Below are 115343 nucleotides of genomic sequence, written 5' to 3' on the forward strand. Positions count from 1 at the left end.
GTACGTTCATTTAAGTGTGGTTAGAGGCTACTTTTGCATTTCTTACTTTAGCCTGTCCTTGTTCAAAAGCAATACCCGATTTTTGTAGCCTTGTCATTCATTTTAACATATTTATATGACACTTTTTAGCCAGAAAATTGTTCAATTTATATCACCACATAGCAATAGAAATTTTATCGTAAACATTATTTAAAAATCAAAGAATGGATTTACAGTTAAAGCATAAAACAGCTTTTATAAGTGGCTCTACCGCTGGTATCGGATTCGCCATTGCTGAAAGTTTATTAAAAGAAGGTGTAAAAGTGATTATCAATGGCCGGTCGCAAAGCAGTGTGGATGATGCCGTGAAGTCGTTGCAAGGTATTGCCGGGAAAGATTTTATTTCAGGCATAGCTGCTGACTTTTCGAAAGCTGATGAAGTAAATAACCTGATTGATAAACTTCCAGAGATCGATATACTGATCAATAATGCGGGGATTTTTGAACCTAAAGCCTTTGAAGATATCAGTGATGATGATTGGTTTAGGTTTTTCGAAGTCAATGTAATGAGCGGAATCAGGTTATCTCGGCAGCTATTCCCTAAAATGTTAAAGAAAAATTGGGGCAGGATTATTTTTATCTCCAGTGAATCGGCAGTGTTTATTCCGGATGAAATGATCCACTATGGTATGACTAAAACTGCACAGCTGGCGGTTAGCCGTGGTTTGGCTGAACTAACCAAAGGTACTGAAGTAACCGTCAATTCAATTTTGCCTGGTCCTACCAAATCAAAAGGAGTTGGTGGTTTTATTGAAGATTTGGCTAAAACTGGAAACATTACCGTTGCTGAGGTAGAAGCCGATTTCTTTAAGAACATGAGGCCTACTTCATTACTGCAACGCTTTCTTGATGTAAGTGAAATCGCAAACGCAGTTACTTTTTATGTAAGTCCATTAGCCTCGGGAACCAATGGGGCAGCCATTAGGGTAGAGGGCGGTTTGGTGAGATCGATATTGTAGTTGGTTACTTTCAGGCTATGCTTACAGATAAGAATGGCTTCAGTTAATTAAATGGCTGCATTTGATAACTAATTTAGAGCCTGTTTAAATTTTTATGACAAAAATAAATGGCCTTTTGCTGTCACAAGAGCTTAGTCGATTGTTTTATTAATGCGTTGAAATGGTCTTGACTACGTTCAGACTGACATATGAAATAAATTTTATTTAATTTTAAACAGGCTTTTATATTACCTTATTATTTACCCAGTAATATACAAGAAGCTTTATCAAACTGAATAAAGAATAGCTTCACTAAAGGCTATGGTTTCTTAAATCGGATTTAAAGTTTAAAAAAAATATTAATGTCGCAGAAATTAGAAGTTTGGCAACGAGGGCCGCTGCCCGAAATTATTCCGATGTTACAGCCTGTAGCACATGCCTTATTGCAGGCAAGAGAAGGGATTAATGATTATATGCTCGATTTCCCAGTCGAACTGCTTTGGCAACGCCCCGCAGGAATGGCATCTACGGGTTTTCATCTTCAACATTTAAGTGGGGTGCTTGATCGGGTATTTACTTATACCAGGGCCGAGGGCCTTTCTGAATTTCAATTTGCCCAGTTGGCCGAAGAGGGTAAAGATTCAGCAAAGGGATATACCGTAGAAGATCTTGTTAACCGTTTCAATAAGCAGGTAGATCAGGCCTTAGTGCAAATCAAGAGTACAAACGAATCAACATTGTCTGATTATAGGGGTGTAGGGCGCGCAGGACTCCCTTCAACGGTTATTGGCCTGTTGTTCCATGCAGCAGAGCATACCATGCGCCATGTAGGGCAATTGATGGTTACCGTAGCCGTAGTTAAGAATAATAAATAAATTTAATTATTTGATAACCAGTTGTATAGATTCTAATTTCATAAAAGATAATTCACTACTGCCATAAGGTTGTCACCAGGCTTGTTAAATTTGCTGAATGATTAAAATAATTTATTGATCACCTTAAATTAGCTACTACAATCAATCCCCCACATTTTTAAAGATGGATATTACCAAAAGATTTGACCGGATACTACAGATATTTTTTTTATTGCAGTCTAAATCGATAGTCACTACTGAAGAATTACAAAAGCGTTTCGAAATCAGTTTAAGAACAATCTACAGGGATTTGAAAGCTCTGGAGATGGCAGGTATTCCAATTGTAAATGAATCAGGATCTGGTTATTCGATTATGGAAGGTTTTAGGCTGCAGCCATCCAGGTTTAGTCAGGAAGAAATTCTTAGTTTAATGGTTGCCGAAAAAGTGATGCAGAAACATGAAACTGAATTTATTAAGAAACACTTTGAGGCGGCACTTATCAAAATAAAAAGTTCTTTTCAGGTGCATCAAAAAAGAGATTTCCTGCATTTAGAAGATACGATACATCTTAAAAACAACTTTACATCCAATGATTACCTGCCCAACATTATCGATGTTTTACTCAATAGCACTATAAAGAAGAAAATAACCCATATCGATTACCTTAAAAGTGGCGATATTCATACGGTTGGCAGATCAGTAGAACCCATAGGCGTATTCTACGAACACAGTCTTTGGTATCTTTTAGCTTATTGCCATCTAAGAAAAGATTACCGCAATTTTAGATTGGACAGAATTAAAAAAGTGCTGGTGCTTGACGAAAAGTTTACTATTGCACACCCACCTATTAACGAATTCAGGAATAAAAGTTTAGCTGAAAATGTGTTTAAAGTCGAAATTAAGGTAGACAGGAAGTATGCCCATTTTCTATATTGGGAGCGGCAGATTTTCGGATTTACAGGCGAAGAAATTTCAGATGATTTTGTGGTGATGTATTTCGACTGTTCCCTTGCTGTGGTTTCTTTTGTCCGCTGGTTTGTTAAATTTGTTGATGTGGCCGAAATTATAGAACCAGCCCATTTAAATAATGAACTGGTTGAAATAATGGAATCTGGTTTAAAGAGGATAAAAAGTAAGGATGTTATATCGTAATTCTACAATTATGATGCTAAGGGGTAGTTTATTTTATAAAAATTCCCTCAGATTATCGTCATTGCGAGAAGGCTTTTTCAGCCGGCGAAGCAATCTTTATGGCAAGGTTCACTATCATGAAAGATTGCTTCGTCGTTCCTCCTCGCAATGACGATTTTTCTATTGGAGTCCATCAATAGCGGCAGCTGAAGTAACCGTTTAAATTTCTCGCAATACGTTTCGACAAGCTCAACGTGACAAGTATCAAAGTAAATTACAATTTATCTTACCGCTTGTTATTAGTTAATATCGATCCCAGAAAAACGGAGGCTCAATACCTAAGGCCCTTAAATATACAAAGCCCTGGCCGCGGTGGTGTATTTCGTTATCAATGAAATACAAGAGGTGGCTCATAATCGTAAACTCGTACTGCCCAAACAATTTAATTGTTTCGTGAAGCTGATTTTCAGAGATTTGGTTAAAGTAATCTACAATCTTTGGGGTATCCTCGTCCCATTTATTCAGGATCTCTTCCTTGGTATTGAGTGGGAGATCATGACTAAAAGGCGCTGTTTCTCTGGTCACCATTTCTTTTAAACCAGGAACATCAATCGATAATAACTCTTTAATTAATGCTGAAAACGGTCTCATTCCACCGATCGAAAATTCGAATAATTCCTTTTCAGGAAATTTTTCGATGGTTTTTCGGGTTAGTTTTCTATGGCCTAACCAATGTTGTAGTAATTCGCTTTTAGTAATCATAGTTGCTGACATTTTGTTCTATTATTTAATAGAACAAAGCTAAAACTGGCCTATGACAACTGTTTGTCAGTCGAAAAATGATATGTTACATTTTTTAAAAATTTCTATTCAGCGGGTTACCGATAGTTGTGGTTACTCAATGCTGTCCTTTATTTCAAACCTCTTTCTTTTAAAAGATTTTCTACCTCCTGACTGTTATATTTAGAGTTATTGGCAAGCTTATAGATGAAAAATAAAGGGATAAGCGTCAAAAATCCTAAACTATTTTTCATCACGCTGTAAAATATAACGCCAGCCAGAAAGCCTATTAATATTGCGTTGGTTATAACTGCTAATTTCCTTTTTTTTGCTTCTAGCAAGAGTTCTCGATCGGTTAATTCAGATAGTGTTTTTTGCTCCATTTTTGGTTTATTTAGATCATTTTTTAAAGGGTATTCATTCCCTTAGCGAATACTCAAATATAATTAATACCTGCTATTGGTAAAACAGAGATTGCGTTTAAAATCCTGCGTTATCAATTTGGTTAGCAAAATGCCTAAGCTATTATTAAAAAAGGCCACACAGCAGGCCATTGGATTGCGGGATGTACACAGATATAAAATCCGTGTTTATCTGTGTGCATCTGTGGTTAAAATGCTAACAAATGATATTCTGCTATGCAAACTTTTTCCGCAACCATTTGCGCACCGGTTCATCATACCATTTTAATGCAGCATAGGCTAGAACAATGCTGCCAGCTAAAATAAGTAAGGCATACGGCCAGGCCTGCACAATTGTTGTGCCTTTATGGTTACTGATCCAGGCCACGTAAAAATAAACCAATGGGTAATGTACCAGGTAAAGCGGGTAGGATATATCGCCTAAAAATTTGCATATCCTCTGCTCTCTTTGTGTATGCAGCACGCCACTGGCACCAATGTACACGATAAGTGGGAACACAATGATAATGCATACAGATTCATAAATGCCATTCATCCAAAGATGTTCAGCACCACCAATGCGCGGCATGTAAAGTACCAGGGCCACTAAAAGAGTACACCATAAAAAGGCATTTCTAATTCGGGTGGGTCTTGCGATACGTGAAAGTAATAAACCTGCAAAGAAAGGGTATAGGGTACGGGTAAAGCCGATACGTACCTGCTCAACGTTCAGCGTCCAGCCACCACTTACATCGCCGTTTGTAATGGCCAGCTGTGCCAATGCAATAGCGGCGATAACCACTAAAATACCTAATGCCATTTTAGAAAATTTCCTGATCCATACTGCATATAAAATGTTGGCAATGTATTCAAAAAACAGCGACCAGCCCACACTATTCATGGGGTGCATTTCCTGCCAGCCACGTATATCAAGCGATAATGGTATCGGCAGAATGGTGTAGCTAATAAGCAGTACCAGCAGCATTTTCCAGAGCGGAATGGTGTGAATGAGCGGCCATATGGTAGAATCTGTAAAATAGAACCCCACAGCGCCAAGGGTCATCCCCAAAATTACCATCGGTTGCAGACGTAAGATGCGGCGTTTGAAAAAACTGCCCACACTCATTTTATTCCACCGGTCGTCATAAGCGTAGCCCATTACAAAACCCGATAGTAAAAAGAAAAAATCTACAGCCAGATAACCATGGTTAACCAGAATATCGAGGTGCCCGGTGCCTAAAGGCTCGGTTAAGTGAAAGGTGACAACGATTACAGCTGCAACACCGCGAAGGCCATCTAATATAGGGTAATGTGGCTTGGTGGCCAATTCATTATTTAGGTTAGTACTCATGTAAGGGCTTATAAAAAATAGCAAGCCGTAAAAATAACTAACATTCTTTACCCCGTAACTTTGCATCTACAATGATACGTAAGGTATTAAGCCTCGTAGAGCTAGCCGTTTTTTTAACCATCAAAACAGAGCAGGAATTTAATAAAAACGGGCTTTATGAATTAAAAACATTAATCATTACATTTGCCTGTGGTGAAAAACTTTGTATTCCTTTTTTCTCTTTATCTGATCCTTCTGGGCCTAATGCCCTGCCAGGACAAGGAAGATATGGTTTCCAAGTCTCACACCGAAAGCATTGTGCACAGCGATCAATCAAAAGCTGGGCATATGCATGGTGAATCCTGTCCTCCATTCTGTAGCTGTGCCTGCTGCTCGGTCGGTCAGCACTTCCCATCCGAAAAGTTAACAAATCTTATTGTTCCGATATTACGGAAACCATACCCGGTTTTCCAGTGTTCGGCATTGAAAAAACAACCACTCGATATTTGGCAACCGCCTAAACTCGTTTAATCAATCTTTCGTCTCATGGCGATGTTCATGAAAAAGCATGCTTTTTACATGCACAATTTTGCACCATGATTGCAATGATGCCTGCTATTTATTGATTTTTGATTTAAACGACAATGCTGAACAGAATAATACAGTTCTCCATCAGGCAGAAACTGCTGGTGGGAATTATGATGCTGGCGCTGATTGCCTGGGGTATATACTCCCTTAGGCAGCTGCCCATAGATGCCCTTCCAGATATTACCAATAACCAGGTCCAGATTATTACTTCCTCGCCAAGCAACGGTGCAGAAGATATTGAGCGCTTTGTAACCTACCCGGTAGAGCAGACCATGGCCACTATTCCCGGAATAGAAGAAATCCGTTCTTTTAGCAGGTTCGGCCTTTCAGTTGTGACAGTGGTTTTTAAGGAAAATGTAGAGATTTACTGGGCCCGCCAACAGGTAAGTGAAAGGCTTGCCGAGGTAGAAAGGGCCATTCCGAAGGGGATCGGCACACCTGAGATTGCGCCATTAACTACCGGACTGGGAGAAATTTACCAATATGTAATCCACCCTAAAAAAGGATATGAAAAAAAATATGATGCCACCGAGCTCCGCACCATTCAAGACTGGATTGTTCGCCGCCAGCTCCTGGGCGTAGAGGGCATAGCAGATGTGAGCAGCTTTGGAGGGTACCTTAAACAGTATGAGATTGCCCTTAATCCCGACAAGCTCAGAAGCATGGATATATCCATAAGCGATATTTTTAAGGCACTAGAAAAAAACAATCAGAACACTGGCGGATCTTACATCGATAAGAAGCCAAATGCTTATTTTATCAGGAGCGAGGGATTGATTAACAGTATTGAGGACATTGAGAACATCGTTGTACGGACCAACGAGAATAGCATTCCCGTGCTGATCCGAAATGTAGCTGAAGTAAGGATCGGTGCGGCTACCAGGTATGGTGCCATGACCAGAAACGATGAGGGCGAGGTAGTGGGGGCGGTAGTGATGATGCTAAAGGGTGCCAACTCTTCGAAGGTTATCGCAAATGTAAAAACCCGGATGGATCAAATCGCAAAGAATCTTCCGGAGGGCGTGGTTATCGAGCCATTCCTCGACCGCACAAAACTGGTAGACAGTGCCATTGGCACGGTGACCAAAAACCTGGCAGAAGGTGCATTGATTGTAATTTTTGTATTGGTACTGCTTTTGGGAAATTTCCGTGCCGGATTAATTGTGGCTTCTGTTATTCCACTTGCCATGCTTTTCGCCATATGCCTGATGAATCTTTTTGGCGTCAGCGGAAACCTGATGAGCCTTGGCGCTATAGATTTTGGACTAATTGTAGATGGAGCGGTAATCATCGTGGAGGCATCTCTCCACCATCTGGGTATCCGAAAAAACAAAAACAGGTTAAGCCAGCAGGAGATGGATGCAGAGATTTTTGAATCTGCTTCCAAAATCCGTAACAGCGCAGCTTTCGGCGAGATCATTATCCTCATCGTTTACCTGCCAATTCTGGCACTGGTTGGTATAGAAGGCAAGATGTTCAGGCCAATGGCCCAAACGGTGGCTTTTGCTATCCTTGGCGCTTTTATCTTATCATTAACTTATGTGCCGATGATGAGTGCGCTGTTTCTAAATAAAACCATCAGCACCAAAAGAAATATCTCAGACAGGATCATGTCCTTTTTTCAAAGGGTATATACACCAATGCTCAATTTTGCACTTCGGGCAAGGTTGGCCGTTGTGGGCATTGCAATAGGGTTATTTGCCATTTGCCTTATTATTTTCAATTACCTGGGCGCCGAATTTATTCCCACGCTGGAAGAGGGCGACTTTGCCGTAGAAACCCGGGTGCTTACCGGGAGCAGTCTTTCACAAACCATTGAGGCGGCTACACGGGCTGCAAAGGTATTAAAAGCAAATTTTCCTGAAGTAAAAGAGGTCATTGGGAAGATTGGCTCTAGTGAAATTCCTACCGACCCCATGCCGGTTGAAGCCTGTGACCTGATCATTATCTTAAAAGATAAAAGCGACTGGACAAATGCTTCGACGAGGGATGAGCTTGCGGGAAAGATGCAGGCCAAATTGGAACAGTATATTCCTGGGGTTACTTTCGGGTTCCAGCAGCCCATTCAGATGCGCTTTAATGAACTCATGACCGGTGCCAGGCAGGATGTTGTCATCAAGGTTTACGGAGAGGATTTTTCAAAACTAAGTGCCTATGCAGCAAAGATCGGTGCTATAGCCAGAAAAATCGAAGGTGCCCAGGATGTTTACGTGGAACAGGCTTCAGGACTTCCACAGGTTATCATCAAATTTCATAGAGAAAAGATTGCGCAGTTCGGACTGAACATCGAAGATGTGAATACGGCTATCCGCTCAGGTTTTGCCGGGGAGGTGGCTGGCCTTGTATTCGAAGGGGAAAAACGGTTCGATATGGTTGTCCGCCTGGAAAAAGAAAACAGGCAGTCTCTTGAAGATGTAAAGAACCTGTTTGTAACTGCACCCAATGGCAACCAGATTCCGCTGGAACAACTGGCCGATATCCAGTACAGGGAAGGGCCAAACCAGATCCAGCGCGATGATGCAAAGCGGCGGATCACTGTTGGCTTTAATGTGAGGGGAAGGGATGTGGAAAGTATTGTAAAAGAAATCCAGCAGAAGATCGATACTGAGGTTAAGTTTTCACCAGGATATTATCCAACTTTTGGCGGCACTTTTGAGAACCTGCAGGCTGCCACTAAAAGATTGGGTATTGCGGTACCACTGGCTTTATTGCTCATTTTACTGTTGCTTTATCTTACTTTTTCATCAATTAAACATGCGCTTTTAATTTTTACCGCGATTCCATTGTCAGCCATAGGTGGCGTATTTGCCCTATGGGCACGGGGCATGCCATTTAGTATCTCAGCAGGCATCGGCTTTATTGCACTTTTTGGTGTGGCAGTACTTAACGGAATCGTGCTGATCAGTGAATTTAACAGGTTAAAAAAAGAAGGAATGAACGATATTCTCGAAATTATCAGAACAGGAACTTCGGTTAGGCTTCGTCCGGTTATTATGACAGCCCTTGTAGCCTCTCTGGGCTTTCTTCCAATGGCTATCTCAAGCGGAAGCGGAGCTGAAGTGCAGCGGCCATTGGCAACGGTTGTTATCGGTGGACTAATCTCAGCAACATTATTAACCCTTTTGGTGCTTCCGGTGCTTTATATCTGGGTAGAAAAAATGGGCAGAAAAAAAGTAAAAATAGCTCCGGTAGCGGGAATAATTGTAGTGTTTGTTACGCTGTTTGGATTTCAACCTGTTAAGGCCCAGACTCCATTAACCCTTGAACAGGCGGTATCTTCGGCGCTGGAAAACAACAGGGCGATTAGCGGGGCTAACCTTGGTGTAGGGTTGCAACAGGCACTCAGGAAAAGCGCCTTCGAAATGCCCAAAACTGAAGTGTCTATGCTTTACGGGCAATACAATAGTCTGGCTAAAAACGATAACAACTTTACCGTTTCGCAAAACATTCCATTCCCAACACTTTTCACTGCAAATGCGGCATTAGGTAATGAACGCATCAAAGCAGGCCAGCTTCAGGTCGCTTCAAGTAAAAACGAACTTATTTTTCAGGTTAAAACAGTTTACACCAATCTCCAGTACCTATATTCGAAGGAGAAACTGTTGCTGGAGCAAGACAGCATCTATAAGGGGTTTGTAAAATCGGCTTCACTAAAGTACAAAACAGGCGAGGGCAACCTGCTTGAAAAGGTGGCCGCCGAGACACAGCTCAAGGATGTGCAAAACCTGCTCGATCAGGACCGGTCTGATATCGAAATTTACAAAGCGCAGCTAGCTACGCTTTTAGGCAGGGGGGAGCTACCCTTAATCGCCGACAAGTTTTTAAAAGAAACACCCGAGATTTCGATCGGAGATACGGCCCTTTTAAATGAAAATCCAGCCATTGCCTATTTCAGGCAGCAGATCGTGATTGCTGAAAAACAGCGAAAGGTAGAACTTGCCAAAGCATTACCCGATTTTACCCTGGGTTATTTCAACCAGTCGCTAACTGGTTTTCAGAACGTTAATGGAAATGACGTTTTCTTTGGTCGTGACAAACGTTTCCAGGGCTTTCAGGTGGGGCTTTCCGTTCCGTTATTTTACAGGGCTTATTCAGCAAAGGCAAAGGCCGCATCGATTAACCGTGATATTGCCTCGAACGATCTGGAGCTCCAGCAGCGAAAACTAACAGGCCAGTACCAGCAGGCCCTGGGCGAATACCTGAAAAACAGGAAACGTTACGACTATTTTATTACTTCGGCCCTAAGCAATGCGGCACTGATCTTAAAAAATAGCCGCATCGCCTACCAGAATGGAGAAATAGGTTATTCGGAATACCTGTTGAACCTTAAACAGGCGAACGGTATTTACGAAGGGCGCCTGATAGCCCTGCTCCAGTTAAGCCAGAGCATCAACCAGATAGAATTTTTAACCGGTAATAACCAATCATTTTAAGCATAAATCTAATGAAATCCATATATAAATATCTTATCCTGCTATCCTTCCCGTTTTATCTGGCTGGCTGTGGCCGTCCAGGTGCCGAAAAGGAACCTGAAAAAGAAACCGTTCACGAAAAAAGCGATATCGTAAACCTTACACCAGAGCAGCACAAGCTATCAGAAATTACCCTGGGTGATATTGAGCTGAAGGAATTAAGTGGAACAACAAAAGTAAACGGAATGCTTGACCTCCCACCACAGAGCCTGGTATCTATTTCCACACCGCTGGAAGGGATTGTAAAAAGCACCAATATGTTGCAGGGAAAACGCGTAGCCAAAGGGGAACTTGTAGCCGTAATGCAGAATCCGGAATTCATTCAGATGCAACAAGACTACCTGGATTATAAAAGCCAGCTGCAGTTCTTAAAGCAGGAGCTCGATCGCCAGGAAGAATTGGCAAAGGAAAATGTAAATTCCAAAAAAGCATTGCAGAAAGCAAGAAGCGAATACCAGAGTGTAAGTGCAAGATTGCTGGGGCAACGTTCAAAACTTTCCATTATGAATATCAGTTTTCCGGCACTGGAAAAAGGAAAGATCCAGACAACTTTTAACCTCTATACACCAATGGCGGGTTATGTTACACAGGTTAACACCAACATTGGCGCCTTTGCCAGTACAACCGATGTATTGTTCAAGATCGCAGATACCGAGCACCTGCATGCAGAGCTTACGGTATTTGAAAAAGATGTACCCAAGCTTAAATTGGGACAGAAGGTGCGCTTTGTGCTGGCCAACGAGGAAAAGGAACGTATGGCTACGGTTTACCTCATCGGCAGGGAAATCAGTAAAGAGCGTACCGTGCAAATTCACTGCCACCTTGACAAAGAGGATACACAGTTGCTTCCGGGCATGTACCTTAAGGCCTATGTAGAAAGTGGCATGAACAAGGTTGAAGCACTCCCTGATGCCGCAATTGTTGAATTTGAAGGCAAAAAATTTGTGTTTATAGATCAGCCTGCTGCTAATAACAGTAATACTTACCGCTACAGAATGACGGAAGTAAAAACAGGAGTTGCCGAGAATGGATATACCCAGGTTTCTTTTGCCGGACAAATTAATAATGCAAAGGTGGTGATTAAGGGCGCTTATGACTTGTTGAGCAAGGTAAAGAATGCAGAAGAGGAAGGACATTAAATGTTTAAGCTGGGTTCAGTGTTCCTTTTGACAGCAATAGCTGAATCTATTGGCTATTTGCGATGGTACCCGTTAGTTAACGATCAATTTTTAGTTCAGACCTGGCCGCAAATCATATTATGAAAACTAAATGTAGGTGGCGGGTGTTTGATATCATAAAGTAAATCAGTTAATTAAGTGGTAAAAACGGGTGATCGCAATATTACTCATATTTTTGCCAATTAGGTACGTAGCCAAGGATAAATATGAATACCAGAAGAGATTTCCTACAAAAAATGGGTGCATCAGCATTGATGCTGCAATTGGGGTCGATATCAGCATTTGCGAACGCTCCTGACCCAATCGAAAAGCCTTACGATGGTAGGGTGCTCAGAGTAGCCATCATGGGTTTGGGTGGATACGGCACCCGTGTAGCAGAAGCGATGAAGGCTTGTACCAGGGCGAAGTTGGTAGGTGTAATTAGTGGTACGCCTTCAAAAATTAAAGAATGGCAAACAAAGTACAACATCCCGGAAAAGAATTGTTATAACTACGACAACTTTGATCAGGTTAAAAACAATCCGGATATCGATGCGATTTATGTGATTACGCCCAATGCACTGCACCATAGTCAGGTTATCCGGGTAGCAAAAGCCGGAAAACATGCCATATGCGAGAAACCGATGGCATTGAATGCTAAAGAGGGACAAGAGATGGTTGATGCTTGTAAAAAAGCAAATGTAAAATTACTGGTTGGCTATAGGTTGCATTTTGAGCCTCATACACTGGAGGTGATTCGAATGAGAAATGCAGGCGACTTTGGTAGGATCAGGTTTTTCCAGGGACAATGTGGTTTTAAAGCAGGCGACCCTACACAGTGGCGATTAAACAAAGCGCTTGCAGGTGGGGGATCAATGATGGATATTGGAATCTATGCCATTAACGGAGCCAGGTATATGGTGGGTGAAGAACCGATCTGGGTGACGGCTCAGGAAACCAAGACTGACCCTGTAAAATTTAAAGAAGGGGTAGATGAAACCATACAATTTCAATTGGGTTTCCCAAGCGGTGCAGTAGCCTCCTGCTTGTCTAGTTATAATATCAATCACCTGGATAGATTTTTTATGAGTGGCGACGGGGGATTTGCAGAAATGCAACCTTCTACTGGTTATGGTCCGATTAAGGGTAGGACACATAAAGGTGAACTCACGCAGCCCATCACTACCCATCAAACTGTACAGTTGGATGAAATGGCAAGTATTATTTTTGAAGATAAAAAGCCGGTAGTTCCTGTAAACGGCGAGGAAGGTTTGAAAGATCTTAAAATTATTGATGCCATCTACCAGGCCGTAAAAACAGGAAAACAAGTCAAACTAACGGCTTAAAAGGGAGGATTAGGCACCTTTTGCCTAATAAAATGACAGCGATATAGCCCATTTAGTCTTAGCGCCTCCCCATTTTAGTCTTAGCGTCTTGCTAAGACTAAAGTCAAATTGATTATAGATAGACATTAACATAAAAGCCCATCTTTAGATGAGCATTTAATCAGTAACGATTAATTTTTATTGTTAATTAAAAATCGGTTAATTGAAACTGCGAATCTTTCGCATCAGTCTAAAATTATCTGCAGCCCTGTAAAATTGTCTGAAATAGACAGCATTACGAAGTAATTTAATTCCAAATGCTTCAAAAATACCTAAAAACCGGTATAGATTGCTGTTTGCAAGGGTTTTATCTTTGCCTAACCTTTTGGGAGGCTTTATGAGGCTGTCTAAAAGAAGAATTTCATTCTTTAATCAAGTTTAATTTTATCTACATGAAAAAACAATTATTTGTGATGGCTGTCTTTATGGCTACCGGCGTTGTTGCAATGGCCCAGTCGGCATCAAAAGGCAAAGTATTGCCTAAAACTAAAGTTGAACGGGAAAGCAAGGCTTCTGCAAAAAATACATCTTCAATTAGAGCCTACGGAAAAGGCGATCAATTGCTGAATGTTGGTATCGGTATTGGCAGTCCGTTTTTTGGTTCAGGTTACGCTGCATCTCTGCCGGTAAATCCCAGTGTTTCTTTCGAAAAAGGCATTACCAACGAAATTAGCGTGGGTGGACAATTGGCTTATGCCAGTTCGAAATATGATTTAAACACGGCAGGCTCAAACTATAGCTTCAAACAGAACGCGTTTTACATTGGTGCCAGAGGTTCCTACCATTTTAACGAATTGCTTGAGCTCGCACCTAAATTTGATGTGTATGGCGGGGCGAGTCTGGGCTACGTCATTGCCAGTGTAAGTGACAGCGAGGGTTTTAATGGTGCTACAGGCAGTGGCATTGGCTTTGGTTTGTTTGCGGGCGGTAAGTATTACCTTTCTAACCATACAGCTCTTTTTACAGAACTCGGTTACCAGAGCCTGGGATTGCTTAACGTGGGTGTAGCTTTTAAACTTTAACGATTAAGAACATTTATACAAATTATTGGCGCCATAACTATAGTCAAACTAGTTTTACATCAATATAAGCCACAAAAGCCCATCTTTCGATGGGCTTTTGTGGCTATGAAAAGAAAGCCAGGTGAGCAACTTTTCTTCATATTTTGATAGATCATTTTGAACGAATGCGCTAGATGGGTATCACAGGGATGCCAAGGTCTTTCTTGAAAAGTACACAGAAGGCATTATCCGCTTGTCCATATAGCTTTTCATAGCCAACAAGATCACCAATATAATTGTTTAATTCCTTGTTTTAGAAAGATCTTCTATTACCCAGGGAAAGTTGTTACAGTTCGGATTCGGAGTGTGTAGAAATAAGGCATCATGATAGCTGTCAAAATCCATCAACGTTGCCCATATCTGATAATCAGTTTGTAAAGACTTTGCTTTTTCTTCGAGTAGATCAAAATGTCTAGATAGTTTGTCGAGATGAGGTTTGCGTTTTTTAAAACTATCATTACCATAGCCACGCCAGTCGAAATGTGTGTGCCATAAGTCAAACCAGGCCTGTTCGGGGTCATCAAAATTCAATCCTGACCAGTTGCTGTTTTTTACTTTAAGGTTTTTATAATAACGTCTAAGTCCCCTTTGTTTTTTTAGTCTGCTCATATTGGTGCATTTCAGCCTTATCTGTTGAATAATTTTTCCAGTACATACACATCGTCTTTGTCAATAAGTCAAGTATTTCATTCTGCACATAAATGATTTCTATTGTGGGATTGTTTTGCTTAATGAAATGGTCAAGTGTTGTAAAACTGTTTTTTAGTGTTCAAATTTATGATTAAAGTGCAATTGAAATACTGCAATCATTCCAATAGCAGTAACCATTGTCATTTGCTGTTTTATTCGGTACGAATTCTCCAACAATTTTCTGGTCATAATCATAGTTTGGCTCATTTGGGAAATTTCCATTTAAGTCCTGGGAACAAGCTCATAAAAGCAAACAAGGTTTTCAAAGGCGGTGCTGTGGTTGGAAATTAACCATGGGATATATGTGTTTAATAATAGAACCAGCTTAATATACTAACTTTAACTTAATGTAAAATTATTATTATATTCGTTAGCGTTTTTTGCGGCATTATGGACGAGTTGAGTAAACTTCAGGATCAAGAGCTACTAGCCCTATTCAGGGAAGGTGAATACGCGGCTTACCAGGTAATATATAAAAGATACTGGGCTATACTTTTCAGGCATGCGCGCAGAATGCTTCAGAATGACGAAGAGGCTAAGGATGCTGTTCAGGATATCTTTACGATGTTATGGCTAAAAGGTCCAACACTATTTGTGAATAGCACTTTATCTGCATTTCTATATTCATCACTACGGCATAAAATATTTGATATTATTGACCGTAATAAGGTAAAAGGAGATTATTTTAATTCCTTAGAATCTTTTATTGACAAAGGAGAATTAACTACAGATAATATTATCCGGGAAAAAGAATTAGCTGCGTTAATAGAAAAGGAGATCTCATTTTTACCGGAAAAAATGAGAGAAGTCTTTGAATTAAGCAGAAAGTCTCATTTATCCTATAAGGAAATTGCTGAAAAAATGAATATCACCGATAATACAGTAAAAAAGCAGATAAACAATGCGCTAAAACTGTTGCGTTTTAAATTAGGTGTAATTATTTTAGTCTCCATATTTTTGTTTTTAAAATAAAATGCGTGATTTTCTAAGATTAATTTATTTTTTTCAATTCCTATTACACAAGTACGCTACTTAACCGTCTTAACCATATAGAGCCTTTAAAACAAGGATTTTTATGGAAAAAAACAGGGCACAGCTACTAATTGCAAAATACCTCTCCGGAACCTGCACGCCGGAAGAAAAAATCATTGTGGAAAGCTGGTATGCCAAAGAACTAGCTAAGCGGGAAGATCAGCTTCCAGAACCAGATTATGAGGAGATTGAAAGAGAAATCTGGAACAAGCTCCCTCAACGAAATACAGCTAAAATAACCAGAATGTGGACGCGTATCGCTGTCGCTGCTTCGGTTTTAGTTTGTATTTATACCGGATATTATTTTTTTGAACTAAAACAACAATCGCTACAAACTGCGCAAAATAGCAAGCATGAAATCCTACCTGGAAGCACAAAAGCGGTATTAGTTTTAGCTAACGGCACTAAATTAGACCTGAATGACGCCAAAAGCGGTTTATTGGCTACCCAAGGTTCTTCTGAGGTAGTTAAAACAGGGAGTGGACAAGTTACATACACCGCCACTACAGTCAATAATCCTGGTTCACTTTATAATACAATGATAACACCTGTTGGTGGTGAATATCGTCTTATCTTATCCGACGGAACACAGGTTTGGCTTAATGCCGCTTCATCTATAAAATATCCTACTACATTTAATAAATACGAACGTAAGGTTGAAATTACCGGCGAAGTATACTTTGAGGTTGCCCATGATGCCTCTAAACCATTTCGAGTAATAACGGCTAAACAAACGGTTGAAGTGTTGGGAACGCATTTTAACATCAATGCATATCCTGATGAATTAGCTGTTAAAACAACACTATTAACAGGTAGTATAAGAATATCAAGCGCTAAAAAGTCTGCATTACTGAAGCCGGGAGAACAATCGCAGTTTAACTATAGAGAAGGGATAAGCATCATTGATCACGCAAACACGGAAGAAGCCGTGGCCTGGAAAAACGGCTATTTCAGGTTTAATAACGAAAATATCAGGAGCGTTATGCATAAGTTATCGCGGTGGTACGATGTAGATGTGGTATACGACGGGGCAGTTTCTGATGAAGGTTATTATGGAACAATTTCCAGGTATAAAACTATCGATGAAGTTTTAAAAATGCTGCAGCAAACTAAAGGTGTACAATTTAAAATTGAAGGAAGGAGGATTGTTGTAACCGGATAAAATATACTTTAACTCCATTTAGCAATCCAAGTATAAAAGTCACTCCGGGTGGAGCCGGAATGACTTAAGCTGGATTAATTACAATTAATTATTATCAACCGCGAAGAGCCTGCACCATCTGGAAAATGAATAGGCTCAACGCATAACCCAGCCAAACAAATGTACAAATTTTACCCTAAGAATGTTACACAGCCGCCTGGTCGTGTAAATAAATTCCTGTTGATCATGAAGTTAATCACGCTGATTTTAATTACAGCTATTGTACAGGTGAGCGCAAGCTCCCATGCACAACGGATCACTTTAACGGCAAAAAACTTGCCATTAATAAAGGTATTTGATCAAATCAGAGTGCAAACCGGATACGACTTTCTTTTCACCAGCTCAACCCTCAAGGATTCTGCACCTGTAAATGTAAACGTAAAAAATATCGAACTGAATGATGCTTTGGAACAGATATTTAAAACGCAGCCGCTGGAATTTAAAATCGAAAATAAATCAGTTATCGTATCTAAAAAGGAATTGTCACTTTTTGAGAAAGTAACGAAAATTTTAACCTTGCCTATCCAGATAAATGGAATTGTAGTAGGAGAAAATGGCCCATTATCAGGTGTAACCATTATCAACAGTAGAACCGGAAAAGGTACCATTACCAATCTGAAGGGTGAATTTGTTTTTAGCGATATAAATGATAATGATGTGCTGACATTCAACTATATCGGTTACGAAAAATATGAGTTTACTGTAAAAGAAAAAGCAACATCCAATATTATTGTGACGATGAAATTGAGCACCTCTAAGCTGGATGAAGTTCAGGTGGTGGCCTATGGGCAAAAAACCAGTCAGCGAATCAGCACCGGCGCCATTGCAAAGGTAACTGCTGAAGATATTGCCAAACAACCGGTAACCAATGTATTGCAGGCACTATCAGGTCAGGTTCCCGGACTGTTCATCAGTCAGAATAGCGGTACACCAGGCGCTGGCATTAGTGTTCAGATCAGGGCGGCTAAATCCTTGCCATCCGTTTTAGACGGTGATAACAATCCTGTACCCGCCACAGGCGTTGCACCCTTGTATATTGTTGATGGTGTTCCTTTTATTTCAGAACCCATTTATGCAGCAGGCGGCAATAATGTTGGTTATCTTAAACCTTCTTTTGGCAATAATCCTTTAAATATTATTAATCCAAGTGATATAGAAAGTATCCAGATATTGAAAGATGCCGATGCAACCTCTATTTATGGTAGCCGGGGTGGTAACGGCGTGATCTTAATTACGACCAAAAAAGGAAAATCTGGTAAAACCCAGCTGAATGTTAATTTCAGTAACGGCATATCGGATGTAGCCAATCTGCACAAAGTAGAAAATATGACACTTTCACAATACCTGGAAGTCAGACGCAGGGCATTTGCCAATTCAGGTGCTACACCAAGGGCAAACAACGCACCCGATCTGATGGTTTGGGATACCAATAATTCTACCGATTTTCAAAAACTACTAATGGGAAAAACTGCCCATGCCACGGATGCCTCTGCTTCGTTTTCAGGTGGGAACAGCCAAACTAATTTTCTTTTAAGTGGAACTTACCATAATGAAACGACTGTAATACCTGGAGATTATACATATAAAAGAGGAAGTGTGCATTTAGCCGTCGAACATAGCTCCCCAGATCGGAAATTTACCGCAAACATCACTGCAACTTTATCTCTTGATCAAAACAATAATGTTGCCAGGTCAGGAAATACGACAGACCTGGGTGCTGTGGCTTTTAGTCAGGCACCTAATTTTCCACTTTACAATGCTTCAGGTACCGGTTTGTATTGGTTTGACCTCAATACTTTTTCGCTGCAGTATGAAAACCCATTGAAATACATGTACCAAAAATATTCAGCTAAAAATAATAATCTTATCGGGGGCATAATGTTGAAGTATACACCAGTTAAAGATTTGAATATTAAGCTGAATACATCCTACAATAAATTGGTAGCCAATGCCCAGGATCTTGCTTATTCACAAAGCATCAATCCTTTATCAGGTACACTTCCGTCGTCAAAGCGCCAGCAAAATAACGTAGACACATGGAATGTGGAACCCCAGATAGACTATACGTTGAAGATTAGCCGTGGGAGTCTGAATTTACTTTCAGGGGCAACCTTTCAGGATAATAAGTACGATCAGCCAATCTACGTGGTAGGCACTAATTACAGTTCTGATGCGTTGCTAGGTTCCATTTCGGGTGCAGGTTCTGTAAATGTTTATAATTTTAATTCCGAATATAAATATCAATCTTTTTTTGCCCGTGCTAATTACAACTGGTTAAATAAGTACATCCTGAATGTAAACTACAGGCGCGATGGTTCTTCGAGGTTTGGCGCCAATAAACGTTTTGGAAACTTTGGTTCTGTAGGCAGTGCCTGGATATTTACAGAAGAGGATATTTTTAAGAATACGCTTCCGGCGCTGAGTTACGGAAAGCTGAGGGGAAGTTACGGATCTACCGGTAACGACCAGATTCCTGATTACCTTTATTTAGACTCTTATAAAACCACCCTCTATGGCTATAATGGAACAACAGGTCTGGCGCCAAATTCACTTGCCAATCCTGACCTGCAATGGGAGGTTAATAAAAAACTCGAATTTGCCCTTGACTTAGGTTTTTTAAAGGATAGGATACTTTTAACAGGTGCCTGGTTCCGCAACAAGGTGAATAATTCACTGGTGAGTGTTCCTCAAAGCACTGTAACAGGTTTCAACTCATACTATGGTAATTTACCCGCCACCATTCAGAAAAAAGGTTTTGAGTTTACTTTAACCACTCAGAATTTAAAAAGCAAAAATTTTAACTGGACCACCAATTTCAATATATCCTTTGTACAAAGTAAATTGTTATCCTTTCCTGGCATAGAAAACACACAGTATAGCAGTTCTTTGGTAGTGGGTAATTCGCTCAGTACCATTTATGCGTATCGGTATACAGGCCTGTCACCCGTAACTAATTTACCAACCATTGAAGATGCCAATAAGAGTGGCTCAACTGATATTACAATGTCTTCCGAAACCGGCCTGGCTGCTTATGGCCTGGGCGATAAAGTAGCCGTTGGTAAAACAGACCCGGATTTTTATGGAGGGATGATCAATACGTTCAGATATAAAAACTTCCAATTGGATTTAATGCTGCAATTTACCGGTCGCAACACACAATATGGCATAGATTATTATGCAGGTTCTGCTCCTCCGGGATATAACGTGGTAAATATGTCGAGCTATATGTACGATTTATTTAAACAAACAAACGGCAAAATAGCCACAAGAACTTTCGGGATCAATACAGATGGTACAGCCTATAATACCTATTCTAAGTACATTCAGTCTGATGCGGTGCTTAGCAATGCGGCCTATTTAAGGTTAAAGAACGTATCATTCTCGTATACTTTTAAAGATAGCTGGGTAAAGAGTTTAAAAATGAGTTCTGCACGTTTTTATCTGCAAGGTCAAAACCTGCTAACTTTTACCAAATTTAAGGGTTACGACCCTGAGACCCTGGCAAGTAATATACCGCCACTAAGAACAATTGTTGCAGGTGTTAACTTCTCATTCTAAAATATCCGATATGAAAACTATAAAAATCACCAATACAATAATTATCTCCCAACTGGTTATGATGTTGGTGTGCATATTTACCAGTGGATGCAAGAAATTCGTTGATGTGGACGCACCAAGCAATCAATTGGTTACAGGTACCGTTTTTACCAATGACAATACTGTCAATTCTGCTTTAGCAGGCATGTACAATAATTTCGCTATCAGTAGATCACCTGATTTGCAATTTTCTATGTCATTTTTAAATGGTTGCGCAGCAGATGAAGCTCAATATTCTACTTCAGGATCCGAATTTGACGCGTTTACACTAAATGGACTTCAGGCAGATAATGTTTACCTATCCTCTATGTGGACCAGCTGCTATTCAGTAGTTTATCAGGCCAACGCCGTTATTGAAGGTGTCAATAGCAGTAGTGGTGGCATTAGCGATGCGATGAAAGTTGAAGCCCTGGGTGAAGCGAAATTTATTAGGGCACTTTGCTATTTTTATCTGGTAAATTTATGGGGCGATGTTCCGATGCCATTAAGCACAGACCGCTCTGTCAATAATTCGCTTTCGCATAGTGCAAAGGCAATCGTGTATCAACAAATCATTAAAGATTTAAATGAAGCCAAAGGTTCCTTATCTGCGAATTATTCTTACTCTTCAGGCCAGCGTACCAGGCCCAATAAATATGCCGCAGCCGCTTTGCTGGCAAGGGCTTACCTATACATCGGCGACTGGGCAAATGCGGAAGCAAACGCTACTCTTGTAATTAATGCCGGATCCTTCAGTTTACTTTCTACAGCTAACCTCAATGGCATCTTTGTGAAAAACAATGCCGAAGCGATATTACAGTTTGACGCTTCTCCATCTGGCACAGCTGGCCAGGGGTTCACTAATGAGGGAGAATCTTTTGCATTGGATATTACAACTATTCCGGATTTCCAGTTAAGCAGTGGCCTTCTTAAAGCATTTGAATCCGGCGACCGCAGATACACCAATTGGGTCGGCACAACTACTTATCAGGGTACTGCCTACTACTATTTTTCAAAGTATAAACAACGGGTTGCCAATACAACAGCAGCAGGTGAATATGTTACTTGCCTGCGTTTGGCAGAGCAATATCTTATACGTGCTGAAGCCAGGGCAAAGCAGGCTAATCTGACGGGTGCCGTTGCTGATATCAATGTGATCAGGAACAGGGCGGGCCTGCTAAATACGACGGCCACGCTCCAATCTGATATTTTGTTAGCGATAGAACAGGAACGAAGAATTGAGTTGTTTGGCGAATACGGACACCGCTGGAATGACCTTCGGAGGACAGGACGCGCCAATACTGTTTTAGGAGCATTAAAATCAACCTGGTCAGCCAATGATGCTTTATACCCTATTCCAAAAATAGAAATACAAAACAATAGCAATCTAAGCCAAAATCCAGGTTATTAGGTAAAGATATCTTTTAGCGTGACCGGAAGCAGTTGTACCTGTTTCCTGGTCACGCTATTATGATGTTGTCTTATCCAATAACTTTAATCACTACTCTTTTATGAGAATCATAAATGAGTATTAAAAGATCCACCCAATCATGAAAAAAATATTTTTAGCAGCAATTTTGTTTTTCCCATTAATCACACTAGCTCAAAAAGGGCATTTTGTTTTGAAGGCTCAGGTTAGCGGGCTGAATACGCCGTTAAAAGCATATTTGAATTATAGTAGGGATAGCAAATCCGTACTGGATTCAGCGAATTCTGATAGTGGCATTTTTGAATTTAGTGGCGATATATCCGGCATTACAAAAGCCTATATAACCTTGGATCATGCAAGTGTCGGCCTTTCTAAAATGAGTGATAACAGAGATGTACTCTCATTTTATATTGAGAAAGGAAATATCGATATAATTGCAGTTGATTCCATCAAAAACGGAACCATTAGTGGTTCAGTCATCAATCAGCAAAATGCAATCTATAAAAAGGTTTTATCTGGCAACAAGCAAACTTTTGAGTCGGTTGTTGCACGTTCTATGGCTGCAACACCTGAACAACGAAAGGATATTACATTTCGTAACCAACTGAATGCAGCATATCAAAAGACGGCCAAAGAACGTGAGGATTTACAAATTCAGTTTATTAAGATGCATCCGGATTTTTATATCAGTTATTTGGCTCTGGTTGAAGTTGCCGGACCGATCATCGATGTTGAAAAAATCTCACCACTGTTTGATAAGCTATCTGTTGATATTCGCCGTAGCGAAGCAGGTTTAGCGTTTGAGAAACTGATAGATATGGCAAAAATCACATCTATTGGCGCAATGGCTCCCCTTTTCACGCAAAATGATATTAATGACAAGCCGGTGAGTTTATCAAGATTTCGGGGCAAATATGTATTAATCGACTTTTGGGCCTCCTGGTGCGGCCCCTGCCGGGCGGAAAATCCGAATGTTGTAAAGGCTTTTCAGCGTTATAAGAAAGAGAACTTTGCAATTCTTGGCGTTTCATTGGATCGCCCCGGAAAAAAAGAAGACTGGCTCGCTGCAATTAAAGCCGATGGCCTGGAGTGGAATCAGGTATCCGACCTGAAATTCTGGAACAACGAAGTTGCAAAACTTTATGGTATCCGGGCAATACCACAAAATTTTCTGATTGGACCTGACGGTAAAATCGTTGGTAAGAACCTAGTTGGAAAAGAGCTTGATGAAAAGTTACATGAAATTTTTGGGAATTGAGTTTGCAACGCTAATGAAAGGGAGTATGTAAAACTATTTTAAAGGTATAAATCAAACGAAAATTTGATTTTCCGGCTGGGGTAAATTCTATAGCGAAGAAACCGGAGAACCCATATTAAACTCGAGGAAAAAAGGGCAATTAATTTAAAGAGGCCTATAGAGCGGGGATATTAGAGGAACGGGAATTTTAGAAAGCTCAAATGATTTCTCTTTTCTTCCCTAGCCTGCATCCACATAAAAATCAGGGCAGGCTGGCAAGGAAAAGAGTTTTTTTAAAATTTAACAGCTTTGCTTGATGGCTATAAGGAGTTTAAAATTAAAACTAAAACAAATTACAGCTTATTATGTCTTGTTATTTAAAATCTGATAACAATTAAATTAGGCTATATGAATAAGAAAAACTTACTTAAATATTATTTTGCTTTACTGCTATTTTCTATTGCCTTTACATCTTGCAAGAAAAAGACCATTGACCCTTCGCCACAGCCTGTTGAGGAGACATCAACGGCAGATGTGTATGCAGCTGGCCGGATTAATTACATCGCCACCTATTGGAAAAACGGCACTGCCGTTAAATTGGGTTCAGCCGGGTCTGACGCTTATGGCATTGCCTTATTGGGAAAAGACGTTTATGTAGCTGGATCACAATCAACTGGAAACGGTAATAATATCGCTAAATACTGGAAGAACGGTGTGGCAGTTAACCTTACTGATGGAGCTAATTATGCAATGGCAAATGATATTTTTATCTCAGGCAATGATGTTTATATTGCTGGAGCTGAGGCACAAAACGGCACTACTAATTACGTGGCAAAGTATTGGAAAAACGGAGTTCCGGTAACGTTATCCAATGCCATCAATGCGACTGCAAGTGGAATTGCGGTAGTTAACAATGATGTTTATGTAATTGGAAAAAGATCGCCCGATGGAATTTCGTCTATTGTTTGCTATTGGAAAAATGGCCAGCTTACCGATCTTACCGACCGGAGTACTTATGCCACAGATCAATCCATCACAGTATCAGGTAATGATGTTTATATGGCCTGGTCTGCCACTTATAATAGTTCTGGCAAACTCCAAACCAGTTATTCAAAAAACTTTGAAACGCCGATAACCATTGCCGATGGCACACAGGATGCACGGGGTTACGGCATTGCTGTTTCAGGAAACGATGTCTACATCGCGGGATCGGGGCCAGCTGCTAACGGACAGGCAATCGCTGCCAAATACTGGAAAAATGGAAATGTGGTTGCGCTTACCGGAGATAACAACGGTGCATTTGGGCTTAGTGTTGCGCTTTTAAATAACGACATTTATGTAGCAGGCTACAACCAAACAGCGAACGGGTCACTGGCTACTTATTGGAAAAATGGTCAGGCTGTTGCGCTAACTGACGGTACAAATGATGCACTAATCAGAAAGATCGTAGTGGTGAAAAAATAATTTTGCTAAAGCTGTATTTCAGGACAGAAAAATAGATCATCTTAATTGGCTCAACAATTAATGGTTAAATCAGTAAAGGGGGCCTTGGCACCGGCATTCAGAAAACTGATGATTACAGTGAGGTGAATTAGTCATAATACTAATCTCTGTTAAGTTGTTTAATTTACCATAACTGTCAGATTAAGTTTCGACTAATTCAATTAATGGCAATCTGTCCAGGTATAATATAGATGCCTAGGAAAACTTCTCTTCAGATCTGCTCTGCTGAATAATTCGATTGGTGTTTTTTATGTACTTTTTCCATGCCTGGGCCTCAAGGAAGAGATCAATATCCGCCCTGGAAAACGTTCTCCCATTCCATGTTTTGATTTGTCCAACAGCTATCAATGATAACACAACAAGCACCATGGCAAGAAGAATATTTAGTCATTGTGCATTTCGTTATGACCATAACTGACTACCCGGGCCAACTTCCATACACTTTTAGTTTCTGCCAAATCGCGCTTGTTTCTAAAAGACATATGATGATTTTGCTTCGTATAGGGCGCCTTTTTTTCTGCATCTACACCCGGCCTCTGGAGGGATTTTAAAATTGGTTTAACTATTACGCAAATTTTTTATAGCCAATTAATCGGGGATTAATATTAAGCAGGTGTAACTTACCTGTTTAATTCGCGTCCTTATTACAAGCTTCCAATATTTATATCATTTTTATGAAAAATATATTTTTTGTTTTTACGCTTTTGACCTCTACCCGTGGTGCCTCGCATCAATATCCAATGATAAATAGAATCACAAAGATGATAACACTGTTCATTTTTGTTCTTGTAAATCATGCTTCGGCTCAATCTTCTTACATCAAAGAACTGGTAGAAAGTTATGCCAGTCAACACCAATTTAATGGAACAGTCTTAATTCAAAAAGACTCAAAGGTGATTTGTCACAAAAGTTTTGGTGTGGCAGAACGTGCTTTCAATTCGTCCATTACCAACGATACCAAATACCAGGTTTGCTCTTTTACTAAAACCTTTACAGCAGTTTTAATACTCCAGCTTGTTGAACAAGGAAAAATTGATCTGCAGAAGAAGATAATCGATTATTTGCCGGACTATAAAGGGGAGGGAGGACCGAAAGTTTCAATTCATCAACTGCTAAATCATACATCGGGTATGAAAAACACGGATACCGCAAAAGATGAAAATTTTCTAAAATATGGGATCGGGTTTTACCATAAACCATATCAGCTAAAGGAAATTGTGGCTAATTTCTGTTCAAACCCAATTATTAATGAGCCGGGAACAAAATTTGACTATAACAATGGGGAATATATGATCCTGGGACGAATATTAGAAGTAATATATAAAATGAACTATGAAGCAATATTGGACAGGCAGATTCTAGGCCCGTTGGTAATGCGTAATTCCGGGCTGATATCGCATTACAAATTAATCGACGGTCTTGCTACTCCATATTATAAAGACAAAAGCTTAGACCATTTAATTCCCAATGTTCCCCTATATGTAGAAGATTTTTCAGCTGCCGGTGCAATGTATTCCTGTACAAAAGATATGATGCAGTTTAATAATGCATTGTTCACCTTTAAGCTAATTAAAAAAGAAACGTTACAACAACTGTTAACCCCGGGATTGGATGATTATGGATATAGCGTTTGGATCCGTGGCAATCAGGAATTTAGACGAATGGAACGATACGGAAGGATAGCAGGTGCCAATGGGGTATGGTTTCATTATTTGAATGATGGATTGAGTATAATCATCTTATCAAATACAAATTTAACTGATCTTGGAGACTATGCCAACAAGATCGGTAACAGCATTTTGTCCAAAAAGCCATAGATAATAGTTTTAGAACATTATAGAGAAAGAAGGCCGTATAGGATTTTCTACAACAGCACTGTCACAGCGTGAACTAATTTGAATTACTATATTGCACCATGAATTTTAACCTTTACCCGAGCTGCAATGGTCGTTTTTAATTTTTATACCCTCCTGACCGGTATTGCTGGCGTAAACTTAATTTTTATTTCTTTTTATTGCCAGTTAAACAAACAGCGAAGAAAAAGCCTTACTGCAATTTTTCTTTCTTTATTCTGCCTGTTTATTACACTAAATCTTTTGTATGATATCTTAATGCTTAACCAGGTATTTGGGTTTTACCTTAAATTTTTAGACGAATTTTCTCTTTTGCTGGCTTTTCCCTGCCTGTATTTTTATGTACTGTCGCTTACAAATAACAACTTAAATTTTAAAAAGAAATATTTGCTCCATTGGGTTCCTGCCCTGATCTTTTTAGTTGTGTGGGTATTTCCACCTGAAAGTTTTTCATCCTGGAACCGGAACGCTCCAATGAGCTGGCTTTATTTACATTTGAATCATATACAGTTCCTGCTCTACATAATATTGATCTTTAGAATCCTGAAGAAAAACGATGAAATTTCCAGGGAACTAATTTCCTCCGTAGAAAATAGCGGGTTGAAGTGGATCAAAGAATTGCTGGTATTTATGTCCATCATATTAGTAAGCTGGATTCTGGACAATGCAGGATTGATTAATGGGAATCTGATGTCTGTACCACTTCTTCTCTTTAGTTATTGGCTGGGCTATCAAACAATTAACCAGAAAGACATTTATTATAATGTTTCTGCAGATTTTAAAATGGAAACTGTCATTCCGGAACAAAGCCGCTACAGAAATTCGAAGCTTACAGAGGCTAACAAGAAGGCTTATGCAGCAAAAATTGAGGAATTTATGTCCAGGGAAAAGCCTTACTTAAATAATGAACTGACCTTAACTTCCCTGGCAGATAAACTGGATCTTAAACCGATTCATCTTTCCCAGGTTTTAAATGAAGAGTTCAAAGAAAATTTTTATGCCTTTATAAACCGGTATCGCATTGTTGAAAGCCAAAGGTTATTAAAAGATCTACGATATCATAACTATAGTATACAAGCGATAGCTTTCGAAGCCGGTTTCAATTCAATGTCGACATTTAATAAAGCTTTTAAAGAAATTGTGGGGAAGTCTCCGTCTATATACCAAAAAGAGTCTTAGTCTCTTCCTAAAGCCTATGCGGTTATCCGCTTAAGCTTAGTCGGAAGACTTTTCTTACAATTACAACGAGTTTTGGATTATGATTTTAAATCCATTGCTCATGAAAATTTCTATGTTCTTTACGCTAATACTGATTAGCAGCCTGGCTTTTGCGCAGTCCAACCTGAGCCTGTCAGGCCAATTAAAATATAAAGATGGTTTTATTGCAAATGACATTACTGTTTCACTTATAAGAATCACTGATTCCGTTATCGTACAACGACAAAGTGCTTTAAAAGGCGGCAAGTTTTTGTTTCAAGACGTAAAGCCTGATGCATATATCATTATATTTACGTTATTAGGCACCCAAAAAGCAAGGTTAGGACCGGTAACTTTAAACAAGGAAAGCCTTGTTCTTGACACCGTATTTCTAGATCGAAATGTAGAACAATTAAAGGAAGTCAGCATAAAAGGAGCCCGGCAATTAATCCAAAAATCAATTGATAAAACCACCATTAATGTTGAGAATACGAGTCTGGCAGTTGGCAATACGGCGTTGGATTTATTAAATAGAGCCCCGGGATTAACCGTTCTGAATGATGGTACTATTCAGTTAAACGGTAAGGCAGGCGTAACGGTGATGTTAGACGGCAGACTTACTTATTTGTCATCTTCACAACTTGCCACTTTATTGCGCAACACAAATTCAGGTCAGATTAAATCAATAGAAATCATGACTCATCCACCGGTAAAGTTTGACGCATCCGGAGGTGCCGGTTTAATTAACATCATTTTAAAAAAGAATAAAGACCTGGGGAGCAATGGAACGATTACAGCAGATGCTGCCCTTGGGGAATTCATAAAGGCTAATACAGGGATTTCAATCAATCACAGGAGTAAAAAGATCAATGTATTTGGAAACTATAACTTTGCTGATAATAAAAGATACGGGATCCTGAATTTAGATCGCTCTGTAAATATGCCAGAGGATTTAAGTAACATCAGCCAGCAGAGCAACTCAACAACAAAGAATTATAATCATACCTATAAAGCTGGCCTCGACTACGATATTAATAAAAATAACACGCTCGGTTTCATGGTGGCCGGGTATAAAAATGATCAAACCGAGATCATACACAGCAAATCGGCTATCAGCAATAGCGGTTTAGATCTATCCGATATTTCAGCCCTTAATACCGGAAAGAACCGGTATTCAAATACATCCTACAATTTAAACTATAAATCTGTTTTAGATACGCTTGGTCAGCAACTGGATATCGACCTGGTACTTTTAAATTATAAAAATGCAGAGAAGATTCTTTATGAGAACAACTTCTTCGATGACTATGGTAATCCTGTTAAGATGGCCAAAATATTTAGAAATATATCTCCAACCGATTTAAAGATAAAAGCGATCACAATTAATTACGCGCTTCCGCTTTCAAAAACTTCAACAGTAGAGGTTGGTATTAAATCAAGTCTGGTCAAGACCGACAATGATTTTTTAGTTGAAAACCAATTGGGAAATGAATGGTTAAAAGACTTGGCTCAGAGTAATAGATTCCTGTATCAGGAACGGATTAATGCTGCCTATTTAAACTTTAAAAAAGAATTTTCCGGATTCGATATGCAACTAGGAGTTCGTGCAGAGCATACTTCAACTCATGGGAATTCAATCACGATGTCTGAAACCGTCGAACGAAAATATCTGGATTTGTTTCCTGTAGTCTCTTTTAGCAAAAAATTCGATAAGAATCATACCGTCAGCTTAACGGCTAACAGGCGGATTGATCGCCCCAGTTATGGTTCATTAAATCCATTTATATACTATTTAGATTTATATACATATAAGCGTGGGAATCCGGATCTAAAACCGCAATACACCAACAGCCTGGCTTTCGACTATCTTTTGCGCCAGAAATATGGCATCGAAATCGTTTATAGCAACACGAAAGATGTTATCTCAGACATCATAAAGCCAGATGCCACTCGCGGAGCGTTATTTACGATACCTGATAATCTAGCTAAACAAAATTCAATTAGTTTGAGTTTAAGTGTTCCGATAAGCGTAGGGAAGTTCTGGAATATGTATAACAATCTTAGTGCTTACCATGTTAGTTTTTATTCAAATGATATTTTAGGCACCATCTATAGAAGCGATCAAAATGCTATGAATTTCAAGTCTTATTCTACCTTCACAATAAGTGAAAGGTTTAATTTTGATGTATCTTTTTTCTATCAATCCAGACAACTATATGGCACCTCCTACCTGGGGTCGTTTTCATTTGTGGATGTGGGCACCTCCTATAAATTTTTCAACAGTCGTTTAAATTTGAAAGTTTCCGTGAAAGATATCTTCAATCAAAAAACACAAATTATGTATAGTAATCTGCCAAACGTTTATTACACAATATATGATAAACCCGAGACCAGGCTATTTTCTTTTGGCTTAAGTTATTCTTTTGGCGGAAAAGATGTAAAACAATCCAGAAAAAGACCTACGGGAATAGAGGAAGAAAAAGGAAGAATTGGTGGCATTCGTTGAAATGACTGATTATCAAAAAAACATATAATCATTCACTTTTATTTGGATTAAGATATTCCATCGATAGGTGTAAATAAAAAGCCAGAATGCGCAAATTATTATATTAAGTATTTCATTTTTTAATCACTAATATCATTACTGTCTTATTAACCTGAGTTCGATTCTTAAAAAGCAAACATACATATTACGGAAAACCTTAATAAACGGGTTAAGTTAGGCGCTAGCTTTATAACCCAATATTTAGACGATATTTTTAAGGATGAAATACTCATTTATCAGTATTGTTTTTATGGTAAAATAGCTGCTTATTGGAATACTTAAATCAGACCAAACATCCCTATTGAAAACGCTCATCTTAATTGTGTTGAGTTTAACCTTGTTGAACTTTTCGCCGGAAAATTCCAAAACTACTAAAGAACCTGTTGCTACTTGTTACGGCTATCGTTCATGTTCTGCCTGTTCTAATTGCAGCCGGTGTAAACATTGTGGCGCTGGTGGGAGCTGCGGTGTATGCTCTACAAAATCTTCCAGTAATATAAAAACCTTTCGCTCCAGTAAAACGAGCCCTAGCCAGACTGCTAATTATGTTGGGCAATGTAAGGCACTCACTAAAAAGGGAAGTCGTTGCAAAAGAAATGGGAGTGGTAGTGGATATTGCTGGCAGCATGGTAAATAGCCTCTATTCAAATGATTAATCTAACAATCATTAGGATTAGCTATACAATAGATCTTGACATAATAAAATGGCTTTAAACTGCATCATTAATAGTTACCGATAATATGAAAAAAATACTTACGCTCTTAACGCTTCTTCCATTGTTAGCTAATGCACAAGTTGCAAATGATGGTTTTAATTTTGGATCACTAACCGGTGTATTAGTTGGTATTGGTGTGGTGTTATTAATTTTTCTAGTGCTTAGACAGTTGGTGCTTTGGTATTGGAAAATTGATAAAATTGTCGCTTACCAAGAACAAAATATTATTGCACTTCAATCTGTTTACAACACCCAAAAAGAAATATTAAAACAAGCAAAAGAGCAAACCGAATTATTGAGAAAAATTAGAGATAAAATAGAGGTGAAAACTGATTAAGAATATTTTAAATTAAGGATATGCAGAAACTACTTACTTTATTTTTAATGATAGCAACGCCATCATAGGCCGAAATCCCCACTATCCGTAGCGTTCCGCAGGAGTTCTACGGATTAGCCAATAAAAAATAGTCTCCGACTCGGCTTAGATAAAATGAAATAGCTTTAACCAAAAAAGCCCATCTTTCGATGCGCTTTTGATCCTCAGACCCCATGTGTGTACATGCTAATATATGTATATATGTCTTGAGTTATCTAATGTTTAGGCTCGAAAAAAAACAGGATAGCCGAAAACTGAATAGAGTAGGTAATTACTTATTTAAAGCATTAAGACATGGAAAAGATTAAATTAAATTTTATTAACAGATCAGGTGACACTAATAACAGCACTGTCGTAATTTTTCAACAAAATGTCGCAGAAGATTTTGGCGAGATCGCGATAGCATGGCAGGTAATTAAAAACTGCGGCACATTAGACAATCACCCATTTGTATACTCATCAAACTTCCAGGTATCAGCAAGCGACTCTTATGGGAACTATACCCCACAATTGACAGCTTATGAAGGCCAGGCTTTTGACATGTTAAAAAGCAATTCTGGAGATATTCTTCAATTGTCTTCAATTCCTGCAACAAGCTCTACAGAGGTTGAAGTTAGAAACCAACTCATGCAAGGCGCCATCAATGCCTATTGCTACAGAGATGGTAAACTTCTTGCTGCAAAAACAGGTTTGGCCCCCGGACAAAAGGCGGTTTTTGAATTCCAGCCAAGAATTTATATAGGCGTGGTTTCGCAGATAGAAGAAGGTGATGTAATGAATTCTGCCATTATTTCTCAAGTTAACTCTGAAATTAATTTGTTTGGCATTTCAAGCGCTGATATTGTTATGACTGGTGGCGGTTCTGGAAAATCGTCTGTACCATTCTATTTCACTTTAGAAAACATAAACAGATAACTGACTCAACTCATTTAAAGAGACACAATGATTATCCTTATAGCTTGTGTCTCTTTATTGCCAGGTTTAAATTTTAGAAAGTGGAAAATTCAATACAAAACCTCCACTATCCGTAGCGTTCCGCAGGAGTTCTACGGATTAGCCAATAAAAAAAGAGTCTCCTACCCGGCTTAGATAAAATGAAATAGCTTTAACCAAAAAAGCCTATCTTTTGATGAGCTTTTAATCAATAGCCGTTACTGGACAAATTTCAAACTTTTTCTCGCCTGATTTGCAGAAATTGGCCAAAATTGCAAATTTTCGAACTATCATGAAATAGAGTCTAACTAACCACCATTAGACATATTAAGAACAATGGAATTATAAAAACAGATCCCATTATTGAGCTTGGATGTGCCTTTAAGCGAAATGTTAATATTTCCTGAATATTTTTTGTTATGTCCACAATTGGGCTTCAATTTGGGAATCGATTACGCTACTCACAAAGACTTGGATTGAACTAAGTTAAGGAGAGCAGCGGTTAGAGTTTTGTTATTAAACTTAATTCAGGAATATGGATCATTTAACGGATTAATATTTGATTTTTTCTGTTATTGCCAGTTTAGACAAATAAGATGGAAAGCCTAACCCATAAGATAAAACAACAAAATTTACCGGCACCACTTTCTATTATAAAATAATTGGTTATCATTGGTGGTAGATTTTTTTTATCTTTAAACTACTCATATACTGAAAAACATCATCAAAAAATAAAAGCCAATCGAATTAAGCGTGGGTGTAAATGAAATGTATAATTATGGTGAACTTGCTGACGAAGAATTGGTCCTTTTATTGAAGGAACGGGATAAGCTGGCATTTACTGAAATTTATCGAAGAAACTGGCACCTGCTTTATCTCCATGCTTTCAAAATTTTAGGTAGCGAGGATGAGGCGAAAGATTTGGTCCAGGATACCTTTTTTTCCATTTGGGAGAAATCAGGCGATTTACAAATTAAAACGAATTTAAAAGGCTACCTTTTTATCGCTGTCCGGAACAGAATTTTTAGTTTAATCCGTAAGAAAAAGGCAAATCCTGATTTTGTTGACATTCTATTGGATGAATTAAATCAATTGGATAATACAACAGTTGAATACATCGACGAACGGGAATTAATCCGGTTAATTGACATGGAAATTGAACAACTGCCAAAAAAGATGAAAGAAGTATTTAACCTGAGCCGGAAAGAATTTCTTACCAATAAAGAGATTGCCATGAAGTTGAATATGAGCGAAGAAGCCGTTAAAAAGCAAATTCACAGGTCGATTAAGGTCTTAAAACTGAAGCTTGGAAATTATGCAGGAGTCTCTATTGCTCTGATTTCAGTGATTCATCACCGGATTTAAAAGCCAGGTAACTAACCATATTAATATTCTGTTAAATAATCTTTAACAAAATGTCCCCCTGAGGTAAATATTTGCGTCTTGTATTTAGAACCAGACTATGGAAAATTCCAAACAAGACCTGAACCAATTAATCGATAAGTACCTTTCGGAAGAAGCGAATTTCGAGGAAAGAAATTTGCTGGAGCAATCCTATAGAAAAGCTTCTGCAAGAATGTCAGAAAAAGACATTTCTGATGCTCATGCTGCCCGTATCCACGGAATTGGCACGAAGACTTGGGAAGACCTGATGGAACAGATTGACAGAGCGGGCGCAAAACACTCAAATCTTTGGCCACGTATTCTTACTGTTGCAGCTTCTGTTGTTATTGTATTTTTAGCAGTTTACTTTTTTAAACGTAATCAGCTAATCGATGTGACAGATGCCCGATTGGTTACACGTGATGTCGCTCCCGGTACTGTTGGCGCAACACTAACTTTGGCCAATGGCAAAAAAATCAAACTAGCTGGTGCTGCCAGTGGCAAGCTTGCACAAGAGGCAGGCGTTACCATCACGAAATCATCCAATGGCAGTTTGGTGTACGAAATCAAAGACGGAGCTTTCCGCTCTGGAAAATACAATACTTTATCTACCGCTAACGGAGAAACCTACCAGGTTCGTTTACCAGATGGATCTATGGTTTATCTAAATGCCGCTTCAAGTTTAACCTACGCCACCTCCCTCATAGAAAATGGAAAGCGTGTGGTTACCCTTCGTGGGGAAGGCTATTTTGAGGTTTTTAAAGATAAGAAGCATCCATTTATCGTAAAAACAGAAAAACAGGAAGTAGAAGTTCTGGGAACCCATTTTAACATCAACAGCTATGGCGATGAACCTGCGGTAGCAACAACTTTGATTCAGGGATCGGTAAAAGTGAGGACTGGAAAAAAGGAACAAATGCTTAAGCCAGGTGAACAATCGGTAAACGATGGGAAGTCTATAAAAGTTAACCAGGTTGACGTAGACAGCAGCATTGATTGGAAAAATGGCGATTTCAACCTTGATGGGGTGGAATTTAAAATAGCCATGCGTAAAATCGCCAGGTGGTATAACATGGACGTTATTTATGAGGAAGCGATTTCAGACAGCATCCGCGCAGGCGGCTGGGTTTCGAGGAAGAATTCGTTATCTGCAATACTCAAATCCATTGAAGCGTCGGGTCAGGTACATTTCAGAATAAAAGGAAGGCAAATCTATATCACCAAATAACGCTATCATAAAAATAAAAAATCAACAAACTATTCACCAAACGGTAAGAAATGAACTTCGATACAGAAATAATATTCAACCGTTTTTAAACCCAAACAAACATGAAACTATTTTTACGACGGCAAAATTAAAGGAATAAGCAAACCAGAAGTATAGCTACTCCTGGTCTGTGTTTGGCACAATTTATTAAGAAATCAACTCCTAACAGCAGCATGCCGATAGTTTTCGACGACGAGAAGCACACTGCTACAACCAAACCAAACGTAAATGTATCAAATTTCTACTAAAAAATTTGGTATACCTAAAAGGCTATACCATAAAATTCTGTTAACTATGCGCTTAACCACCGTTATATTAATAGCAAGCCTAATGCAGGTCAGCGCTGCAACATTTGGCCAGCGCATTACTTTAAATAAAACCAATGCACCGCTTTCTGCTGTTCTTAAGGAAATCAGAAAACAAAGTGGATTTGACTTTTATTATGACTTTAATAAACTTTCCCAAAATCAAAAAGTCAATGTCAGTCTAACTAACGCAAGTTTGGACAATGCCCTTTCAGCAGTCCTTAAAGGATTAAATGTAGAATATTCCATTGAGGGGAAAATCATCACGCTAAAGGAAAAGAGAAGAACATCCACAATAGGTAGTCTAGCTGACTATTTTTCCAGTATCACGGTAAGTGGATCTGTTGTAGATGAAAAAGGAATTCCGGTTCCTGGTGTAACCATCTCTGCAGGCTTTCCAATTAAACAGGGCAATTTTCATGGTACTGATGACCCGATTAGTGATTTTAAAGATGTAACGGTTGCAGCTATAACTGATCCAGACGGAGAATTTTCAGTTAAACGCATAGATGAAGATGCTTACCTCATTTTTTCCTACGTAGGCTATAAGACTAAGGTTGTTAAGGCCGCAAAAGATTTGGGCGTAATACGGCTGGAACTCGACTCAAAAAACCTGACTGAGGTTAATGTCACCGTAAATACTGGTTACCAGACCATTTCAAAAGAGCGGAGTGCCGGGTCGTTTGCTAAACCCAATATGGCCACAGTAAGTGCCCGTACAGGTAGTATGAATATCCTGCAACGCCTGGATGGATTAGTGCCAGGTTTAACCGTAAACAATTCACCTGGTGCGCGCCAAAGTCCATTTTTAATTCGTGGTTTATCTACAATTGGTATTCCAGGCAATGCTAATCAGACCAATGATGCCTATGTTGGCACGAATAGAAACCCTTTGTTTGTAGTAGATGGTATTCCTTTGAATGACGTATCGACCATCAACCCACAGGATGTAGCCGATGTAACTGTATTAAAAGATGCAACTGCTGCTTCCATTTGGGGCGCAAGGGCATCCAACGGGGTTATTGTAATAACCACTAAAAAGGGCATTAAAGGTGATCGTATACGGATAACTTACGACGCATTTGTTAACTTTCAAGGCAAACCTGATCTGAATTATCTGCCTACATTAAATAGCAGGCAGTTCATCGACGCGGCTACTCAATATTTTGATCCCGTGTTAAATCCCTGGGAATCGGTAACCGCATATGCACCATTAGGTACGGGAATTGCACCACACGAAGTGATTTTATACAATAAATACCGTGGACTGATCTCTGCCAGCCAGGCTTCAGCAAGTCTGGATAGCCTTGCTAATATTGATAACCGCCAGCAAATTAAAGACCTATGGTACCGCAATGCCTCGCTGATGAACCATACGGTTACCTTATCCGGAGGCAGTACTAATTATGCTTTTTATGGCTCTGCAGCTTATACTAACACCACAAGCAACCGTCCGGGCGAAAAAGATAATACTTATAAAATAAATGTGCGCCAGGAATTTTCACTGGGTAAACGTGTTCAGCTCAGCTTAATTACCGACTTGAACAACAACATGACCAGCGCCATGCGGAATATCGACATCAACAACAAGTTTTATCCTTATCAATTGTTTCAGGATGGCGCAGGTAAAAATATTTCCATGCCCTATATGCAAGCCCTTAGTGAAGAGATGAGGACTGATTTTCAAAACAGGAGCCGGATCAACCTGGATTACAATCCACTTGATGAATTTAATTACGGTTCCACCAAAAACAATAGTTTTTTTAGCCGCAATATTTTGGGCCTGAATGTGGATCTGATCAAAGGTTTGAAATTTGAGGGTACATACAGCTATAATAAAGGCAGCAGCAAGTCCGAAATTTATGATGATGCGAGAAGTTATAAAGTCAGGAGCGAGCTTGTCCAGTTTACAGTTGCACCAACCACAGATGATACACCAATCTATTATTTGCCAAGTACAGGTGGTATTTATTCAGTAGGAAATACCAACCAGCAGGACTGGACCATCAGAAACCAGTTGAATTACAGCAATAGCTGGAACCAGGATATGCATCAATTAAATGTATTAGTTGGGCAGGAAGCACAAGAACAGTTGACGATGACAAACGGCAGCAAGGTGAGGGGTTATAATGATAAACTGCTGACTTCTGTTCCAATTGACTACGCGACCCTTTCCAGGAGCGGTGTTTCCGGAACGGTGATGCCAAACAATTATTTTGGTAGTATTTTGCCTAGTGACTATTTTACCCAGGGTGAATACCGAAGCAGGTTTTCTTCCTATTATTCAAACATTGCTTATACCTATGACCGGAAATATTCGATCAACGGAAGCTTACGTATGGATAAGAGTAACTTGTTTGGTCTGGATAAATCAGCACAGAATAAACCGGTTTGGAGTGTGGGCGGAAAATGGCTGCTGAGCGGTGAAAAATTTATGTCTCAAGCCACCTGGTTAAACTCTTTAGCAGTCAGGGCAACCTATGGATTAACAGGGAACGCACCTTCTCCGGGCACAGCTTCGTCTTTTGATATTCTGCAGGGCTATGAAAGCCCCTGGTTACCAGGTGGAACCGGATTGATCATTGCGACGGCATCCAATCCCAAACTGACCTGGGAAAGTACCAGGACCATTAACCTGGGTCTGGATTTTGCGCTTTTAAACAATCGTATCAGTGGTTCGATAGACGCTTACCAAAAGAAAACCACCAACTTACTGGGCAATCTGCCTACCAATACATTTACCGGTTATACGAATATTATTGGAAACCTTGGCGATTTACAAAATAAGGGGATAGAGCTAAGCATCAACAGCACGAATCTCAGGGGCCGTTTTAGTTGGTCTACTTCGTTCAATATTGCCTATAATAAAAATACCATTACCAGTTTAAACCAACAATACCCTACTACCTCTGCAGCAGATAGGGTAGGTCAGAATTATGTAGCAGGCTATCCCGCATTTGCAATTTTTGCCTATCAGTATGCTGGTTTAGATAACATGGGCGATCCTCAAATCAGGCTGGCTGATGGAACGGTGACTAAAGCACCTTACGTGGGAAAACCTGAGGATGTAAAATTTATGGGAACTTACCAACCAGTTTGGAACGGAGGTTTGTCTAACGTGTTTACTTATGGAGGCTTGAGTTTAAGTGCAAATATCGTATACAGTCTTGGGCATGTGATGCGGAAAGATGTATCCGAGTCCTTTTCCGGAAGAATTACTCATGTAAATGAAGACGGTACAGGATTTGGATTTAAAACCGGTAACCTGCTGGCTGACTTTGCCGACCGATGGAGAAATTCGGGAGATGAAAAGAATACCAACGTTCCCTCTTATGAGGTCAATTCATCTGATGCTCAAAGCCGCAGAGACATCACTTATTATAGCCGTGCAGACATTAATGTGGTTAGTGCATCTTTTATTAAAATGCGTGACATTACACTTTCTTACAGCCTGCCTTCTTTGTGGATTAAAAAGCTAAAAGCCGATCAGGTTACCTTACGTGCACAGGTTTCTAACCTAATGTTATGGAAAGCAAATAAAGACGGCATTGATCCGGAATTCCAGGAAGCCAGTTTAGCCTTCAGGAATATGCGGATTAATCAGGGCTCCGTATCATTTGGTTTAAACGTAAAATTCTAATAAACATGAAACAGATATCTAAAAATATAAAAACAGCGGTTGTGTTTACTTTGCTTTTGATCGTTTTTTTCTCCTGTAAAAAGTCATTTCTGGAAGTAACGCCCAAAGGCAAGCTGATTGCACAAACGGTATCAGATTATAATTTGCTGCTCAATAATGTGGATTTGGTCAACATAATCTCTGCAAATGCGCAGATATCCTTGGGGGATGAAATGGTGGCTATTGAACCTTACTTTAGCGGCAAGGATTTAAGAACACAGCGATTATTCCGTTGGGACGATGTAGTATACGAGCCTAATGAAGATGCCGGAGAACTTTCTGCCCCTTTAAAAAATATTTATACTTATAACAAAATCATCACCGAATTGCCCAATGCCACCGATGGTACCGAACAGCAAAAGTCGGCTATCAAAGCCGAAGCCATGGCGGGTAGGGCATGGACCTATTTTCTATTGATAAATTATTTTGGCAAACCATACAATGCGACCACTTCTGCCACCGACCCGGGTTTCCCGATTGTGACAGCACCTGATGTCACACAAACCAGGTTTACAAGGGCAACCGTAAAAGAAGTTTATGATTTTATTATAAACGACCTGGTTACCGCCATTCCAAACTTGCCTCAGAAAGTAAGCTCCCGCGTCCGCATGTCAAAACCTGCCGCAGAAGGAATTTTAGGAAAAGTCTATGTTTTTATGGGTAGATATAGTGATGCTTTACCCCATTTGAATGCATCGATACAAGGTTTGGCGACTTCAGCCATCCCGGTAGGGCTTTACGACTATAACCAAACCTTTGCACCGGGCGGACAATTTACACCGATTGATGATTTTGGGGTTCCGTACCCACTCCTGGATGGAAACCAGGAAAATGTATATGGAAAACAATGTTATAATGACGGCCCTTTTGGAAATGCACTTGTGCTCGATAAAAAAACCGTTGATCTATATAATTCTTCAGATTTAAGGCTTAATTTTTATTCAACAATGGCAGCCTTCGGTCCTGAATACCCTCAGGGCTTTCTGAGAAGGACCAGCCCCGGTACCATTCAATTTGGGGTAGTTGTTCCGGATCTGTATCTATTGCGTGCAGAATGTGAGGCACGTACCAACGATTTATCTGGCGCGAAAACGGATTTGGAAAACCTGCGTATCAAAAGATTGCCATCAGACAGTTATGAGGTACCTACTTCCGTTGCTGGTCAGCAGTTGTCGTTGTTGAAATATGTCCTTGATGAACGCATACGAGAATTTTCAGCTATGGGTTACCGATGGTTTGACATGAGAAGGCTTTCTGTCGATCCACTCTTTAGTTCAAATGCCTATACACATACCTTATATTCGGCAACAGGAGCAATCACAAAGACCTTTAACTTAAAGCCAAATCGTTTTGCATTGCGTTTTCCTCAAAAAGTAATCAATGAAAACCCGGGTATGGAAAACAACCCTTAAATGTAAAACCTATTTTTTCCTAAATAATTCAAAAAACATGTTAAAAATACTAGTTACTGCCGTAATTGGCCTGGTAGCCTTTTCTGTAAATGCGCAGACCGGCTTTTCCATTAAAGGAAAAATTCCAGCTAAGTATGATGGTCAGAAAGTAATGCTCGAATACCGCACCGCTAATAAAGAAGTGAGCGATTCTGCTATTGTCAAAAACGGTTCTTTCTTCTTTAAGGGCAAAGTGAATGCTGTTGTTAAGGCATACCTCAATTTAAAACCGACCGAAAAAACTAATGGAATGGAGAACGAGGATGACTTCTCTTCCAGAAATTATCAGACCTTCTTTTTAGAAAATACGAACATCAGCATTGTAGGTACGCAAATAGGTAACGCCACAATTAAAGGCGGACCTGCACAGTCTGATTACCTGATTTTAAAATCACGGTTAAAATCCCTGGAAGCAAAACAGATGGTATTGAATGAGCAAGTTATGCGTAGTTTCAGAAACAAAAAGGAGGATAGTACAAATAAAGATGCTCCAAATGAATTTGCGCCGCAACTACAGCTCTTGTATAGCGAAATTGGTAAGATACAAAATGCTTTTATTCAGCAGCATCCCGACTCTTATGTGAGCCTTGACTTGATTAATGAAAGAAATGATGGTGCGGTTGAACTGGAAAAACTGAAACGTGATTTGAAGCGCTTGAGCCCGAGGATGAAAAACACGGCCATGGGTAAGAATTTGCAGGTTAAATTGGCAATGGCCGAAAAAACTGGCATTGGTCAGCAAGCCCTGGATTTTACCCAGAATGATACCAATGGAAAGCCAGTATCATTATCATCTTTAAAGGGAAAATATGTTCTGGTCGATTTTTGGGCAAGCTGGTGCGCCCCTTGCCGGGAAGAAAATCCAACAGTATTAAAGGCCTACAATAAATTTAAAGACAGGAATTTTGAGATTATCTCCGTTTCCCTGGATGATAAAAAAGAACCCTGGTTAAAAGCGATTGAAACAGATGGCTTGCCCTGGATTCAGTTAAGTGATTTAAAAGGCTGGAAAAATGCAGTAGCAAGGTTATATGGAATCACATCTGTTCCTCAAAATCTTCTTTTAGACCCCGATGGAAAAATTGTGGCCAAGAACCTTAGGGGTGAAGAACTACAAATGGAACTGAATAAAATTTTTAAATAATAGAATATTGATGCTGATGAAATATCGATTAGTGATGTTCGTAACGCTGTTTCTTGCGCAGGCGAACTTAATGGCGCAGTCCGGTCATCAATGGAAAACTGCGGTTTCAGATGGTTATACGTACAAATATGTAAGCAATGATCCCACGAAATCCCGCTTTTACATCCTGAAAAACGGGCTCACCGTAGTTTTGTCGCAAAATACAGAGCATCCGGTTATCGAATTCCGGTTGGCGGTGCGAGCCGGTAGCAATACCGACCCGAAAACGGCTACCGGGTTAGCACATTATCTTGAGCATTTACTTTTTAAGGGTACCGATAAATTCGGTACCCTTAATTATGCCAAAGAAAAACCGCTCCTGGATAAAATTGAGGCCTTATACGGACAATACGGGAGAACGGTAGATCCGGTAAAACGGAAGGAAATTTACGCAGAAATTGATAAAGTCTCCGGCGAAGCTTCGAATTTTGCAATTGCCAATGAATACGATCGTATGATGAAATCAATCGGAGGCAAAACCACCAATGCCCATACGCTCTATGAAGGAACAGATTATAATGAAGACTTTCCCTCCAATGCGGTAGACCAGTTCCTGGCATTACAGGCCGAGCGTTTCAGACACCCGGTATTTCGTCTTTTTCACACAGAGCTTGAAGCCGTTTATGAAGAAAAAAACAGTCTTTTGGACAATGATAATGAAAAGACGGATGAAAAAGTTTTAGCCGCGTTGTTTCCCACCCATAACTATGGACAGCAGACCGTAATCGGTACCATAGCGCATTTGAAAAATCCATCATTGGTTGCCATCAGGGAATATTATAACAAGTATTATGTGCCTAATAACATGGTGCTTGCTTTTGCCGGTGATTTTAATCCGGACGAAATGATCAGGAAAGTTGACCGCTCTTTCGCCTATATGAAGGCAAAGCCATTGCAGCTATACCATCCTGCGCCCGAAAAGCCATTGACTAAAGTTCAGCAGATTGATGTTTATGGTCCGAATAAGGAAAGTGTTAAGATTTCATATAGAGGCTATGCTCAAAATACCAGGGAAAGTATGCTTCTCAAACTCATTTCCAGTATTATGTCAAATGACAAAGCTGGTCTGATGGACGTAAATTTGAACCAGCAGCAAAAGGTGCAAAGCTCAGGTGCAAATTATTATCAGATGAAAGATTATGGCCTGTTCAGTTTGTATGCCATGCCTAAACAGGGACAGCGCCTGGAAGAAACTCAAAAGCTATTGCTGGAGCAAATAACCCTTTTAAAACAAGGCGATTTCGATGAAAGTCTGATCAAAGCAATTGTTGCCAATAACAAGCTGAATTCACTTTATGAATTTGGTGATAACGGGATGCGTGTAAATGCAATTGTGACAGAGTTCGTTCTAAACCGTGGTGTAAACTGGGACAAGACCTTAAATATGCCGGAGGCGATGGCCCGAATTACCAAAAAGGAAATCGTAGAATTTGCCAACAAATTCTTCAAAAACAATTATGTGGTCGCCTATAAACACCAGGGCGAAGATAAAGAAACGGTTAAAGTTGAAAAACCAATCATTACACCAATTAATACCAATCCCTCCGCAATATCGGCATTTGCGACGACGGTTTACGCAATGCCCCTGAAACCGATCGCCCCTAAGTTTTTAGATTATAAAAAGGATTTGAATTTGGATAAAGTAGGAATTGCCGATGTGGTGACCGTTCAAAATGTAGAGAATAGCCTGTTTAGCTTATCTTACAAATTTGATATTGGCAGCTGGAACTTAAAGTTATTGCCTTATGCTGCGCAATACCTGAATTTGTTAAGTACCGATAAATATACAGTAGAGGAGATTAAGTGGCAGTTTTATACGATAGCCTGCGATTATAACTTTTCTGTAGAAAACGAAAGTGCCACCATTTCCATCACGGGTTTACAGGAGAATTTTGATAAAGCCGTAAAACTTGTCGAATACATTTTTGCAAACTGTAAAGCCAATGAACAGGCTTTGGCCGAACTTAAAAACGGGATTATCAAAGAGCGGGAAAATAACAAATTAAGCAAGGAAGAAATTTTTAGGGGTATCAGCATTTATGCACAGTATGGCGCAAATAATCCTTTTAACGATAAGCTGAGCAATAAAGAGATTCAAAATATTTCATCAGCAGACCTGCTGTCAATTATCCATAACTTTAGTAAATACAAGCATACCATTACCTATTACGGACCAAAAACATTAGCCGGTTTTAAGGCTGATATTGGAAAGTTTCATCCCTTGCCCGATACATTTGCAGCAGATCCAGCAGTTAAAAAAATCAATTACACCACAATGAACGAGGCCCAGGTTTATTTTGTACCATACAATATGGTACAGGCCGACGTCTGCTGGGTACACAATAATGGCGGGCCTTTCGATCCCACTCAATCTGCAAAGATTAATTTGTTCAACAGTTATTTTGGTCAGGGTATGAGTTCGGTCGTTTTCCAAACCATCAGGGGTTCAAAAGCATTGGCTTATTCTACCGGTGCCTTATATTCATCGCCCAAGAAAAAAGCTAAAGCGTATACCATGTTTGCATACCTCACCTGTCAGGCCGATAAAATGGGTTATGCCATCAATAGCATGAACGAATTGTTGAACAATTTACCAAAAGAAGATCACACGTTTGAAGTTGCGAAAGCCAATGCAATAAATGAAATAGAGACTGAGCGGATTAATAAAGAGGAAATCATCAGGGCATACTTCAGGGATCAGCAATTGGATATCGACCACGATTCCAGGATCGACCAATATGCAGGGTTGAAAGCTTTAAGCTTTTCAGATGTTAAGCAATTCCATAAGCAAAACGTTGCAAACAAGCCTTATTATTATTGCATAGTGGCTTCTGAAAAAGATATAAAAACGGAGGATATGCAAAAATTTGGCAAGGTGACTAAATTGAGTCTGGAGCAGATTTTTGGGTATTAAACTTGTCACCGAAAGCCAGTTCAAATGATATGTATACTGAACGATGAAAACTGTTAAACACTTCATTTTCATTATATTTTCCTCCTATAGAAGCCATAATAATCCCATCTTTGCAGGCAAATGTTAAAAAGGCTAATCGCAATATGTTTATTAATTGCCCTTCTTGGCTCCGGCTTTTCACGTTTTTTTGTGTATGCAGGATTTGAAATTAATAGTAAATATATTGCTGAAAACCTTTGTGTAAACAAAAGCCACCCGTCGTTACATTGTAATGGTAAATGTTACCTGATGAAAAAACTAAAGCAGGCTGCCGAAAAAGAGAAAAAACAGGAACGCGAAGATATGAAAAGCAGGTACCAGCAAGGCTTGCCTGCGTCTGTTTTTTATTTAAAATTTCAACGACCGACCTTTGCAACTGTTTATCCTAAATTGCCGGTACCGCAAACCATCGGGCGTTCCATATCTATCTTTCAACCTCCGAAAATAGCGCTGCAACAAGTTTAATATTTTCTTATACCATAGCCTTACAGGTGCATGGGATAAGTATGTGCTGACTTGTCTTATCTTTTAAGCTTTTTGTAAGTTCCCGCTTTCAGTTTAATTACTGTTTCTTTTAAGCAACGCTGCTTTTTGGGCCACACCATGGCCTTGTTTCTGCAGTCGCTGATTTTATTATTATGAAGTATATTTTTCTTTTTATATTGTCATTTTTTTGTACCCGTATTACCGCCCAAACCATTAGGGGTAATATCAGTTCAAAAAATGCTGAACCGATGACTGGTATTACCATCAGGTTAGAGGATACAAACTATGCCACACAAACCATTGAAAATGGTGATTTTATTTTACGCAATGTTATACCCGGCAACTATACACTAGTGGCCTCAGGCGTGGGGTATAATGCTAAGAAGCAAAACATTGTTATCGTTGCCGGAAAAAATCTCTTCCTGAATCTTCAACTTGACCCTGCATCCGGGCAATTAAATGAAGTAGTTGTCGCTGTGCGTAAAAACCGTCATCGCGATCAGGCAAGTGCTTATGCGGCAAGAATGGATTTAAAAAATATAGAAAATCCACAGGTCATCAACACCGTTACCCATCAGCTGATTACTGAACAGGGAGCGACAGATTTAAACGGAATCATAAAAAATATCCCCGGAATTGCCAAAGGCTGGTCTTCGGTTTCTGCATATTATACCAGTAGGGGCTTTAATACACGTAACTACATTCGCAACGGCGTATCAGGTTATGTAACAGCTGATTTGGATATGGCCAACATTGAACAGCTCGAAGCCATCAAGGGCCCGTCAGGAACCCTGTTTGGCAGCTCATTGGTTTCCTTTGGAGGTGTTTTAAACCGCATTACAAAAAAGCCACTGGATACCGCTAAGATTGAAATTAGCTACCAGAGCGGAAGTTATGATCTGGATCGCTTTACAGCTGACATCAATACGCCACTGACTAAAGATAAAAAGGTGTTATTCCGAATCAATGCTGCAAGACATTACGAAGGCAGTTTCCAGGATGCAGGTTTTATCCGCAGTACTTTTATTGCACCCAGTTTATTTTATCAGGCGAGTGATAAATTAAGCTTCTCTTTAGATGTAGAAATCTATGAAAGAGAGGGTACTTCGCAGCCGCAGATCACTCCGGCCGGACCAGGTATTAACCGCTTAGGCGCAAACAATCCGTCGGCGCTGCCACTGGATTATAAAAGATCCTATTCCAATAATACGGTAACACTTAAAAATCCTGCCCAGAGCATCTACGGGCAAGTCAACTATAAATTGTCAGATCAATGGTCGTCTCAAACTAACCTGATTCATACGCGCGCAGAAAACACAGGTAATTATTTAACTTTTACTTTGTTAAAAGGGGATAGCGCGCTGGTAAGAAATGTATCGCAGTACCCAACAAGTCTCTCTACCATTACGCAGGTACAGCAAAACTTTAATGGAGACTTTAACATAGCGGGTCTTCGCAACCGTGTTGTGATTGGGGTTGAATTTTATCAGAACGCGTCTGATTTTTCTTCTAATGCACTCAATGGGAGAGGTGGCCGAAAATCATTTGATACCCTGAATGTTAAAGGTGCGATGCCAAATTATGGCTTGATTAGTCCGGAGTCTATCAATAATAAACTGGCTGGTTTAGCCCCAACCTATTCCCGGTCTCAATTGAATACATACGCTGCTTATGTTTCCGATGTGCTGAATCTTACCGGCAGGCTTTCCGCAATGCTAAGTTTACGGGTAGACCGTTTTATGAATGAAGGTACCACCAATGTAACCACTAATGTGACTAGCGGTAACTATAACCAGACTGCCTTTGCTCCGAAAATGGGTTTGGTTTATCAGCTGATTAAAGACCGCGTATCTGTTTTTGGCAATTATACCAATGGTTTTCAGAATGTTGCTCCTGTAACGCAACCAGACGGAACAGTATCAACCTTTAAACCCCAATTTGCTAACCAGCTGGAGGGCGGGATTAAAGCTGAACTGGCTGGCGATTTTTTGACCGCTACCCTAAGTTATTATGACATCAGCGTAAAAAATACCCTGAGAACCGAAGTAGACAGACCTACTTTTACCATACAGGAAGGTACTCAATATAGTAAAGGTGTGGAGGTCGACTTGTTCTCACGGCCAGTTAAAGGATTACTTTTAAATGCAGGGTTTGCCTATAATGATAGCCAGCTTACTTCTGCTGATGCAACAGTAACGGGTTTGCGTCCTGTTAACTCCGGCCCGTCCAGAACAGGAAACTTCTATGCCAGTTATACTTTACCTTATTCAGCCCTAAAAGGATTAGGACTAGGTTTTGGTGGAAATTTCTACAGCAGGAATTACATCATCAACAATACCACCGCTGGCCAGTTTTATCTGAACGGTTACACGCTGCTCAATGCGGCTGTATTCTACAGCAAGGCAAGATATCGTTTTGGTTTGAATGCAGAAAATATTATAAATACAAAATTTTATAATGGTGGTTTCGGAACCATTACCCCAGGTGGCTTACGCAGATTCGTAGCCAGCTTAACTGTTAAATTTTAATCTATCAATCATGAAAAAATTACTTTTATTACCTTTTCTTTTATGCTGTTTATTAGCCTTTGCCCAGCAGGAAACCAGCCCCGTTAAAAAATTAAATGTAGCCTTATACATCTATCCGGGTGTTGGCCTGGGCGATCTGAACGGTCCTGCTGATGTTTTTTTGAAGGCCGCCGGGCTAACTAAGGGGCAGTATAAGGTGTACACGTTTGCCTTGCAGCGAGAACAAATCAGCACGCAGGGAAATGGATTGAAACTCACTGCAGACTATCTGGAAAGTGAAATGCCTAAACCGGATATCCTGGTTATTCCCGGTGGCAGTTTCGGCCTGATGGATACGATGTGTCTTGATCCTAAAGTGATTGGCATGCTTAAAAAATATCAAAGTCGGGTGGAAGTGATGATGTCCGTTTGTACCGCATCTTACCTGCTCGGTAAAGCGGGTATATTAGATAATCATAAAGCAACCACCCATTATTTTATAGCAGATGATTTTCAGACCCAATATCCGGCTTTAACCCTGGTTAAAGATGTGAGGTATGTAGATGAAGGAAAAGTGATTACCTGTTCGGGCGTTACTTCTGGAATGGATGGTGCGCTTCATTTGATCAAAAAATACAGCGGCGATTCAATTGCTGCGATGTTGAGCCGTGCCATACAGTACACGCCCCACGAGCAGGAAAAGTGGCCTGTAGCGCCATATGGGATGAAGTTTGACCGCAACTGGAAAAAAAAACAGGGTTCAGTCAAACAGTAAATTGACCCCATGTAATACTATGAACATGAAAAATTTTAAAAATATAATAGCCACTGGTTTAGTGATATGCTCTGGTATACTCGGTTTTGGATGTAAACAGGCTGAAGAAAAAAAGGACCATAAAACGCCCATAGGGGATGAGCGCATAAAGGTAGGTATACTGGTGTATCCAGGCGTAGAGCTTTTGGATTTTTCCGGCCCTGCTGAAGTATTTAGCAACAGCAAGTACTTCCGGGTTTACACGATATCCGTCAATTCAGGTAAGATCAGCACCAAGAACAATACATTAAGCATGAATCCTGATTTTACAATTTCCAATGCTCCCCTGCCAGATATACTTGTTCTGCCTGGGGGACAACTGGGTGATATTAGGCTTGTAACCGGAAATAAAGAGGTAATGGATTGGATCACTAAAGTAAATGCACATACCAAACTAACGATGTCGGTTTGTACTGGTGCTGCAATCCTATCAAAAGCCGGGTTACTGGATGGTAAGACTGCAACCACCCATTCTGGCGCTATAGATACCCTGCAAAAAATAACGCCCAGGGCCAGATTTATCAGTGATGTAAGGTTTGTTGAGGATGGCAAAATCCTCACTACTGCGGGTGTATCGGCCGGTATTGACGGTGCTTTGCATGTAGTAGAAAAAATGAAAGGACTAAAGGAGGCTTTGTTTGTTACCTCAATTATGGAGTATGACAAATGGAAACCGGCAGATGGAAAAGTGATTGGTGTAAACCAGGGGATGGATATGAACAAGATGAAGCACGACCATATGGTTGATACTACTGCTCATGACGGTATTTCTAAAACCACCAATACCGATGAAAAAGATGTAGTTTGTGGGATGACGGTACCAAAGGGGCGTTCAAAATACTTCTCTGCCTATAAAGGAAAAGACTATCACTTTTGTTCTGCCAGCTGTAAAAACTTGTTTGATAAAAATTCGGCATTGTATGCTTCGAAAAATTAAGCAGGCATAATATAAGGATATTAACAAATCTGTTTGTTAGGTTAGGCCATCCTAAAGTGGAATTGACGCCGTTAGGATGGCACTAATAGCTAAAAAACTGGCATATATTACGGAAAACCGTAACGCTGGGGTTTGTGCGACGCTTATCTTTGAATAAGTTGTTCAAAGCAGACTAAAATTTTATAATCGATGTTTAAAAAAGTGCTCATAGCCGAAGATGAGGATTTTATGAATGATTCCTTGGGTGCGGCGCTTGAAGCGTTGGGTATTGTGCTGGAGAAACGTGACTACGTGTCTTATTGTGATGATGCGTTCAGCCGGGTTAAGAAAGCAGTTCGGGATGGAAATCCTTATGAATTATTGATTACTGATCTTTCTTTTAAAGAAGACTTCCGAAAGCAGGAGATTCCATCAGGATCTGAACTGATTAGGGCTGTGAAAGGTATACAACCGGATATAAAAGTCCTTGTGTTTTCAGTTAATGACCTTAAAACTACCGCGGACTCACTTTTCTCAGGTTTAGGCATCAACGGTTATGTAACTAAAGGCCGTGGCGCGAAAGTTCATTTCAGGTCTGCAATCAACGCTATTTATCAGGGCAAGCGGTTTTACCCCCAAAATCTGCAGCGGACAAAGGGTGATGGAATTATCTACGAGCTGACCTCGACCGAGATGATCATCATTAACTTGATTGCAGAAGGCCGGTCTCAGAAGTGGGTAGCGGATTATTTAAGGGAACATAATATCATGCCATATAGTTTAAGCAGCGTCGAAAAGTCGCTCAGCCGTCTAAAAACAGTCTTTGATGTTTCTACTCTAGCCCAATTAATCTGCCATTTTAAAGACCGGGGGATTATATAACAGGCGCAGTCATGTGATAAATGCTTTACTGTAAGCTAAATAATTTCTGAATTAATATGGGGAATTCAATGTGTCCACTACTCATCCATTAGCATTCTTTTACGGTCTATATTGCTCACAAGATTTCTTTTTAAAGTGGTCACAAAGCTTATTTTAAACGTTTTTAAGCTTCTGAAGGCACGGTATCTATTCAACGAAGATGGTTTTTTTACATCCGAATTGTTTAGATTGGAACTCGATGATGGTAATTCCAAATGAGTAGTCAAGCATTGATTCTTGATGGAAGCCAGATGTGCTGATAATGCTGAAATAGGCGGGTTTGACCTTCTGACAATGAATGTGCGCTGGGCTGGCCAACTGTTGATAGGAATGTATTAAATCATTTTATATTCATTTACAACTTGTTATAATGCAGTTATTTAGGTTCAATAACATTTTCTCTAAAAACGACCGTTTTTTTGATAGTTTTACTGGGTACAATAAATGCACACTTTATACAATTTTAAAGCCATTTGCATATGGTATAATTAAGCCACTATTTTAATGTTGTAGGATTTTTTTAGATTTGATATATAGAAAATCGCTAAGTTTAAATACGTGTCCTCTCCAATTTGAATTTAGATGTCTGATAGTTTTATACATAAGCCAGCTGAACAGCATTTAAAAAAATGACCATCACAAATAAAGAAATACAGGCCGATTATCAAAATCGAATTAACCGGGTATTTGAATTTATTGATGAAAACCTGGATGCTGATTTGTCATTAAATACAATTGCAGAGATTGCTTTTTTCTCACCTTTCCACTTTCATAGGATTTTCAAATTTATTACAGGTGAAACATTAAACGAATATGTAAATAGACAGAAAATTGAAAAATCATCTTTAGCCCTGTTGCATAAAAATATAACAACATCTGAAATAGCACATCGATACGGTTTCAGTGACAATTCTTCATATTCAAGAGCTTTTAAAAAGTATTTCGGAATAAGTCCAAAAGAATTTAAACTGCAAAATCCGAATAGACATAGCAAGATTTGTCAACTTGAAAGCAAGAACGGACAAGAGTACCCCGATTCTGAAAAATACATTTGCATCATTGATAACCTTAAAAAATGGATAAAAATGAATGCAAAAATTGAAATTAAAGAAATGCCCAAAATGGATTTGGCTTATGTATCAAGTATTGGCACACAAAACCTTGAATCTGCTTATCAAACATTAATGAAATGGGCTACACCTCAAGGTTTGATTAATGAGCAAACTAAAATGGTCACAATTTACCACGACAGTTTTAAAGTTACAGAAGCCAGCAAAGTAAGAAGGAGTGCTGCAATCTTACTAAATAAACCAGTTGAAGTAAATGGCGAAATTGGGCTAACTTCAATTCAAAAAGGAAAATTTATTGTAGGCAGTTTTGAAATTGGTCTGAATGAATTCGAAAAATCCTGGACGGGATTATTTTTATGGATGAACGAAAATGGATATAAAAAAGCTGATAAAAAGCCATTTGAGGTTTATCATAACAACTTTAATGAACATCCGGAAAGAAAGGCAATTGTTGATTTCTGCATTCCAATCGAATAGTAAACCTTGATATAACGCTGTGTATTGGTAGTGGTGGTTTTGTGCTAAAAATAAAATTTTAGTATTTAATAACCTCAGTGTTAAAACAAAATTTAGGTGCTTATAAATCCACTACTAACAATACACAGATCATTAAATCTGATAGTTAAAATTTATCAAATTTCCCTTTTAAATGATGCTATGTTTTAAGCAAAGCAACGTTCCTCATGTTAAGGCGAGTCCGTTCAAAGCGATTAATTTTCCAATACATTCAATATGCATTTCTGTAACAAGACTTCTATTATTCAATGAATAATATCGGATACGTATAGATTTTTATTCCATTCCGCTTCGCATCTGCTCAAAATCTTTAAGAAGGTCATCGATCATTTTTAGCTGTTTTTTTTGTTTATAAAATCTGTTCCATAAAGAGACTGCTGCAATATAAGCGGTAGTAATGGCCAGGGCTGTCAGGGTAAAAAGTAAACTTCCTCTTTTTGTGATTTCGACAATATATCCAACCAGCGCCAGATATAGCAAAACCGAATACACCCATACATATCTTGTCAGCATTTTCTTCTGCCATTTGAGTTTTCCAATCTGATTGTCCAGGTATTCAATACCCGAAATATCGCGCTGATCTTTTTTGAAGTCATAACTTTTCCAGCTTAAGACAGCAAAGACAACCATTAGGGTAAAGGCCGAAGCAATGCTCATATCAAAAGGCCAGTTGTATTCGTTGTGGTAAGTAAAATATACCCAGGTAATTACCGAACTTGCAATGATGAAGCCAATACTCATGCAGATATTAGATCTGCGCAGTTTGCGCTGATGTTTTTCCCATTTATCCTGTACAACATGAGCGGCATGGTCTATGGTATTGTTTTCAACCGGCTGCGAAAGCCAGCTGTTTTGAAGCTCCTGAAAATTTGTCATTTTTTATTCTCCATGAGGTTAAGTAAACGTTCTTTAATGCGGTTTATCCGTACGCCGGTATTGGTTAAACTTGCACCGGTAATCTCGGCGATTTCTTTATAGCTTTTCTGTTCGAGTACAAGTGAAATGATAATGCGGTCCTGAGCAGCAAGCTGACTTATACAGAACCTGAGTTTTTCCAGCTTTGCTTCCTGTTCCATCTTTTCGGGGATTTGTTCAATATCAGGAATTTGGAATGCATCAGGAATGGGCAGATAATCATGGCGCTTGTTTTTGGAATTGAAACCAATGGCAGTATTTACTGCAATCCGGTATATCCAGGTGCTCACTTTTGATTTCCCTTTGAAATTCTGAATGCTCTTCCAGATCTGAAAAAGGATTTCCTGATACAGATCGTCTGCATAAGAAATATCGTAAAGATAGGCTCTGCAAATCCGGTAAATGCTTGCATGATTGGCCTTAACCAGCTCATTAAAGTATCCCTGCTGATCGCGATTGTTCTCTGGCACAGTTTTATTTATAATTTGGTTATAAAAGTATCCATTTCGGCTAACATCCAGTTTGGCTCATCAAACATGATAAAATGCCTGGCATTGTTGCTTACCCTTATTGTACAGGTTTTGCATTTAGCATACTGCTTTTGAAAGGTTCTGCTAACATATTCACGCGTAAAGCCAATAAACTGAGGAGATTCTTTAAAAGCAGCAAGTACCAATACCGGCACATGTATCGATGCAATTTTGTCCTGAATGTCCTCGCTCATCATTTCGGTAAAAGTATAAGCCATTGTTTTACGGTCTGAGTTTGCGCCCCATGTCGCGATCGCATCCCATCTGGTTGAATCTGCACACAGGCTTTTTGCAACATTCAACTGGTAGGCTTTGAGCTGTGCATCGTTCATCTTATTGTATTGCGTCAGCAATGTTTTTGCCTGTGTCTCGTTAAAACCACTTTGGGCATTGGGGTTCATAGCAGCAGCATAAAAAGGCATCGCATCAATCACGATAACCATGCTTAATGCATCTTTCATTTCGGCTGCAATATTGAGTGCAAGAAAGCCACCAATGGAATGTCCAACGAGAATGACGTTTTTGAGTTTATGGGCTCTGATATAATTTATTAATGCCGATTTAAAAGTGCTTAGATATGGGCCACCACTTAACGGTGGAACACCTGCATATCCTGCGAGCGTGAAAACATGACACTCAAATTTTTTATTGTAATGCGCTACTGTACTTTCCCATTCCTCACCACTGCAGGTTGCACCAGGTATAAATATCATGGCTTGCCCTTTGCCACTTACCTGTATTGTAAATGGTTCGTTCAAGCGGTTCGCATGTGTAGAAATGGCCGAGACTAAAATAAAGGTAAAAATCAAAATTGCTTTTTTCATAACCGGGTCTTTTCTTCTTTAGTAGACCATAACTTTAATTTCTTACATTAAAATTCAAACTTTATGAAAATAGGCTCTATTTTATCCATTTGGATGATAAAAGAATAATCAGGAGTGCTAGATCAGAAATTGTGGAGGAGTATGAGGGGATTGGGGCGCCGGAGATGGGGATATAGATTTGTTGAATCCAAAAAACTCACACACGACATGCGTGCGCTAGCGATGGATTACGGTTTACCGTATTTTCGAATTATATTTTGTATTTACTTTTGAATAAATAAAGACTATCTCAATTTATTAAAAATTAAGGTTAATGTAAGAACTACACTTTAGCCTAACATTTTGGTATGATCAGAGAAATTTATTAAACAATATACTTATAACGCCTGATGAACAGATTAACACTCTCTTTCTTAGTAGCATTATGCATGCTGTCATGGAAAACACCAGCACGATATGGTTTAACTAACGGTTATAGTTCACGCATGGTGCCTGGAAACCACTTAAAAGTTAACTGAAAAGCAGCTGAATGACTTAGTATTTACAACGGATTTTGGTTACACTTATAATGGTGTACTAACATCACATTATAAGTACGGTAGGTTGTTAAATCCATACTCAAGTTATACGCCATCGGCAACAATAAGAACTACAACTGAATCAACTGGTTCATCAGGAGGTTCTGTGCATGTAAAAGGTTATACACGCAAAGATGGTACTTATGTTAGTCCACATACTAGATCAGCCCCAAGAAGGCATTAATGTAAACCTACATTCTTTTTAGCTTATTGTAATTGTGCGAAAATAAGTATACAAGATGAATAATAAAATAATTTTCTAATAGTTCAGTTTCAATAAATTAAATAGAGTTAGCGTACTTGCTAAAGCACGGCAAGCGTAGACATAATAAACAAATTAAAATGAATAAACATCTAAACTTTCTTCTTCTAGCTTCTGTTTTTCTATTTTTTTTTGGCTGTTCTCCTAATAAGACAGAGTATAAGATGCGTATTCTTTATATGTCTACAAATGAAGAGGGTATCCCACATGGATTTTCGAACGATGAAACAATTGTTGGAGAAAGTGACAGTATAGCTTATAAAAAGGCTGATAAATACTTCGATTTAATTAAAGATAACTTTGCTAATAACCCAACAAAAGCACCGCTTAGTTTTACACTTTATGATTATGAAGATAAAGTGGTGTCAGGTGAATTATCATTTTAAAGCATCTATATTGTTTATCTTCATAATTATTTATATTTGGGTATGAAAACAAAGTCACTATATACAATTGGACATGGAAGTAGAAAGACTGAAGATTTTCTCTCGACCTTGAAACAGTTCAGTATCGATTTTTTAATTGATGTAAGGTCTAAGCCTTATTCTAAGTTTAATCCACAGTACAATCAATTGGAGTTAAAAACTATACTTGAAAATAATGGAATTAGATACGTTTTTATGGGTGATTCAATTGGTGGGAGACCTAAGGATCCTACTTGCTATGATGAAGAAGGAAAAGTTAATTATGACAAAGTTAAAGAAAAAGAGTTTTTCCTTAAAGGCATCGATAGATTGAAATTAGCCTATGAAAAAGGCGTCAAGGCAATCATCATGTGTAGCGAAAGTAAACCTTGTGAATGTCACAGAAGTAAGCTCATTGGAAGGGTATTGGAAAGCCAACATATAAACCTTCAGCATATCGATGAGAAAGGCAAAGTAAAAGACCAAGCGATAGTAATTAGGGAACTTAACAAGGGCTTTTCGGATACTGACCTATTTGGGAGTTCAGCTAATACTAGATCAAGAAAAGCTTATTTGTAATATGAATTTTTTTACTATTGGAGTATATAACTCAGACGAAAAAGTATTTTTTAAAAAGCTATTAGATAATAAAATAGATACCTTTTGCGACATCAGACAACGCAGAGGTGTTCGAGGGAGCAAATATGCTTTCGTCAACAGTAATAGATTACAAGAAAAATTATTGTCCCTTAATATCAAATATGGCTATGTTCCCGAACTTGCACCTACGAGTGAAATAAGGGAATTGCAAAAAGCTGTTGACAGTCAGAAACGAGAACTAAAAAGAGATAGGCAAGAGCTAGGTAAAGTATTCGTTATTGAATATAAAAATAAGGTACTTAATCAGTTTAATTTCGATTATTTTTTTGAGGTATTGGACAATGCTGGGGCGAAAAATATAGTTCTTTTCTGTGTCGAAGAACATCCTGAAGCCTGCCATCGCTCCTTGGTAACCAATAAACTTTTCGCTACGTATAAATACAATATAATCCATCTCTAGATAACCTAAAAACCTCTCAAAATGCAGGTATTAATTCTCTCAAAAACAAAATATGGTTCACATGTTTGTGTAGGCGCAATGGAGCTCGGCTCAAATAAATATTTAAGACTTTTAAATGCTAATGGCTACTATCAAGATGCCGATACTCCACTAAACGTTGGAGATATTTGGGATATTACTTACATGGTTAGCAGATCAATTCGCAAACCACACAATGAAGATGTAATGGTTCAGACTCAGATTATTGTTCAGAAGATCAATAATCTCGCGGAATACATTAAAAATTTAAGTGTGCCTATATGGCGTGGTAGCATTGAGAATACCTTCTATGGAAAACTGGAGTGGACATCTTGGGGAAAAGGCTATATATCTAATGAAAATAGTGATATCGATCACAGCGTTGGTTTCTGGTTAAGCGATAAGCCGTTGACTTTACAGGGAGATTATTACTTGTATGAAACTAATGCTTTTGTTCATCGTCAAATTAAGTATAAAGGCATTCCAGAACCTAAATTAATAATACCTGCAAATACATTGGTTAGGCTAAGTCTTGCTAAATGGTGGAAGCAAGATGATGATACTGAAGAAAGATGTTATATGCAGCTTTCAGGATGGTACGAATCTTAGAGCTGATACAATCTAGTTAGATAATGAATTATTATTTCATTTATAGTTGAAAACTTTCCTAATTCAGTCTAAAAGTATAAGATAATAAATTACAACCAAGATTAATTCTTTAGATAAAGAATCCCCTAGCTAGCGCACGCGTGCGCAAAACTTCATCCTATCAACCAAAAAAAAGCCCATCTTTCGATGAGTTTTTTACTTTGCGCCATAGAAATATATGGAAAAACCATTCAAAACAAAATAAAAATCGGTTCATAGCTAACGATGTTTTTTAAACAAAAGGTTGCATAGCAAAAGATCCAGGCAACAGCAATTGCCTGGACTGCGGTTTACTTAATCATTATGATCAGGCCCCTGAGCAACGTCCTCATTCTTAATATTAAAATCCCCTCTTATCATTTTTGACACTATGCCCGGCTCACTGCCGATATCAGCAAGAAGAACACCACCGATATGCAGACCGATGAAGGAAAGCATATAATAAAGTGATTTTACGTGGATGGCCTCCATAATTTCCTTTGTTTCCTTCGGGCCGTTTACCATCATAAAACCGGTGAAGAGCGAGGTAGCAAAAAGAACATAAAAAATGATGTAGAGCCATGACTTGAACTTATCTTTAGGAGAGGTCTGTTTTGAAAAAGGGTTTTTGAAAGCAATTCCCTGAATAAAAGTAATGCCCATCCGAATCAAATATAAACCTATAAGAACGTACCCGGTAATGACATGATAGCTCCACATCGGCCTGCGGATTTCTTTCCCGATTGCAGCGGCATCAGCTTGTGAAAGCTGAATTCCTTTTTTCTGAAGCGCTTCCCTCAAAATCTCTCCCATAGCATCCTTATTCATCCACCCAAGCCTTAAAAAAACAGTTAAAAGCAGGAATATGATGGCAAAGGCAATGGCCCAGTGTATCACACGGCTGGCCAGATTAAATCTTTTTTCTATCATAACAATTTATAAATCATAAGGTTCAACATGAATGAGCGCATCTTTGATGTGCAGATCTGATGCCAGAAGCTCATCTTTAACCTGATGGGCGACCGAATGGGCGTGGAACACATTGATATTGCCATCCACCTCGATATGCATATCTACATAATAGTCAAGGCCCATTTTTCTTACAAAACACTTCTCCACTCTTTTCACTTCTACATGCAGAGAGGCAATATGACTAATTGCCGAAACGAGTTCATCAGCAGGCGCCTTATCCATAATCTCCTCGAAGGCAGGCCGGATGATCTTAAAAGCGTTATAGATGATAAAAAGGCAGGCGATCAGTGCTGCCCAGTCATCAAGACCTTCATAACCTTTTCCTAAGAAAATGGCTAAAGAAATACCGATGAATGCAGCAATTGAAGTAATCGCATCACTCCTATGGTGGTAGGCATCGGCAATTACCGCCTGGCTGCCTAATCTCTTGCCAATTGAATAGACATGGCGAAAGAGGAACTCTTTTGTTAAAACAACAATTCCAAGTACAATAAGGGTATATTTTTTGGGAATATCATGCGGCGTGCGAATGAATTCAACCGAATGGTAAGCGATCCAGCCTGCAGCTGCAAGCAGAAAAAATCCGATAAGGATGGCTGCCACCGGTTCAGCCTTACCATGTCCGTACGGATGTCCCTTATCAGGTGGCCGCTGTGCATATTTAAGTGCAATCCAGAGCAGCCCTGAACTGATTACATCTGCACCAGACTCGGTGGCATCGGCAATAAGTGCATAAGAGTGGCCCAGGTGGCCAGAGATCCCTTTGACAAAAATCAGCACAATACTGATGATAATGCCCAACTGGGTGGTGCGGATAGCTTCCGCAGATGAGCTTCTTTTTAAAGGCTCCATAGAAATTAAGATAAATTACAAAACAGAAATACACCCAGGTGCATAGCTGAGCTTAGTACCAAATTGATAAACGATTAACTGAATAGCGTGGCTTCAGGTTTTGGTGGCCTGAAAAGTTTAATCGATGAGGCAAAAGCGAGTTCATCATCATATGGAAAACCTGATACAGGATGTACACTTATTGCTGCCAATGGCAGATTTGCTTTAACCGTATGCTGGAAAAGCGTTTGATGGGAGCCATGAATAATCTTTTTGAAAGGTAGTTTGAGGTCCTTGTCAGCATCATTATCCCTGATATCCTTCCCAAGGTAGTGCATGGCAATAAAGTCTGCAAAGCTAATCCTATGGTTCAGGGCACGGTGTTCGAGGAAATGGATCGCGATATATGGCGCCTTTAGTAATTCCATCGTTCCGGGATTACTAAAAGAATAAAGAAAGACCATCAGGTATATCCAAACATTTCTCACCGGGCAAAAATAACCATTTTTATCCGGAGATAATACCCCATCTTTCGATGAGTTTCTTCTCAGTAGCCCTTACTGGACAAATGTCGAACTTTTTCTTAGCTGATTTGAAGGAATTAGCGAAAGTTGTGAAGTACTTCAAAACTTAAAGGAGGCTTTTACTCTTGTAATCACTCACCTTTAACCGACTACGTTGACAGTATAATTTGTTTAATATGAGGCAAACCGTGAACGAACAAACAGTATAAATGATGAGCAGATCAGAATTAAATAGTACCTTAGAATCTTCCTTTTTGCGGCGAAAACTATTGTCAATAAAAAAAAATATCGATGAAATTCAAATTACTTATTATATCGCTACTTATCTCGAAATCCATTTTTTCTCAGACCATCAATATTCCAAAGGTTGACGCTTACCTGAAGTATATCGAAAACAATAATTTAGGGATCGGAAGTTTATCAATATTTAAGGAGGGTAAAGAGATTTATAGCAGGGATTTTGGTCAGAAAAACCTTACTGGTGTTGTTGACCATGCCGAAAAGAAATACCAGGTGGGATCTGTCACTAAAATGGTAACTGCGGCTTTGGTTTTCAAGCTGGTAGAAGCAGGGAAATTAAGCCTGGATGACAAGCTATCAGATTTTTTTCCGCAAGTACCCAATTCAAAAAAAATAACCATTAAAAATATGTTAGGGCATACGAGTGGGCTTGGGAGTTATGTGGTCAGGAACGGTGAGATATGGGTAACTGAAAAAGTAACCGAAAAAGAGATTTTTGATCTGATCATCCAACAGGGCGTTAGTTTTGAACCCGGAGAGAAGGTAGCATATTCCAATAGTGCTTATTATCTTTTGGCAAAAATTGTTGAAGAAAATATGGCAGGCCTTATCATACACTAGTTAATAGCGAAATTGCACGGCCATTAAAGCTGAAAAGTTTTGCTTCAGTTAAATCCCATCCCAAGAATGTGTTAAAGCCTTACCAATTTAAAGAAAACGCCTGGCAGCAAATTAAGGATATCGACTTTTTGAATATTATAGGCGTAGGCGATATTTCCTCCACTCCAGGGGAACTCAATATCTTCATAGAAAATCTGTTTAAGTATAAAATCGTCAGTAAGGAGTCTTTGGGGATCATGATGCCTGATGCCTCAGCTGAAACCTGGGGTAGGGGCCTGGCCAGATGGGATTTTGACGGCACTGAATTCTATGGTCATGGTGGTGATGCAATCGGATCTCATGCGGTTGTCATACACAATATTGACGGTGATGTTTCAATTTCCTATAATACCAATGGTGAGCGGATCCGTAAGGAAGAATTTATAAAAAACATCGTTTCATCAATGTTTGATAAACCATTCAAACTGCCTGAGATAAAATAAAAACACATTTTCAGTTTAGCCCTGGTATAAATCTGACATTTACCATTTCATAACCTGCAGCTTAAGTGCTGTAATCATTTAAGTTAACAATGCAGCGACAAATAGCCGGTTTTTTAATTGCTAGTTTAGTCTTCGTATTAATCGACCTTTACATATACTCTGCAATAAAATCGTTCAGTTTCACCTATAAAAAGCAATTCAAAACTCTATTTTGGTTTTTTTCGGCATTAATTATCCTTGATGTTTTCTGTAATGTGTTCCTTGAACTTAAGGAATGGGTCAGGACCGTGCTGACTGTAGTCATTTTGCTTAGCACGGTTTCTAAAGTCTTTTTTATCCTGTTTGTTTTGATCGACGATCTGAGAAGAACAGGCCTAAGGCTATATAACTGGTTATTCAATCAGCAAATAAAAAAAAGGAATTCTGAACATCTGGAAAAAAAACCGGCCATTACAAGGTCAGCGTTTTTGACTAAAGCTGGAATATTGGCAGCCTCTGTCCCCTTGGCCGCTTTAAGCAAAGGCATGGTTTCAGGGGCATACGACTATCAGGTTAAATTTCAAAAACTATGTTTAAATAATCTGCCAAAAGCATTTGTAGGATTAAAAATTGCACAGATCTCGGATATCCACTCGGGCAGTTTCTTTTATAAAAATGCGGTCAAAGGAGGGATTGAAATGCTGTTAAGGGAAAAACCCGATTGCATTTTTTTACCGGTGACCTGGTCAATGATTTTGCGAATGAAATGAGGGATTATCAGGACCTTTTCTCCAGGATAAAGGCGCCATTGGGTGTTTTTTCAATTCTTGGAAACCATGACTATGGAGATTATCATTTTGGCCCCGCAAACTCGCTAAGAAAGGCCCGGAATCTAGCAGACATCAAAAAAACGCACGGAAATATGGGCTGGGATCTGCTGCTTAACGAAAACCGGATCTTGAAAATAAATAATGAGCAACTGGCTGTTATAGGGGTAGAAAATTGGGGTCTGGGAGGATTCACAAGGTATGGTCAAATAGATTTAGCGGTAGAAAATACAGATGACTGCCCTATTAAGTTACTCCTGTCCCATGATCCCTCTCACTGGAGAGCTGAGGTTATTCCAAAATATCCCCAGATCGATGCCATGTTTAGCGGACATACCCATGGGATGCAATTGGGGGTGAGGACCGAAGATTTCCAATGGAGTCCCATTCAATACCGTTATAATGAGTGGGCAGGCCTCTACAAACAAGATGCCCAACAGCTTTACGTCAATGTTGGATATGGCTTTTTAGGGTATCCAGGCCGAATTGGGATTTTGCCGGAAATAACGATATTCGAGCTGGCGTCTGTATAGTTCCCTGTGCCAAAGATTGCATAAATAAGAATGGTTTGATTTCATCTCCAGTTCAAATTAGTTATAGATAGATCTGAACAAAAAAGCACATCGAAAGATGTGCTTTTAATCAGTAGCAAACAAAGTCAGAGGGTAGTACAGAAGTAAGAAGAAGTATTAGTAACTTCTCTTGAATTACCGGGCAAAGATGGATCATAATGCATGGTTAAAACAAGCATTTCCTTGTCAGCAATGCGCATTGAAACTACTTTTACTTCAAGGCCTTATCAACTAACTTCCTCAAATCAACATAGTATTCGTGTCTTCCTTTATTATTAAGATAAAAGGCCATCAAGAAACCAGCGGTTTTCTTTTGGTTATCAACCCATGGAAAACTACCGAATAATCCCGGACTGGTAACGGCGTTACTCGGTTTATTGGCTGTACTATTTTCCATTATCCATTCTCCATAGCCATAACCAAAATCACCCGCCTCGGTGGGTGTATATACTTTGTTAACCTCACCGGTTACACGGTTAATTTGCATTTGGTTCACGCTATTCTCTGATAGAATGCTCTTGCCATTAAACATGCCTTTATTTACAACCATAGTAAGAAAATTCATATAATCGTTTGGTGTACTGCTCGCCCCACCTGCAGGCAATGCAACTTTACCTTTTCCGAAATCGGTATTTTTCATCTCTAAAGGCGTAGCTATTCTTTCAGCAAACAAAGTTTCGAAACTTTTGCCACTGATTTTTTCAATCACTGCTCCGGCGATTTGCAATCCTGTATTGCTGTATCGAAAAACCTTTCCGGGTTCGCCCTCCATAGGCAAAGCAGCAATCATTTGAATGGCCTCATCCATGCTATTGGTTTGTCGCATTTCGCTTAAACTCTCTTTTAAATCAGGCGATTTTATGGCAGTCATGTGCGATAGGCATTCGCTAATGGTGATATTCCCTTTGCCTGATTTAGATAAAACCGGAAGATATTTACCAACTGTGTCGCTAAGTTTCAGCCTGCCTTCATCAACAAAAGTCATCACCAAGGCAGCGCTAAGCCATTTGCTGCAACTGGCAATTTGCTGTCTGGTTGTAGCCGAATAATCACTAAAATCGACTGTTTTTCCTTGTCTTTTTGCTAAAATTTTACCAACCATTTTCTGTTTTGGAGACAGTTGGCTTACACCTTCGCTGTACACCACTTTCCCATCTTTATAAAGAACGAGATACACTCTGCCACCCATTACATCGGCATGGTCTTGGAGCCAACTATCGATTTTAGAGAAATCTTGTGCGTTCAAATTTCCGAACCAAAATAAAATAGCGATGATAAAAATTAACTTCTTCATAAGTTTAATTACAATTTCCAATTCTTGGATTAATAATACTACCACACTGGAATTCGTAACGGCTTTGCGCATATTTCGGCACAGGATTATCGCTTACTTCAAGCGGTGGCAGGGATTCATTTTTATAACTCGGCATGTTTATTTGTTCTGCCGAACCATTGCCTAGCGCCACATTTTTTGCAGCAGTATTTCCATTAAAACTATAGTCCATCATGGCATCGAGCAGGCGATAAATGCCATAATAGTCTAAAGCATCGAAAGCGGTTCGCGTATTGGGCATGGTGTGGTCTGTGTGGTAAGTATAGCCAGCAATTGTGGCTGCTTTCATGTAGATAAAATCTTTTTCTGCAGCGGAAATGCTGATGTTTTTAAAGATATCTATCGCTAAACGATGGTCGTTAATGGTATCTTCATCATAAACCTGGGCAATCATTTTAGTGTTAGCCGGAAAATTTTGGAGTTGTTCATTGGTAATCTGATAGCTGTACCAGGGTGCCATGGTGAAGAGAAAACGGGCATTTTGTCCCCAGCCAAAATCGGTGAAAGCTTTATAGGCAAGTGCAATCGAAGCGCCTCCACCAAAAGAATGCCCCATAAAGCCGATGCGGGTCTTGTCGATAAGATTTGGATAATCTGTTGCTGCTTTTAAAAATCCCGCCCAAAGTGTATTATATCTAGCATCTATACTAACTCCGGTTGTTGGATAAGGAACAAAAACCACCACAAAACCTTTTTTTGCAATGAAGTCGAAAAGACCTTTTGCATAATTTTTGTCTTCGCCGCCATAAGGGTGTGAATAGAAAATAGTTCCTTTTGGAGCGGTAATTCCTGCAGGGTAAAAGATGGTTACATTGGTTCCGGAATAGGTTGGGTTTACAAAATTAATTTCTGCAACCTTATAACTGCCATCAGCTCCATATCCAGATGCAGGTCGGGAAATTGGCCCGTCTAAATCATCATCTATAGGTTCTGTTGACGGCGAATCGCCTCCTTTAGCGCAGCCTGATAAAACCAATAGTAAAAAGCAAAGTCTGAGTAAATTTTTCATATTACATTTTATCTTTTAGTGTGCTTTTTAACGCCTCCTGAAACTTTTCGTATTGCTGATATTGGCCTGCAGTGAATATCTTTTTCAGTTCCTCATCCTTCGCCTTCTGTAAAGACATTGCTTGTTTAAAGCGTGTTATTTTACTATTGCTGCTTTTTATAATTGGCTCGAACTTTTTAGCATAGTTTAAGTTTATTACTTCAATTTTACTTTGCTGTTCGGTATTTAGGTTGAGCTTAGTCCTCATCATTTCCGTTTGAAATTTAGCCCGCTCTTCGGGTGTTTTATGCTTTAAATCATTTGCTTTATTTTGAGCAAACGCGGAGGTTAAACCGGAAACTGATAAGACCAATAAAGCAACATAGAAACTTGTGATTTTAGGGGTTCTCATGATTTGATTTCTACTGATTTAAAAATATGAAAATTGCTTAAGATTAGTGATGAACTAAAATTACCCGCCTCCTTAAAGCAGGTTTTACCACCACAATTGGTGCGGGTTTTACTACAACAATTCTTGCTACAGGCTTAGTATTCACCCAGCGGGTATGTACTATGATTCTTTTGGCAGGAGTTCTTACCACTATTCTGCTTTGAGCGTTTGTAAGTAAGACACTTGAAAATGCAATACTGATCATTAAAATGAACTTTTTCATAATGTGTTTTTTATTAACAGATGGATTAATTTAATGCATGTTTCTGCTTTTCAGATAAAACTGAAAGATGTGGAGTTAAAGTGTGATTACCTTGGGTTGAACTTTCTGGCTTAAACCAGTTGATAAAGCCCTGTGCCATCAGGCGGAAGGGATTATAACTTAAAAAACCGGTCGTCAGGCCATACCGTACTTTTTCTGTTTCGGGTTGATAAGTGCCAAATAATTTATCCCAGATAATCAAAACACCGCCAAAGTTTTTGTCGATGTAAATCGGGTTGCTTCCATGGTGAACCCTGTGCGATGATGGTGTATCCATTACAAGCTCAATCAGGCCTAATTTTCCAACGGCTTCAGTGTGTAGAAAAAATTGGTAAATAAGGTTAAGCACATAAGAAATCACAATAAAATCGGTAGGCAAACCAAATAATGCAGCCGGTATAAAAAACAATGGACTCACAATTGCCGAAAACCAGTTAAGGCGATAAGCTGCCGTTAAATTCATGTGCATGGCCGAATGATGGACCAAATGAAATGCCCAAAGCGGTTTCCAGAGGTGTGAAAGGCGATGAAACCAGTAATAAATAAAATCTGCGGCGATAAATGTTAAACCGAAAACGCAGGCATTATGCGGCAGTTTAATTGGAGTCAGGTTTGCAAAGAAACCCAGAATGGTTAATTGATACCCTGCAAATATGAATTTTGAAAACTGAAAGCCTGCAAAAATAGCGATGTTGGAAAAAGTTTCCTTAACATCATAAGCGCCTTTTTCTTTCTTCCAGCTCCAGATAATTTCGGCAAGAATGAACACAAAAAGGAATAACAGGATGTAAATGCGATATGGACCGATGTGATTTTTCATTTCTATCTAAACTAAACACTGCCTTGTTAAGACAGGATAAAGTTGAATAAAAGTGAATTATGATGTGGTTAAAAAACAGGTGAAGCTGAAAAAGAAAGGGGTGAAACGATTTAAGCGTTCATCCATTTTTTAAACTCGGGCACACGGGCTTTGCTGATCAGGATCTGCACTTCTGCAATTGGTTTTACTTTAACCAACAATCTTCCGTTGAAATAAAATTCGACTTCGGTTATAGCCTGGCGGTTGATCAGAAACTGGCGGTTGGCCCGGAAAAAAGTATCCGGCTCAAGCTGCTGTTCCAGCTGTTCCATGGTGAAATCCATCACAAATTGCCTGTCGTCGTCTGTTCTGGCGTAAACGATTTCATTAGCGGTATAAAACCACGAAATTTTAGCCGTTTCTACCGGTATCAATTTATCACGGTAGTGAATAAGGAAGGCCTTTTTGTAAGATTTTGAAAGGTTGCCAATTTGTGCAGCTAAATCTGCAAACACAGGCAAAACCTGTGGCGTAGCACTGCAAGTCCATCTTTTGTATTTGTTAACAGCATTCGAAATTTCTTCCCCGTCAAAAGGTTTTAGGATGTAATCGATACCATTGTTTTTGAAAGCCGTGATGGCGTAATCGTTATATGCGGTTACAAAAATTACAGGTTTATCGATGTTGATTCGTTTGAAAATATCAAAAGATAATCCATCGGCAAGCCTGATATCCATAAAGATTAAGTCGTACATGTTTTCATTGCCGGCAAGCCAGGTGGTTGCTTCTTCAACTGAACTTAATGTTGAAACAATATCAATGTCATGCGCTATTTCTCCCAGTAAATGGATTAGGTTCCTGGCAGTAACGGCCTCATCTTCTACAACAACAGTACGGATGGTTTTCATGCTTTTAAAGGGATTTTTACCAGAAATCCGTGTTGGCTTTTACTTATTTCGATTTCCTTTTTCACCATAATCTTAAAACGTTCATTCAGGTTTGCAAGTCCTATGCCGTTGCTGCTTTCGGGCGTAGGAATTTCATTGAGGTTATTACCCAGCACCAGCAAGTCATCATCCATATACAGCTTTACATTTAAGGGCTTTGTTAGGGTTGCAGCATTGTGTTTTACGGCATTTTCTAATAAAGGCTGTAAAGTTAAATGGGGCAATTTATAATTCAACACTTCTTCGGGAATATTAATTTCCATTTTAAAGGCATTTTCCAGACGCATGGTTACGAGCCGGGCGAATGCCTTTAGCATTGTTAATTCATCGCTAAGCGTTACAAGATTATTTTTGGAACGATTTAAAGCATAGCGAAAAACGGTAGATAAATCGCGGACATATTTTTGTGCCAGGGCCGGGTTTTCCCTGATAACACCTGAGAGGCTGCTTAATGAATTGAATAAAAAATGTGGGTTCATCTGCTCTTTCAAAAGCTCCAGTTCTGTTTGCATGTAGGCCATTTTGAGCTGCTCGTTTTCTACTTCTTTATTTTTAGAGGAACGGACAAGCAGAACAATTTTAATCAGAACAGCCATTAAGATACTGCTCAAGAATAACCGTACGAAGTTGCCTGCTAGGTAAGCCTTAGGCAATTGCGGCATAAAAAATAATTTGTTTTGGAGTACACCTCCCAAAAAAACAGCTAAAATGAATATTGATACATTTGAAATAACGTACAGACTAATTTTATTTTTTTCACGATAAACGCTCAGCTTTGAAAAGTGATTCAGGTTTAAATGGAATATCAATCCACAAAAGACCAGATTGAATAAAAACTGATAGAGTAGTTCCAAAGGATTAAAATGCCAGTATTGAGCTACAATTCCCTTTTCGCGTAAAGCCAGCAGCTTCGGTGTATTTACCAATAAGGCAATTAACAGCGAACTATACCAGGAAATCCGGCGCTCATTTTTATCCATCGCTTAAACTTATGAAAAAAATATATGAAACTTTTCCAATTATGGTGAAGCTGACAGATTTGGCGGTCAGTTGACTGAAATATGCTGTGTCCTTATTTTATATGGCTGGTTGAATGTTCATTTTACTGTTACCCTCCACCCCGTATGTTTGATTAATGAAGTAGCGCTTTTAGTCCTCAATCTCAAAAGAAATATTTTCACGCTAACCTAATCTTGTCCTGAAGTTAGTTGGAGTTTGTTCCAATAATTTCCTTTCACTATGGAAATCTTCGAGCTTGAGCAGTAAAGTAATCAGTTCCATTTTTTCCGGGGTGGAAAGCGGCTCGGTAACATTTGCTGAAGCCATTTTGATGTTTTCTATACTATTGTTCAATTCCTGCGTCCCTTTAGCGGTAATATTGATAATCCTGCTTCTTTTATCGTTATCGGTGGTCTGCTGCTCTGCCAAACCTTTTTTTAGCAGCCTGTTGACAATCAGCGTACCTGTAGCTTTTTCATGAACATTCTGTCTGATCAGTGCAGTTTTACTCATACTTCCTCCTGAGGCAAGGCAGATCAGGTAGATAAATTCATCGGGCGTGGAAAAGGCAGATTCAGCAATAGCTGTTTTTGCATGCAACCTGGCATAACGATACAGATGAACCAGCGAGGTGTTGATCACGCTGTCTGCCGAACGTCCCCTGGCTTTGCCTTCCCATTGAGGGTTAGTGGTGCTTGTTTCCCTGTTCGCATGGCGGCCATTGAGCCAGCTGAGGAACGGAGCCAGTTCCGCTACCGGGTTATCATTGCTGCTTTCATAAGTTTTGACAAGCGAGATAAGTTCACTTAAAAGGTTGTACATCATGATGCTATTTTTTATGTTTTTGAACAGCGTTGTCAGCTATCCGTTTTAAGTATTTCCTCTACAACAGTACGGGCACTTTTCATTGCGCCGTTTATCGAACCGTTCAGCAGGTAATCGCCGCATAGGTAGCAATTCCTGCTTATGCGCATTGTATCCGCATCCATTTCGTTCTTTGCAGTCCTGTTATCGGGAAGGGCGTGGGGGATAGAATAGGTGGCCAGCAATTCCCATTGTGCCGAACCTGGGTACCATTGCATAAGCTCTTTCCTTATCATTTCTTCAAGACCAATTTTTGTGCCGGTACCGGCTGTTCTGACAGAAACTGAAATCAGCGACTGACCTTTGGGCGCGTATGAGGGTGCGATATGTTCCATAAAGGCAATATTGTTGATCAACTGCCCGCTGATGGCATTCAGCGCAATGCGTTTAGAGTGCGCTGTCCTTTCCCTGCTTGAAAAATACATCGTTAATGCATCTTTTTTCAAATGCCTGTCTATATCCACGGCCGATTGGGAAAGGTTTTGTGGTTCGGTTGCGATAATGATATTATCGGCCTCATAAATTTTCCCGGAGCGGCCAAAAGCCTGGCCGTTTTTTATCTCTGTGATTTTCTCGCCAAGCAAAAGTTCATCCCTATCCAGGCACCCTGCCAGCTGTTTGCTGATTTCGCCCATCCCCAGGGCAGGAACAGCAGCAGCTCCTTCACTAAGCATTTTAAAGACGAATTCAAACATCCTGCTGGATGTTTCAAGTTCGGTTTCCAGAAATATACCGGAAAAGAAAGGCCTGAAGAATTTTGTGATAAACTGCTCACTGAAGTTCAGCGAGGTTAGATACGAGTATGTGCTGGTTTCTTTTCTGCTGAATATTTCTTCCACGGTACTGGAATGTAGCCTGAGTTTGAGCTTTAGCAGGCGTAGCTTATCTCCAAAGCTTCCGATAGGGGAAAAAAGGGTTTTGATCAGCATCAATGGTTCCCTTAAGGGATCGCCTATTTTATGGCTTCTCCGTTCATCAAGAATTTCTGCCCCGGGAAGAAAGGCCTTCAGGTCAAGTTTCTTGTAATCCAGGAGCTTTTTGGCTTCCGGATAGGCGGTAAGCAGGACCTGAAATCCCCGGTCGAGGATGAAGCCGCCTTTATGATCGCTCCCCGCCCTGCCACCAACTTGCTCCGATGCCTCAATGACGAGGATCTTTTTACCTGCCTGTTTTAGTAACCTGGCTGCAGATAGCCCCGCTATTCCGGCGCCTATGATGATCACATTCAGTTTTTCTATTTTCATAACTGCTTTTTATGATAACAGGTTAAGAGAAATACCGGGCTTTGCATATTGGAGCTTTGCAATACGCTGCCCCTGAAAATAGCTGTCCAGTCTCCTTACCATTAAATGCCTGCCTGTTAGATGTTTGTCCTCAAACTGCCCATGCCGCCATCAATCGCGATCACCTGTCCTGTTATCCAGCTGCTGTCTTCAGAAAGCAGGAATGCAATGGCGGCGCTGATGTCGCCCGGTTCCCCGTATTTTCCCAATGGGTGTCTTTTTGCAGAGGCCTCCATTTTATCAGGAGTATTGAGGAATTTTGTGGATAGCGGGGTATTGGTCAGCGATGGCGAAACTACATTTACCCTGATCCTGTTTACGCTCAGTTCTGCAGCCAGCGATACAGCAAGCCCCTCCAGCGCAGCTTTGGAGGTTGCAATACTGGAATGATAACCCATACCTGATCTGGCAGCAACTGAGCTGATGAAAACGGCCGATGCCGAATGAACATTTTTCAGGGACTTTAATGCAAGCTGCATAGTGCGTGCTGCACCCACCACATTCAGTCTGAAATCATCTATCAGATCATTTTCGCTAATCCTTGAAAAAGGTTTGAGGTTGATGCTTCCGACACTGTATACAAGTCCGTGAAGTTCCTCCGGCAAAAAAGAAGCTAGTACATCCATATTTTCCATCACATTAAGTGGCTGATAGCGGACCGATGCAGGCCAGTTATCTGAGCTGCTTCTGGATGCGGCGTAAACATTTGCGCCCTCTTTGCTCAGCAACTGCACCAGATCGAGGCCTATGCCCGAACTTCCTCCGATTACCAGTATATTTTTACCTTGAAACCTCATTGGCCTATATATTTTAAAAATTCGTTTCTTGTTTCCGCATCCCTGAATTTTCCGCTGAAAGAGCTGGTTACCGTTGAGCTGCCGGCATCCTGGATCCCGCGTGAGGAGACACAGTGGTGGCTGGCATCGATCATCACGGCTACATCATCTGTTCCCATTACGCGCTTAATCTCCCGGGCAATCTGGATGGTCAGCCTTTCCTGTACCTGTGGTCTTTTGGAATAGTACTGTACGATCCGGTTGAGTTTGGACAGGCCAATTACTTTTCCTTTGCTGATGTATGCCACATGCGCCTTGCCCGTAATAGGAACAAAGTGATGCTCACAGTTACTGAAGACAGCAATGTTTTTCTCAACCAGCATTTCACTATACCCGTAACGGTTTTCAAAAAGGGTTGCAACAGGTTTATTGGCCGGATTAAGTCCGCTGAATATTTCTTTAACGTACATTTTGGCAATCCTGTCCGGAGTATTCTTCAGGCTATCATCGTTCAGGTCGAGTCCAAGGATATTCAGTATGCTGGTAAAATGGTCCGAAATCATCGAAATTTTGGTCTCATCGTCCATCTCAAAGGCATTCGCCTTCAATGGCGTACTAAAATGTACCGGGTCGATTTCGTAATCTGCTAGGTTTTGTTCTGGCATATAATGGTATATTAATATGCTAAGTTAGTATATTAATATATCATATAGGTATATAATGACTGATACATCTCCAATTTTAAAATTGTATGACGCAGCCCCAGTCCACCCGATCATAAATTTTATCGTATACTGACAAAACATTGGGTTAAAGAGCAGTATCGGAAGAAGAGGGGATTATGGAAAGAAAAAAGGGTTAGTTTTTTAATGGTATCCTATCAATTTCAAGATAAGTAGAATTATTAGATGGAGGTTGCAGCTTTGCCAACTTCAGCCTCTTGTTGGAGCGATAAAACCCACTATCCGTAGCGTTCCGCAGGAGTTCTGCGGATTAGCCAATAAAAAAAGTTTCCGGCTCGGCTTAGATAAAATGAAATAGCTTTAACCAAAAAAAGTCCATCTTTCGATGAGCTTTTAATCAGTAGCCGTTACTGGACAAATTTCGAATTTTTTCTTACCTGATTTGCAAGCATTGGTGAAGGTTGCTAATTATCTTAAACATTAAAATAAGGTTCGTTTTTTTTTAATGCATCTATTTTAAAGAACTTATAGCATTTGTACTTTGTTATTTCAGCGTGAACTGTAATTAAGTCTTATAAATTGTTGGAAACTGAATGTTGAGAAGACGCAGTTGACTATGGAATCAGTGGCTTCGCCGATTTCTCATTCAAAATCCATTCTTTTTTTCCAGTCATATCTATTTTTATTGGCGGTATTTCGTTCTGCCACAGCACTAAGCATACTATCCATTATCTTTTTATCTATCCATTTGCCATTCAGGAATACACCAGCTATTTTTCTTGTGTTTCGTATATCCTTTAGTGGATTAGCATCCAGTAATACAAGATCGGCATATTTTCCAACTTCCACAGTTCCGATCTTGTCTTCAATTCCCAGCCAGATTGCAGGTAATCGTGTGGCCGATACCAATGCTTCTTCCGGACTAAGACCGGCTTTCACGAGGAGTTCAATTTCGTCGTGAAGCGAGAATCCCCAAACGACTCCAGGATTCCCGGCATCTGTGCCTGCGACAATAGGTACTCCAGCTTCCTTAAATGCTTTAACTAAACGCATGTTAAACCCAACCATTTTCTCAAAATAGCGAATGCGTCCAGCCGTACTTTCCTGGTTGTAAGAATTTGAATATAACCATCTGCTTTGTATGAGCGGATGCACATATTTAAGACTGGAAAGATTACGAACACCTTCAAGCGAACGCGACTGGCTGAGAATCCACTCCATCGTAGTTAAAGTCGGTGTAAACCAGGTTCCATTTGCCTTAGTGATCTTCGCATAATATTGTGCGTCCTGATCAGTGAAATCCTCGCTTTGTTTAGCATATTCTTCCGCATGAGCAACCATAGCGAAATTAGGCACAAAGGCGTCATCTATATGGCCCTTAAACACATCCGGAATATGACCAACAACCTTCATTCCCTGCTTGCTGGCTTCATCAACGATCGCTTTATACGTTTCTACGTTCAGGTGAGAGTATACTTTTACAAATTCGTAGCCCTGGGCTTTGGCCATACGTACTGTCTGTCGACCGTCAGAGGCTGTATTGGCCTTATTACCAGAACCCTCTCCTCCATCTATCAGCATTGCCAGCGCCATGCGGGGGCCGTACAGGTTTCCTTTTAAGATTTCATTTCTCTGTCCAAAATGCTCAACCCTTGCATTTAACTCAAAAGCTGTCGTAACACCGTTTACGACATATAATAACATAAAATCCTGTGTGTCCGTAAAAATTGTGGCTCCTTTTGTTGGATAACTTGAGCTAAGATTGATGTCGGCCAAATTGTGGACATGCATATCAATTAGTCCCGGAATTAGCCATTTACCTTTTCCGTTAATGACCTTAGCCTTACCTGGAATTGGCTGGTTAATGGAAAAGATCTTCTTATTTTTAATGATCACCGTAGCATTACTAATGATCTTACTTTCCATTGTCATCGGAATAATGTTGACATTTTTGATGACATATATTTCTTCTTTCTGAATATTTTCCTTTGGTGATATACGTCCAGAGGATCGATCTAAAACAGTACATTGGCAAAATATCAAGGTAATAGAAAATATTAAAGATAGATGGGATATTGTTCTTTTACTCATTGTAGACATAAAGATAATTAAAATTCTACAATCTTGAGTTGTTAATCAGTTTGTGGCGTTAAAATCTAGATTAGAGATAGTTGGTCCGCAGGAGTTCTACGGATTAGCCAATAAAAAAGAGTCGCCGACTCGGCTTAGATAAAATGAAATACCTTTAACCAAAAAAGCCCATCTTTCGATGAGCTTTTAATCAGTAGAGGGAATAGGCGAAATGTCGAACTTTTATGGTGATTTGCAAACAATCTATGATTATAATCTTTCTGCCAATACTGAAAAGAAACTATAGCCTGACCATGATTTCCTGCTACCTATCACGTAAAAACGTCTTTTGGCACGCGTTAATGCAACATTGAGCATGTTGGGCTTAGATGATGCCCATTGTCTAGATCCAGGTTTGTCGGGATCACTGCCGAGTATCAGAAAGACAATGTCTGCTTCCTTACCTTGAAAGGTATGGATGGTTCCGCATTGTATTTTTGAGTCTATAGTATGAAATTCCTGTTTACATCGGTCTGCAACCGATTTAAAAGGAGAGATAACAAATATCTCTTGATGTGCTTTTCCAAGTAACTGAATTTTTTCTTTTAATAAGGAGATCTCCTCTTCAATAACTTGTTTGTTTTGGATATGCGTACCGTTAATATCGAACCAGGCAGATGCTCCCAGCACACATTCGAAGGGGATATCCGCCATGGCCTTCACCATTTGATTACCGTAGGCAATCTCATTGGAGATGGCAAACATGGGGTTGTTGCACCGGCGGTGGGTACGTAATGGAAACCCCGTCCATATATCTTCATCATCAATGTCCTGCTTCATCCAGGTACCCCCGGCAGTTATTCTATCAGCCAAAATTTGTGCTGAGCTTCGTAATGGTGACCAAACTGCATCTGTCTTATGTTGTTGATTCAATATGTTGATCAATTTAACAGGCGTAGTAACGACCGGTTCGATCTGTAAGGGGTCGCCGATAATAATGCTCCTTTGGGCTCGGTAAATAATTCCTGCTGCAGATTGCGGTGTGGCCTGTCCCGCTTCATCGAGTAACAACCAACCGATACTTTCTTTTCCCAGACTACCGAATAGACGGCTGACAGAAGCTAACGAGGTTGAAACAACAGGAATGCAAAAGAAGAAGGACTGCCATAAACTTAAAGCGATATGTTTGGAAACCTCCACTTTGCCATCCATTAGTTCCATTAACAGACCAATATTGTTTTTAAACTGCTTGGCATTTCTCAAAATGACATGTTCATGCAATAACAGGCTCTTAAGAAATATCTCGCTCCGCAGTTTATTTATACTAACGGATGACCAGGGATTACATTTGTGAAAGGTGTTCTTATCTGTTTCAAACGCGTTCAACAAATTTTCATCGGGAATATCTTTATAGGCTATACCATAATCGCTGTGGAGTCTTTCTTTTTTCTTATTGTAAATGCCCATCCGCTGATTAATCTCTTCTAATTGGGCCAGTAATTGTTTTATTTCTTTCTCCTTATCAGTAATTTTCCTGTCTAGGTTATCTTTCTCTTTTTGAACCGCTATGCTTTTGGTAGTAAGTTCTGTGTGTTCATTTAATAGCAGCAGGTATGGTCCGTTCCATTTTTTAAATGTTTTCGTATTAAACAGTTTCTGGAAAAAGAAAAATCCCGGTTTTGTAGATTGGTGCACCTGAATACCATATTGAATTTCAGCAAGCCGATTTTTAAGGCCTGCCAAATCTTTAACTACCTGCTTTCTGCTATTCTGGATCTCCTCAAGAAGGGCAGCAAGCTGGTCAATAATGTGTATTGTCCTTATTTTATTCTTTTGGTCATTTAAATATCCGGGAACCAATTGATAGAATTCGGAAGCTACTTGTCTGAATTCATAAAATTCTTTTAGTAATGCCTCAAGTTCAGATTTTGTTTTTTCGTAGTGTTTAAGATGTTCGAACGTACGGTCCTCTTTTTCCGGATTGTTATATAGGGATTGTAGGAAAGCAGCAAATCCAGGTTCGCTATCGTTCCTGTACCAGAAATTATTCTTAAAAAACGCCCTGTTTTCCGAGTTCCCCAAAGCTGCGGCTAGTAGTCCCCAACTGTCGGCCTCAATTAAATTTTGGGAGAAATCAGCGAAATATCTGGCATTTGGGAACGTGCCCCTGTCTATTTTTCGCTCATCAGGCAGTTCTTTCGATATATTTTCTACGGCAGCATTATTATTGCTAGCCACGACTATACCCACATCTTCAAAGACATCACTATTGGTAGGGAAATGATAGGCGAAGTTGTTTTCCCTCTCTATTTTCTGGCCTCGGGCAAATAGGGAGGAAATATCCTTTTTAATCAGTTTCTGTGCACGAATCACTATCACCTCGGCTACGATGTCTGATAAAAGTGTCGTTTTTCCAGTACCAGGAGGGCCATTGATGCCTATTAGACCGTTGTCCTTAAGTAATTCTAAACTGGTATTGACAGCACCTGTTTGCGCTGAATAAAGACCATGGCCGGGATTGGAGGGCCAACGTCCAGCTGGTATCTTTGACGGATCTATGGTTTTGAAAAAGGCGTCTGAATTCAGTAGTAAATCTGTACGGTCAGGCTGATGGGTATTGATGCGCAAATAGTCATCCAGCCCTTTTCCAAAAGAGCTGGAGTTGTTGACGAGTTGATTGAGGTCTTCGAGATAGAAACTGTTCAAAAATGCGGTGTCACCCTTGGACTGTTTCGAGACTTGTATGGACTGCACATAAATATGGCTATCGCAGACTATGCCGGCAACGTTGAGATTGTTTAGAACAGCGACCTCTTTTTTTAAATGTGCGGATGTGATTGTAGGTGCCAAGGCACTGTTTAGGTCCTCTGCATCCTGGTTGTAGGGATATCGTTCCCTAAACTTTTCTTGTGCCTCGTCCAATAGCTTGGTAATCTCTGATAATTTTCTGCCGTCCTGCAAGCATTTGATGCCATATAAATAGGAGGCCTGTAAATAGGGGCTGTCGCCAGACAATCTCCCTTGTTCATTTAAGATCAGGACAGCCATACAGGTATTACCGGTCGGTCTCTCCAGCCAGTCCGGTTTTTCAGGGGTATCGTCCAGGGCTTTCCCTATAAGATCGATTATCTTTTCTTTACTATGCTTGCCCAAAAAAACAATATGCCTCCACATACTATTCTGTTTGGGCACAAAAGGTAATTCCCAGGGCAATGCCTTGTTCAGGTCCACCAATTTGGCACTAGAGGATAGATCAGGAAGGGAGAAGATTTCGATATCTTTCCAGAATGATAAAATGGATTTTTGTTTGTTCAATTCAGTTTTTAAGTTTTACAAGGCCTACATTTTTACTAAAAATACATATTTATTAATTGATGAGCCAAAAGCAAACTATTGGTTTGAATATAAAAAGCTCTAAGGGTATAAAAAAGGAACCCCACTATCCGTAGTGTTCCGCAAGAGTTCTACGGATGAGCCAATAAAAAAGAGTCTCCGACTCGGCTTAGATAAAATGAAATAGCTTTAAACAAAAAAAGCCCATCTTTCGATGAGCTTTTGATCAGTAGCCATTACTGGACAAATTTCGAACTTTTTCTTGGCTGACTTGCAGGAATTGGCGAAAGTTGCGAATCATTTCAAAATTTAAAGGTAGGTTACTGGACATTTTTCGAACTAAATTAGCAGGCAATAACCGGTCTAAGCAGGATAAAGCTATAGCGATTACTCACTTACATATCTGTATTTGAATTAAAATAGTGTCGAAAATCCATTGAAGTGAAATTGTTATTTCACTAAATTGACATGACTCTCGGTGAATGTTGTAGAGTCAAGCTTCAATATGTCTAACTTTTATGAGCATTGTGAGGCAGTTGTGAATTTTGATAAGATATTAGGGAATAAGGTTGATGCCCAGTATAGGAAAAAAAAGACTATAATAATAGATAGTAAATTTGTATAATATCTTTACCACAACGGCTATACGGTTTCTACTGAATGGCTAAATTAATTCCGGAATTAGAGTCAGTGAATTTCGATAAGTAAAACGATGCCATCTGTTGTGTTAATCTCACAATTTTAATTAACGAAGTACCGTTTAATGTTGAATCTAAAATTTCCAAACTCAAGCCCATTCTTTGTATGTAAATTAGACTTTGGGGACAGATATAATGATTGATCTATTCAAGATAAATGAACTTTGAATTTTTGACACATTATTGAGCTTTGGGTACATTGGATTAGATGCTATCTGTTTACATATCTTAGCCTAATATTTGTTGATATTTTGTAACGGTTTTGTTGCCATTTATTCTCTCATCTTTTTAGATTAATGCTGATTTTAGCCGCAATATATTTAGGTTGTTAAATTTGAAGGATTTGAAGATTAAGCAGGTGCCCAATTGCTCTATAATCGGAGTTGTTTTGCTGTACCTGATTATCTCTCTGGGCAACATCTTTTTTTTATCCAACTTATCCCTTTTGGAGTCCGCCCGTGGAATAAAATCAGCCGGACAGTACAACGGCAGCTTTTCTCCGCTTGGAAAGGATTCAAAAATTACCAGACAGTTTAAGTGCATTCTTGATGAACGGAAAAAAACCGTGCTTCCTGTTCTGGAAGCTGTTATCATCGGGATCATTTTGCTTTTTGGGCTTGGGCTTTTAGCCACCAACCTTAACAGGTATTTTCTTGAGATCAGATACAGGATTGCCGGATCAGTCCCAATTTATATTTCCAACCAGGTCTTTCGGATCTGAGATTTGTCTCCAATTTTTTTATTGACAGGTCCTTCATATGATGAGGTGACGACGGACGGTTAATCACCCGGTTTCCTGTCGCGAAATCCGTCAAATCTTTTTCCTTAAATTTTAATTTAAAGACATGATCCGTATTAAACAGATTTTCTGTTTGTTCCCACTTTTATATATGGGGCTGGAAAGCCATGCCCAAACTTCCCCTAAACCCATCGGGATCGTCGATCTGATCGATCACGTGACCGCTTTTTCGCCCTCACTGGCTGCTGATTCAGCAGCAGTGGATATCCGGGCCGCCCAGTTAAAAGAGACCGCGGCGAATGCCCTTCCAAACCTGAAGCTTAACTATCAGGCGGATCTGGGCTCAAACAACAACGTGGCAGGGCCTTACATGGCCTTTGGTATCGTTCCTTCCAATTCTAGGGGCGTTAGAACCGAAAGCACTACCAAGGCTGCACTTACTAATCTTGGCATAGTTTCCCTTGATTGGGAGGTGTATAATTTTGGTGCCTACAAGGCCCAGAATGCGGTAGCCAAATCAGAACTTGTCGCTGAGCGTTCCAGGTTTGCCCAGCGGCGCTATCAGACCAGGGCCATTGCCATTGATGATTACCTGAGCCTTTTAAAGCTTCAGGATATGCTATCTATTCAGAAGCAGAACATCAGTCGCAACGAGCAGATCGGCCGCTCCATACTGTCCCTAGCCAGAAGCGGTGTGCGCCCGGGAGTAGATACCAGTATTGCGGGTGCTGAACTCTCCAAATCAAGGCTGAACTATATCGAAATGGACAATACCTATAAACAGGTCCAGCTAGATATTGCAGCAATCAGCGGGCTGAATCCGGAGGGTATTGTTGCCGATAGTACGATCCTCGACCGGCTAAAATCGCTTGAGGTAAACCTATCTGTAAATTTGACCGACAGTTCAAGCCATCCGCTGCTTGATTTTTACAAAAGCAATTACCTTAGCAGTATTGAGAAGGAAAATTTGGTCCGAAAAGCCTATAACCCAAAGGTAAGCCTGCAAGCTGCGGCCTGGTCAAGGGGATCAAGCATTGATGCCAATGATAATTTCAACAGTCTTTCTAATGGCCTGGAATGGCAACGGGAAAATTACCTCGTGGGCGTAGGGATCAGCTATAACCTTTTTGATCTGCGCAGGCGTCAGTTGAAGCTTAGGACCCAGAAGGCCAGCAGTAACTTTTACTTAAAGGAACTGGAGCAGGAGAAACTAATGTTATCAAATGCTGCCCTTCAGGCGGGCCTCGAAATCAGTACCGCGCATAAAAGACTCGATGAAATACCAAACCAGTTAAAAGCAGCCGCCGCAGGATACCGCCAAAAGCTCTCCCTTTATAAAAACGGACTAACCGATATCATTGAGCTCAATGCAGCCCTGACCATTCTCTACCGCGCAGAAACTGATTTTGTCAACGCAAAGTACCTGTACGTCCGGGCTCTTTTTCAAAAGGCTATTGCCACCAATCAAGTAGATTCCCTGTTAAACGCATTAAAATAATAAAGATATGTCAATGGTTACCTCGGCCCTGAAAAAGCCGATTACAACAGTGGTGATCACCGCGAGTTTACTGCTCTTTGCAGTGCTCAGTGCGTTGAAGATCCCAATAGATATTTTTCCCCAGCTTAATTCTCCAACTATATATGTTATCGAATCCTACGGAGGCATGTCTCCCCAGCAGATGGAGGGTTTTTTCTCTACCCGTCTGCAGGATCAGTTCCTTTACGTTAATGGCGTCAAGAATATTACCGCCAAGAACATTCAGGGTTTGACGATGCTCAAGCTGAGTTTTTATGAAAGTACAAATATGGCCGAAGCCTCAGCCCAGGTTGCCCTCCAGGTAAACCGGGCCATGAAGTTCTTTCCACCCGGAGCACTACCTCCGCAGGTGGTCCGCTTTGATGCCTCTTCACTGCCTGTGGGCCAACTTGTGCTCTCAGCCAAATCTCGCAGCCTGAAAGAAATCTATGATATGGCGGCAACGCGTATCAGGCCTATGTTTTCCTCGGTCGCCGGACTTTCGGCACCACCGCCTTTTGGAGCTAATTCCCGATCCATAACAATAAGTGTAGACCCCAGCAAGCTAAGGAGCTACAACCTGACTCCGGACGAGGTGGTAGGGGCCCTATCAAAATTCAATGTGATGTCGCCTTCGGGAAACCTTAGACTGGACAATACCATGATGGTAACCTCCATGAACTCCCTGGTTAAAACGGTCGATGAATTCAACAACATTCCCATAGCTACAAAAAACGGCGTTTCGATATTGGTAAGGGATGTGGCAAGGGTTGCCGATGCAGCGGATGTTACCGTGGATTATGCACTGATCAACGGAAAACGGTCGGTTTATATTCCAGTGGTCAAAACCGCAGATGCATCAACCTGGTCGGTGGTTAAATCCTTAAAGGCCAAGATTCCGGAAATGCAGAGCCTACTGCCGGATGATGTCCACATCTCCTATGAATTTGACCAGTCTGTAGCGGTTATCAACTCGGTAAAAAGCCTGATCACTGAAGGTGGTCTGGGCGCACTATTAACAGGGCTTATGGTATTGTTATTCCTGCGTGACCTGCGAAGCAGTCTTATCGTGGTGATTACCATTCCGGTATCGATTTTAATTGGTGTGCTTTTACTGGGCATGTTTGGTCAAACCATTAATATTATGACGCTGAGCGGTTTGGCACTTGCAATAGGAATTTTGGTCGATCAGGCAACGGTAACGATAGAAAATATCCACCAGCACCTGGAAATGGGCAAGCCCAAACGCGAGGCCATTTATGATGCCTGCGAAGAAATTGCTTTCCCACTACTGCTGATCCTGCTGTGCATCTTAGCAGTTTTCGCTCCATCCTTTATGATGAACGGGATACCAAAGGCAATGTTCCTGCCGCTATCCCTCTCGATTGGCTTTACCATGATTGTCTCCTTCATCGTAGCCCAGACCCTGGTTCCGATTTTATCCAACTGGATGATCAAGGAAGAACGTTACCAGCACTATGACCATGGCAATATCCATGCCCATGCAGGAGAGGCGCTGGACGAAAGAGAAGCAGAACAGATTGAAAAGCACATGGAAAACGAAAAGGATGAGCCGGAGAAAAACGATTTCTTTGAACGGGTAAAGGTGAGATTTATGGCGATCATCCAACGGTGGATGCCGATGAAAAAAGGAATTGTCGGAATTTATCTTTTTGCTGTTATTATCCTTGCCGGACTGGGCTTTGTTTTTATTGGAAAGGATATGATGCCAAAGCTCAATAACGGGCAGTTCCAGATCCGCATCAAAGCGCCTGATGGCACCAGGCTAGAGCGCACCGAAGAGAAATTCAAGCAGGTACTCTCCATTATCAATCAAACGGTGGATAACCATGTCGCAGTCAGTTCTGGCTACGTGGGGCTAATCCCCAGCAGTTACGGAACCAGTAACCTGTATATCTTCAATACCGGTACCCATGAGGCCGTGCTACAGGTAAACCTGGATGAAGATTACAAGGTGAATATGGATGAACTCAAAGATGCCCTGAGGAAGAATATAGCGTATAAACTTCCAGATTTGCGTATCACCTTTGAACCCATAGACATGACTGAAAAAATCATGAGCCAGGGTGCTGCCACCCCGATTGAGATCAGGGTAGCAGGAAAAGATATGAACCAGATCGAGTCTTACGCTAATAAGGTTTTAGCAAAACTTAAAAAAATAGATTACCTCCGTGATATCCAGATTGCTCAGCCCCTGCACATTCCCGTGGTTTCCATTACCCTTGACAGGTTAAAGGCGGCGCAGTTTGGGCTAAACGTGGTTGATATTGCAAGGTCAGTTACTGCCAGTACCTCATCCAGCCGCTTTACAGAGAAGAATCAATGGCTCGATGAAAAAACCGCCTATACTTACCAGGTGCAGGTACAGGTTCCAGAGTATGTGATGAATACGATGGATGAGCTCAAGGAAATTCCTTTGGTCAAAGGGCAGAGCAGTCCGGTACTGGGCGACATCGCTACTTTCAATACCAGTTACCTTCCGGGGGAATATGACCGCTCTGGTCCAAGACGCTTTCTGACCGTGAGCGCAAACATTTATAAAAAGGACCTCGGAACGGCAACTGCTGATGTAGAAAAGGCACTAAAGTCTGTAGGTACACCTCCAAAGGGACTAACTGCGGAAGTGAAAGGTATGTCGAGCCTGTTGACTGAGACACTGTCTTCTCTTCAGGGCGGGCTTGCCTTTGCGATATTGGTTATATTTCTGCTGCTTGCAGCCAATTACCAATCTTTCAAGCTTTCGCTGACCGTGCTTTCGACTGTTCCGGCAGTAATCCTAGGCTCACTGACTGCGCTGTTGCTGACAGGTTCAACACTTAACCTGCAGAGCTATATGGGGATGATTATGTCCACGGGTGTTTCGGTTGCCAATGCGATTCTAATCGTTACCAACGCCGAAAAACTCAGACTTGAGTATAAGGATTCAACCCGCGCTGCCATCGTGAGTGCCGGGATTCGTTTAAGGCCGATCCTGATGACCAGTTTTGCAATGATAGCTGGGATGATCCCGATGGCTTCAGGAATGGGCGAATCCGGTGAACAGACCGCGCCGCTCGGCAGGGCGGTTATTGGCGGGTTATTCTTTTCAACCCTGGCTGCGCTCTTCATCCTTCCGCAGGTCTTCGCCTGGGTACAGAAAAAAAGCAGCTTAAAAGAACCCAACCTAATGCCTAGAAAAACAAAACTTTAAAAAAGATAAACAACATGAAAACCAGATTCATTCCAATTATAATTTTGATCAGTACGCTGGCAGCTTGCAGCGGAAATCAGAAGCCCGTGGACATCAGTCCCGCAAAAAACGGCAAGGAAGCCAAATATGAAACGGCCAAGGTTGAAGAGCAGGCCCTTTCCAGTTATACCCGTATTCCGGGAATGCTCAAGCCTTTCAATCAGGTAAACATTTTTCCGAAAGCCAACGGGTTTGTGAAGGCCATATTGGTCGACTTAGGATCGAAGGTCAGCAAAGGCCAGCTGCTGATGACCCTGGAAGCACCAGAACTCGAATCGCAATTGCAATCGGCAAATTCCCGTTACCTGCAGGCACGAGAAACGGCATCGGCAAGCAGTGAAAAATACAGGCGGCTTAAAGAGGCCGCAAAGGAAGAAGGTTCTGTATCACCCCTGGAACTTGACAATGCCCTTTCCAGAATGAAAGGAGACAAGGCCATTGCCGAAGCCGAACGGTCAAATGTATCCTCAGTACGTACGATGCAAGACTACTTGAAAGTATATGCACCTTTTGACGGGGTCATTGTGGACAGGAATGTATCACCGGGAGCACTGGTGTCAGCAGGGAAATCTTCGGATCTTCCTATGCTGGTATTGCAGGACCTGACCCACATGAGGCTTGAAGTGTCCATCCCCGAAGATTATGTGGACAAGGTAGATTTAAGCCAGATGGTCAAGTTCCGCTTCAATGCACTGCCTGGCGAGCAGCGCCAGGCAAAGATCAGCCGGTCTGCAAATTCACTGGGCAATATGCGCCAGGAAATTGTGGAGGTTGATGTGGCCAATAAAGATAACAGATTGAAGGCCGGCATGTATGCCGAGGTCGAAATCCCGCTTAAATCCGGTGCTACCTCGCTACTGGTACCCAATTCCGCTATTGTCCGGTCTACAGAACGAAAATATGTAGTGGAAGTTGAAAACGGTAAAGCCAAGCTCGTTGATGTCAAGGAAGGGATGAAAGGGACAGATATGACAGAGGTTTTCGGTGCAATTAAAGCCGGGACAGCGATCGTCTCGCCTGCGAACGATGAGATTAAAAACGGTCAGGCGCTATAGTATTTTGTCGGGCGGATCGTAATCCGCCCGACAAATCTTTTTATTAGTCAGATAAGAAAAAAGGAAAATATGAAAGATCTAGAATTTAACCATGAGTTTGAAATCGGGGGAAAACACATTTGCATAGATGTCCCAAAAGAAAAGTGTAACCAGGTCTATATTGAGGGAGAGCTGGTTGGGACGGTCTGGGAATGTAGAAACATGGGGTAACATCGTTCATCTCCAGGGACTTTAAGCTCTTACCTTACCTCAGGCGCATCTCGGAGGAACTGAAACTATTTCACAATATGTCTTTGTGAGTAGTACCATGAGGAAATACTGGCTCAGCACAATGCTGACATTGAGTTTTTTAGTTATTTCGGTCATTCTTAGGGCACAAGTGGATAAACCAAAATGTTTGATCCCATCTCGCCAATTTTATTGATCGCATTAATTGTCTGGAAATTAACACCTTGTAGGCTTTATGTTTTTGGTGAGATGGAGTCAATGAATCCAATTGGCTGAATGTATTAAAGCGCTCTGCGTTGTTGTACCTATGTTGTATTCAAAATAAAAAAGCCTCTAGCTTTTTGTAGCTAAAGGCTTGATAATCAGGTAGCGGGGAGCAGGATCGAACTGCCGACCTCAGGGTTATGAATCCTGCGCTCTAACCATCTGAGCTACCCCGCCGGGCTTAATATTTACTAAATAACGTAAATATCGATGTGGTTATTTTTAAGAGTTGCAAATATAGAATAAATATACATTTTAATAAAAAGAAATGTGAAAAATACTGTAAAGCCTTATTGGTCAGTAAATTTGATTGTCTTTGGTCGGCTCTTTTTATTATTTTAAGCCTTGAGCGCGATGTTTTTTGGAATAAATAACGCAACGAATTGCTGTAAATCGGCAGGTATGTGCCAAAATTAAATTCATTCCTGGTCTTAGTATGTTATTTATAGCAACTGCGGGCGTATTTCAGCAGGCCATTCGCGCTGATAAATTAATGCGTTCAACAAGATTGATTACCCCCTGGTGCTACCAGGTTCTCACCAAAGTAACCCTTACTATAGCTGATGTTCGGCAATCCTTTACCCTTTAGGTAATGAATGAGGTAACGCCAGGGTAAAGAATAGGTAAGCAAAGGGTAACGCTGGGGTAAGCATGGTACCTAGAATAGGTAAACAAAAGGTACAGGATGGGTAAAGGAATTTGGTGTGTCCTATACTGAAGCCAATTAACCAGTCCGGGGTCTTATTCGAAGTCAGTTAACAGATTTTAAAAATTACCCGCCTTTTTTAACCATATAAGACATATAAGGTTCATATAAGTTCAATCGAAAACTTAAATAGACTAAATTCTTTATATGGTGAAAGACCTGTACGCCAGTTTTTATAGCGGATTTAGTGATATTCTTTATCACCCAGCTCGGCGACTTTTTGCCTTCTATCGGTGTGCTTCGTGGTTAAATAACCATATAAGACATATAAGTTCAATCGAAAACTTAAATGGACTAAATTCCTTATGTGGTGAAAGGACTTTACCCCCGCTTTTTATAACAGATTTAGCTGTATTCTTTATCCCTCCCAACTCTGCGGCCTTTGTGCCTTCTCTCGGTGCGCTTTGTGGTTAAGAATATGGAGAATATAAGATAGATGATGGAGCTTTTGGTCAGAAGCCAGTTAACCGATGAAATCAGGCCGGAGGCTAGCAGCGGTAGTTTTGAGTTGATTAACCGGTTTAAACAATTAACCTCAATAATCAGTAAACCAATGGCAAATGAACCACTAAACCTGCACCATGAACCAATAAAAATTATATTGTTGCAGATATAGAATAAATTACCTTTCTTTAGAAAAATAATATTAAAAAATAGTCCGGAAATTATCCTGGTAGTGTACTAAAAATGGCAGAAAAGAAAAAATTTACACTAGAGTACGAGGTTAGATCGTCACCACGCATATTGTATAGTTTTATAAGTGAGCCAAACGGCTTATCGCAATGGTTTGCGGATGATGTAAATTTTCGTGATCAGGTATATACTTTTACCTGGGATGATGAGCAGTTAAAAGCCAAACTGGTTTCCATTAAAGAAAATAAACTGGTTAAATTTAAGTGGCTGGATGATGAACCTCAATGTTATTTTGAGATGGAAATTGTACAGGACGAACTAACCAACGACGTTGCTCTCTCGATCACCGATTTTACTACTGATGAGCTTCTTGCAGAGAAAAAATTAATCTGGGATAACCAGATCGATTATCTGATTAGCGTTTTGGGTGCGTAATATTATCTCCGTATTGTTTACCTTTGTAGGGTGAAAAAAATACATCTTCTATTAATAAAAGCATTTGTGAAGCCATTCATAGCAACATTTTTTGTTATGATGTTTATTCTATTGATGTTTTTTCTGTTTAAATGGATTGATGATTTAATTGGAAAGGGTTTCGAATGGTACACCATTCTGGAGCTGATGTATTATGCTTCGGCCGCCAATGTATCCATGGCGCTGCCACTATCGGTATTACTTTCTTCTATCATGACTTTCGGTACACTGGGCGAAAATTATGAGCTGGTGGCCATTAAATCGGCAGGTATTTCTTTGCAGAAAGCCATGCGCCCCCTGTTTGTGGTCATTTTAATGCTCACGGTAGCCTCTTTCTTTTTTGCCAACTACATGCTGCCTAAAGCCAACCTCAAATTTGGCTCGTTGCTGTATGATATCAGGAATAAAAAACTTTCATTTTTAATTAAACCAGGGGTTTTTAATAATGCCATTCCGGGTTATGCCATCCGTGTCGACTCGAAGGAGGAAGACGGTACGCTGCACAATATCATGATTTACGATCACCGTGAAAATAACGGTATCCCGAAAGTAATTCTGGCAAGAGAGGGAAAAATGAATAAAACCGCCGATGGTAAGTTTTTGGTGCTTAACCTTAAAAATGGGGTGCAGTACGAGGAGCAGTCTTCGAAAAACGGCATGTACAACCCCCGGCAGATTTTTACACGGAACCGTTTTAAAGAAACTTCACCGCGTTTCGATATGTCGTCTTTTGATGGCAATACCACCGACCCTAACGCTTTCGGAAACAGTACGCCGATGTTAAACCTGAAAGGGATTGTAAGAAAGCGCGATTCGTTGACGAAACAATTGGATACGATGAAAATGCGTACTATTGCTAACCTCAGCAGTAACTTCAAACAGTTTAATGTGGCCAGAGGTTATACGAAGGTAAAAGCCGCACCGAAAGAAATTGATGATGTAATATTAAAGAGCATTCCTAACGGATCACGGAAACTGGCACTCGATAATGCAAGCAGCACGGTTGCCAATATTATGCAGCACGTACCCAACTGGGGTCCGCGCCAAACCGACTTAACCGGCGAAATTATTTTTACCACAGTAGAATACCAGCGTAAATTTACCCTGGCCGCATCTTGTATCCTGTTATTTTTTATTGGTGCGCCATTGGGCGCCATTATCCGAAAAGGAGGCATGGGTTTACCTGTGGTGGTGGCCATTTGTTTTTTTCTGGTGTACCACATTATTACCACGGTGGCCGAAAAATCAGCACGTGAAGGTAATTTAAACCCTATATTCGGGATGTGGATTGCCGTAATTGTTTTGTCGCCGCTGGCGGCTTTTCTAACCTATAAAGCTACAGTAGATTCGGCCTTATTTGATGTAAATTACTACAAGCAGCTCTTTCTTAAATTGTTTAAAAAGAGGGAAAAATAGGCCTCTTTTCCTTTACTTACAGATGATATTTTAATCCAAATATTGCTCAATAAGGTTGTACATTTGTATGGGTTATTGTTTGTGGTATAAATTGTTTAAATACGTCTCACACACCATTTGCCCCATAATGTTTATAAAATGCAAACAAAATTAAACACAATAGAAGAGGCCATCGCAGATATAAAAGCTGGTAAAGTGATTATTGTTGTAGATGATGAGAATAGAGAGAATGAAGGTGATTTTTTAACGGCAGCCGAAAATGCAACGCCTGAGATCATCAATTTTATGGCTACTTATGGCCGAGGCTTAATCTGTGCACCCTTAACAGAAGAACGTTGTAAAGAGTTAAACCTAAGTCTGATGGTGGGCAAGAATACGGCAGCTTATGAAACCAATTTTACGGTTTCGGTAGATTTGGTTGGTCATGGTTGCACCACAGGTATTTCGGCGAGCGACCGTTCTAAAACGATGCTGGCTTTGGTGAATCCTAAAACTGATCCTGAAGAATTGGGTAGGCCAGGACATATTTTTCCGCTAATAGCCAAAGATGGTGGCGTAATCCGCCGTGCAGGTCATACAGAAGCCGCAGTAGATTTAGCTCGTTTAGCCGGCATGAAACCTGCAGGTTTATTGGTAGAGATTTTAAAAGAAGATGGCGAAATGGCCAGACTTCCTGATTTATTTAAAATTGCCGAACAGCACCAGTTAAAAATTATATCAATCGAAGATTTAATCGCCTACCGTTTAACCATGGATAGCTTGATTAAACAAGAGGTTAGTATCGATTTACCTACCGCCTGGGGCGATTTTAAAATGACAGCCTATACGCAGTTAGATAATAATGCTACACATTTAGCCATTTCTAAAGGCGAATGGGATAGCAACGAACCGATTTTAGCACGTGTACACAGTTCTTGTGTAACGGGCGATATCTTTGGGTCTTGCCGTTGCGATTGCGGTCCGCAGTTGCACAAAGCCTTAGAAATGATCGAGAAAGAAGGTAAAGGTATTGTGGTATACATGAACCAGGAGGGGAGAGGTATCGGACTGATTAATAAATTACGTTCGTACAACTTACAGGATGCTGGTTTTGATACGGTAGAAGCGAATATTAAATTAGGATTTAAAGGCGACGAACGTGATTATGGTGTAGGTGCGCAGATCCTGCGATCGGAAGGGGTGACTAAAATGCGTTTAATGAGTAATAACCCAACCAAAAGAGCCGGTTTAATTGGTTATGGTTTAGAAGTGGTAGAAAATATCCCGATCGAGATTGCAAGTAACGTACATAATGAACGTTATTTAACCACCAAAAGAGATAAAATGGGCCATTCGATTATGAAAGGATAGTCCGGTTTGCGGTTAACAATCTGCAGTTGACAGTTTTGGATTGTGCGAACTGAAAACTGCTAATTGAAAACTTATACAAGACCAACAGTTGAACAGGTGTTCGATTGTTGGTTTTTTTGTTAGTTCAAAATCGAGCGTCATTGCCAGGGCGTTCGTCATCCTGAACTTGTTTCAGGATCTATATTGTGCGTGGTTCTAGTGATTAATTAAAGACCAGAACGCAATAGGCATTAAGATTCCCGCCTGCGCGGGAATGACGACCGCCATAGTCCGAGTTAATTTCTTATTTATGCGTCAATATGAGGTATGCGTCATTCCCAACTTGATTGGAAATCGTAATGCTATAGGGCTGATTAGCTTCGCTGAGCGCTGCATGGTTTCTTTGCTTGCGTTATTACTACGGCGTTCGTCATGCTGATCCGATAGCTATCGAAATTTGTTTTATTAGTTGTATTTATTGTTTTCAATGGTCTAATAGCTAATCGCGGTCAGGATCTTTATTGTTAACACCACAGTCATCAACCGGGTTTTTACCATATAAGAAATATTAGATCATTTAAGTCTTCAGTGTCGATTAATCCCCCTGCAGTTCGTCCTCCTGAACTTGTTTTATTAGTTGCATTGTTTTTTTCAATGGCCTAATAGCTAATCGTGGTCAGTATCTATGTTGAACGGTTGTTATATTAATTCAAGACTACGATGCAATAGGCATTAAGATTCCCGCCTGCGCCTATCGTGTGGACACATCTTTTTTAAGTATTTTTAGGCTTTTTGCTAGCCAACTTTAATAAAGCACGGATTTTAACCAAGGACGCTGTCAATCCCAGGAGCCGGGGAAATCAAAAAAACAGGTGCACAACAGTAAAAATGGCACTAACAAACCTGAAACGCAGTGGTTTTGTGTTCATAACCGATAATTTAATTTTAAAAAAAAATATTGAACACAAAACGAAGTGTCGCTGTTTTTTTGATGTGCATGAGATTGTGTAAAAGGCTCATTGCTGGATTGACAAAGCGCTTTGGGTACTTTGGCGCTCCAAAGTACCATGCCCCGCGGCATAGAGCGATAGAAGAATGTTATAATTAATTGTGTCTACACGATAGGCCTGCGCGGGAATGACGACCGCCATAATCCGAGTTAATTTCTTATTTATGCGTCAATATGAGGTATGCGTCATTCCCAACTTGATTGGGAATCGTAATGCTATAGGGCTGATTAGCTTCGCTGAGCGCTGCATGGTTTCTTTGCTTGCGCTATTCCTACGGCGTTCGTCATGCTGATCCGATAGCTATTGAAATTTGTTTTATTAGTTGCATTTATTGTTTTCAATGGTCTAATAGCTAATCGTGGTCAGGATCTTTATTGTTAACACCACAGCCATCAACCGGGTTTTTTACCATATAAGAAATATTAGATCATTTAAGTCTTCAGTGCAGATTAATCCCCCTGTAGTTCGTCCTCCTGAACTTGTTTCAGGATCTATTAGATATTTAGCCTGTGGCCTATTGAGAAGATTGCTTCCCTAAAATCGAGGCATGCTGTCGTACGTCCTCGCCCATAGGGAGTGAGGGGAATTGACGCCCTCGCCCGTACCAATGAACTATTAACCATTGAACAAATGAACCAACGGACCGATCTCTACCTCCTTTGGTTCCCTTTACTCTGGTTGATAATCGCGTCTTTGTTAAAAGATTTATTTGTTTTAACCGGTGCCTGGCTCTTTCTTTTCAGGTTTCGGCGGTAAGCACCAGAAATTTTCTGAACAAACTCTTTAAAAGTATCAAACTGCTGGGTATACACCAGGCCGAAAGACGTAACGTTTGCAGTTGAACTAATTCCGCTGTTTAAGAATATACTCTGTTGGGTGGGTGGTTTATTTGCCGCTTTCACTGTTAAGCTTCCGTCTTTTTTAATCAGGAACAATGCCTCAACCTCTCTACCCACATTATCTTTAGAGAAATCGATCACAGTAAAATCGTTCGCACTGTTTCGGTCTACAATACCTGCATTAATAATTAAACGATCGTTAAAGAACTTAAACGATGCATTGGCCTCGCTTAAGGAACGTACGTTTAAATCGACAAAATTTAAGTTTAACGAAGAAAGTACGTTGTTAAACTGGTTAAAAACCAATTCGGTAGCCGTACTGGTAGCGGTTGAGCTCAACTGGTTGCCAATCGACTGCCCACCATTTCCGGGAGCGAAACTTCTTCTGATAATTAAACTGAACGCCTGAAGGTTCAGGTTGTTCTGATCGCTCAGATAGGTTTGCAGTTCTTCTTTGATTGAAGGTTGTGCAGGGAAATTGATATCGAGCTTAATATCCGGTTGTAACAGTAAGCCCGTTAAGCCCATTTCTACCTCGGTATTCACCCTTTGGTTGGCATTACTGCTGGCGTCGCGGTTTGCTGCCTTATAAAGGTCGTTCAAACTTGCCCTTAAAGCATATACAGCTTTTAAGTTAATCTGCGCGGCAGTAGGGTTGCCCGTCCAGCGGATGGTTCCACCTTGCCTGATGTCGAATTTTTTGTTGATTACCTCCTGGGCCGTAAAATCGAAACTTCCGGTCTCAATAATATAATCGCCAGACATTTCGAAATCACCAACACTATTGATGTTTAAGGCCAGCTCGGCATTACCCTTTCCACTTAAATTGCCGAGGGTGGTATATATGTTCGCCGTGGTATTCGGATCGATGGTTAATTTGAAACTTAAGGTTAAACCATCAAAGTTTGTTCTTTTCTTAACCAGCACAGTCGAATCGCGGCTCACGAAATTGATGAAATCTTTATCCGATATGGTTTCAGAACTGTTTAGCGGCAGGTTAAATACAGTTCCTTTTTCCGTTTTCGCCTTAATATCGATCTTCATTTTGTTGGTTGGGCCTGTAAACGTAAATACACCTGTGCCATATGCGCGGCCATAGTAGATGGAATTGTCTTTCGAGGTAGTGTTTAAGGCCATTAAACTGTTGGCATTCACTTTTACATTCAGTGTTGGGTAGTTAATATCGTTTAAATCTACAGTGCCGTTTGCTGTAGCTTCGTGGCCTTCCAGATCGCTTAAGGTGAAGTTGTCCAGTTTAATCACACTATTATTTACCTCTACTTTATCGGTAATTACATAGGTGGTTTTAAGGTAGTTTACCATCAGCTGGCCCTTATCTAACGATAAGTTACCATTAATTTCTGGCTTGTCTAATTTGCCTTTCACCGTTAAATCGGCTGATATATTTCCTTTTAAATTGGATACCAGTTGTTTAACAAAAGGCTCAATTACAGTGAGCTTACTGTCATCCATTTTTACGCTGAGGTCGATTTCTTTTTCTTTCAGATCAATATTTCCAGTCAGCTTAAAATTCTCTGAATTGTCGGCTACAATGCGGGTAAATACATTAAGCTTTTTGCTTTCATTGCTGTATGATGAGGTATCGGTTAAGGTACCGATATAGATATCGTTAAAGTTTAACGAATCGATCTTTAAGTCGTCTGTTACCCTAAGTGTTTTTAATACGCCATACAAATCAGTCTTCCCGTTAAGATTTCCACCCAATTTAACACCAAAACCTTTGGTAAAAGGGTTCAGGGTTTTTAAGCTAAAATCTTTAAAGCCCACACTGATTAAATCTTTAGGATCTTCTGAAATTAATCCATCAATCACAACCTGTTGCTTTCCGTTGGTTAAATCGAAATTACTGATCTCTGTTTTACCATTGTTGAGCACGATCCGTACTTTTTCCTGGATGCGCCATTCTTCGTTATTGATTTTTAAGATAGAAGGTAATACGCTTAACCTTGCCGTTGTATCCTGGTTTTTGGTGAACTCTACCAATCCGTTTAAATCGAGCTGATTGTCTTCTTCAGCGTTCGACATTTTTACGTTGAAGGCCAGACTGTCGTTCCGCAGGATGTTCGAAACGTTTACATCTTTAATAAATAAGCTGTCGTTAATCTGCACCCGATCAGAGGTTACAATCAGTTGAAGTTGTTGTGTGGTGGTATTTTCATCGAGGATGATGTTGTTTACCACAATACCGCTGTATTTTAGTTTCTTCACAAAACCGTTCAGCGTTGCGGTATTGTTGCGCGAATCGAAATCTCCGGTTAATGTAGCGCCCTCTTCTAATTCCAGTCCTGGTGCAAATATCTGCGCCAGCGGTTCGAACTTTTTAACCTTCAGGTTAAACTGAAAAATCTGGTTTTTGTATTTTATAATATCGGCCTTTAACGAAGGAATATACGTTTTGGCGATGGCTTTGTAATAAGAAACAATAGAATTGAGATCATATTCGCCTTTAATACTGGCATCTAAAATATCCGACCGGATATCCAGTACGCGACTTGCGCCCGTGCCATTGGCTGTTAACTGTACCGAATCTACGCTATAAGTGCCTTTTGGGTTTTGCATCCTGATCTCTTCGATCAATAACTTACCCGATATGTTATTCAGGTTGGTGCCCGAAAAATTAGTGGTAAATTTTGCATCCACCATCAACGAATCTTTCAACAGTTTTAAGGATTTTAAACGTGCCTTGGAAATGGTTGCATTAAAATTGAATACCGGCAGTTTAGGGTTCAGGTTAACACCTCCATCAAATACCAGTTTAATGTTCCGGTCGTTAATGCTCAGCTTGCCATCAAAATATTTTTTATCAAAAGTACCATCAATCTTTACGTTATGGTACCTGTATTTGTTAAAGTCGATATAATCTACATCGCCATTTATTTTTTCGGTTAAATCTTTTAATTCTGTTCCGCGGCCTTTCACATATAAAGAAGAGCTGATCCGGCCAAGGCTCTTTTCACCTAGCAGATCGCCGATGTTAAAATCGTAGGTTTTTACGTTTCCGGTGTAAGATGGGACATCCTTTTTATCGATTTTCATGTTCACATCCGAAACGATGCGACCCAGTTTGGTTTTAAATTCGCCATAGGCAATAAAATCGTTCTGAAAACCCGTAAAACTTCCGTTGAAATTGATGTTACCGAATTTGTTTACAATTGCCGGAACAATTTTCTTTTTGCTGTTGGTAATGCCCCCCAGCACTTCATCAAGATCGGTCTTGTTTGTTCCTGCCATCTCGATGTTCAGGTCCATAAAAGTTTCTTTCCATTTCGGAAGCCCCTTTAAAATAAAATCACCTTTAATGTGTGTGGCCTTTCCGGTTCTTAACGATAATTTTTTGGCTTTAAGGTTATTCACTAAACCCGTAATCTGACCATCAACATCGAGGTCGAGTTTCATGGTATTCATTTCAGGGGCGAAAAATGCAACATCTTTCGAGGTGATATGGCTATCTTTAAAAATAGCCTTCATCCGCACATTATCTATGTAGTGGTTAAAATCTTTATAGCTTTTAAACCGCATTTGGTAGTAATTGGTTAAACGGCTCTGATTGGTTTCGAGCAGCAGGTTTTTCAGCTCTATCGCATTACTGTCTATCGTAGTTTGGGCCGTTAAGTTTTTCAGGTAAAATCCGCTGCGCTCTTTAAAAGTCAGGTTTTTAATATTGGTTTTAAGCAAATGATTCTTGGTATCCAGTCCTTCAAAAATTCCACTCAGCTGTTTAACGTTTACGTTATCGAAGTTTACACTTTTACCCTGCGTGGTATCTTTTGCCCTGTAGTTAATGTACCTGAAGGCAAACTTATTTAAAATAAGGCGGCCCAGATTTACATCAAAAGGCTTGCTTTTCTTTTTCTTTACCTTGGGTTTACCAGAATCGAAGTAGTTAATGATAAAATCGAGATTAGAAGACTTATCTTTGAAATCCTTTAGGAAAAACTGGCCATCGTTAATTTGAACGGTACTGATATCAATAATCTTTTTATCAATGGATAATTTAGTGATATCGACCATAAATTGTGGCGTGCTCAATAAAGTATCTTTTTGTAAATCTAAAACCAATAAATCTTCGAGTACAATAGATTTAAAAGGCTTGATATAAAGACTCTTGATTGATATGGTGGTTTTAAGCTCTTTAGATAAATATGCGGCAGCTCTCTGCGCAAAATAAGTTTGAACAGGCTTAAATTGTAGCGAAAAAACAAGAAGCGCAGCCAGCAAGATTATAGATGCGATTACCCAAAGGAGTATTTTAAATAGTTTTTTAATAATTTTGCAGCTTAAATATTAATAATTTGTCTGTTATACTTGCTATTGAGTCTTCTTGCGATGATACATCCGTTGCTATTTGTAACAACGGCAAAATTACTGCCAATGTTATTGCAAACCAAACAATTCATCAAAATTATGGTGGTGTTATACCTGAATTAGCTTCAAGGGTACATCAACAAAATATTGTGCCTGCCGTGCAACAAGCTTTAATTAACGCTAAAGTTACAAAACAGGACATTAATGCGGTAGCTTTTACACGAGGCCCAGGTCTTTTAGGATCTTTATTGGTCGGTGTTTCTTTCGCAAAATCTTTTGCATTAGCTTTAAATATACCTTTAATTTCTGTCAATCATATGCATGCGCATATTTTAGCGCATTTTATTGATGATCCAAAGCCGGTTTTCCCTTTTATCTGTTTAACCGTTTCGGGTGGACACACACAAATCGTGCTGGTAAAAGATTACTTTGATATGGAAATTGTGGGCGAAACATTGGATGATGCTGCTGGTGAAGCTTTTGATAAAACGGCTAAGTTACTGGCCTTGCCTTATCCTGGCGGACCACTGATTGATAAACATGCACAGCATGGAAATCCTTTGGCGTTTAAATTTGCAGAACCCCAAATCTCCGACCTGAATTTTAGTTTTAGTGGTTTTAAAACTTCTATTCTGTATTTTATCAGGAAGCAGGAAAAAGAGAACCCTAACTTTATTGCCGAAAATTTAGATGATATTTGTGCATCGGTTCAGCATAGCATTGTGCAAATTTTGCTGAACAAATTAAAGAAAGCGGCAAAACAATACGGAATTAAAGAAATTGCTATTGCAGGTGGTGTTTCGGCAAACTCTGGTTTAAGAAATGGCCTGCAACAAACAGCCGGTGAATTGGGCTGGAACATCTACATACCGGCGTTTCAGTATTGCACTGATAATGCAGGCATGATTGCCATTGCAGGGTACCAAAAGTACCTGAAACAGGATTTTGTAGGGCAGGATGTTTCGCCAATGGCGCGGATGGAGTTTTAATGCTGGTTCATTGGTCATTGGTTCATTAGTCATTTGTTCAATTGTTTGATTGTTGAATTGTTCATTGCGATATTGCAAAGTGTAAATTGCAAACTGTTAACTGGACATGGTTAATTGTTTAAATCGGTTAATAGACGCTGAACGCCCAACTCCAGGCGCAAGGCCTGTTCATTAACGCAATGTACCTCCGTGTTTCTGTGCTTCCGTGGCAAAAAACTGTAACCGCCAATTGAAAACTGGCAACAAGAATTGTTTAAATTGAATTTATATATATGACTGGAGCATCGTTAATATTTTGGATTGTTTGTGCGATACCGCTAATCGGTATTTTATATTGGTTAATCAGGAATGACAAAAACAAACTAAAAGGAAGCTGGGGCGTGATTATTTTAGGTGCTCTGATTATTGCCGCACTTTTGGTAATTGTTTATGTAACCAAAGATTTCGACACAGTTTTCAGCCAGAATTAATTAAGGTGTTCTAATTCTTATTTAGACCTATTCTTATTAGTGTATATTTTCTATCTTTGCCGAAAGTTAAAGATAGATGAAAAAAACTATACTAATCGTTACCATATTGATATGTAATCTCCTTTTGGGGCATGCCCAAAACGTGAAGATCGAAGGACATATAAAGGATCAAAGAAGTGAGGTTCCATACTCCACCATTTCTTTACCAGGTCAGAAAATCCAGGCAGATAGCAAAGGTTATTATACATTATATATCAAAAGCGGTGTTCCGTTTAATATTCAGGTAAACGCTGTTGGATATAAGTCATTTACGCAGCAAATTGCGGGTGTAAAGGCCGATACAATTATTAATTTTGTATTGGAACCAGTAGCCAATACGCTGGATGATGTGTTAATTTCTACTTCGAGAAAGCCTGAAAACATTAAAAATATTACCTCTTCAGTTAGTATTGTAAATAAGAAAAAACTGGAGAAAGAGATGGCTATCACACCAGATTTAAGTACTATACTGGCCAATCAGGTGCCTGGTTTTGCGCCTACAGCACAAACCGGGAATAATGTAGGGCAAAACTTAAGGGGCCGCCCAATGCTGGTGATGATAGATGGTGTTTCGCAATCTTCGCCATTAAGAAATGCAGAAGTAGATTTAAGGTCGATTGACCCTTCAGTACTTGAGCGTATAGAAGTGGTGAAAGGGGCCACTGCCATTTATGGTAATGGTGCTGCCGGAGGTTTAGTGAATTACATCACCATGGTTCCGGATACTGCAGCAAGATTTGGCGGTAAAACCCAGTTCAATTTAAACGGATCGCTGGTTAAAGTTAAAAACTCTGAAGGGGGTAGGATTAACCAAATGTTCTATGGAAAACTGGGTAAATTTGATTACGTGTTAAGTGGAATGTATGAGCAAACCGGCGAATATAAAGATGCAAAGGGCGATGTGGTAGGGCCAAACTACAGTTTAGGTGAAACCGATAGTTATAATGCTTTTGCCAAGTTAGGTTACGTACCGGCAAAAAATCAACGTATTCAGCTTACCTACAATACATACAGCAGTTTGCAGAACAGTAATTTTACTTTGGTAAACGGTAATCTGGCAACTGGTCAGAAAGCAACCGGTGTTTTAGGAAAACCGCTTGGTATCCCAACCGGGGTTGATTATAACCACAATTTAAATCTATCGTACAAGATTGACAGTACTTTTCTTAATTCGAGTTTGAACGCGGATGTTTATTACGAAACCCGTAAAGATGTTTTTTATGTTTCTTTAGGTCGCTTTGATGGGGGCGATGGACAATCGCTCGCCAAAAATGATAAAAAAGGAGCGCGTTTGTTTTTGGAAACACCAATATTGAACCTCGACTTTTTGAACATGAATCTGGCTTATGGTGCAGATTTCATGAAAGATAAAACCGCACAGCCGCTGGTTGATGGGAGGGTATGGGTACCAACAATGGATATGACCAATATTGCACCTTTTGCGCAGGCAGATTTTAATATCTTAAGTAAGCTTGTGTTTAAAACTGGTTTGCGCTATGAAAATGTAAATATAGCAGTTGATGATTACCGGACTTTGAGAACTACGGGAGCAAACAATGCTACCATTACGCCATCTTTTGATGTAACCGGAGGTGATTTAAAATACAGCACTTATCTTTTTAATGCGGGTTTAAGGTATAATCAATTTAACGTTTTTAGTCCTTTTGTAAGTTTCTCTCAGGGTTTTTCCGTAATGGATATTGGGCTGGCATTACGTGATGCCAAAGTAAACAGCATTGATAAGATCAATACGGATGCGGTAAAGGTTAATAATTATGAGGCTGGCTTTGAGAGTAAAATTGCCGGATTAACATTTTCTGCGTCGGGTTATATCAGTACGTCTAAGTTAGGCATTGAAGTGGTTTATGACCCTGCTACAGGTTTATTTAATACCGCCAGGAACCCTGAAAAAATTTATGGTTTTGAATTGGCGGCCGATTACCATTTGTTTGATCAGCTGGGTTTAGCTGCAAGTTACAGTTATACAGAAGGCAAGCGTGATATCGATAAAAATGGAAAGTTTAACGATGCTGGCGACTTGTATCTCAATGGACGCCGTATTTCGGCGCCAAAAGTTACTGCTTCAGTAACCTATAGTCCATTAAAGGTGTTGGATTTAACACTAAACTATACCGGTATCAACTCGCGCAACAGGTTTGAGAAAAATGCGAACGGCATATATAATGGAAATGAGGGTGCGGTAAAAGCGTATCATTTATTCAGCTTTGCAGGAATTTATCAGGTGAAGAAGAACACGAAACTTACCTTAGGTGTAGACAATATATTTAACCAGGATTATTTCCCGGCAAGGGCACAATGGTTTATGCAACCGGGCTTTTATTCAAAAGGGAGGGGTACTTCGGTAAACTTTGGTATCTCGGTAAGTTATTAACCAGATCTAAAATAGAAAAAGCGTCCCGATTTTTACATCGGGACGCTTTTTTTGTAAATGAATATGTCGTAATTTCTATTTCTCAGCCAATTTTTCGCCTGTTACTTCGGCTTTAATTTTAATTTCCAGCTCTTCTGCAAGTTCAGGGTTGTCGCTTAACAATTGTTTTACAGCATCTCTACCCTGACCAAGTTTAGTGTCTCCGTAAGAGTACCAGGATCCTGCCTTTTTAATGATGCCAAAGTCAACACCTAAATCAACAATTTCTCCGTTTTTAGAAATACCTTCACCAAACATTACATCAAATTCTGCGATACGGAAAGGTGGAGCCACTTTATTTTTAACGATTTTTACTTTAACGCGGTTACCAGAAACTTCGTCTGAATCTTTGATTTGTGAAATACGACGGATATCTAAACGTACCGATGCATAAAATTTCAATGCATTACCACCGGTTGTGGTTTCAGGGTTACCGAACATTACACCAATTTTATCACGTAACTGGTTAATGAAAATACAGCAACATCCGGTTTTAGAAATTGTTCCGGTTAATTTACGCAAGGCCTGACTCATTAAACGGGCGTGTAAACCCATTTTACTGTCACCCATTTCGCCTTCAATTTCACTTTTTGGAACCAAAGCTGCAACAGAGTCAATTACAATTACATCAATAGCGCCCGAACGGATTAAGTTATCGGCAATTTCTAGTGCCTGCTCACCATTATCTGGTTGAGAGATTAAAAGGTTATCCGTATCTACGCCTAGTTTCTTTGCATAGAACTGATCGAAAGCATGCTCTGCATCGATAAAAGCAGCAATACCACCTTTTTTCTGTGCTTCGGCAATAATGTGTGTAGCTAAAGTTGTTTTACCAGAAGATTCTGGTCCGTAAATTTCAATTACACGGCCTTTTGGAATTCCGCCAATACCTAGAGCAATATCTAAACTGATTGATCCGGTAGAAATAAAATCTATTGGTTCAATGGCAGTATCGCCAAGTTTCATAATGGTACCTTTACCGTATGATTTCTCTAACTTATCTAAAGTAAGTTGTAGGGCTTTTAATTTATCTGGATTTGCAGTGCTCATTTCTTTTTTCATTGATTGCGTAAATATAATTGATTATCGGCTAATATGCTTAAATGTTGATATTTATAATACTAAAATATTTAGCTAAGTTAAATGTTTTCTGACTAATGTCAATAGTAAAGTGAAAATATTTTTAAGCTTTTAATTTGTCTCTTTCGTTTTGGGCGGTTAAACGTTCGAAGTACCTGCACATGTAGGTAATTTCACAAACATCACATTTGGGATTTCTGGCTACGCAAACGTAACGTCCGTGCAAAATGAGCCAGTGATGTGCAATATGAATATCGTGTTCGGGAAGGTTTTTTACTAAATCCTTTTCAACTGCCAATGGTGTTTTACCATTGGTTAATCCCAAACGGTTGGCTACACGGAAAACGTGGGTATCAACCGCCATGGCCGGTGCATTGTAAATTACTGAGGCAATTACATTGGCGGTTTTGCGGCCCACGCCAGGCATTTTCTGTAAATCGTCAATCCCTGAAGGCACTACATCGTTAAATTCATTAACCAGAATATTAGCCATGCCCACCAGGTGTTTTGCTTTATTGTTGGGGTAACTGATGCTTCTGATGTAATCGAAAACGATATCGGGTGTAGCTTCAGCCAAAGCCCTGGCATTGGGAAAGCGCTGAAAAAGTGCAGGGGTTACCATATTCACCCTCTTGTCGGTACATTGTGCAGACAGAATTACCGCAACTAAAAGCTGGTAAGGATTATTATAATGTAACTCGGTTTCTGCATCAGGCTGCTTGGCCGAAAAATGTTCTACAAAAAGTTTGTAGCGTTCTTTTTTAAGCATGTGCAAATATAGGTTAAAGATGGAAAATGTAATGTGCTAAATAGATATGGAAGAGGTAGGATGGAAGATGGAAGAGGTAGGATGGAAGATGGAAGAGGTGGGTTGATGACAGGTATACAACGGCCGTCATTTCTCCATTTCGCTGCGCTTCAGTCGAAATGACGGCGATTTTTTAAATCTGTTATTGATAGCGTATTCAAAGGATCTTTACCCGGAGAATCGGTAACTGTCGTCAAAGGCCAGATTCGAAACGCAAGACTGATCAATCGACTCAAGGTTAAGGACTTCAAACTAAAGGGCTAACCCATCTCCCTCAGCAACTTGTCGCATTCGGCAAAGGCATTATACAGATATTTATTGCGGTGTTTTTCTCCCTGGCCGCTAAAAGAAACTGATTTCATAATCAGCCCCTGCATCCATTGTTTGGTTTGCTTGCAGTAAGACTGGTCTTCGGTTTTTAAATAATTAAAAGTATTAAACCTATTGTAACAGGTCATACGGTCTTTAAAATCAACCAGGTATGCAATGCTCCCCAGCACATCACAACTATACCAATTAAAGGTATGGTCGGGGTCGATGGTTTTTTTGCTGCTAATGGCATACATATTCATATCGGTTAGGCAATATCTTACCTGTTCTACAATTTTTACAGCCAGTTCATTATCAGTAAGATGGCCAGCTTCGAATGCATACCTGATCTGTTCGAGTGTGCCGGTTACCGTATCTTTTGACCATATTTCTGTGCTTGGTATTTCCAGGTAGGCAGCGTGCAGCTCCTGCGAAATTTTAATAATTTCGTCGGATATATAGGACGAACTAAAAGGTATTCCAATGTTGTTGGTGCTATTTGCCCAAAAGAAAAGTTTAAAGCTGGTGAGTTCCGGGTACTTGAAAAAATGAAATAAAGGAATATCATCAGTGGTGATGGTAATATGTTTTTTATTGCTGTTTTTAATGGCTTTTATATTGTCCAATAAATTCTGGAGATAGCCAATCATATCTAAATCTTCATTTACACTTAAATAGCTAAACGTAACAGATAGCGATTGTTTCGGGTTGTAAAGAAATGGGACATCAAAGCAATCAGAAAGCTTAATGATTTGCTGAAAAGTAAGGTTGCTGTCGCCCCTGATTTTCTTATAGGCCTCATTGGTGCTTATCCCTAACTCTTCTGCTACACTCAATGCCAGGTTCTGGTATTCGGGCAATACAGCTTTGATGGCTTGAAAAAATAGTGCTTGCTGATTATCCATAAAGATTAATTTTTTAATTGAATATACTGTTTTTTAATAATCAAATGGATTATTGCAAAAGATTAAATTGCAAAATATAATTTATAAACTTTATATGTGTTGTTTATTTTCCTTAAACAATAATTATTGATGTTGTTGTAATCTTTAAGATTTATTGCAGTTTGTATTATGCTTTAGATTTGGTTAAAATTAAAACGCACTGTTATGAACAAATTAAAATTTATAAAAGATGAAGGCTCCGAATTCTATAAAGAATTGAATGAGCAGATCGAACAGTATTTTATTGATAAGGGGCTACAGAAAACCGGGAACACAAAAATGTTTTTCAAGATTTTCCTTTACTTCGGTTTGGACATCCTGTTTTATACCTTAATGATTACCAGTCATTCGGTATTTGCATTTTATGCTTTTTACCTGCTGATGGGACTTTCTGTTTTGTTAACTGCTTTTAATGTTTCGCATGATGCGGCCCATGGTGTAGCAGTAAAGAGTAAATTCTGGAACCGGATACTGTTTTCGCTGAGTTTTAACCTACAAGGGAACAACGCCTATGTATGGGGCAAAAACCATAACGAATCGCACCATTTATATACCAATATAGAAGGCAGTGATATCGATGTGCTGAATAATCCATTATTCAGGATGACTGAATCTCAGCCTTTGTTATGGTTCCATCGGTATCAGTTTATTTATGCACCGTTTCTTTACCTGTTCTATTCCATTAACTGGTTCTTTTTCAGGGAAATATTGATGCTGTTCAATTTATCGAGCCGCACCATTAAAGTGGAGATTCCCCGAACTGAAGCTGTAAAGCTGGTGATATATAAACTCTTATATATCGGTTATATGATCGTTTTGCCTGTTTATCTGTTGTCTTTCAGCTGGCAAACGGTTTTACTTGCTTTTTTGTTAAATCATTTTATCATATCCCTGTTGTTTGTATCGGTGTTAGGTGTCGCACACTTGTCAGATTATGTATCGCACCCGGTGCCTGATCAGGATCATAAATTGAATATGAGTTGGCCAAAGCTGCAGTTGCTTACCTCAATAGATTATCATGCAGAAAGCAAGTTTTTAAACTGGACACTTGGCGGCTTTAATGCACATGCGGTACACCACCTGCTCCCTAATGTATGCCATGTACACTACGTTGAGATTATTCCAATTTTTAAAGCGCTGGCTAAAAAACACAGGCTTACTTATATGGAAATGTCTTATGGCGAATCGCTGGCCTCTCATTTCAGGTTTTTGAAAATGATGGGTAAAAGTGAAAACTTAATCCCGATGCGATATGAAGGATAAACATATTCATGTGGCGGCTGATAGTCAGTTGCTAAAAGCGATATACAAACGCGTTAGCGAAGAAGTGGTAGCTGATAAATCTGCATTTATGCGGATCATCGTACTTAAATTCGTGGTGTATTTCTTGCTCACCTTGTTGACCTATTTAGCTTTGTACCATATCGCTAACCCGATTGGTTTTGTGGGCTGTTTTGTGATCTATGGTTTTATCTCGCTGCTCTTTGCTTTTAACTTTTCACACGACTTTTCGCACAATACCATCTTTAAAAACAAGCGACTTAACCACATTTGCTTTGTAGCTATTTATACATTGGTTGGGGCGCATGCTGAGGCTTGGAAACTGCGCCATGTTAATTCTCATCATTATGCGCCAAATGTAGAGGATTACGATTCTGACCTTAAAATATCGAAATTGATCCGCGTGGTGCCGGGTAGCAAACATTATTGGTTTCATGCGTACCAACACCTGTATGCACCATTAGCTTATACAACCTATTCGCTGTTCTGGATTTTTATTAAAGATTTTGTGATTCTATTTAGTGACGATGGTTATGGCGCTAAAAAGAACATGAGGTATTACCTGTCGTTTGTGTTCCAAAAATTTATCTATATCAGTTTGTTGCTTGTATTGCCTATGATATTTGCAATCCAGCCCTGGTATGTGGTGCTAACTGGTTTTTTAATGATGCATTTAAGTCAGTCGTTATTCTTGTTGTTTACCTTTTTTATGACCCACCATGTAGAGGAAACACAATATCCGAAAGCTGATGCGCGGGGTTATATTAATGCCTCCTGGTTAATGAACCAGATCAGGAGTTCAAACGACATGCATCCATTCAGTAAAACGGCAAACTTTATTTTAGGCGGTTTTAATAACCATATTGCCCATCATTTATTTCCGCACTATCATCATGTGTATTATCCGCAGATCAGTAAAATATTGTACGAAATGTTAAACGAAAGTGGCATAACGCCTAATTGCACCAGTTATTTTGGGGGAATAAAATCTCATTTAAAGCTGTTGAAGAGAATGGGGGAGGCAGCGTTTTGAATGAGTGAAATTAATTGAGTTTTGAATGAGAGAATGACTTGTATTTTCTTATCCACTCATTCAATCATTCAGTCAATCACTCATTCTGTAATCCTCTCATTCAAAATTAATGAAAAGAAGTAACTGGTACTTTAACCTTTTCAGTTACACCTTGATTGCTCTTAATCAGCCAGAAGGCAAAAAACGCACCAACCAAAGCCATCGCAGCACCAACATAGGCTGGCGAGGTATAATCGTAGCCATACACTAACGGAAGTCCGCCAAAGAATGCGCCTAAAGCATTACCAATATTAAAACTTGCCTGACTTGCCGAAGCTGCCAGCATTTCGGAGCCTTTGGCACTCTGGATCATCAACATCTGTATAGGGGCCGCCAATGAAAAAGCGACCGCACCGGTAATAAAAGTCATGATTAAGGCCAGCGGCTGACTTGCAGACACAAAGTGCACAATGGTTAGGGTTACCACCATGGTAAGCAGCAATGCTGCTGATGCTTTTGCCGGGGAAAATTTATCTGCCAAACGTCCGCCAATGTAATTGCCGAACATCATGCCTAAACCCGCCAGCATTAATATATAAGTTACAGCATTGGACGAAAAGCCTGCAACATCTGTCATTAACGGAGCGATATAACTGTACCAGGTAAATAACCCGCCTGTTCCGATAGAGATCATGAAAATGATGATCCATGCTTCTCTTTTTTTGAAGAAACTTAATTCGGCTTTTAAATCGCGGTTTTTTGTCGCTTCTAAAGCGGGTAACCATAATTTTAAACTTAATAAGGTTACCAAACCTACAAATACCACCACGGCAAAAGATATGCGCCAGGAGAAATTGTGTCCAATATAGGTGCCCAATGGTACGCCTACAATATTGGCAATGGTTAAACCCATAAACATTAACGATACGGCTTGTGCGGCTTTCCCTTTCTCTGCAATTCTGCTGGCTACTACTGAGCCTACACCGAAAAATGCACCGTGAGGTAAACCCGAAAGCAACCTGGCGATAAATAAAGTATTAAAAGTTGGGGCAAAAGCAGAGAAAGCGTTAAAAACGGTAAACATAACCATCAAAGCGATCAATATCTTTTTTGGTGGATATTTGCCTGCAATCATAATTAATAAAGGTGCACCGATTACTACGCCCAATGCATAAGCGGAGATTAAATGCCCGGCCTGTGGAATGGTTACTGCTAAATCTTTTGAAATATCAGGCAGCAGGCCCATCATTACAAATTCAGTGATCCCAATGCCTAAACCACCTAAAGTGAGTGGAAGTAAGTTCTTGTTCATAGCGCCCTTAGTGTTAAAATTACACTATGCAAAGGTATGGCTTTTTATGGAAGGAGATTGTAAAAATTAGGACATTTATAGGAGGATGGAAGATGTGGGATGGAGGATGGTTGATAGACGATAGTTCATTGCTAGATTGCTTCATGGTTGAATTGTTTATGGCTTATAGTCAGATGGTTCATGGTTGATAGGCGATAGTTCATTGCCAGATTGTTTCTTTGAATTGTTCAGGGCTTATAGTCAGATGGTTCATGGTTGATAGCCAAATAGTTTATGCTCCATCGCTTATTCCGTTCGCCAATGAACTATTAACCCATAACCTAGCAAGTTTGCAATAACAAATGAACCAATGGCTAGTGAACCAATGAACGATCACCCATCTTACCTCTTCCATTTTCCATACACAAAAAAAAGGTTGCCCCACCCTGTGGAACAACCTTTTTAACCAGTGTAAATTTTATAAAGACCTGCTGTAAGCTAAAATCTTGCTGATGGTTTCATCTTTAGGATCTTTAGCCAGTCTATCTAACTTACCTTTTATTTGATCATAAAATAAGTCGATTTCTGCGTCCGATTCAATATCAGTTCTAGGCTGAAACATATTGGGTGTAGGTGAATTTACATTGTTTTGTGAGGTAGAGGTTTTTGTCATAAGCAACTAAATGTGATAAGTTTTATAAACTTAACGATAGTTCAGATGCTTTATTTCAAGTCTTCAAAAAAACTATGTAACTTTTTTACTACCCTTTGTAGGTCATCTCTTTTGTTTTAAGCATTTTACGCAAATTACTAAGGGCATAGCGCATGCGGCCTAAGGCTGTATTAATGCTGACATCAGTTAAATCTGCGATCTCTTTAAAGCTTAAATCTGCGTAATGCCGCATAAGGAGCACCTCTTTCTGTTCATCAGGTAATAAATGGATCATTGCTTTTAAATCTTTATGGGTTTGATCGCGAAGCATTTTATCTTCTGCGCTCTCATCATAAAACTGTAGCATATTGAATACATCCATTCCATCAGCACTGGTGATGATGGGTGTTCTCTTTTCTTTTCGGAAGTAATCGATAACCAGGTTATGTGCAATGCGCATTACCCAAGGTAAAAACTTACCTTCTTCGTTATATCTTCCCGATCGCAGGGTATTGATTACCTTTATAAAAGCATCCTGAAAAATATCCTCTGCTAGATATTGGTCTTTCACCAATAAGTATATAGAGGTATAAATTTTGCTTTTATGTCTTCTTAAAAGTTCCTGCAATCCATTCTCGTTCCCGGTAATATATACCTTTACCAGGTCCTGATCATTATATGATTGTAAATTCATAGGTTTACCTACACTAAATCCCGTACTATTTGCTAAAAATTAATTAGTAAATGTTTAATTTCTATAGCTGCTCTCCTATGTTTTTTGAAATGTGTTAGTTTGGTTTTGAGGTTGTTAATGTTCAAAGAAAGTTATTTTTTTATCAAAAAACAAAAAATAAAATGTTAAAAAATAAATTAACCGTCTTAGTACCCTATTTTTGTATCTTCTTAAAACCCTAACCACATTCTGGGGTTATACATTTATATTCGTTACCATACATGAGCAAAAAAGAGGCCGAAAAAGATCCGCATAAAAATATTATCATAAAAGGTGCCCGTGTGCACAACCTAAAAAACATTGATGTTGCCATTCCAAAAAATAAACTTGTGGTGGTAACGGGTATGTCTGGTTCGGGGAAATCCTCGCTTGCATTTGATACTTTATATGCAGAGGGACAACGCCGATATGTTGAAAGTTTATCATCGTACGCCCGTCAGTTTATGGGTAGGATGAATAAACCCGATGTTGATTATATTAAAGGTATTGCTCCGGCAATTGCCATCGAACAAAAGGTGATTACTTCCAACCCACGTTCTACCGTTGGTACCTCAACTGAAATTTACGATTACCTGAAACTGCTTTTCTCGCGGATAGGGAAAACCATTTCGCCTGTTTCAGGCAAAGAAGTAAAAAAGGACTCGGTGAGCACGGTGGTAGATTATGTAAATGCGATGCCTGAAGATACAACGGTCACTATTTTTTGTCCGTTATATCCGCATAACAACCGTACGATTAAGGAAGAACTGGCTATTTTATTACAGAAAGGATTCTTACGTGTCCTGATTAATGATAAAATAGAAAAGATAGAAGCGGTTTTAGATGATGCTGATTTTAAAGATGCGGAGCTTACAGATGATAAAACTGTTCAAATCCTGATCGATCGGATTGTAACCAACCAGGAAGAAGAAACATTAAGCAGACTGGCCGATTCTGCACAGACCGCTTTTTTTGAAGGTAAAGGCGATTGTTATGTAGAAGCCCAGGATAAAACGAAACATTTTAGCGATCGTTTTGAACTGGATGGAATAAAATTCGAAGAACCTACACCAAACTTTTTCTCTTTCAACAACCCTTATGGTGCCTGTAAACGTTGCGAAGGTTATGGAAACGTAATCGGGATTGATGAAGATCTGGTTATTCCGGATAAGAGCAAAAGTGTTTACGATAATGCCATTGCTCCATGGCGTGGCGAAAAAATGAACGTTTGGTTGCAAAACTTTATTAAAGCAGCTCCGAAATTCGATTTTCCTATTCACCGTTCCTATAGCGCGCTTACTGAAAAAGAGCAGCAATTGCTTTGGACAGGCAATAAATATTTTGCTGGTCTGGATGCTTTTTTCAAGGAACTGGAAGAGCAGACTTATAAAATCCAGTACCGGGTAATGTTATCACGCTACCGTGGAAAAACCACCTGTCCTGATTGTAAAGGCTCGCGTTTGCGTAAAGATGCATCGTACGTTAAAATTGCTGAAAAGTCAATTATCGATGTGGTACTGATGCCGTTATCGAAAGCGCTGGTTTTCTTTAATGGGTTAAAATTGAGTGTGAACGACGCCAAAATTGCCAAACGTTTGCTCGCAGAGATTGATAACCGTTTTCTGTATTTAAATAATGTTGGTTTGGGTTATCTTACCTTAAACCGTTTATCAAATACTTTATCAGGAGGTGAATCGCAAAGGATTAACCTGGCAACTTCATTGGGAAGTAGTTTGGTGGGGTCTATTTACGTTTTAGACGAGCCGAGCATCGGTTTGCATCCACGGGATACGAATAAACTGATTGAAGTATTGATTTCGCTGCGTAATGTGGGCAATACGGTTATTGTGGTTGAGCACGAAGAAGAAATGATGCGCGCGGCCGATTACATTATTGATATTGGTCCTGAAGCCGGTACACATGGAGGTAACCTGGTTTTCAGCGGTAATTACGAAGAGATTTTAAAAGATAAAAATAGTTTAACCGGCCGTTATCTTTCTGGCATAGAAAAAATTGCCATTCCGGATAAACGCCGTAAGTGGAAAGATCATATCCTGATTAAAGGAGCAAGAGAAAACAATCTTCAGAATGTTGATGTGAAGTTCCCGCTGGGTGTTTTTACTGCAGTAAGTGGTGTTTCGGGATCGGGTAAAACCAGTTTGGTTAAAAAGATTTTATACCCCGCTTTACAAAAAGCTATCGGGAATTATGCTGGTGAACTAACAGGAGCTTACGATGGTATTTTCGGTAATTACGATCTGGTAAGTGCCGTAGAAATGGTTGATCAGAACCCGATTGGCCGTTCCAGCCGTTCAAATCCGGTTACTTATGTAAAAGCCTGGGATGATATCCGCGCACTTTTTTCAGGCTTGCCAGCTGCAAAGGCGGCCGGACTGAAACCTGCTGCTTTCTCGTTTAACGTAGAAGGTGGCCGTTGTGATGTTTGTCAGGGTGAAGGTGAAGTAAAGATCGAAATGCAGTTTATGGCTGATATTTATCTGCCTTGTGAGGCTTGCAACGGCAAACGATTTAAACAACAGGTGTTAGATATCACTTATAAAGAGAAAAATGTTTCGGAGATTTTGGACATGACCATCGATGAAGCGGTTGATTTCTTTAAGGATGAACAGAAAATACTGAATAAATTAAATCCTTTGGTTGATGTGGGTTTAGGTTATGTGCATTTGGGTCAATCATCAAATACCTTATCTGGTGGTGAGGCGCAGCGGATCAAGCTTGCTTCTTTCCTGATTAAGGGCAATAATGCCAATAAAACGGTATTTATTTTTGATGAGCCAACCACTGGTTTGCACTTCCACGATATTAAAAAATTATTGAAAGCATTAAATACACTTATTGAGCAAGGGAATACCATTTTGGTTATCGAACACAATATGGATATGATTAAATGTGCCGACTGGGTAATCGATATTGGTCCTGAAGGAGGCGATGGCGGTGGTAATGTGGTATTTGAAGGACTGCCTGAAGAACTGGTTAAAGTAGAAAATTCGTATACCGGAAAATATTTGGCTACGCATTTAAATTTAAATCCATAATTTCGGCAATGCTTTTTCTAACGTTTTTCATCGGCATCGCTCTCAATGCCATGGGGTATATTCCCCCGGGCAACATCAATCTTACTGTTGCGCAGCTGGCCATTAACAAGGGGATGCGCCAGGTTTGGTATTTTATTCTATCCTTCTCCTGTGTAGAAGTGTTTTTCACTTTCGGGATGATGCGTTTTGCGAGATGGGCCATGAGCGATATCAATCCAAATGAGGCGGTAAGCGAAGTTCGGTTAAGTACCCTGGTTGATTGCTTTATGATTGTAATGTTTCTGGTAATGGGCACCATTACCTGGAGAAACCGAAAGAAAGTACCTAAAACGAGCAATAAAAAAGAGGATAAACGCAGTGGAAGTGTTTTATACGGATTAATTCTGGGCGTTTTAAACCCTGTTCAGATTCCATTCTGGTTGTTTTTTGGCAATTACGTAATTTTACACCAATGGATCCAAACCGATTACCTTTCACTGGTGATATTTAGCTTAGGTTCGGGTGTAGGCTCGTCTTTGGCCCTTTATGTATATGCTCATTTTGCAACGTATATTCAGGAAAAATTTGCACTAAGCAGTTTGATTATCAATAAATCTATAGCGATATTTTTGTTCGCATTGGCGGCCTATCTGGTTGTCAAACAGGTAATCGTTATTCTATAAATCTAATTCAAGGCCTGTGGAAACACAGGCCTTTTGTTTTTGCCATTTTAACGAATTTTTTCATAATGAAACTATATTTTCCGTTCTGTGAGGATACAGACTGGGGAATAATATAATCCAAGGTCTGTGTCTCCACAGACCTTTTGTTTTTAAGTCTTTTTAATCAATTTTTTATTGCCAAACTATTGTTTTTCGTTCTGTGGGAACATAGACCGGGGAATAATAATCCAGCCAATTTCTTTACCGGCATTAGCGATGAGTTGGTAGTTGCCAAAAGTACCTAGAAGGTTTACGGTTTGTCCTTCTTTTAAAGTTGTTTTAACCGCTGCTAAACTATCGGGTTTATCGTATACATTTTGCTGAAGTAAATTTATTTTAAGCTTTTTTAAAGGCTCAGCAATTTCTACAAGGCTGTTGCTTTGAATGAAACCAGTGCTTCCATCTGGCAGTTCTGCCTTGTAATAATTTCCTGTCGCAGCATTTGCCTGTACAATTGTTCCTTTGTTAAGTGTAGCCAAAACAGTTGCTTTACCTTGTGGTGAAGAAAACATTTTAACGACAGATAGGGTTCTTAAGGTTTTATTTAACTTACTGCTCGAAGCGGTAACGGCAGCTGGAGTTTTGGTTACAGGATCAATAAATGGAAGTGGATTTACCGCACCATTGAAGGTATAAATACCAAAATGTAAATGCGTAGGCGTAGTACGGGCATTGCCGGTGTTTCCCATAAGCCCCAAAGTATCACCAATTTTTACTTCCTGTCCTTCTACCGCTATCTGTTTATCTAAATGGGCATAATATAATGTATAATCTTTACCTTTCGGGCGCATCCAGACCACTTTTCCACCCAGGTTGTTTTCGTTTACCCGTGTTACCGTTCCTTCCGAAATTGCCAGAACAGGCATTCTGAAATTGCCGAAAATGTCTACACCTTCATGTTTTCTCGCATCATTATCCCTGCCATCTCCCCAATAGCTTTTTATACTGTTGGTGTTTTTTGATTTAACAGGAAAAGCAAGAGATGGGCCAGCGGTAATTTCCAATTCATATGATACATTCTGCAACAGTTCTGGTTGCAGCCTGATCAGATAGGTGCCTGTTTCATCAATATCGAAAACAATCGGATTATTTAAAGTATCGGCAGAGGCAATAAGTTTTTGGGTTTGATCTGTGCTATACCAAACGTCAATATAAATCAAGGCAGTACCCGAAGGTGTTTTGTTTAGCTTAATATTCAGTTTTTGTCCTTTGGTTGCCTTAAATTTATAAGCAGTAGCCGGAACTTTATCCGCAGCAAAATAACCGTTTTCTTTATAAGGGATATTAATGTTTAATGCTTTTTGTGTACTCGTAGCAGCGGCATTTAACCATGCTGCACCGATTGCCGTTTTATCCAGGCCAACATTCACTAACTTTTTTTGATATTGCTCATGTGGAGTAGCGGCCTTAAACAGATTAACAGATCCTGTTTTGCAGGAAAGTATGACTGTTGCAAAAGCAATGGAAAAAAGCCACCACAAGGATCGGTAAGTTTTCATTGCGCTAAGCCTTTTTTAAGCGGTTAAAAACCGCTGCCGTTACCAGTCCACCGATTACATACCAGGCTACTGTTAGTATTTTGGTTTTATCCGTTTTAGTGACAGGAGTATCATCTAATCCAATTTGATCAGGGATGTTTATTGCGCCCAAACCAGCGGTAACACCGGCGATTGCCCCTTTCAAATAAATGTTTTTGCTGTCTCCAGCACCAATAGCACTATAATATAAACCGTTGCTTATGATGTCACCTGCCAGGGTGGCCAGATAAAGATTGTTTCCGACAGGAGCTTTAAGGTTTAAACGGTTCATCGATTTGGATAAGGCTTGTTTGCCTAAAAGATCAATCCTGGGTGCATCAGGATCAAGCCGCCTAACGCTTTCATGCAATATATTCAAGGCTGCAGCACCTGCAAAGCCAGCGAGTAAGGATTTAAGTACTTTCATAATAGAATAATCCCTGCAAGCGGTAAATTGTTTTATCGGATTAACATTATGCCTTGCATAGCTGTTTCCGGTCTTTTTCTGTTATAAAATTGATACACAGATAAGGTTCTGTTAACCTAATGATAACATGAAATTTATGTTTAAGAAGCTTGGTCACCCTAATATTGGGCTTTAATACAAAACATATTTTATCCTTATGTCTAACAGACGGTTTTTTCTGAAAAATAGTCTGGCTGCTGCGGTTGTGGCCAGTATTTCGCCGGTTTTATCATCATTTGCCGATGAACAACATCCTGTTTCTGCTAAATCTGGTAAAGCACCCAAATTGCGTTTTGCCATTGCATCAGATGGTCACTATGGCCAGCCGGGTACCGAATATAAACTAAACCATGAGAATATTGTAAGGTGGCTGAACGAAGCACATGATAAAAATCCGCTGAACTTTGTCATCATCAATGGCGATCTGGTACATGATCGTCCTGATTTGTTGCCCGAAGTTAAAAAGGATTATTACGATAAACTTAAAGTTCCTTTTTACGCCATTCCAGGTAATCACGATCACGCGGACACCAAAATTTGGCAATCGGTTTTTGGTTACGAGGATAATTTTTCTTTCGAGAAAAATGGGGTGGGTTTTGTTCTGGCCAATACTTCTGATACCAAAGGAACTTATTTGTGCCCCAATAACGATTTTTTAAAACAGGAACTAGACAAATTTAAAAACCTGAAAACTGTTTTTGTGGTATTGCATATTCCACCACATTTTTGGGTGCCGGAAAGTCCATTTGTAGATTGTCCGGACACCATTAAACTGCTGCATAGCTATGCTAATGTAAAAGCAGTATTCCATGGGCACGACCACAGTCTTGATGCTGTTTTTTATACCGATAAATTGCCTCATTTTTTTGATGCACACATAGGCGGAAACTGGGGCACGGCTTACAAAGGTTACCGGATTGTAGAGGTTGACGAAAATGATAAGATCCAAACTTATCAGGTAAATGCAAGCGGATCGCCATTACTAAACGAAACAAAATTTTAAAATATCCATTAAATGAAAAAGACATTTTTGATGCTTATTTTGGCGGGTGCCGTTTTAAATTGTGCCGCACAGAAAATAAATGAGACCACACCTGAAATTAAAATAGGAACTGATGCCGCTCAGCCCTTTCTGTTTTCGCTGAATACCTTAACGGCAGAAAATCCACGTTGGAATGTCCATTATTCGGGGAGTTATGGTGAAAGAACAAATGGGCAATTCGGTTATGATGGCTTAGGGCAGCAGTTTGGTGTTAAAGGGTATTTGGGAAGCAGGTTCACCTTATATGCAACAGCAGCAATTGGTTTTGCCAATTCAGGAGGTGTAACCTCTGCCGAACAGGCTGAAGTAATCAGAGATTTGGTGGGAGGTAAAGGCATTGCAGGCTTTAGGTTAGGTGCAGGTTTAGGTCTAAGCAGAGACTGGTCTAACACGGGTTCGGCGATAAGCCGGATTACTGCTTCGTTTGATCAGACAAACTGGAGAATGGCGGGTAACCTTCGTTTCGAAAAAGCTTTTGATAAAAGCAGAGATAAGCTTGATTTTATCAGCAGTTTCGGGTATCAGCACCGTGTTTCCAGCGTGTTATATCTTGGATTCGAAGCGTTAGGGCAGGATTTAGAAGGTTTTTGGGAAAAAGACGAGGCAGAAGGTGGTGCAAAGGTAATGATCGGGCCATCAATCAATCTGGAGCCGAACCATTCAAAACTTTCGTTCTCTATTTCTGGCGGACCTGTTTTTTACGCAACCCATAGTCAGGCTATTCCATCAGAGGCCATCCGCGAAATCGGTTCGGTAGCATCTGGTAATGGTTACACCATCAGGGCCCTGGTTAATTTTAATCTTCATCGCTAGTGCTACTACCTTCAATTTAAGAAAAATGAAAAAATCATATTTATTATTACTGCTGTGTTCCTTTTTTATCCAGAATGGATTTGCACAAAGGCCAGGCAAAAACGAAAGCACTCAACAGATTTTATTGCCCAATGGATGGAAGCTGAGTCCGGCGGGGCATTCGCTGCAACTGGGCGATTTGCCTTTGAATATGCAATTGAGTGCTTCGGGTAAATATCTTGCCATTACAAACAACGGACAAAGCACGCAGTCGTTGCAACTGCTTGATGCCAGAACAGAAAAGATTATTGATGAAAAAGTGCTAAGCAAATCGTGGT

General features: G+C 39.8%; 88 protein-coding genes and 1 tRNA gene (1 of these 89 running past the window's edge). 56 read left to right on the forward strand and 33 right to left on the reverse strand.

Annotated elements, in window-relative coordinates; genetic code table 11:
• Nucleotides 1-203: 203 nt before the first annotated feature.
• The 3 genes from IM793_RS18535 (at nt 204) to IM793_RS18545 (ending at nt 2984) form a co-directional block, all read left to right on the forward strand.
• Nucleotides 204-998, forward strand: a complete 795-nt coding sequence (locus IM793_RS18535; RefSeq protein ID WP_193423922.1) for an SDR family NAD(P)-dependent oxidoreductase — start codon at nt 204-206, stop codon at nt 996-998.
• Nucleotides 999-1339: 341 nt separating this feature from the next.
• Complete coding sequence (locus IM793_RS18540; protein ID WP_193423924.1) at nt 1340-1852, forward strand: DinB family protein; 513 nt, start codon at nt 1340-1342, stop codon at nt 1850-1852.
• A 163-nt stretch (nt 1853-2015) separates the two neighbouring features.
• A complete protein-coding gene (locus tag IM793_RS18545) occupies nt 2016-2984 on the forward strand; it encodes a YafY family protein (RefSeq protein ID WP_193423926.1) in 969 nt (322 codons plus the stop codon).
• A 282-nt stretch (nt 2985-3266) separates the two neighbouring features.
• Here IM793_RS18545 and IM793_RS18550 read toward each other — a convergent pair whose 3' ends face one another.
• The 3 genes from IM793_RS18550 to IM793_RS18560 all read right to left on the reverse strand — a co-directional run bounded on the left by IM793_RS18550 (nt 3267) and on the right by IM793_RS18560 (nt 5495).
• The gene (locus IM793_RS18550; protein ID WP_227256315.1) at nt 3267-3725 is read right to left on the reverse strand and encodes a DinB family protein; all 459 of its coding nucleotides are present in this window, start codon (nt 3723-3725) and stop codon (nt 3267-3269) included.
• A gap of 149 nt (nt 3726-3874) precedes the next feature.
• Entirely contained in the window at nt 3875-4126 is a 252-nt protein-coding gene (locus IM793_RS18555) for an FUSC family protein (protein WP_193423930.1), read from the reverse strand.
• 253 nt (nt 4127-4379) lie between these two features.
• Entirely contained in the window at nt 4380-5495 is a 1116-nt protein-coding gene (locus IM793_RS18560) for an acyltransferase (RefSeq protein ID WP_193423932.1), read from the reverse strand.
• A 71-nt stretch (nt 5496-5566) separates the two neighbouring features.
• Here IM793_RS18560 and IM793_RS18565 point away from each other — a divergent pair, with 71 nt between their 5' ends.
• From IM793_RS18565 to IM793_RS18585, 6 genes are all read left to right on the forward strand, one after another.
• Complete coding sequence (locus IM793_RS18565) at nt 5567-5833, forward strand: hypothetical protein (RefSeq protein WP_193423934.1); 267 nt, start codon at nt 5567-5569, stop codon at nt 5831-5833.
• The gene (locus IM793_RS25175) at nt 5739-6005 is read left to right on the forward strand and encodes a hypothetical protein (RefSeq protein ID WP_370629822.1); all 267 of its coding nucleotides are present in this window, start codon (nt 5739-5741) and stop codon (nt 6003-6005) included. Before IM793_RS18565 ends, IM793_RS25175 begins: the two co-directional genes overlap by 95 nt.
• Before the next feature lie 113 nt (nt 6006-6118).
• Nucleotides 6119-10495 (forward strand): CusA/CzcA family heavy metal efflux RND transporter, encoded by a 4377-nt coding sequence (locus IM793_RS18570; protein WP_193423936.1) that lies wholly within the window; start codon nt 6119-6121, stop codon nt 10493-10495.
• An 11-nt stretch (nt 10496-10506) separates the two neighbouring features.
• Entirely contained in the window at nt 10507-11673 is a 1167-nt protein-coding gene (locus IM793_RS18575; protein WP_193423938.1) for an efflux RND transporter periplasmic adaptor subunit, read from the forward strand.
• A 245-nt stretch (nt 11674-11918) separates the two neighbouring features.
• The gene (locus IM793_RS18580; RefSeq protein WP_193423940.1) at nt 11919-13037 is read left to right on the forward strand and encodes a Gfo/Idh/MocA family protein; all 1119 of its coding nucleotides are present in this window, start codon (nt 11919-11921) and stop codon (nt 13035-13037) included.
• 431 nt (nt 13038-13468) lie between these two features.
• Nucleotides 13469-14098, forward strand: a complete 630-nt coding sequence (locus IM793_RS18585) for an outer membrane beta-barrel protein (protein ID WP_193423942.1) — start codon at nt 13469-13471, stop codon at nt 14096-14098.
• A 279-nt stretch (nt 14099-14377) separates the two neighbouring features.
• On the opposite strand, the gene IM793_RS18590 is transcribed toward IM793_RS18585, so the two are convergent.
• Entirely contained in the window at nt 14378-14746 is a 369-nt protein-coding gene (locus IM793_RS18590) for a hypothetical protein (protein WP_193423944.1), read from the reverse strand.
• A gap of 471 nt (nt 14747-15217) precedes the next feature.
• Between IM793_RS18590 and IM793_RS18595 the strand changes: the two genes are divergently transcribed.
• The 24 genes from IM793_RS18595 (at nt 15218) to IM793_RS18705 (ending at nt 51837) form a co-directional block, all read left to right on the forward strand.
• Nucleotides 15218-15799, forward strand: coding sequence for an RNA polymerase sigma factor (locus IM793_RS18595; protein WP_193423946.1), 582 nt, complete (start codon nt 15218-15220; stop codon nt 15797-15799).
• A 103-nt stretch (nt 15800-15902) separates the two neighbouring features.
• Nucleotides 15903-17021, forward strand: coding sequence for a FecR family protein (locus tag IM793_RS18600; RefSeq protein WP_193423948.1), 1119 nt, complete (start codon nt 15903-15905; stop codon nt 17019-17021).
• A 159-nt stretch (nt 17022-17180) separates the two neighbouring features.
• Complete coding sequence (locus IM793_RS18605; protein ID WP_193423950.1) at nt 17181-20618, forward strand: SusC/RagA family TonB-linked outer membrane protein; 3438 nt, start codon at nt 17181-17183, stop codon at nt 20616-20618.
• Nucleotides 20619-20628: 10 nt separating this feature from the next.
• Nucleotides 20629-22047 (forward strand): RagB/SusD family nutrient uptake outer membrane protein, encoded by a 1419-nt coding sequence (locus IM793_RS18610; protein WP_193423951.1) that lies wholly within the window; start codon nt 20629-20631, stop codon nt 22045-22047.
• A gap of 139 nt (nt 22048-22186) precedes the next feature.
• Nucleotides 22187-23323, forward strand: a complete 1137-nt coding sequence (locus IM793_RS18615) for a TlpA disulfide reductase family protein (RefSeq protein ID WP_227256316.1) — start codon at nt 22187-22189, stop codon at nt 23321-23323.
• Between the two features lie 387 nt (nt 23324-23710).
• Entirely contained in the window at nt 23711-24766 is a 1056-nt protein-coding gene (locus IM793_RS18620) for a hypothetical protein (RefSeq protein ID WP_193423953.1), read from the forward strand.
• A gap of 713 nt (nt 24767-25479) precedes the next feature.
• On the forward strand, nt 25480-26622 hold the full coding sequence (locus IM793_RS18625) for a serine hydrolase (protein WP_193423955.1): 1143 nt from the start codon (nt 25480-25482) through the stop codon (nt 26620-26622).
• Between the two features lie 126 nt (nt 26623-26748).
• Nucleotides 26749-27837, forward strand: coding sequence for a helix-turn-helix domain-containing protein (locus IM793_RS18630; RefSeq protein WP_193423957.1), 1089 nt, complete (start codon nt 26749-26751; stop codon nt 27835-27837).
• 100 nt (nt 27838-27937) lie between these two features.
• Nucleotides 27938-30361 carry an outer membrane beta-barrel family protein gene (locus tag IM793_RS18635; RefSeq protein ID WP_193423959.1) on the forward strand — a complete coding sequence of 808 codons (2424 nt, stop codon included), beginning with the start codon at nt 27938-27940 and terminating at the stop codon, nt 30359-30361.
• 361 nt (nt 30362-30722) lie between these two features.
• Nucleotides 30723-31037 carry a DUF5763 domain-containing protein gene (locus tag IM793_RS25180; protein WP_370629823.1) on the forward strand — a complete coding sequence of 105 codons (315 nt, stop codon included), beginning with the start codon at nt 30723-30725 and terminating at the stop codon, nt 31035-31037.
• A gap of 104 nt (nt 31038-31141) precedes the next feature.
• A complete protein-coding gene (locus IM793_RS18640; protein WP_193423961.1) occupies nt 31142-31453 on the forward strand; it encodes a hypothetical protein in 312 nt (103 codons plus the stop codon).
• Nucleotides 31454-31786: 333 nt separating this feature from the next.
• Nucleotides 31787-32407, forward strand: coding sequence for a hypothetical protein (locus tag IM793_RS18645; protein WP_193423983.1), 621 nt, complete (start codon nt 31787-31789; stop codon nt 32405-32407).
• A 786-nt stretch (nt 32408-33193) separates the two neighbouring features.
• Nucleotides 33194-33790: an RNA polymerase sigma factor gene (locus IM793_RS18650; RefSeq protein WP_193423985.1), complete on the forward strand. Its 597-nt coding sequence runs from the start codon at nt 33194-33196 to the stop codon at nt 33788-33790.
• Nucleotides 33791-33887: 97 nt separating this feature from the next.
• The gene (locus IM793_RS18655) at nt 33888-35036 is read left to right on the forward strand and encodes a FecR family protein (RefSeq protein ID WP_193423987.1); all 1149 of its coding nucleotides are present in this window, start codon (nt 33888-33890) and stop codon (nt 35034-35036) included.
• 369 nt (nt 35037-35405) lie between these two features.
• Nucleotides 35406-39020, forward strand: a complete 3615-nt coding sequence (locus IM793_RS18660; RefSeq protein WP_193423989.1) for a SusC/RagA family TonB-linked outer membrane protein — start codon at nt 35406-35408, stop codon at nt 39018-39020.
• Between the two features lie 5 nt (nt 39021-39025).
• Nucleotides 39026-40471, forward strand: coding sequence for a RagB/SusD family nutrient uptake outer membrane protein (locus IM793_RS18665; protein ID WP_193423991.1), 1446 nt, complete (start codon nt 39026-39028; stop codon nt 40469-40471).
• 37 nt (nt 40472-40508) lie between these two features.
• Nucleotides 40509-41654, forward strand: a complete 1146-nt coding sequence (locus tag IM793_RS18670; protein ID WP_193423994.1) for a TlpA disulfide reductase family protein — start codon at nt 40509-40511, stop codon at nt 41652-41654.
• Nucleotides 41655-41670: 16 nt separating this feature from the next.
• Nucleotides 41671-44607 carry a pitrilysin family protein gene (locus IM793_RS18675; RefSeq protein WP_193423995.1) on the forward strand — a complete coding sequence of 979 codons (2937 nt, stop codon included), beginning with the start codon at nt 41671-41673 and terminating at the stop codon, nt 44605-44607.
• Between the two features lie 288 nt (nt 44608-44895).
• A complete protein-coding gene (locus tag IM793_RS18680; RefSeq protein ID WP_193423997.1) occupies nt 44896-45111 on the forward strand; it encodes a hypothetical protein in 216 nt (71 codons plus the stop codon).
• Nucleotides 45112-45284: 173 nt separating this feature from the next.
• Nucleotides 45285-47660, forward strand: coding sequence for a TonB-dependent receptor (locus tag IM793_RS18685; protein ID WP_193423999.1), 2376 nt, complete (start codon nt 45285-45287; stop codon nt 47658-47660).
• Between the two features lie 10 nt (nt 47661-47670).
• Nucleotides 47671-48414 carry a DJ-1/PfpI family protein gene (locus tag IM793_RS18690; protein WP_193424001.1) on the forward strand — a complete coding sequence of 248 codons (744 nt, stop codon included), beginning with the start codon at nt 47671-47673 and terminating at the stop codon, nt 48412-48414.
• 25 nt (nt 48415-48439) lie between these two features.
• Entirely contained in the window at nt 48440-49390 is a 951-nt protein-coding gene (locus IM793_RS18695; protein WP_193424003.1) for a DJ-1/PfpI family protein, read from the forward strand.
• Between the two features lie 189 nt (nt 49391-49579).
• Nucleotides 49580-50251, forward strand: coding sequence for a response regulator transcription factor (locus tag IM793_RS18700; protein ID WP_193424005.1), 672 nt, complete (start codon nt 49580-49582; stop codon nt 50249-50251).
• A gap of 668 nt (nt 50252-50919) precedes the next feature.
• Entirely contained in the window at nt 50920-51837 is a 918-nt protein-coding gene (locus tag IM793_RS18705; protein WP_227256317.1) for a GyrI-like domain-containing protein, read from the forward strand.
• A 315-nt stretch (nt 51838-52152) separates the two neighbouring features.
• Here the strand turns inward: IM793_RS18705 and IM793_RS18710 are convergent, their stop codons facing one another.
• The 3 genes from IM793_RS18710 to IM793_RS18720 are packed head-to-tail and all read right to left on the reverse strand — an operon-like array spanning nt 52153 to nt 54145.
• A complete protein-coding gene (locus IM793_RS18710; RefSeq protein WP_193424007.1) occupies nt 52153-52752 on the reverse strand; it encodes a hypothetical protein in 600 nt (199 codons plus the stop codon).
• Nucleotides 52749-53261 (reverse strand): RNA polymerase sigma factor, encoded by a 513-nt coding sequence (locus IM793_RS18715; protein WP_165902714.1) that lies wholly within the window; start codon nt 53259-53261, stop codon nt 52749-52751. The genes IM793_RS18710 and IM793_RS18715 overlap by 4 nt, the downstream gene beginning before the upstream one ends.
• An 8-nt stretch (nt 53262-53269) precedes the next feature.
• Nucleotides 53270-54145: an alpha/beta fold hydrolase gene (locus tag IM793_RS18720; protein WP_193424009.1), complete on the reverse strand. Its 876-nt coding sequence runs from the start codon at nt 54143-54145 to the stop codon at nt 53270-53272.
• Between the two features lie 920 nt (nt 54146-55065).
• On the opposite strand from IM793_RS18720, the gene IM793_RS18725 reads away from it, so the two are divergent.
• From IM793_RS18725 to IM793_RS18740, 4 genes are read left to right on the forward strand one after another with little or no spacing between them, the layout of a single operon-like run.
• Nucleotides 55066-55371, forward strand: coding sequence for a hypothetical protein (locus tag IM793_RS18725; RefSeq protein ID WP_193424011.1), 306 nt, complete (start codon nt 55066-55068; stop codon nt 55369-55371).
• Nucleotides 55372-55413: 42 nt separating this feature from the next.
• On the forward strand, nt 55414-55968 hold the full coding sequence (locus tag IM793_RS18730) for a DUF488 family protein (protein WP_193424013.1): 555 nt from the start codon (nt 55414-55416) through the stop codon (nt 55966-55968).
• A gap of 1 nt (nt 55969) precedes the next feature.
• Nucleotides 55970-56449 carry a DUF488 domain-containing protein gene (locus tag IM793_RS18735; protein ID WP_193424015.1) on the forward strand — a complete coding sequence of 160 codons (480 nt, stop codon included), beginning with the start codon at nt 55970-55972 and terminating at the stop codon, nt 56447-56449.
• 21 nt (nt 56450-56470) lie between these two features.
• Entirely contained in the window at nt 56471-57076 is a 606-nt protein-coding gene (locus tag IM793_RS18740) for a hypothetical protein (protein ID WP_193424017.1), read from the forward strand.
• A gap of 333 nt (nt 57077-57409) precedes the next feature.
• On the opposite strand, the gene IM793_RS18745 is transcribed toward IM793_RS18740, so the two are convergent.
• The 3 genes from IM793_RS18745 to IM793_RS18755 form a co-directional block, all read right to left on the reverse strand.
• Nucleotides 57410-58024 (reverse strand): cytochrome b/b6 domain-containing protein, encoded by a 615-nt coding sequence (locus IM793_RS18745; protein WP_193424019.1) that lies wholly within the window; start codon nt 58022-58024, stop codon nt 57410-57412.
• A gap of 6 nt (nt 58025-58030) precedes the next feature.
• Nucleotides 58031-58918 (reverse strand): cation diffusion facilitator family transporter, encoded by an 888-nt coding sequence (locus IM793_RS18750; RefSeq protein WP_132401733.1) that lies wholly within the window; start codon nt 58916-58918, stop codon nt 58031-58033.
• Nucleotides 58919-58992: 74 nt separating this feature from the next.
• A complete protein-coding gene (locus tag IM793_RS18755; RefSeq protein ID WP_193424021.1) occupies nt 58993-59325 on the reverse strand; it encodes a hypothetical protein in 333 nt (110 codons plus the stop codon).
• 387 nt (nt 59326-59712) lie between these two features.
• Here IM793_RS18755 and IM793_RS25020 point away from each other — a divergent pair, with 387 nt between their 5' ends.
• From IM793_RS25020 to IM793_RS25185, 3 genes are all read left to right on the forward strand, one after another.
• Nucleotides 59713-60282, forward strand: coding sequence for a serine hydrolase (locus IM793_RS25020; protein WP_255512115.1), 570 nt, complete (start codon nt 59713-59715; stop codon nt 60280-60282).
• Nucleotides 60283-60350: 68 nt separating this feature from the next.
• Nucleotides 60351-60764, forward strand: a complete 414-nt coding sequence (locus IM793_RS25025; RefSeq protein ID WP_370629820.1) for a hypothetical protein — start codon at nt 60351-60353, stop codon at nt 60762-60764.
• A 700-nt stretch (nt 60765-61464) separates the two neighbouring features.
• Nucleotides 61465-62103 carry a metallophosphoesterase gene (locus IM793_RS25185; protein WP_370629821.1) on the forward strand — a complete coding sequence of 213 codons (639 nt, stop codon included), beginning with the start codon at nt 61465-61467 and terminating at the stop codon, nt 62101-62103.
• Nucleotides 62104-62353: 250 nt separating this feature from the next.
• Here IM793_RS25185 and IM793_RS18770 read toward each other — a convergent pair whose 3' ends face one another.
• The 13 genes from IM793_RS18770 to IM793_RS18830 all read right to left on the reverse strand — a co-directional run bounded on the left by IM793_RS18770 (nt 62354) and on the right by IM793_RS18830 (nt 76912).
• Nucleotides 62354-63436, reverse strand: a complete 1083-nt coding sequence (locus IM793_RS18770) for a serine hydrolase (protein WP_193424023.1) — start codon at nt 63434-63436, stop codon at nt 62354-62356.
• Nucleotides 63437-63440: 4 nt separating this feature from the next.
• Nucleotides 63441-64484, reverse strand: a complete 1044-nt coding sequence (locus IM793_RS18775) for an alpha/beta hydrolase (protein WP_193424025.1) — start codon at nt 64482-64484, stop codon at nt 63441-63443.
• Nucleotide 64485: 1 nt separating this feature from the next.
• Entirely contained in the window at nt 64486-64875 is a 390-nt protein-coding gene (locus IM793_RS18780; RefSeq protein WP_193424027.1) for a hypothetical protein, read from the reverse strand.
• 43 nt (nt 64876-64918) lie between these two features.
• Complete coding sequence (locus tag IM793_RS18785) at nt 64919-65137, reverse strand: hypothetical protein (RefSeq protein ID WP_193424029.1); 219 nt, start codon at nt 65135-65137, stop codon at nt 64919-64921.
• A 25-nt stretch (nt 65138-65162) separates the two neighbouring features.
• A complete protein-coding gene (locus tag IM793_RS18790; RefSeq protein ID WP_193424031.1) occupies nt 65163-65996 on the reverse strand; it encodes a sterol desaturase family protein in 834 nt (277 codons plus the stop codon).
• A 110-nt stretch (nt 65997-66106) separates the two neighbouring features.
• Nucleotides 66107-66883 carry a LytTR family DNA-binding domain-containing protein gene (locus IM793_RS18795; protein ID WP_193424033.1) on the reverse strand — a complete coding sequence of 259 codons (777 nt, stop codon included), beginning with the start codon at nt 66881-66883 and terminating at the stop codon, nt 66107-66109.
• Entirely contained in the window at nt 66880-67902 is a 1023-nt protein-coding gene (locus IM793_RS18800) for a sensor histidine kinase (protein ID WP_193424035.1), read from the reverse strand. Before IM793_RS18800 ends, IM793_RS18795 begins: the two co-directional genes overlap by 4 nt.
• A gap of 202 nt (nt 67903-68104) precedes the next feature.
• Nucleotides 68105-68746, reverse strand: a complete 642-nt coding sequence (locus tag IM793_RS18805) for a MarR family winged helix-turn-helix transcriptional regulator (RefSeq protein WP_193424037.1) — start codon at nt 68744-68746, stop codon at nt 68105-68107.
• A 32-nt stretch (nt 68747-68778) separates the two neighbouring features.
• The gene (locus tag IM793_RS18810; protein ID WP_193424038.1) at nt 68779-70029 is read right to left on the reverse strand and encodes an FAD-dependent oxidoreductase; all 1251 of its coding nucleotides are present in this window, start codon (nt 70027-70029) and stop codon (nt 68779-68781) included.
• A gap of 116 nt (nt 70030-70145) precedes the next feature.
• Entirely contained in the window at nt 70146-70865 is a 720-nt protein-coding gene (locus tag IM793_RS18815) for an SDR family NAD(P)-dependent oxidoreductase (RefSeq protein ID WP_193424041.1), read from the reverse strand.
• Complete coding sequence (gene folE / locus IM793_RS18820; protein ID WP_193424042.1) at nt 70862-71509, reverse strand: GTP cyclohydrolase I FolE; 648 nt, start codon at nt 71507-71509, stop codon at nt 70862-70864. Before folE ends, IM793_RS18815 begins: the two co-directional genes overlap by 4 nt.
• A 660-nt stretch (nt 71510-72169) precedes the next feature.
• Complete coding sequence (locus tag IM793_RS18825) at nt 72170-73453, reverse strand: amidohydrolase family protein (protein WP_227256318.1); 1284 nt, start codon at nt 73451-73453, stop codon at nt 72170-72172.
• A 414-nt stretch (nt 73454-73867) separates the two neighbouring features.
• Entirely contained in the window at nt 73868-76912 is a 3045-nt protein-coding gene (locus IM793_RS18830; RefSeq protein ID WP_193424046.1) for an ATP-binding protein, read from the reverse strand.
• 1561 nt (nt 76913-78473) lie between these two features.
• Between IM793_RS18830 and IM793_RS18835 the strand changes: the two genes are divergently transcribed.
• Genes IM793_RS18835 through IM793_RS18845 form a run of 3 tightly spaced genes read left to right on the forward strand, consistent with a single transcriptional unit; the run spans nt 78474 to nt 84188 of the window.
• Nucleotides 78474-79865 (forward strand): TolC family protein, encoded by a 1392-nt coding sequence (locus IM793_RS18835; RefSeq protein ID WP_193424048.1) that lies wholly within the window; start codon nt 78474-78476, stop codon nt 79863-79865.
• Between the two features lie 7 nt (nt 79866-79872).
• Nucleotides 79873-83094 carry an efflux RND transporter permease subunit gene (locus IM793_RS18840; protein ID WP_193424050.1) on the forward strand — a complete coding sequence of 1074 codons (3222 nt, stop codon included), beginning with the start codon at nt 79873-79875 and terminating at the stop codon, nt 83092-83094.
• Nucleotides 83095-83108: 14 nt separating this feature from the next.
• Nucleotides 83109-84188, forward strand: a complete 1080-nt coding sequence (locus IM793_RS18845) for an efflux RND transporter periplasmic adaptor subunit (RefSeq protein ID WP_193424052.1) — start codon at nt 83109-83111, stop codon at nt 84186-84188.
• A gap of 595 nt (nt 84189-84783) precedes the next feature.
• Here IM793_RS18845 and IM793_RS18850 read toward each other — a convergent pair.
• Nucleotides 84784-84857: transfer RNA gene (locus IM793_RS18850), tRNA-Met, on the reverse strand.
• A 1216-nt stretch (nt 84858-86073) separates the two neighbouring features.
• On the opposite strand from IM793_RS18850, the gene IM793_RS18855 reads away from it, so the two are divergent.
• From IM793_RS18855 to IM793_RS18865, 3 genes are all read left to right on the forward strand, one after another.
• Nucleotides 86074-86454, forward strand: coding sequence for an START-like domain-containing protein (locus IM793_RS18855; protein ID WP_055911440.1), 381 nt, complete (start codon nt 86074-86076; stop codon nt 86452-86454).
• Between the two features lie 30 nt (nt 86455-86484).
• Complete coding sequence (locus tag IM793_RS18860; protein WP_132403157.1) at nt 86485-87909, forward strand: LptF/LptG family permease; 1425 nt, start codon at nt 86485-86487, stop codon at nt 87907-87909.
• Nucleotides 87910-88047: 138 nt separating this feature from the next.
• The gene (locus tag IM793_RS18865; protein ID WP_121282076.1) at nt 88048-89259 is read left to right on the forward strand and encodes a bifunctional 3,4-dihydroxy-2-butanone-4-phosphate synthase/GTP cyclohydrolase II; all 1212 of its coding nucleotides are present in this window, start codon (nt 88048-88050) and stop codon (nt 89257-89259) included.
• Nucleotides 89260-90898: 1639 nt separating this feature from the next.
• On the opposite strand, the gene IM793_RS18870 is transcribed toward IM793_RS18865, so the two are convergent.
• Nucleotides 90899-95326, reverse strand: coding sequence for a translocation/assembly module TamB domain-containing protein (locus IM793_RS18870; RefSeq protein WP_193424054.1), 4428 nt, complete (start codon nt 95324-95326; stop codon nt 90899-90901).
• A 74-nt stretch (nt 95327-95400) separates the two neighbouring features.
• Between IM793_RS18870 and tsaD the strand changes: the two genes are divergently transcribed.
• From tsaD to IM793_RS18885, 3 genes are all read left to right on the forward strand, one after another.
• A complete protein-coding gene (gene tsaD, locus IM793_RS18875; protein WP_193424056.1) occupies nt 95401-96402 on the forward strand; it encodes a tRNA (adenosine(37)-N6)-threonylcarbamoyltransferase complex transferase subunit TsaD in 1002 nt (333 codons plus the stop codon).
• Nucleotides 96403-96674: 272 nt separating this feature from the next.
• The gene (locus tag IM793_RS18880) at nt 96675-96872 is read left to right on the forward strand and encodes a hypothetical protein (RefSeq protein ID WP_193424058.1); all 198 of its coding nucleotides are present in this window, start codon (nt 96675-96677) and stop codon (nt 96870-96872) included.
• Nucleotides 96873-96948: 76 nt separating this feature from the next.
• A complete protein-coding gene (locus IM793_RS18885) occupies nt 96949-99303 on the forward strand; it encodes a TonB-dependent receptor (RefSeq protein WP_193424060.1) in 2355 nt (784 codons plus the stop codon).
• Between the two features lie 75 nt (nt 99304-99378).
• Here the strand turns inward: IM793_RS18885 and recA are convergent, their stop codons facing one another.
• The 3 genes from recA to IM793_RS18900 form a co-directional block, all read right to left on the reverse strand.
• Nucleotides 99379-100392 (reverse strand): recombinase RecA, encoded by a 1014-nt coding sequence (gene recA, locus IM793_RS18890; protein WP_132403300.1) that lies wholly within the window; start codon nt 100390-100392, stop codon nt 99379-99381.
• 133 nt (nt 100393-100525) lie between these two features.
• Nucleotides 100526-101191 carry an endonuclease III gene (gene nth / locus IM793_RS18895; protein WP_132403171.1) on the reverse strand — a complete coding sequence of 222 codons (666 nt, stop codon included), beginning with the start codon at nt 101189-101191 and terminating at the stop codon, nt 100526-100528.
• A gap of 299 nt (nt 101192-101490) precedes the next feature.
• Nucleotides 101491-102444, reverse strand: a complete 954-nt coding sequence (locus tag IM793_RS18900) for a hypothetical protein (protein ID WP_193424062.1) — start codon at nt 102442-102444, stop codon at nt 101491-101493.
• Nucleotides 102445-102648: 204 nt separating this feature from the next.
• Here IM793_RS18900 and IM793_RS18905 point away from each other — a divergent pair, with 204 nt between their 5' ends.
• Together IM793_RS18905 and IM793_RS18910 are read left to right on the forward strand one after the other, a co-directional pair.
• Nucleotides 102649-103746, forward strand: a complete 1098-nt coding sequence (locus tag IM793_RS18905) for an acyl-CoA desaturase (protein ID WP_193424064.1) — start codon at nt 102649-102651, stop codon at nt 103744-103746.
• Nucleotides 103736-104797: a fatty acid desaturase gene (locus tag IM793_RS18910; RefSeq protein WP_193424066.1), complete on the forward strand. Its 1062-nt coding sequence runs from the start codon at nt 103736-103738 to the stop codon at nt 104795-104797. Before IM793_RS18905 ends, IM793_RS18910 begins: the two co-directional genes overlap by 11 nt.
• Before the next feature lie 106 nt (nt 104798-104903).
• On the opposite strand, the gene IM793_RS18915 is transcribed toward IM793_RS18910, so the two are convergent.
• The 3 genes from IM793_RS18915 to IM793_RS18925 form a co-directional block, all read right to left on the reverse strand.
• Complete coding sequence (locus tag IM793_RS18915) at nt 104904-106088, reverse strand: MFS transporter (RefSeq protein WP_193424068.1); 1185 nt, start codon at nt 106086-106088, stop codon at nt 104904-104906.
• Nucleotides 106089-106545: 457 nt separating this feature from the next.
• Complete coding sequence (locus IM793_RS18920) at nt 106546-106740, reverse strand: hypothetical protein (protein ID WP_121282089.1); 195 nt, start codon at nt 106738-106740, stop codon at nt 106546-106548.
• A gap of 88 nt (nt 106741-106828) precedes the next feature.
• A complete protein-coding gene (locus tag IM793_RS18925) occupies nt 106829-107413 on the reverse strand; it encodes an RNA polymerase sigma factor (RefSeq protein WP_132403189.1) in 585 nt (194 codons plus the stop codon).
• A gap of 260 nt (nt 107414-107673) precedes the next feature.
• On the opposite strand from IM793_RS18925, the gene uvrA reads away from it, so the two are divergent.
• Both uvrA and IM793_RS18935 read left to right on the forward strand, forming a co-directional pair.
• Complete coding sequence (gene uvrA, locus IM793_RS18930; protein WP_193424070.1) at nt 107674-110487, forward strand: excinuclease ABC subunit UvrA; 2814 nt, start codon at nt 107674-107676, stop codon at nt 110485-110487.
• Nucleotides 110488-110495: 8 nt separating this feature from the next.
• Nucleotides 110496-111149, forward strand: coding sequence for a LysE family transporter (locus IM793_RS18935; RefSeq protein WP_193424072.1), 654 nt, complete (start codon nt 110496-110498; stop codon nt 111147-111149).
• Nucleotides 111150-111331: 182 nt separating this feature from the next.
• Here the strand turns inward: IM793_RS18935 and IM793_RS18940 are convergent, their stop codons facing one another.
• The gene (locus IM793_RS18940) at nt 111332-112687 is read right to left on the reverse strand and encodes a M23 family metallopeptidase (protein ID WP_193424074.1); all 1356 of its coding nucleotides are present in this window, start codon (nt 112685-112687) and stop codon (nt 111332-111334) included.
• Between the two features lie 4 nt (nt 112688-112691).
• Nucleotides 112692-113132, reverse strand: a complete 441-nt coding sequence (locus IM793_RS18945; protein ID WP_193424076.1) for a hypothetical protein — start codon at nt 113130-113132, stop codon at nt 112692-112694.
• Between the two features lie 196 nt (nt 113133-113328).
• On the opposite strand from IM793_RS18945, the gene IM793_RS18950 reads away from it, so the two are divergent.
• The 3 genes in view from IM793_RS18950 to IM793_RS18960 are tightly spaced (at most 25 nt apart) and all read left to right on the forward strand, a layout consistent with a single transcriptional unit that may run on beyond the window.
• Nucleotides 113329-114174 (forward strand): metallophosphoesterase, encoded by an 846-nt coding sequence (locus tag IM793_RS18950; protein ID WP_193424078.1) that lies wholly within the window; start codon nt 113329-113331, stop codon nt 114172-114174.
• 12 nt (nt 114175-114186) lie between these two features.
• Nucleotides 114187-115026, forward strand: a complete 840-nt coding sequence (locus IM793_RS18955) for a hypothetical protein (RefSeq protein ID WP_193424080.1) — start codon at nt 114187-114189, stop codon at nt 115024-115026.
• A gap of 25 nt (nt 115027-115051) precedes the next feature.
• Nucleotides 115052-115343: the beginning of a bifunctional YncE family protein/alkaline phosphatase family protein gene (locus IM793_RS18960; RefSeq protein ID WP_193424082.1), read on the forward strand. Its footprint extends 2150 nt past the window's final position; only the first 292 of its 2442 coding nucleotides appear in the window; it begins with the start codon at nt 115052-115054; the stop codon falls past the right edge of the window.

Origin of the sequence: Pedobacter sp. MR2016-19 (genome assembly GCF_014947265.1) — a bacterium.
In the GTDB taxonomy this organism is placed as follows: domain Bacteria; phylum Bacteroidota; class Bacteroidia; order Sphingobacteriales; family Sphingobacteriaceae; genus Pedobacter.

Coding starts and splice junctions, on each gene's coding strand:
- IM793_RS18660 (WP_193423989.1), top strand. CDS start 35,406: ATGCAGGTCAGCGCTGCAACATTTGGCCAGCGCATTACTTTAAATAAA.
- folE (WP_193424042.1), bottom strand. CDS start 71,509: ATGCCAGAACAAAACCTAGCAGATTACGAAATCGACCCGGTACATTTT.
- IM793_RS18590 (WP_193423944.1), bottom strand. CDS start 14,746: ATGAGCAGACTAAAAAAACAAAGGGGACTTAGACGTTATTATAAAAAC.
- IM793_RS18735 (WP_193424015.1), top strand. CDS start 55,970: ATGAATTTTTTTACTATTGGAGTATATAACTCAGACGAAAAAGTATTT.
- IM793_RS18695 (WP_193424003.1), top strand. CDS start 48,440: ATGAAAAATTTTAAAAATATAATAGCCACTGGTTTAGTGATATGCTCT.
- IM793_RS18610 (WP_193423951.1), top strand. CDS start 20,629: ATGAAAACTATAAAAATCACCAATACAATAATTATCTCCCAACTGGTT.
- IM793_RS18605 (WP_193423950.1), top strand. CDS start 17,181: ATGTACAAATTTTACCCTAAGAATGTTACACAGCCGCCTGGTCGTGTA.
- IM793_RS18795 (WP_193424033.1), bottom strand. CDS start 66,883: ATGAAAACCATCCGTACTGTTGTTGTAGAAGATGAGGCCGTTACTGCC.
- IM793_RS18545 (WP_193423926.1), top strand. CDS start 2,016: ATGGATATTACCAAAAGATTTGACCGGATACTACAGATATTTTTTTTA.
- IM793_RS18825 (WP_227256318.1), bottom strand. CDS start 73,453: ATGGAAAGTAAGATCATTAGTAATGCTACGGTGATCATTAAAAATAAG.
- IM793_RS18780 (WP_193424027.1), bottom strand. CDS start 64,875: ATGAGAACCCCTAAAATCACAAGTTTCTATGTTGCTTTATTGGTCTTA.
- IM793_RS18865 (WP_121282076.1), top strand. CDS start 88,048: ATGCAAACAAAATTAAACACAATAGAAGAGGCCATCGCAGATATAAAA.
- IM793_RS18925 (WP_132403189.1), bottom strand. CDS start 107,413: ATGAATTTACAATCATATAATGATCAGGACCTGGTAAAGGTATATATT.
- IM793_RS18785 (WP_193424029.1), bottom strand. CDS start 65,137: ATGAAAAAGTTCATTTTAATGATCAGTATTGCATTTTCAAGTGTCTTA.
- IM793_RS18725 (WP_193424011.1), top strand. CDS start 55,066: ATGAATAAACATCTAAACTTTCTTCTTCTAGCTTCTGTTTTTCTATTT.
- IM793_RS18595 (WP_193423946.1), top strand. CDS start 15,218: ATGGACGAGTTGAGTAAACTTCAGGATCAAGAGCTACTAGCCCTATTC.
- IM793_RS18955 (WP_193424080.1), top strand. CDS start 114,187: ATGAAAAAGACATTTTTGATGCTTATTTTGGCGGGTGCCGTTTTAAAT.
- IM793_RS18855 (WP_055911440.1), top strand. CDS start 86,074: ATGGCAGAAAAGAAAAAATTTACACTAGAGTACGAGGTTAGATCGTCA.
- IM793_RS18920 (WP_121282089.1), bottom strand. CDS start 106,740: ATGACAAAAACCTCTACCTCACAAAACAATGTAAATTCACCTACACCC.
- IM793_RS18710 (WP_193424007.1), bottom strand. CDS start 52,752: ATGACAAATTTTCAGGAGCTTCAAAACAGCTGGCTTTCGCAGCCGGTT.
- IM793_RS18585 (WP_193423942.1), top strand. CDS start 13,469: ATGAAAAAACAATTATTTGTGATGGCTGTCTTTATGGCTACCGGCGTT.
- IM793_RS18575 (WP_193423938.1), top strand. CDS start 10,507: ATGAAATCCATATATAAATATCTTATCCTGCTATCCTTCCCGTTTTAT.
- recA (WP_132403300.1), bottom strand. CDS start 100,392: ATGAGCACTGCAAATCCAGATAAATTAAAAGCCCTACAACTTACTTTA.
- IM793_RS25175 (WP_370629822.1), top strand. CDS start 5,739: ATGCCCTGCCAGGACAAGGAAGATATGGTTTCCAAGTCTCACACCGAA.
- IM793_RS18570 (WP_193423936.1), top strand. CDS start 6,119: ATGCTGAACAGAATAATACAGTTCTCCATCAGGCAGAAACTGCTGGTG.
- IM793_RS18620 (WP_193423953.1), top strand. CDS start 23,711: ATGAATAAGAAAAACTTACTTAAATATTATTTTGCTTTACTGCTATTT.
- IM793_RS18815 (WP_193424041.1), bottom strand. CDS start 70,865: ATGAGGTTTCAAGGTAAAAATATACTGGTAATCGGAGGAAGTTCGGGC.
- IM793_RS18750 (WP_132401733.1), bottom strand. CDS start 58,918: ATGGAGCCTTTAAAAAGAAGCTCATCTGCGGAAGCTATCCGCACCACC.
- IM793_RS18770 (WP_193424023.1), bottom strand. CDS start 63,436: ATGAAGAAGTTAATTTTTATCATCGCTATTTTATTTTGGTTCGGAAAT.
- IM793_RS18755 (WP_193424021.1), bottom strand. CDS start 59,325: ATGGAATTACTAAAGGCGCCATATATCGCGATCCATTTCCTCGAACAC.
- IM793_RS18805 (WP_193424037.1), bottom strand. CDS start 68,746: ATGATGTACAACCTTTTAAGTGAACTTATCTCGCTTGTCAAAACTTAT.
- IM793_RS18550 (WP_227256315.1), bottom strand. CDS start 3,725: ATGATTACTAAAAGCGAATTACTACAACATTGGTTAGGCCATAGAAAA.
- IM793_RS18720 (WP_193424009.1), bottom strand. CDS start 54,145: ATGAAAAAAGCAATTTTGATTTTTACCTTTATTTTAGTCTCGGCCATT.
- IM793_RS18845 (WP_193424052.1), top strand. CDS start 83,109: ATGAAAACCAGATTCATTCCAATTATAATTTTGATCAGTACGCTGGCA.
- IM793_RS18730 (WP_193424013.1), top strand. CDS start 55,414: ATGAAAACAAAGTCACTATATACAATTGGACATGGAAGTAGAAAGACT.
- IM793_RS18705 (WP_227256317.1), top strand. CDS start 50,920: ATGACCATCACAAATAAAGAAATACAGGCCGATTATCAAAATCGAATT.
- IM793_RS18800 (WP_193424035.1), bottom strand. CDS start 67,902: ATGGATAAAAATGAGCGCCGGATTTCCTGGTATAGTTCGCTGTTAATT.
- IM793_RS18680 (WP_193423997.1), top strand. CDS start 44,896: ATGAAAAAACTAAAGCAGGCTGCCGAAAAAGAGAAAAAACAGGAACGC.
- IM793_RS18700 (WP_193424005.1), top strand. CDS start 49,580: ATGTTTAAAAAAGTGCTCATAGCCGAAGATGAGGATTTTATGAATGAT.
- IM793_RS18935 (WP_193424072.1), top strand. CDS start 110,496: ATGCTTTTTCTAACGTTTTTCATCGGCATCGCTCTCAATGCCATGGGG.
- IM793_RS18745 (WP_193424019.1), bottom strand. CDS start 58,024: ATGATAGAAAAAAGATTTAATCTGGCCAGCCGTGTGATACACTGGGCC.
- IM793_RS18670 (WP_193423994.1), top strand. CDS start 40,509: ATGTTAAAAATACTAGTTACTGCCGTAATTGGCCTGGTAGCCTTTTCT.
- IM793_RS18675 (WP_193423995.1), top strand. CDS start 41,671: ATGAAATATCGATTAGTGATGTTCGTAACGCTGTTTCTTGCGCAGGCG.
- IM793_RS18740 (WP_193424017.1), top strand. CDS start 56,471: ATGCAGGTATTAATTCTCTCAAAAACAAAATATGGTTCACATGTTTGT.
- IM793_RS18650 (WP_193423985.1), top strand. CDS start 33,194: ATGTATAATTATGGTGAACTTGCTGACGAAGAATTGGTCCTTTTATTG.
- IM793_RS18775 (WP_193424025.1), bottom strand. CDS start 64,484: ATGAAAAATTTACTCAGACTTTGCTTTTTACTATTGGTTTTATCAGGC.
- IM793_RS18950 (WP_193424078.1), top strand. CDS start 113,329: ATGTCTAACAGACGGTTTTTTCTGAAAAATAGTCTGGCTGCTGCGGTT.
- IM793_RS18555 (WP_193423930.1), bottom strand. CDS start 4,126: ATGGAGCAAAAAACACTATCTGAATTAACCGATCGAGAACTCTTGCTA.
- IM793_RS18615 (WP_227256316.1), top strand. CDS start 22,187: ATGAAAAAAATATTTTTAGCAGCAATTTTGTTTTTCCCATTAATCACA.
- IM793_RS18665 (WP_193423991.1), top strand. CDS start 39,026: ATGAAACAGATATCTAAAAATATAAAAACAGCGGTTGTGTTTACTTTG.
- nth (WP_132403171.1), bottom strand. CDS start 101,191: ATGCTTAAAAAAGAACGCTACAAACTTTTTGTAGAACATTTTTCGGCC.
- IM793_RS25020 (WP_255512115.1), top strand. CDS start 59,713: ATGAAATTCAAATTACTTATTATATCGCTACTTATCTCGAAATCCATT.
- IM793_RS18540 (WP_193423924.1), top strand. CDS start 1,340: ATGTCGCAGAAATTAGAAGTTTGGCAACGAGGGCCGCTGCCCGAAATT.
- IM793_RS18940 (WP_193424074.1), bottom strand. CDS start 112,687: ATGAAAACTTACCGATCCTTGTGGTGGCTTTTTTCCATTGCTTTTGCA.
- IM793_RS18835 (WP_193424048.1), top strand. CDS start 78,474: ATGATCCGTATTAAACAGATTTTCTGTTTGTTCCCACTTTTATATATG.
- IM793_RS18635 (WP_193423959.1), top strand. CDS start 27,938: ATGAAAATTTCTATGTTCTTTACGCTAATACTGATTAGCAGCCTGGCT.
- IM793_RS18885 (WP_193424060.1), top strand. CDS start 96,949: ATGAAAAAAACTATACTAATCGTTACCATATTGATATGTAATCTCCTT.
- IM793_RS18560 (WP_193423932.1), bottom strand. CDS start 5,495: ATGAGTACTAACCTAAATAATGAATTGGCCACCAAGCCACATTACCCT.
- IM793_RS18600 (WP_193423948.1), top strand. CDS start 15,903: ATGGAAAAAAACAGGGCACAGCTACTAATTGCAAAATACCTCTCCGGA.
- IM793_RS18915 (WP_193424068.1), bottom strand. CDS start 106,088: ATGAACAAGAACTTACTTCCACTCACTTTAGGTGGTTTAGGCATTGGG.
- IM793_RS18630 (WP_193423957.1), top strand. CDS start 26,749: ATGGTCGTTTTTAATTTTTATACCCTCCTGACCGGTATTGCTGGCGTA.
- IM793_RS18640 (WP_193423961.1), top strand. CDS start 31,142: ATGAAAAAAATACTTACGCTCTTAACGCTTCTTCCATTGTTAGCTAAT.
- IM793_RS18645 (WP_193423983.1), top strand. CDS start 31,787: ATGGAAAAGATTAAATTAAATTTTATTAACAGATCAGGTGACACTAAT.
- IM793_RS18625 (WP_193423955.1), top strand. CDS start 25,480: ATGAAAAATATATTTTTTGTTTTTACGCTTTTGACCTCTACCCGTGGT.
- IM793_RS18840 (WP_193424050.1), top strand. CDS start 79,873: ATGTCAATGGTTACCTCGGCCCTGAAAAAGCCGATTACAACAGTGGTG.
- IM793_RS18880 (WP_193424058.1), top strand. CDS start 96,675: ATGACTGGAGCATCGTTAATATTTTGGATTGTTTGTGCGATACCGCTA.
- IM793_RS18905 (WP_193424064.1), top strand. CDS start 102,649: ATGAACAAATTAAAATTTATAAAAGATGAAGGCTCCGAATTCTATAAA.
- IM793_RS18945 (WP_193424076.1), bottom strand. CDS start 113,132: ATGAAAGTACTTAAATCCTTACTCGCTGGCTTTGCAGGTGCTGCAGCC.
- uvrA (WP_193424070.1), top strand. CDS start 107,674: ATGAGCAAAAAAGAGGCCGAAAAAGATCCGCATAAAAATATTATCATA.
- IM793_RS18565 (WP_193423934.1), top strand. CDS start 5,567: ATGATACGTAAGGTATTAAGCCTCGTAGAGCTAGCCGTTTTTTTAACC.
- IM793_RS18790 (WP_193424031.1), bottom strand. CDS start 65,996: ATGAAAAATCACATCGGTCCATATCGCATTTACATCCTGTTATTCCTT.
- IM793_RS18535 (WP_193423922.1), top strand. CDS start 204: ATGGATTTACAGTTAAAGCATAAAACAGCTTTTATAAGTGGCTCTACC.
- IM793_RS18900 (WP_193424062.1), bottom strand. CDS start 102,444: ATGGATAATCAGCAAGCACTATTTTTTCAAGCCATCAAAGCTGTATTG.
- IM793_RS18910 (WP_193424066.1), top strand. CDS start 103,736: ATGAAGGATAAACATATTCATGTGGCGGCTGATAGTCAGTTGCTAAAA.
- IM793_RS18690 (WP_193424001.1), top strand. CDS start 47,671: ATGAAAAAATTACTTTTATTACCTTTTCTTTTATGCTGTTTATTAGCC.
- IM793_RS18655 (WP_193423987.1), top strand. CDS start 33,888: ATGGAAAATTCCAAACAAGACCTGAACCAATTAATCGATAAGTACCTT.
- IM793_RS18580 (WP_193423940.1), top strand. CDS start 11,919: ATGAATACCAGAAGAGATTTCCTACAAAAAATGGGTGCATCAGCATTG.
- IM793_RS18685 (WP_193423999.1), top strand. CDS start 45,285: ATGAAGTATATTTTTCTTTTTATATTGTCATTTTTTTGTACCCGTATT.
- IM793_RS18810 (WP_193424038.1), bottom strand. CDS start 70,029: ATGAAAATAGAAAAACTGAATGTGATCATCATAGGCGCCGGAATAGCG.